The organism is Streptomyces sp. NPDC059092 (assembly GCF_042756365.1).
Lineage (GTDB): Bacteria > Actinomycetota > Actinomycetes > Streptomycetales > Streptomycetaceae > Streptomyces.
On the sequence record NZ_JBHZEJ010000018.1, the window covers coordinates 1 to 114,353 of the forward strand.

The 114,353-nt window shown below is 72.5% G+C and carries 87 protein-coding genes, 8 pseudogenes and 1 riboswitch; of the genes and pseudogenes, 43 read left to right on the forward strand and 52 right to left on the reverse strand.

All coding sequences use genetic code 11. The features are described 5' to 3' along the window. Window positions 1–148: 148 nt before the first annotated feature. Window positions 149–1,195, reverse strand: a complete 1,047-nt coding sequence (locus tag ACFXPL_RS13475) for an ABC transporter substrate-binding protein (protein ID WP_384917350.1) — start codon at window positions 1,193–1,195, stop codon at window positions 149–151. 55 nt (window positions 1,196–1,250) lie between these two features. Between ACFXPL_RS13475 and ACFXPL_RS13480 the strand changes: the two genes are divergently transcribed. The 4 genes from ACFXPL_RS13480 to ACFXPL_RS13495 all read left to right on the forward strand — a co-directional run bounded on the left by ACFXPL_RS13480 (window position 1,251) and on the right by ACFXPL_RS13495 (window position 4,694). Then, window positions 1,251–2,339 (forward strand): FecCD family ABC transporter permease, encoded by a 1,089-nt coding sequence (locus tag ACFXPL_RS13480; RefSeq protein ID WP_384917353.1) that lies wholly within the window; start codon window positions 1,251–1,253, stop codon window positions 2,337–2,339. Then, the gene (locus ACFXPL_RS13485) at window positions 2,336–3,436 is read left to right on the forward strand and encodes a FecCD family ABC transporter permease (protein WP_384917356.1); all 1,101 of its coding nucleotides are present in this window, start codon (window positions 2,336–2,338) and stop codon (window positions 3,434–3,436) included. The genes ACFXPL_RS13480 and ACFXPL_RS13485 overlap by 4 nt, the downstream gene beginning before the upstream one ends. Window positions 3,437–3,530: 94 nt before the next feature. After that, a complete protein-coding gene (locus tag ACFXPL_RS13490; protein WP_384917359.1) occupies window positions 3,531–3,950 on the forward strand; it encodes a DUF6153 family protein in 420 nt (139 codons plus the stop codon). A 57-nt stretch (window positions 3,951–4,007) separates the two neighbouring features. After that, window positions 4,008–4,694 carry a DUF305 domain-containing protein gene (locus ACFXPL_RS13495; protein ID WP_384917362.1) on the forward strand — a complete coding sequence of 229 codons (687 nt, stop codon included), beginning with the start codon at window positions 4,008–4,010 and terminating at the stop codon, window positions 4,692–4,694. On the opposite strand, the gene ACFXPL_RS13500 is transcribed toward ACFXPL_RS13495, so the two are convergent. The 3 genes from ACFXPL_RS13500 to ACFXPL_RS13510 form a co-directional block, all read right to left on the reverse strand. Further along, window positions 4,688–5,317, reverse strand: coding sequence for a hypothetical protein (locus ACFXPL_RS13500; protein WP_384917365.1), 630 nt, complete (start codon window positions 5,315–5,317; stop codon window positions 4,688–4,690). The two genes, ACFXPL_RS13495 and ACFXPL_RS13500, sit on opposite strands and share 7 nt — an antisense overlap. Continuing rightward, window positions 5,314–6,819 carry a sensor histidine kinase gene (locus tag ACFXPL_RS13505; RefSeq protein ID WP_384917368.1) on the reverse strand — a complete coding sequence of 502 codons (1,506 nt, stop codon included), beginning with the start codon at window positions 6,817–6,819 and terminating at the stop codon, window positions 5,314–5,316. Before ACFXPL_RS13505 ends, ACFXPL_RS13500 begins: the two co-directional genes overlap by 4 nt. Window positions 6,820–6,936: 117 nt before the next feature. Then, window positions 6,937–7,620 carry a response regulator gene (locus ACFXPL_RS13510; protein ID WP_384917371.1) on the reverse strand — a complete coding sequence of 228 codons (684 nt, stop codon included), beginning with the start codon at window positions 7,618–7,620 and terminating at the stop codon, window positions 6,937–6,939. A gap of 161 nt (window positions 7,621–7,781) precedes the next feature. On the opposite strand from ACFXPL_RS13510, the gene ACFXPL_RS13515 reads away from it, so the two are divergent. Continuing rightward, window positions 7,782–8,666 (forward strand): DUF3152 domain-containing protein, encoded by an 885-nt coding sequence (locus tag ACFXPL_RS13515; RefSeq protein ID WP_384917374.1) that lies wholly within the window; start codon window positions 7,782–7,784, stop codon window positions 8,664–8,666. On the opposite strand, the gene ACFXPL_RS13520 is transcribed toward ACFXPL_RS13515, so the two are convergent. Then, on the reverse strand, window positions 8,644–9,195 hold the full coding sequence (locus ACFXPL_RS13520) for a GNAT family N-acetyltransferase (RefSeq protein WP_384917377.1): 552 nt from the start codon (window positions 9,193–9,195) through the stop codon (window positions 8,644–8,646). The two genes, ACFXPL_RS13515 and ACFXPL_RS13520, sit on opposite strands and share 23 nt — an antisense overlap. A gap of 328 nt (window positions 9,196–9,523) precedes the next feature. Between ACFXPL_RS13520 and ACFXPL_RS13525 the strand changes: the two genes are divergently transcribed. Further along, complete coding sequence (locus tag ACFXPL_RS13525; RefSeq protein ID WP_384917380.1) at window positions 9,524–10,162, forward strand: N-acetylmuramoyl-L-alanine amidase; 639 nt, start codon at window positions 9,524–9,526, stop codon at window positions 10,160–10,162. Window positions 10,163–10,245: 83 nt separating this feature from the next. Here ACFXPL_RS13525 and ACFXPL_RS13530 read toward each other — a convergent pair whose 3' ends face one another. From ACFXPL_RS13530 to ACFXPL_RS13590, 13 genes are all read right to left on the reverse strand, one after another. Then, the gene (locus ACFXPL_RS13530) at window positions 10,246–12,180 is read right to left on the reverse strand and encodes a DUF2264 domain-containing protein (RefSeq protein WP_384917383.1); all 1,935 of its coding nucleotides are present in this window, start codon (window positions 12,178–12,180) and stop codon (window positions 10,246–10,248) included. Next, window positions 12,177–13,205, reverse strand: coding sequence for a hydroxyacid dehydrogenase (locus ACFXPL_RS13535; RefSeq protein WP_384917386.1), 1,029 nt, complete (start codon window positions 13,203–13,205; stop codon window positions 12,177–12,179). Before ACFXPL_RS13535 ends, ACFXPL_RS13530 begins: the two co-directional genes overlap by 4 nt. A gap of 80 nt (window positions 13,206–13,285) precedes the next feature. After that, on the reverse strand, window positions 13,286–14,185 hold the full coding sequence (locus ACFXPL_RS13540; protein ID WP_384917389.1) for a carbohydrate ABC transporter permease: 900 nt from the start codon (window positions 14,183–14,185) through the stop codon (window positions 13,286–13,288). After that, window positions 14,182–15,204: a carbohydrate ABC transporter permease gene (locus tag ACFXPL_RS13545; RefSeq protein ID WP_384917393.1), complete on the reverse strand. Its 1,023-nt coding sequence runs from the start codon at window positions 15,202–15,204 to the stop codon at window positions 14,182–14,184. Before ACFXPL_RS13545 ends, ACFXPL_RS13540 begins: the two co-directional genes overlap by 4 nt. Window positions 15,205–15,258: 54 nt before the next feature. Next, window positions 15,259–16,605 carry an ABC transporter substrate-binding protein gene (locus ACFXPL_RS13550; protein WP_384917396.1) on the reverse strand — a complete coding sequence of 449 codons (1,347 nt, stop codon included), beginning with the start codon at window positions 16,603–16,605 and terminating at the stop codon, window positions 15,259–15,261. A gap of 93 nt (window positions 16,606–16,698) precedes the next feature. Further along, window positions 16,699–17,940 (reverse strand): substrate-binding domain-containing protein, encoded by a 1,242-nt coding sequence (locus tag ACFXPL_RS13555; protein ID WP_384917399.1) that lies wholly within the window; start codon window positions 17,938–17,940, stop codon window positions 16,699–16,701. Between the two features lie 130 nt (window positions 17,941–18,070). Further along, window positions 18,071–20,077, reverse strand: a complete 2,007-nt coding sequence (locus ACFXPL_RS13560; protein ID WP_384917402.1) for a hydantoinase B/oxoprolinase family protein — start codon at window positions 20,075–20,077, stop codon at window positions 18,071–18,073. 44 nt (window positions 20,078–20,121) lie between these two features. After that, on the reverse strand, window positions 20,122–22,212 hold the full coding sequence (locus tag ACFXPL_RS13565) for a hydantoinase/oxoprolinase family protein (protein WP_384917405.1): 2,091 nt from the start codon (window positions 22,210–22,212) through the stop codon (window positions 20,122–20,124). Window positions 22,213–22,214: 2 nt separating this feature from the next. Beyond that, window positions 22,215–23,180 (reverse strand): ABC transporter permease, encoded by a 966-nt coding sequence (locus tag ACFXPL_RS13570; RefSeq protein WP_384917408.1) that lies wholly within the window; start codon window positions 23,178–23,180, stop codon window positions 22,215–22,217. Next, entirely contained in the window at window positions 23,173–24,051 is an 879-nt protein-coding gene (locus ACFXPL_RS13575) for an ABC transporter permease (protein WP_384917412.1), read from the reverse strand. Before ACFXPL_RS13575 ends, ACFXPL_RS13570 begins: the two co-directional genes overlap by 8 nt. Continuing rightward, window positions 24,048–25,292 (reverse strand): ABC transporter ATP-binding protein, encoded by a 1,245-nt coding sequence (locus tag ACFXPL_RS13580; protein ID WP_384917416.1) that lies wholly within the window; start codon window positions 25,290–25,292, stop codon window positions 24,048–24,050. The genes ACFXPL_RS13575 and ACFXPL_RS13580 overlap by 4 nt, the downstream gene beginning before the upstream one ends. After that, entirely contained in the window at window positions 25,289–26,419 is a 1,131-nt protein-coding gene (locus ACFXPL_RS13585; RefSeq protein WP_384917419.1) for a PotD/PotF family extracellular solute-binding protein, read from the reverse strand. Before ACFXPL_RS13585 ends, ACFXPL_RS13580 begins: the two co-directional genes overlap by 4 nt. 177 nt (window positions 26,420–26,596) lie before the next feature. Further along, window positions 26,597–26,719, reverse strand: a riboswitch (SAM riboswitch). Between the two features lie 95 nt (window positions 26,720–26,814). Beyond that, window positions 26,815–26,943, reverse strand: a complete 129-nt coding sequence (locus ACFXPL_RS13590; RefSeq protein ID WP_384917421.1) for a hypothetical protein — start codon at window positions 26,941–26,943, stop codon at window positions 26,815–26,817. Between ACFXPL_RS13590 and ACFXPL_RS13595 the strand changes: the two genes are divergently transcribed. Further along, on the forward strand, window positions 26,942–29,389 hold the full coding sequence (locus ACFXPL_RS13595; protein ID WP_384917424.1) for a beta-galactosidase: 2,448 nt from the start codon (window positions 26,942–26,944) through the stop codon (window positions 29,387–29,389). The two genes, ACFXPL_RS13590 and ACFXPL_RS13595, sit on opposite strands and share 2 nt — an antisense overlap. Here the strand turns inward: ACFXPL_RS13595 and ACFXPL_RS13600 are convergent. Continuing rightward, the gene (locus tag ACFXPL_RS13600; RefSeq protein WP_384917427.1) at window positions 29,374–30,720 is read right to left on the reverse strand and encodes a jacalin-like lectin; all 1,347 of its coding nucleotides are present in this window, start codon (window positions 30,718–30,720) and stop codon (window positions 29,374–29,376) included. The genes ACFXPL_RS13595 and ACFXPL_RS13600 overlap by 16 nt on opposite strands. Window positions 30,721–31,023: 303 nt before the next feature. Here ACFXPL_RS13600 and ACFXPL_RS13605 point away from each other — a divergent pair, with 303 nt between their 5' ends. Together ACFXPL_RS13605 and ACFXPL_RS13610 are read left to right on the forward strand one after the other, a co-directional pair. Then, window positions 31,024–32,751, forward strand: a complete 1,728-nt coding sequence (locus ACFXPL_RS13605; protein ID WP_384917430.1) for a PHP domain-containing protein — start codon at window positions 31,024–31,026, stop codon at window positions 32,749–32,751. Then, entirely contained in the window at window positions 32,748–33,335 is a 588-nt protein-coding gene (locus ACFXPL_RS13610) for a hypothetical protein (protein WP_384917433.1), read from the forward strand. The genes ACFXPL_RS13605 and ACFXPL_RS13610 overlap by 4 nt, the downstream gene beginning before the upstream one ends. Window positions 33,336–33,583: 248 nt before the next feature. Here ACFXPL_RS13610 and ACFXPL_RS13615 read toward each other — a convergent pair whose 3' ends face one another. Beyond that, complete coding sequence (locus ACFXPL_RS13615; RefSeq protein WP_384917607.1) at window positions 33,584–35,047, reverse strand: nucleobase:cation symporter-2 family protein; 1,464 nt, start codon at window positions 35,045–35,047, stop codon at window positions 33,584–33,586. Between the two features lie 159 nt (window positions 35,048–35,206). Further along, window positions 35,207–36,091: an alpha/beta fold hydrolase gene (locus tag ACFXPL_RS13620; RefSeq protein ID WP_384917436.1), complete on the reverse strand. Its 885-nt coding sequence runs from the start codon at window positions 36,089–36,091 to the stop codon at window positions 35,207–35,209. A 135-nt stretch (window positions 36,092–36,226) separates the two neighbouring features. Between ACFXPL_RS13620 and ACFXPL_RS13625 the strand changes: the two genes are divergently transcribed. Then, complete coding sequence (locus ACFXPL_RS13625) at window positions 36,227–39,625, forward strand: BTAD domain-containing putative transcriptional regulator (RefSeq protein WP_384917439.1); 3,399 nt, start codon at window positions 36,227–36,229, stop codon at window positions 39,623–39,625. A 27-nt stretch (window positions 39,626–39,652) separates the two neighbouring features. Here the strand turns inward: ACFXPL_RS13625 and ACFXPL_RS13630 are convergent, their stop codons facing one another. After that, window positions 39,653–40,834, reverse strand: coding sequence for a PucR family transcriptional regulator (locus ACFXPL_RS13630; protein WP_384917442.1), 1,182 nt, complete (start codon window positions 40,832–40,834; stop codon window positions 39,653–39,655). 190 nt (window positions 40,835–41,024) lie between these two features. On the opposite strand from ACFXPL_RS13630, the gene ACFXPL_RS13635 reads away from it, so the two are divergent. Further along, window positions 41,025–42,851 (forward strand): FAD-binding dehydrogenase, encoded by a 1,827-nt coding sequence (locus ACFXPL_RS13635; protein WP_384917445.1) that lies wholly within the window; start codon window positions 41,025–41,027, stop codon window positions 42,849–42,851. 102 nt (window positions 42,852–42,953) lie between these two features. On the opposite strand, the gene ACFXPL_RS13640 is transcribed toward ACFXPL_RS13635, so the two are convergent. After that, window positions 42,954–43,208, reverse strand: coding sequence for a hypothetical protein (locus tag ACFXPL_RS13640; RefSeq protein ID WP_384917448.1), 255 nt, complete (start codon window positions 43,206–43,208; stop codon window positions 42,954–42,956). A 347-nt stretch (window positions 43,209–43,555) separates the two neighbouring features. Here ACFXPL_RS13640 and ACFXPL_RS13645 point away from each other — a divergent pair, with 347 nt between their 5' ends. The 6 genes from ACFXPL_RS13645 to ACFXPL_RS13670 all read left to right on the forward strand — a co-directional run bounded on the left by ACFXPL_RS13645 (window position 43,556) and on the right by ACFXPL_RS13670 (window position 59,093). Beyond that, on the forward strand, window positions 43,556–54,085 hold the full coding sequence (locus ACFXPL_RS13645) for an amino acid adenylation domain-containing protein (RefSeq protein ID WP_384917452.1): 10,530 nt from the start codon (window positions 43,556–43,558) through the stop codon (window positions 54,083–54,085). Continuing rightward, window positions 54,082–54,288 (forward strand): MbtH family protein, encoded by a 207-nt coding sequence (locus ACFXPL_RS13650; RefSeq protein WP_384917456.1) that lies wholly within the window; start codon window positions 54,082–54,084, stop codon window positions 54,286–54,288. The genes ACFXPL_RS13645 and ACFXPL_RS13650 overlap by 4 nt, the downstream gene beginning before the upstream one ends. Window positions 54,289–54,326: 38 nt before the next feature. Then, on the forward strand, window positions 54,327–55,277 hold the full coding sequence (locus ACFXPL_RS13655; protein ID WP_384917459.1) for an ATP-binding cassette domain-containing protein: 951 nt from the start codon (window positions 54,327–54,329) through the stop codon (window positions 55,275–55,277). Beyond that, complete coding sequence (locus tag ACFXPL_RS13660) at window positions 55,274–56,077, forward strand: ABC transporter permease (protein WP_384917463.1); 804 nt, start codon at window positions 55,274–55,276, stop codon at window positions 56,075–56,077. The genes ACFXPL_RS13655 and ACFXPL_RS13660 overlap by 4 nt, the downstream gene beginning before the upstream one ends. Before the next feature lie 213 nt (window positions 56,078–56,290). Beyond that, complete coding sequence (locus ACFXPL_RS13665) at window positions 56,291–57,610, forward strand: cytochrome P450 (RefSeq protein ID WP_384917466.1); 1,320 nt, start codon at window positions 56,291–56,293, stop codon at window positions 57,608–57,610. A gap of 181 nt (window positions 57,611–57,791) precedes the next feature. Further along, window positions 57,792–59,093 carry a GDSL-type esterase/lipase family protein gene (locus ACFXPL_RS13670; protein WP_384917469.1) on the forward strand — a complete coding sequence of 434 codons (1,302 nt, stop codon included), beginning with the start codon at window positions 57,792–57,794 and terminating at the stop codon, window positions 59,091–59,093. Between the two features lie 81 nt (window positions 59,094–59,174). Here ACFXPL_RS13670 and ACFXPL_RS13675 read toward each other — a convergent pair whose 3' ends face one another. After that, a complete protein-coding gene (locus tag ACFXPL_RS13675; RefSeq protein ID WP_384917471.1) occupies window positions 59,175–59,585 on the reverse strand; it encodes a Fur family transcriptional regulator in 411 nt (136 codons plus the stop codon). Between the two features lie 354 nt (window positions 59,586–59,939). Here ACFXPL_RS13675 and katG point away from each other — a divergent pair, with 354 nt between their 5' ends. Next, window positions 59,940–62,174, forward strand: coding sequence for a catalase/peroxidase HPI (gene katG / locus ACFXPL_RS13680; RefSeq protein ID WP_384917474.1), 2,235 nt, complete (start codon window positions 59,940–59,942; stop codon window positions 62,172–62,174). Window positions 62,175–62,345: 171 nt separating this feature from the next. Here katG and ssuE read toward each other — a convergent pair whose 3' ends face one another. From ssuE to ACFXPL_RS13730, 10 genes are all read right to left on the reverse strand, one after another. Further along, window positions 62,346–62,903 (reverse strand): NADPH-dependent FMN reductase, encoded by a 558-nt coding sequence (gene ssuE, locus ACFXPL_RS13685; protein WP_384917477.1) that lies wholly within the window; start codon window positions 62,901–62,903, stop codon window positions 62,346–62,348. An 81-nt stretch (window positions 62,904–62,984) separates the two neighbouring features. Next, window positions 62,985–63,749 carry an alpha/beta hydrolase gene (locus ACFXPL_RS13690; RefSeq protein ID WP_384917480.1) on the reverse strand — a complete coding sequence of 255 codons (765 nt, stop codon included), beginning with the start codon at window positions 63,747–63,749 and terminating at the stop codon, window positions 62,985–62,987. A gap of 99 nt (window positions 63,750–63,848) precedes the next feature. Continuing rightward, window positions 63,849–65,189 carry an NtaA/DmoA family FMN-dependent monooxygenase gene (locus ACFXPL_RS13695; RefSeq protein WP_384917483.1) on the reverse strand — a complete coding sequence of 447 codons (1,341 nt, stop codon included), beginning with the start codon at window positions 65,187–65,189 and terminating at the stop codon, window positions 63,849–63,851. A 31-nt stretch (window positions 65,190–65,220) separates the two neighbouring features. Next, window positions 65,221–66,081 carry an ABC transporter ATP-binding protein gene (locus ACFXPL_RS13700; RefSeq protein ID WP_384917610.1) on the reverse strand — a complete coding sequence of 287 codons (861 nt, stop codon included), beginning with the start codon at window positions 66,079–66,081 and terminating at the stop codon, window positions 65,221–65,223. Between the two features lie 38 nt (window positions 66,082–66,119). After that, on the reverse strand, window positions 66,120–66,992 hold the full coding sequence (locus tag ACFXPL_RS13705) for an ABC transporter ATP-binding protein (RefSeq protein WP_384917486.1): 873 nt from the start codon (window positions 66,990–66,992) through the stop codon (window positions 66,120–66,122). Beyond that, a complete protein-coding gene (locus ACFXPL_RS13710; RefSeq protein ID WP_384917489.1) occupies window positions 66,989–67,879 on the reverse strand; it encodes an ABC transporter permease in 891 nt (296 codons plus the stop codon). The genes ACFXPL_RS13705 and ACFXPL_RS13710 overlap by 4 nt, the downstream gene beginning before the upstream one ends. Window position 67,880: 1 nt before the next feature. Next, the gene (locus ACFXPL_RS13715; RefSeq protein WP_384917492.1) at window positions 67,881–68,909 is read right to left on the reverse strand and encodes an ABC transporter permease; all 1,029 of its coding nucleotides are present in this window, start codon (window positions 68,907–68,909) and stop codon (window positions 67,881–67,883) included. A gap of 79 nt (window positions 68,910–68,988) precedes the next feature. Next, entirely contained in the window at window positions 68,989–70,560 is a 1,572-nt protein-coding gene (locus tag ACFXPL_RS13720) for an ABC transporter substrate-binding protein (protein ID WP_384917495.1), read from the reverse strand. 468 nt (window positions 70,561–71,028) lie between these two features. Then, complete coding sequence (locus ACFXPL_RS13725; protein WP_384917498.1) at window positions 71,029–71,973, reverse strand: DsbA family protein; 945 nt, start codon at window positions 71,971–71,973, stop codon at window positions 71,029–71,031. Further along, complete coding sequence (locus ACFXPL_RS13730; protein ID WP_384917501.1) at window positions 71,970–72,404, reverse strand: RrF2 family transcriptional regulator; 435 nt, start codon at window positions 72,402–72,404, stop codon at window positions 71,970–71,972. The genes ACFXPL_RS13725 and ACFXPL_RS13730 overlap by 4 nt, the downstream gene beginning before the upstream one ends. A 150-nt stretch (window positions 72,405–72,554) precedes the next feature. On the opposite strand from ACFXPL_RS13730, the gene ACFXPL_RS13735 reads away from it, so the two are divergent. Then, window positions 72,555–73,061: a cupin domain-containing protein gene (locus tag ACFXPL_RS13735; RefSeq protein ID WP_384917504.1), complete on the forward strand. Its 507-nt coding sequence runs from the start codon at window positions 72,555–72,557 to the stop codon at window positions 73,059–73,061. A gap of 40 nt (window positions 73,062–73,101) precedes the next feature. Here the strand turns inward: ACFXPL_RS13735 and ACFXPL_RS13740 are convergent, their stop codons facing one another. Further along, entirely contained in the window at window positions 73,102–73,641 is a 540-nt protein-coding gene (locus tag ACFXPL_RS13740; RefSeq protein ID WP_384917508.1) for a hypothetical protein, read from the reverse strand. Between the two features lie 215 nt (window positions 73,642–73,856). Here ACFXPL_RS13740 and ACFXPL_RS13745 point away from each other — a divergent pair, with 215 nt between their 5' ends. Then, entirely contained in the window at window positions 73,857–75,644 is a 1,788-nt protein-coding gene (locus tag ACFXPL_RS13745; protein WP_384917511.1) for an RICIN domain-containing protein, read from the forward strand. Window positions 75,645–75,767: 123 nt separating this feature from the next. Here the strand turns inward: ACFXPL_RS13745 and ACFXPL_RS13750 are convergent, their stop codons facing one another. The 4 genes from ACFXPL_RS13750 to ACFXPL_RS13765 all read right to left on the reverse strand — a co-directional run bounded on the left by ACFXPL_RS13750 (window position 75,768) and on the right by ACFXPL_RS13765 (window position 81,072). Further along, window positions 75,768–77,588, reverse strand: coding sequence for a glycoside hydrolase family 2 protein (locus ACFXPL_RS13750; RefSeq protein WP_384917514.1), 1,821 nt, complete (start codon window positions 77,586–77,588; stop codon window positions 75,768–75,770). Between the two features lie 234 nt (window positions 77,589–77,822). Continuing rightward, window positions 77,823–78,722 carry a carbohydrate ABC transporter permease gene (locus tag ACFXPL_RS13755; RefSeq protein ID WP_384917517.1) on the reverse strand — a complete coding sequence of 300 codons (900 nt, stop codon included), beginning with the start codon at window positions 78,720–78,722 and terminating at the stop codon, window positions 77,823–77,825. A gap of 2 nt (window positions 78,723–78,724) precedes the next feature. Further along, entirely contained in the window at window positions 78,725–79,675 is a 951-nt protein-coding gene (locus ACFXPL_RS13760; protein ID WP_384917520.1) for a carbohydrate ABC transporter permease, read from the reverse strand. Window positions 79,676–79,698: 23 nt separating this feature from the next. Next, window positions 79,699–81,072, reverse strand: a complete 1,374-nt coding sequence (locus ACFXPL_RS13765; RefSeq protein ID WP_384917522.1) for an extracellular solute-binding protein — start codon at window positions 81,070–81,072, stop codon at window positions 79,699–79,701. Between the two features lie 281 nt (window positions 81,073–81,353). Between ACFXPL_RS13765 and ACFXPL_RS13770 the strand changes: the two genes are divergently transcribed. From ACFXPL_RS13770 to ACFXPL_RS13780, 3 genes are all read left to right on the forward strand, one after another. Then, entirely contained in the window at window positions 81,354–82,406 is a 1,053-nt protein-coding gene (locus ACFXPL_RS13770; RefSeq protein ID WP_384917525.1) for a LacI family DNA-binding transcriptional regulator, read from the forward strand. 206 nt (window positions 82,407–82,612) lie between these two features. Next, window positions 82,613–83,392 (forward strand): SDR family NAD(P)-dependent oxidoreductase, encoded by a 780-nt coding sequence (locus tag ACFXPL_RS13775; protein WP_384917528.1) that lies wholly within the window; start codon window positions 82,613–82,615, stop codon window positions 83,390–83,392. 535 nt (window positions 83,393–83,927) lie between these two features. After that, complete coding sequence (locus tag ACFXPL_RS13780) at window positions 83,928–84,317, forward strand: VOC family protein (RefSeq protein ID WP_384917531.1); 390 nt, start codon at window positions 83,928–83,930, stop codon at window positions 84,315–84,317. 69 nt (window positions 84,318–84,386) lie between these two features. On the opposite strand, the gene ACFXPL_RS13785 is transcribed toward ACFXPL_RS13780, so the two are convergent. Then, the gene (locus ACFXPL_RS13785; protein WP_384917534.1) at window positions 84,387–85,391 is read right to left on the reverse strand and encodes an Lrp/AsnC family transcriptional regulator; all 1,005 of its coding nucleotides are present in this window, start codon (window positions 85,389–85,391) and stop codon (window positions 84,387–84,389) included. Window positions 85,392–85,758: 367 nt separating this feature from the next. Here ACFXPL_RS13785 and ACFXPL_RS13790 point away from each other — a divergent pair. The 5 genes and pseudogenes from ACFXPL_RS13790 to ACFXPL_RS13810 form a co-directional block, all read left to right on the forward strand. Continuing rightward, a pseudogene (locus ACFXPL_RS13790) lies at window positions 85,759–85,980 on the forward strand (MFS transporter); the annotation flags it as partial. A 112-nt stretch (window positions 85,981–86,092) separates the two neighbouring features. Further along, window positions 86,093–87,427, forward strand: coding sequence for an aminomethyl transferase family protein (locus ACFXPL_RS13795; protein ID WP_384917537.1), 1,335 nt, complete (start codon window positions 86,093–86,095; stop codon window positions 87,425–87,427). A 135-nt stretch (window positions 87,428–87,562) separates the two neighbouring features. Beyond that, on the forward strand, window positions 87,563–88,435 hold the full coding sequence (locus ACFXPL_RS13800) for a methylenetetrahydrofolate reductase (protein ID WP_384917540.1): 873 nt from the start codon (window positions 87,563–87,565) through the stop codon (window positions 88,433–88,435). Between the two features lie 119 nt (window positions 88,436–88,554). After that, window positions 88,555–88,794 (forward strand): hypothetical protein, encoded by a 240-nt coding sequence (locus tag ACFXPL_RS13805; protein ID WP_384917543.1) that lies wholly within the window; start codon window positions 88,555–88,557, stop codon window positions 88,792–88,794. Window positions 88,795–88,893: 99 nt separating this feature from the next. Continuing rightward, window positions 88,894–89,451 carry a pyridoxamine 5'-phosphate oxidase family protein gene (locus ACFXPL_RS13810; RefSeq protein ID WP_384917545.1) on the forward strand — a complete coding sequence of 186 codons (558 nt, stop codon included), beginning with the start codon at window positions 88,894–88,896 and terminating at the stop codon, window positions 89,449–89,451. A 363-nt stretch (window positions 89,452–89,814) separates the two neighbouring features. Here the strand turns inward: ACFXPL_RS13810 and ACFXPL_RS13815 are convergent, their stop codons facing one another. The 3 genes and pseudogenes from ACFXPL_RS13815 to ACFXPL_RS13825 form a co-directional block, all read right to left on the reverse strand. After that, window positions 89,815–90,948 carry an epoxide hydrolase family protein gene (locus ACFXPL_RS13815; protein ID WP_384917548.1) on the reverse strand — a complete coding sequence of 378 codons (1,134 nt, stop codon included), beginning with the start codon at window positions 90,946–90,948 and terminating at the stop codon, window positions 89,815–89,817. A 118-nt stretch (window positions 90,949–91,066) separates the two neighbouring features. Beyond that, a complete protein-coding gene (locus ACFXPL_RS13820) occupies window positions 91,067–91,732 on the reverse strand; it encodes a TetR/AcrR family transcriptional regulator (protein ID WP_384917551.1) in 666 nt (221 codons plus the stop codon). Between the two features lie 248 nt (window positions 91,733–91,980). After that, window positions 91,981–92,319: pseudogene (locus ACFXPL_RS13825) on the reverse strand (GvpL/GvpF family gas vesicle protein); the annotation flags it as partial. On the opposite strand from ACFXPL_RS13825, the gene ACFXPL_RS13830 reads away from it, so the two are divergent. The 4 genes and pseudogenes from ACFXPL_RS13830 to ACFXPL_RS13845 all read left to right on the forward strand — a co-directional run. Then, on the forward strand, window positions 92,301–92,480 hold the full coding sequence (locus ACFXPL_RS13830; RefSeq protein ID WP_384917554.1) for a hypothetical protein: 180 nt from the start codon (window positions 92,301–92,303) through the stop codon (window positions 92,478–92,480). The pseudogene ACFXPL_RS13825 and the gene ACFXPL_RS13830 sit on opposite strands and share 19 nt — an antisense overlap. Before the next feature lie 38 nt (window positions 92,481–92,518). Next, window positions 92,519–93,127 (forward strand): HAD family hydrolase, encoded by a 609-nt coding sequence (locus tag ACFXPL_RS13835; RefSeq protein ID WP_384917557.1) that lies wholly within the window; start codon window positions 92,519–92,521, stop codon window positions 93,125–93,127. A 217-nt stretch (window positions 93,128–93,344) separates the two neighbouring features. Next, the gene (locus ACFXPL_RS13840; RefSeq protein ID WP_384917560.1) at window positions 93,345–93,866 is read left to right on the forward strand and encodes a DUF6328 family protein; all 522 of its coding nucleotides are present in this window, start codon (window positions 93,345–93,347) and stop codon (window positions 93,864–93,866) included. An 80-nt stretch (window positions 93,867–93,946) separates the two neighbouring features. After that, window positions 93,947–94,396: pseudogene (locus tag ACFXPL_RS13845) on the forward strand (SDR family oxidoreductase); the annotation flags it as partial. Between the two features lie 174 nt (window positions 94,397–94,570). On the opposite strand, the gene ACFXPL_RS13850 reads toward ACFXPL_RS13845, so the two are convergent. The 5 genes from ACFXPL_RS13850 to ACFXPL_RS13870 are packed head-to-tail and all read right to left on the reverse strand — an operon-like array spanning window position 94,571 to window position 97,515. Then, window positions 94,571–94,870, reverse strand: coding sequence for a hypothetical protein (locus ACFXPL_RS13850; protein ID WP_384917563.1), 300 nt, complete (start codon window positions 94,868–94,870; stop codon window positions 94,571–94,573). Next, a complete protein-coding gene (locus ACFXPL_RS13855) occupies window positions 94,867–95,502 on the reverse strand; it encodes a bifunctional 4-hydroxy-2-oxoglutarate aldolase/2-dehydro-3-deoxy-phosphogluconate aldolase (RefSeq protein WP_384917566.1) in 636 nt (211 codons plus the stop codon). Before ACFXPL_RS13855 ends, ACFXPL_RS13850 begins: the two co-directional genes overlap by 4 nt. Continuing rightward, window positions 95,499–96,242, reverse strand: a complete 744-nt coding sequence (locus ACFXPL_RS13860) for an IclR family transcriptional regulator (RefSeq protein ID WP_384917569.1) — start codon at window positions 96,240–96,242, stop codon at window positions 95,499–95,501. Before ACFXPL_RS13860 ends, ACFXPL_RS13855 begins: the two co-directional genes overlap by 4 nt. Then, on the reverse strand, window positions 96,239–97,195 hold the full coding sequence (locus ACFXPL_RS13865; protein ID WP_384917573.1) for a sugar kinase: 957 nt from the start codon (window positions 97,193–97,195) through the stop codon (window positions 96,239–96,241). The genes ACFXPL_RS13860 and ACFXPL_RS13865 overlap by 4 nt, the downstream gene beginning before the upstream one ends. Continuing rightward, window positions 97,147–97,515, reverse strand: a complete 369-nt coding sequence (locus ACFXPL_RS13870; protein ID WP_384917575.1) for a hypothetical protein — start codon at window positions 97,513–97,515, stop codon at window positions 97,147–97,149. Before ACFXPL_RS13870 ends, ACFXPL_RS13865 begins: the two co-directional genes overlap by 49 nt. Before the next feature lie 156 nt (window positions 97,516–97,671). On the opposite strand from ACFXPL_RS13870, the gene ACFXPL_RS13875 reads away from it, so the two are divergent. The 8 genes and pseudogenes from ACFXPL_RS13875 to ACFXPL_RS13910 form a co-directional block, all read left to right on the forward strand. Further along, window positions 97,672–98,271 (forward strand): SDR family NAD(P)-dependent oxidoreductase, encoded by a 600-nt coding sequence (locus ACFXPL_RS13875; RefSeq protein WP_384917578.1) that lies wholly within the window; start codon window positions 97,672–97,674, stop codon window positions 98,269–98,271. 500 nt (window positions 98,272–98,771) lie between these two features. Then, window positions 98,772–99,440, forward strand: a complete 669-nt coding sequence (locus ACFXPL_RS13880; RefSeq protein ID WP_384917580.1) for an RNA polymerase sigma factor — start codon at window positions 98,772–98,774, stop codon at window positions 99,438–99,440. Then, window positions 99,437–100,528: a CU044_5270 family protein gene (locus tag ACFXPL_RS13885; RefSeq protein ID WP_384917583.1), complete on the forward strand. Its 1,092-nt coding sequence runs from the start codon at window positions 99,437–99,439 to the stop codon at window positions 100,526–100,528. The genes ACFXPL_RS13880 and ACFXPL_RS13885 overlap by 4 nt, the downstream gene beginning before the upstream one ends. Before the next feature lie 487 nt (window positions 100,529–101,015). After that, window positions 101,016–101,393 carry a VOC family protein gene (locus ACFXPL_RS13890; RefSeq protein ID WP_384917586.1) on the forward strand — a complete coding sequence of 126 codons (378 nt, stop codon included), beginning with the start codon at window positions 101,016–101,018 and terminating at the stop codon, window positions 101,391–101,393. Window positions 101,394–101,531: 138 nt separating this feature from the next. After that, a pseudogene (locus tag ACFXPL_RS13895) lies at window positions 101,532–101,783 on the forward strand (sensor histidine kinase); the annotation flags it as partial. Window positions 101,784–102,078: 295 nt separating this feature from the next. Beyond that, a pseudogene (locus ACFXPL_RS13900) lies at window positions 102,079–103,835 on the forward strand (immunity 49 family protein). Window positions 103,836–104,142: 307 nt separating this feature from the next. Continuing rightward, window positions 104,143–105,588, forward strand: coding sequence for a glycoside hydrolase family 76 protein (locus ACFXPL_RS13905; protein ID WP_384917589.1), 1,446 nt, complete (start codon window positions 104,143–104,145; stop codon window positions 105,586–105,588). A 630-nt stretch (window positions 105,589–106,218) separates the two neighbouring features. Further along, window positions 106,219–106,410, forward strand: a pseudogene (locus ACFXPL_RS13910) (DUF6233 domain-containing protein); the annotation flags it as partial. A 178-nt stretch (window positions 106,411–106,588) separates the two neighbouring features. On the opposite strand, the gene ACFXPL_RS13915 reads toward ACFXPL_RS13910, so the two are convergent. Then, window positions 106,589–108,424 (reverse strand): DUF4157 domain-containing protein, encoded by a 1,836-nt coding sequence (locus ACFXPL_RS13915; protein WP_384917592.1) that lies wholly within the window; start codon window positions 108,422–108,424, stop codon window positions 106,589–106,591. Window positions 108,425–109,149: 725 nt separating this feature from the next. Continuing rightward, complete coding sequence (locus tag ACFXPL_RS13920) at window positions 109,150–110,313, reverse strand: histidine kinase (protein WP_384917595.1); 1,164 nt, start codon at window positions 110,311–110,313, stop codon at window positions 109,150–109,152. A gap of 179 nt (window positions 110,314–110,492) precedes the next feature. On the opposite strand from ACFXPL_RS13920, the pseudogene ACFXPL_RS13925 reads away from it, so the two are divergent. After that, a pseudogene (locus tag ACFXPL_RS13925) lies at window positions 110,493–110,993 on the forward strand (hypothetical protein); the annotation flags it as partial. A 378-nt stretch (window positions 110,994–111,371) separates the two neighbouring features. On the opposite strand, the pseudogene ACFXPL_RS13930 reads toward ACFXPL_RS13925, so the two are convergent. Next, a pseudogene (locus tag ACFXPL_RS13930) lies at window positions 111,372–111,491 on the reverse strand (helix-turn-helix transcriptional regulator); the annotation flags it as partial. 53 nt (window positions 111,492–111,544) lie between these two features. Next, a complete protein-coding gene (locus tag ACFXPL_RS13935; protein ID WP_384917599.1) occupies window positions 111,545–111,817 on the reverse strand; it encodes a hypothetical protein in 273 nt (90 codons plus the stop codon). Window positions 111,818–112,634: 817 nt separating this feature from the next. Between ACFXPL_RS13935 and ACFXPL_RS13940 the strand changes: the two genes are divergently transcribed. Next, window positions 112,635–113,441 (forward strand): SDR family oxidoreductase, encoded by an 807-nt coding sequence (locus tag ACFXPL_RS13940; RefSeq protein WP_384917602.1) that lies wholly within the window; start codon window positions 112,635–112,637, stop codon window positions 113,439–113,441. A 36-nt stretch (window positions 113,442–113,477) separates the two neighbouring features. Then, window positions 113,478–114,272, forward strand: coding sequence for a helix-turn-helix transcriptional regulator (locus tag ACFXPL_RS13945; RefSeq protein ID WP_384917605.1), 795 nt, complete (start codon window positions 113,478–113,480; stop codon window positions 114,270–114,272). The last annotated feature ends 81 nt before the right edge of the window (window positions 114,273–114,353 follow it).

The following is a 114,353-nucleotide window of genomic DNA, read 5'->3' on the forward strand; positions in this document are numbered from 1 at the left end:
ACCCACACCCCGCAAACCGCGATGCTAGTCGCTCGCGTGGGCTCTTTTATGTGTAAAACACCCCGGCCGGGTACCGCCGCACCGCCCCGACGGAACCGGGCCCCTTCGTACGGGAATCAGGCCGTACGGGGATCAGGCCGTACCGGGATCAGGTCAGGTGCTTCTTGAGGGCGGTGAGCACGTCACGGGCGGCCGTGGGCCCTGTGTTGAGGTAGAAGACGTCGTCGTCGACCGCGATCGCGGTCTTGCCGGCGACGGCGGAGAGGGTCGGCCACAGCGGCGCCTTGGTCAGCTCGGCGGTCTTCGCCGCGTCGCCCTGGACCCCGTAGAAGATCCAGTCGGCGTCGGCCCGGTCGAGCTGCTCGTTGCTGATGTCCTGGGACGTCTTGTCGAACCGCTGGCTCTCGGGCCGGCCGAGTCCGGCGTCCTCGGCGATGCTTCCGGTGAAGGACGGCACGCCGAAGACCCGCAGACGGTCCCCGTTCAGCCGCAGGAACGAGACGGTCACCGGCTTGTCGAGCGAGGTGCCCAGCGCGGCGGCGTCGGTGTGGAAGCGGTCCAGGTACGTGCGCGCCTGCTCGGTCCTGCCGAGCCCGTCGGCGACGAGCAGGAAGTCCTGCTTCCAGTAGAGCCCGGTGCCCTGGGTGGCGACGGTGGGCGCCACCGCGCTCAGCGCCTTGTAGAGGCTGCCGGCGTTCTTGCCCGCGACGTTCATCAGGATCAGGTCGGGCTTGATGTTCGCGATGGTCTCCAGGTTCGGATCCACGCGCGAACCCACGTCGGCGACCTTCCCCAGCGCGGCCGCGTCCTTGGGGAAGTCGTCCTTCAGGTACTGGGGTACGAGGTCGGCGCCGTCGCCCCGGGTGGAGCCGGCCGGCACCGTGCCGAGTGTGAGCAGCGCGTCGGCCTGGCCGGTGGAGATGGTCACGACCTTCTTCGGCGCGGCCCCGATGGTGGTTTTCCCCTCGAAGTGGCCGACGGTACGGGGGAATTCGCCGTCCGGTTTGCCGCTTCCCATGCCCTTGGGCACGGTGCGGGGAGCGGTGTGGGTGGCGGCGGCCGACGGCTTGGCGGTCGGGCCGCTGTCCGACGCGACGTTCGAGGTCGACGTGGAACAGCCGGTGAGCAGCAGGGCACCCGACAGGGCGACGCCGCTGATCAGACGGGTGAGAGGGAGATCACGGAAGCGGTACACGAGCGCTTAGCTTAGGCTCTCCTAAGTGCGGATGAGTAGGGATGACAGTCATGCGATGGATCACATATCGGGAGGTACGGACCGGACCGGCGCTCCACGGACCGGACCGGCGCCGACCGAACCGGCGCAGGCCGGTGCGGCGCGGGCGAAGGGCGGCAGACGGCTCGCGGCGCTGGTGGTCTGTCTCGGCCTCGTCGTCCTGCTGCTCCTGGTGAGCCTGGGCGTCGGCGCGCGCGGCGTCCCGCTGGACACCGTGTGGCGGGTGCTGCTCCACGACGACGGCAGCCCGGACGCCATCATCGTCCGTCAGTTGCGGCTGCCGCGCACCGCGCTGGCGGTCACCGTGGGCGCGGCGCTGGCACTGGCCGGGGTCGTCATGCAGGCCATCACCCGTAATCCGCTGGCGGAACCGGGCATCGTGGGGGTCAACTCCGGTGCCTCGTTCGCCGTGGTGACGGCCATCGCCGCGTTCCATGTGACCAGCGTGTCCGGGTACATCTGGTTCGCCTTCGCCGGCGCCGTGCTGGCCGCGCTGCTGGTGTACGCCCTCACCTCGGGCGCCACCCGGAGCAACCATCACACCCGGCTCGTGCTGGCGGGGGCCGCGCTGTCGGCGAGCCTGGGGGCCTGTACCGGCATCCTCACCATGTTCGACTCCTCGGCGTTCGACTCGTACCGCTTCTGGGTGGTCGGCTCGCTGGAGAACCGCGGGACGGAGGCGCTGACCGCCGCCGCCCCCTTCGTCCTGGCCGGGACGGTCGTCGCGCTGGTGCTCGGCCCCTCCCTGAACGCCCTGGCGCTCGGGGACGAGGCGGGCGCCGCGCTCGGGCTGCGGGTGCCGTGGGTGCGGGCCGCGGGGTTCGTCTCGATCATGCTGCTGTGCGGCGCCGCGACCGCGGCGGCGGGGCCGATCGGCTTCGTCGGACTGGTCGTCCCGCATGTGCTGCGGCTGCTGCTCGGGCCGGATCTGCGCTGGCTGCTCGCCTTCGCACTGCCGGGCGGTGCGATCCTGCTGCTCGTCAGTGACATCGCGGGGCGGGTGATCGCGCCACCGGGGGAGATCGAGGTGGGTATCGTCACCGCGTTCATCGGCGCTCCGGCGCTGCTGTGGCTGGTCGTACGGCGCCGGGAGGTCGCCGCGTGAACGCCGCGCCCCGGTCCGCCGCCGCGCGGACCGCCGCCCCGCCCCGGCCGTCGGCCCCGACACGGGTGGCGCGGCTGCCCCGGGGGATCACCCTGCGCTACTCGGGGCGTACGGCCGCCGTGCTGGCCGTGCTGCTGGTGTGCTGCGTGGCGGTGTGGGCGCTCACCCTGTTCACCGGTACGTACCGGATCGGCGCCGCGCACGTCGCCGACGTCCTGTTCACCGGGGGCGGCTCCGCCACCGACCGGTTCATCGTGGTCGGCCAGCGGCTGCCGCGGGTCTGCGCGGCGCTGCTCGTCGGGGCGGCGCTCGGGCTGTCGGGGGCGCTCTTCCAGAGCCTGTCGCGCAACCCGCTCGGCAGCCCGGACGTCATCGGGTTCACCACCGGGTCCACCAGCGGCGCCCTCGTCGTCATCCTCGCGGGCGGCGGCTCGGCCGGGGTGGGGATCGGCGCCGGATCGGTGCTCGGCGGGCTGTGCACGGCGGTGGTGGTGTACGCGTTCACCGCGTCGCGCGGGGTCTCCGGCAACCGGCTGGTCCTCGCCGGGATCGCCGTCGGCGCGATGCTCTCCTCGGTCAACGACTTCCTGCTCACGCGCGCCGACCTGGAGTCCGCGGAGAGCGCGAAGGCCTGGACGTTCGGCAGTCTCAACGCCGTCTCGTGGCCGCAGGTGACACCCCTGGCGCTGGCGCTGCCGGTGCTCGCCGTGGTGACCCTGGCGCTGGGCCGGCCGCTGCGGCTCATGGAGATGGGCGACGACACGGCGGGGGCGCTGGGTGTGAACGTGCCGCGGGTACGGGCGCTCTCCCTGCTGATGGGCGTCGCCCTCGCCGGGACGGCCGTCGCCGTGGCGGGCCCGATCGGCTTCCTCGCGCTGGCGGCCCCGCAACTCGCCCGCAGGATCACCCGCTCCCCCGGCCCCCCGATCGGATCGGCCCTGCTGACCGGGGCGTTGATCCTGGCGACCGCCGATCTGCTGGCGCAGCGGGTGCTCTCCCCCTTCCAGATCCCGGTGGGGCTGGTCACCGGGGCCCTCGGCGGGGTCTATCTGCTCTGGCTGCTGGCGCGGGAGAAACGGACCGCCCGGTCGGCCTGACACCGCGTCGGGGCCGACGGGTCCGGTCCCGGCGGCGCGCCGCCGGGTGGACGCCGCCTCGGGGCAGCCGAAGGGCTGTGTCTACGATGGGCCCATGAGACGGCTCCGGCGCGGCGAGCACGGCCCCTTCGGGGGACGCGTCCTGCTGTCGCTGGTGCTGGCGGTGACGGCCGGGCTGCTGGCCATGCACGGCCTCGGACCGGTCCCCGCCCTGGGCGCGCACACCGCGCCGCCGTCCGCATCGGCGTCCGTCTCCGCCTCCACCCACGCCACGGCCGCGGACGCGCCGGTCTGCGCCCCGCCCACCCATGACGGCGGCGGGCACATGGACCACGCGGACACCACCTGCGCCGCGGCCGGTACCAGTACCGGGCCCGCGCTCTGGGCGCCGGCGCTGCCGGGCCCGCCCGCCGGTACGCAGGCCCTTGAGCGCGTCTCGCGCCAGGGCCCGGGGGCGACGCCGGGCGACCGGGCCCCTCCCTCACTGAGCGAACTGCAACTCCTGCGCATATAGGCGTGCCCCGCGTTCGGCATGCCTCTGTCCCTTTTCACGCACAGGAGTTGTTCCAGCATGACCTCGTACCGTATTCCGGCCCGTCGCCGGGCCGCTGCCGCTGCCGCCGTCGTGAGCGCCGTACTGGTGCTCGCGGCCTGCGGCGGGCAGGACGCGTCCACGAAGACGCACTCGGGCCACGGCGCGGACCCGTCCGCCTCGGCGACGGGCTCGGCATCCGCTTCGGCTTCGGCTTCGGCTTCGGCTTCGGCTTCGGCTTCGGCTTCGGCGCACAACGCCGCCGACGTGTCCTTCGCCCAGGGCATGATCCCGCACCACCGGCAGGCGGTGGAGATGGCCGGTCTCGCCGTCGGCCGAGCCTCGTCGGCGGAGGTGAAGACCCTCGCGTCCGAGATCGAGAAGGCCCAGGCCCCGGAGATCAGGACCCTGTCGGGGTGGCTCACGGCCTGGGGCGAGGACGTACCCGCGAAGGACGCCCCGGCGGCGGACGGCGCGGAGCACTCCGGCCACTCCATGGCAGGGATGATGGCCGCCGGCGACATGGCGGAGCTGGAGAAGGCGTCCGGCAAGGCGTTCGACGCCGCATTCCTGAAGATGATGGTGGAGCACCACGAGGGCGCGGTCGAGATGGCCAGGACCGAACGCTCCCAGGGCACCCATCAGGGCGCCAGGAAGATGGCCGACGCCATCGTCACCTCGCAGACCGCCGAGATCACCCGGATGAACACCCTGCTGGGTCAGTAGCCCCCGCTGGTGGCCTCGTCCGCCGCGGGCGGGGCCACCGGCTCCCGGGACTCGCCCTCCCCGGCCCCGGAATCCTGATCCCCGCCGGGCTGGTACCCGTCGGAGGAACTGCCCCCGGCGGGGCAGCGGGCCTCGGCGGCCGTGACCGTACGCCGGCCGTCCCGGTCGACCACCGTGACGGCCGGGGCCTCGGCCTGCGCCTCCAGCGCCCGGGCGGCGGCCACCGTGCAGACGAGCTGGTCCATGGCGAGCGGCGTGAGGGGGCCCAGCCCCGGCAGTTCGACCGAGATCCGGTCACCGTCCACGACGACGCGTGGCCGGGACGGGACCGCCGGCAGCTCGGTGGTCACCCCGCCGCGCGCCTCGGTGGGCCGGGGTCCGCGGAACGCGAGGGCGACGGCCGTGCCGACCTCGATGGAGGTGACGTCGGCGGAGCGCGCCACCGGATGCAGGGCGCCGTCCTTGACGAGGTAGAGCAGGATGACGGGGCGCACGCCGGTGGCCGATTCGCCGGCCTGCACGACGCCGGTGCCCGGGATCCGGCAGCCGGCCGCGAGCAGGAGCGGCGCGGTCAGCGTCAGCAGCAGGGTGGCGGCCGGGCGCCGCCGGGGTGTCGGGGTCATGATCGGCCCTCCGAACGGCGGTCATGGGGTACGGGGATCGGCTCGGCCGGGTCGGCGGGCAGCGGGATCTCGACGGTGAAGGCGGCGCCGCCCGCCGGCCGGTTCGCGGCCCGGATGGTGCCGCCGTGCAACTGGACGTTCTCCGCCGTGATGGCGAGCCCCAGACCGCTGCCCTCGGTGCGCGTCCTGGCGGTGTCCGACTTGTAGAAGCGTTCGAAGACGTGCGGCAGGACGTCGTCGGGGATGCCGGGGCCGCTGTCCGTCACTTCGATGACGGCCCGCCCGGCGGGCACCGCGTACAGCCGCAGCCGTACCGGGCGTTCGCCGTGGCGCAGCGCGTTGGCGACCAGGTTGGCGACGACGACGTCGAGGCGGCGCGCGTCGGCCCGGCCGCGCAGGGCGTCCGGGGGCGGCAGTTCGGTCTCCACGGTCTCCGTCCAGCCGCGGGCGGCGAGCGTACGGCGCAGGGACTCGGCGAGATCGATGTCGTCCCACTGGAGTTCGGCCGCTCCGGCGTCGAAGCGGGAGATCTCCATGAGGTCGTCGACGAGCCGGGCGAGTTTGAGGGTCTCCTGGCTGATGAGGCGTACGGCGGTGGCGGTGTCCGGGTCGAGCCCGGCGGCGTCCTCGTCCAGCACGTCGGTGACGGCCGCCATGGCGGCCAGGGGGGTGCGCAGTTCGTGGGAGACGTCGGAGGCGAAGTGGCGGGCGCGGGCCTCCATCCGGCGCAGTTCCGCGACGGAGTGGTCCAGTGCGCCGGCCGTCTCGTTGAACGTGCGGGAGAGGTCGGCCAGTTCGTCGGAGCCGTGCACCGCGAGCCGGGTGTCGAAGCGGCCCTCGGCCATGGACCGGGCGGCGCGCCGCAGCTCCCGTACGGGGCGCAGTACGCCGCGCGCGGCCAGCAGGGCGAGGAGCACGGCCAGGCCGAGCGCGGGAAGCGTGGCGCGCTGGACGGCGGCGACCAGGGCGTTGACGTACGCCTCCTCTTCGCTCTGCGAGACGATCAGGAAGACGGCGAGGCCGGAGTGGCGGGGCGTCGCGCCCGCGGGGGTGGCGTAGGTGACGGGCAGGCCGACGACGAGGACGGAGGTGTCCTTCGTGGGGACCCGCTGGAAGACCGTGTCGGACCCGGTGAGCGCGGCCCGTCTCAGTTCGGGGGTGAGTTCGGTGAAGGCGTCGTCCGGGGAGGAGGTGACGCGCAGGTCCCGGTAGACGGTCAGGACCCGCCAGCCCTCGGAGCGGCCGGCCTTGGCCACCTCGTCGGTGAACCACTCCAGGTCCGACCGTTCGGCGGGCAGTCCGAGCCCGGGCGCCGAGCCGTTCACCCGCTCGCGGAACTGTTCGAGGACGGTGTCCTGGCTCTGCTGGAGCACACCGGTGCGGGCCTCGCGGAAGGTCAGCGCGCCGCTGGTGAGGGTTCCCGCGACGGCGACGAGGGTGAAGGCGACCACGAGGCGGACGCGCAGTCCGCGGACCCGCGGGATCAGGCGGATCCGGGACATCGAGGGGGGTGTTCCGGGGAGTCTCATCGGGAGGTCTCAGGCATCAGGGGGCAGGGGTCACGTATCAGGTCCAGGGGCTCGGGGCTCGGACGCCCGGGGCCCGGGGCGCTCACGGGGTCAGGGGGTCCGGAAGCGGTAGCCGAAGCCGCGTACGGTCTGGACGTACCGCGGCGCCCCCGAGGGTTCGGCCATCTTGAAGCGCAGACGCTTCACGCAGGCGTCCACGAGTCTGATGTCGCCGTGGTAGCTGTGTTCCCAGACGGCTTCGAGGAGTTGCTGGCGGCTGAAGACCTGTCCCGGCGAGGCCGAGAGGGTGAGCAGCAGCCGCATCTCGGACAGGGCGAGCGGGACGGGTTCGCCGCGGAGGGTGATGTCGAGTCCGGCGCGGTCGATGACCAGGTCGCCGTGGCGTTCGATCCTCGCGTCGGCGTCGGCGGGGGCGCCGAACCTGCGCAGTACGGCCCGGATCCGGGCTTCGAGGACGCGGGCCCGGACGGGTTTGACGACGTAGTCGTCGGCTCCCGCCTCCAGACCGACGATGACGTCCACGTCGTCGCCACGGGCGGTGGCCATGATGATGGGCACCTGGCTGTCGGTCCTGATCCTGCGGCAGACGTCGAGGCCGCTCATCCCCGGCAGCATCAGGTCGAGGACGACGACGTCGGGACGGAACCGCCGGAGCTGTTCGAGCCCGAGTTCCCCGGTAGCGGCGGCCTCCACGTCGTGGCTCTGGCGGCGCAGGGCGAGTTGTACGCCCTCGCGTACGGCGGGGTCGTCTTCGATGAGCAGGACACGTGGCATGCCGACAGTATCCGTACGCCCGGGTGGCGTACCCGCCGCGCGGGGGCCGGTGGGGGCAACTGTTACGTGACGATCATACGAATCCCCTCACACCTGGACGTTATAGGTTCGTTATCTCCTGGTCCAGGTTTGAACACACCGCCCACACAGCCTCTTCCCCCATGACCCATCGCACCTCCCCCGCCCGGCCGCACGGCAGGCGTCGCCGTTCGAAGGGATCCGCCCACGCCAGGCCCGCCCGCAAGGCACCGCTGGCCGTCGGGATCGCCGCGCTGGCCGCACTGACGGCCGTCGGTCTCGTCGTGACGGAATTCGGCAACGGAAGCGAGTCCACGGCGAGCACGCGGCAGACCGCTTCCCCGCGAACGGACACGGCCACGGCCGGCTCACCATCCTCGTCCGGCACACCAAGCTCGTCCGTAACACCGTCCGCGTCTCCCGCCGCCGAGAAGAAGCCGGAAGGCGGCCCAGGCACCGGAATCCCGAAGTCCGGTCCCGGCACGTTCAGCACGGCGGGCGCGGGCAGCGGTCCGTTCGGCAACGGGCGGATCGTGACGTACTCCGTCTCCGTCGAGGACGGGCTCAAGGAGTCCGCCGAGGCCGTCGCCTCGGAGGTGGACAAGGTCCTGGCGGACCCGCGCGGCTGGACGGCCGACGGCGCGACCGGCTTCCGGCGGGTCGCGGACGACGCCGCCGACTTCGTCGTCCAGCTCGCGACGCCGGACACCGTCGACCGGATCTGCGGCGAGTACAACCTGGACACCGGCGGCGAGGTCAACTGCAATGTGGGCCGGCACGTGATGGTGAACCTCAAGCGCTGGCGGCTGGCCACCCCGGCCTACGCCCAGGACGTGCCGTCCTACCGCGCGCTGATCATCAACCACGAGGTCGGCCACTACCTCGGGCACAACCACGAGACCTGCCCCGGCGCCGGAAAGCCCGCTCCCGCGATGATGCAGCAGATCAAGGGGTTGCGGGGGTGCGTCATCAACGCCTGGCCCTACGCGACGGACGGGACACGGATCACCGGCCCTCCCGTGGCCTGACCTCCTCGCCCTCCCCCTCATCCTCATCCTCGTCCCCGTCGCGGCCGATCGGAAGCACCATCTCGGGGCGGTCCCACGGCACGGCGGGCGGGCGCGCGGCCACGGTGCCCGTCCGCACGGCGCCCACACCGCGGTAGAAGCCCTCGGCCGGCGGGTGCGCGACCACCCGTACGGTGTCGAGCCCCGCCTCCCGCGCCCGGTCGGTGAGATGCCCGACGAGGCGGCGCCCGATGCCCAGCCCCTGGACGTCGTCCGCGACGAACATCAGGTCCAGCTCGGGCGGGTCGAGGACGAGCGCGTAGAAGCCGAGCACCCGGCCGTCGCCGCCGGTGGCCACGTACACCTCGTGGGTCTCGATGTAGTCCTCGCCCACCCGGTATCCGGCGACCATCGAGGCGTAGGGGTCGCGGTAGGCGTGGGAGCCGCGGACCAGCTTGGTGAGCCGCCTGGCGTCCCCGGCGGTCGCCCGTCTGATCGCCACGGCCGCGCCGCGGGCCCCGCCTCCCGGCCGCGTAATCCTCGATCCCATACGGAGAGTATTACGCATCGCGGGCCCCCGGGCACACGTCGCACCACGATACGAACACCGGGACGCCCGGCCCCTCGTACGGGCCATCGTGGGGCGCGGGCCGTGTGGCGTTCGCGGGTGGTGGGCAGGGTCCCGACAGGGTGGGGGCGGGCCGGTCCGCCGGACCGCGCCCGGGGACGCGCGGCCCTTGCCAGAGGTCCGGACCGACCGGTGTTCCCTTTCTTTGCCATCGGAATATTGGCATGCACCTGTTGGACAGTCAGCATGGAGGGAAATCCCGCTACGCGCGTCAATTCCCCCCACGGCAAACGGATTTCGGGAGGCTCCCATGGAAGCCCACGGCTCTGCCCCGTCCCGCCGCTCACTGCTCAGGTCCGGTGCGTACCTGGGCGCCGCCGCCCTCGGACTCACCGCCGCGAGCGCCGCGCACGCTTCGGCGGCCGGCGCGGCCGAAGCGGCCGGTCCGGCGGGCCGCCTCGGCGCTGTCGCCTATCCGCCGACCCACTGGATCCCGGCCAGCACCTCCAACTACACCGTCGCCTCACGCCCGACGCAGTACTCCGTCGACTTCGTCGTCATCCATGTGACGCAGGAGACCTTCCCGGACGCGAGGGACATCTTCCAGAACCCGGCCAAGAAGGTGTCGGCGCACTACATGGTGGCCTCGGCCGACGGGTACATCGGGCAGTTCGTACGGGAGAAGGACGTCGCCTGGCACGCCGGCAACTGGGACTACAACACCCGCAGCATCGGTATCGAGCACGAGGGGTGGGTCGACCAGCCGGCCTATTTCACCGACGCGCTGTACGCCTCGTCCGCGGCTCTCACCGCCGCCGTCTGCGACCGGTACGCCATCCCCAGGACGCGTGCGCACATCATCGCGCACAGCGAGGTACCGGGGGCCACCCACACGGACCCCGGGAAGTACTGGGACTGGGCCCGCTACATCGATCTCGTCAACGCCTGACTCCCCCGTCCCGCCCGGCCGTTGACGCGGCGCGGGCGGGACGGGGCGGGGCGGGGCGGAGCCGTGGGAGAGGGCGGGTCCGCTCAGCCGTGTTCGACCGTCAGCGGGCCGAAGGCGATCCGGGTCCGCGATCCGTCGTCGCTCCACCGGACCTCGACCGTCCCCCCGTCCACGGTCACCTCGCTCACCGCGTCGGCCGGCGGGGCCGCGCCGGGCTCGGCCGTGAGCGTGGCGAGGGCGGCGAAGAGTGCCGTGCCCTCGGCCGGCGCCGTCAGTTCGGGCACCACCGCCCAGCGGGTGAACGCCGTTCCCTGCGGGGCCCGTCGCCCGCCGGGGGCGGCCTCCCAGCCGTACAGCCCGTGCAGGTCGGACCGTATCTCCTCGTCGGGGCCGGTCGCCCAGCCCGTCTGCCGGACCAGCGCGCCCGGCGGGGCGCCCACCACGCGGTGCACCCGCAGCTCGTACCGTCCCCGGGCCACCGTGACGCTCTCCACCCGCAGCCCCGGCACCATGGGAGCGCCCGAGGTGAAGACCGGGCGGTGCCAGGAGGCGGCCCAGCCCCAGCCGGCACCGCCGCCGGCGCCCAGCGGGTGGATCCGGCGACGGCCGCTGACCCGGCCCGCGACCTCCAGCGCCACATGGTTGTCCGCGACGTTGGCCGCGGCGGTGGGGCCGGTCCTGGTCGAGTAGGCGTGCCGGCTGTAGTGCGGATCGTCCGCGACACCCGCCTCTCCCTCGTGCGGGCGGAGATGGTCGCTGCCGTGGTTGTGCAGCCGTACGATCCCGTCCGCGCGGGTCGACTGGACCAGCAGGCCCGGTACGGCGAGGGCCAGCACCCGGTCGGGGCCCTCGCTCGGCGCGGGCTCCTCCGGCGCCGTCCACAGCGGATGGTCCTCGGGGGCGAGGAGCGCGACGAACGCCTTGGACGCCCAGTACGGCGAGGCGGGGCCCGAGTAGTGCTGGAGCGTCGCGTCGTGCGGGCCGTGCCAGCCGAGGCTCAGCAGCCCGTCGTCGCCGGTCGCGCCCCGGTCCAGGAAGTACCGCAGCGCGCCGCTCACCAGCCGTCGCGACGTCCCGGGCGCGAGCGGGGTGTGCCCGGTGACGGCGCCGAGGCCGACCGCGGCACCCGCCGCGAACCGGTAGGAGAGCGAGCGTCCGAAGTGCATCGGCGCGCCGTCCCCGCCGAAGAGCAGGGAGAAGCCGTCGAGGTGTGTGCGCAGCCGGGCGCCGTGGTGCGCCAACTGCTCGGTGTCGCCCGCGAGATGGGCGTCGAGCATGGGGTAGAGGTGCAGGGCCCAGCCGTTGTACTGGTCGAAGGCGCGGCTGTCGCCGTCGGCGTACCAGCCCTCGCCCTGGTACCAGCCCTCCAGCAGGGTGAGCGCCCGCTCCCTGGCGCGCGCCGTCTCGGCGTCGCCCCGGCCGACGGACTCCAGGAACCCGGCCACCGAGTACGGGAAGAGATACCAGTTGTTGGGCGCCGGGGTGTGGCGCAGGGAGCCGCGCAGCCACTCCTCGGCCCGGTCCTGGACGCCGGGGTCCAGCCGGTCCCAGAGCCAGGGCGCGGTCAGCCGCAGCCCGAGGGCGACCGACGCGGACTCGACCATGGGCTGGCCCTGCACATTATGATCGAGGATCAGCGGCCAGGACTCGGTGTCGTCCCGTCCGGGGGTCCGGGTCCCCGCCGCGAGCCCGTCGGCGTACCGGTCGAGCCAGCCGTGCGGGTCCTTGCCGCCCGCGCCCGCGACCCGGAAGGCGGCGGCCAGGAACGTACGCGCGTAGCCTTCGAGGCCGTCGGAGCGCACCCCGGAGCCCGAGGGCCGTCCCGGCAGGTCGAGCAGGGCGCTGCCGGGGGTGGCCCAGCGCCAGGCGGCGCGGAGCAGTCCGTCGGCGGTGGCCTCCCAGTGGGCCCGGGTGTAGCCGGTGTGCGGACTGAGCGCCCGGTCGTCGGGCGGAAGCGGGAACGCGGGCCCGCCGGGGGCCTGGTTTCCGGGGGCGGGTGTGCCGTGGGATGGGGTCATGCGAGGAATGCCAGCCTTTCGCGTCGTACGGGGTGGTCGAAGCCGTCGCCCGCCGCCCAGCGGGTGACCTCCCGGACCGCCAGATCGGCGAGCCGGCGCAGTTCGTTGCCCTGCGAGCCCGCGAGATGCGGGGTGATGAGCGCGTTCTCGCAGGTCCACAGGGGATGTTCGGGCGGCAGGACCTCGGGGTCCGTGACGTCGAGGACGGCCCGGAGACGACCGGCGCGCAGGACGTCGGTGAGGGCGTCCTGGTCGACGACGGCGCCGCGCGAGGTGTTGATGAGCACGCTGTCGGGGCGCATGGAGGTGAGGAGTGCGCGGCTGACGAGGCCGTGGGTGGCGGGCAGCAGCGGGGTGTGGACGCTGACCACGTCGCCGCGTGCGAAGAGTTCGCCGAGCCCGACGGGGTGCGCGCCGAGCGCGGTCGCCTCCACGTCGGAGACGTACGGGTCGTGCAGCAGGATCCGCAGATCGTACGGGCGGAGCAGTTCGATCACCCGCCGGCCGATGAGCGAGGCGGAGAGGATGCCCACGGTGCGGCCGTAGTTGCCGGTGCCGGCGGAGGTCCGCAGCCAGTCACCGCGTTCGTGGGTGGCGCGCAGGGCGCGGGCGCGTTCCAGGACCCGCTTGCCGGAGAGCAGGATCATCGCGAGGGTGTACTCCGCGACGGGCAGGGCGTTGGCGGCGGCGGCCGAGGAGACCTCGATGCCGCGTTCCCAGCAGGCCTCGGTGACATGGCCGCGGATCGTGCCGGCGGTGTGGACGACGGCGCGCAGCCGGGGCGCCGCCGCGAGGGCCGCCGCGTCCAGCGGCGGGCAGCCCCAGCCGGTGACGAGGAGTTCCACGTCCGCGAGCGTGGCGCGGGCCCGCCCGGTGGTGAGGTCGTCGAGGACGGGCGGCGGCGTCAGGTCGCACACCGCGCCGAGGGCGGCCAGGATCTCCGGGTCGAGGACGGCCGCCGCGGCCTGCGGTGACATGGCGAGCGCGGCGCGCGGACGAGGGCGTGCGGTCGGGGTGGGGGGCATCTCTCTCCTGGTACGAGGGGGCTCCTGGCACGGGTGGTGCGGGACGGCGGTCCCGCCCTACGGGTGTTCCCCGGACGCGGCTACTTGACGGACCCCGCGGTGAGGCCGGACTTCCAGAAACGCTGGAGCAGGGCGAAGGCGAGGATCAGCGGCAGGACCGCGAGCAGCGAGCCCATGATCACCACGGGGTAGTACTCCGGGGAGACGCTGGCGGAACTGTTCCAGGTGAAGAGGCCGAGACTCACCGGATACAGGTTCTGGTCCGAGAGCATCACCATGGGGAGGAAGAAGTTGTTCCAGATGGCGGTGAGCTGGAAGAGGAAGACGGTGACAAGCCCGGGGCCGAGCATCCGCAGGGCGACCCGTACGTAGGTGGTGAGTTCGCCGGCGCCGTCGACGCGCGCCGCTTCGAGCACTTCGTTCGGTACGTACCCCTGGCTGAAGATCCGGCCGAGGTAGACACCGAAGGGGTTGAAGAGCACGGGTATGAAGACGGCCCAGAAGGTGTTCACCAGGCCGGCGCCCGAGGCCATCAGGTAGAGCGGCAGCGCGAGGACGGTCTGCGGGACCATCACGGCGGCGAGGACGAGTCCGAACAGCTTCTCCTTGTGGGGGAAGCGGTACTTGTCGAAGGCGTAGCCGCAGGCGATGGAGATCAGGGAGCCGAGGGCGGCGCCGACGACCGCGTACAGCAGGCTGTTGCCGTACCAGCGCGCGTACAGCCCGCCGTCCATGGCGAACAGGTCCTTCAGGTTCTGCACGAAGGAGAAGTCACCGAGGGAGAGCAGGTCGCTGCTGAACAGCGCGTCGCGGTTCTTGCCCGAGGCGAGCACCAGCCAGAGCACCGGCAGCAGGGTGTAGAGCACGGAGACGCCGACGACGAGGTTGACGACGCCGCGGCCGAGGAGGCGGGGGCGCGGTGGGCCGCCGCGGGTGACGACTGGCAGGGGGGTGCGCGGGGCGGTGGTCGTCGTGCTCATCGGGTGGCCTCCTCCGGGGCGTTGGCCCGGTTGGTCCAGCGGGTGACGCCGTAGGAGAGGGCGACGGTGAAGACGAGCAGGACGACGGAGGCGGCCGCGGCCAGGCTGTAGTTGTTGCGGACGAACGCCGCGTCGTAGATGTACATGCTGGGCGAGAAACGCGAATTGATCATCGGGGTGGACTCACTGAGCAGCATCGGCTCGGTGAAGAGCTGGAGGGCGAAGATGAGGGTGAACATCGCCACCATCACGATCGAGGAGCGCACCAGCGGCGTCTTGACCTGGAGGGCGGTACGGACCGGTCCCGCGCCGTCGACCACCGCCGCCTCGACGACCTCGCGCGGTACGGCCTGGAGCGCGGCGTAGAAGACGACCATGTTGTAGCCGAGGTTGCTCCAGAGCGCGATGTTCACGATGGACGGCAGCACGGTGTTGACGCCGAGGAAGTCGATGGTGATGTCGGCCTTGCCGAGGAGGTCGATGATCGGGCTGATGCCGGGGGTGTAGAGGTAGAGCCAGATGAGGGCGGCGATGATGCCGGGCACGGCGTGCGGCAGGAAGAGTCCGAGCTGGGCCCAGGAGCGCAGCCGTACCACCCCGGAGTCGAGCAGCAGTGCCAGCGCGAGGGCGGCGATCACCATCAGCGGGATGTAGATCACGCAGTACAGGACGACGGTGCCGAGGCCGCCGAGGAAGGTGGGGTCGGTCAGGACGGCGGTGTAGCCGCGCAGTCCGACGAAGACGGTACGTTCCGGGCCGAAGCCGAGGCCCGGCTGGTCGGCGCTGAAGAAGCTCAGCCATACGGCGGTCCCTACGGGGATCAGGAAGACCGTCACGAGGAGGGCGAAGAAAGGGGTCATCAGGACACCGCACGCGCCGAGTTCGCGGCGCCGGGCGGACTTCCGGCCGCCGCGGGCGGCGGTCGCGGGGGCGCCGTTCGCGGACCGTGGTGTGCCGGGCGCCGGTGGCGCGGGGGTGGCGAGGGGGCTGGGCGCGGGGTTGGTCAGGGGGTTGGTCATGGGATGTCACCTGCCTCTCTGGTGCGGGGACGGGCGGGGTGGGGCGGCCTTCGCTCAGGTGCCGTTCTCGGTGGTGGCGAGACCGAGGGCCCTGAGGTCCGGCATGGTGCCCCGCTGTGCCTCGCGCACCGACCCGATGAGCGAGCCCTTGCCGCCGCTCGCCCGGGCGAACCCGTCCTGCATGACGCGCCCGGTGGCGCTGGACCGGGGGCCCCAGATCCAGCCGGGGCGGATCGTGTGGGCCTGCTGCTCGAAGAGGGTGTAGATGTCCTGGCCGCCGTAGTACGCGCGGTCGAACGCCGCACGGCCGACGGCGACCAGGCCGGGCACGGCCGGGTACTGGCTGCTGGTGCCGCTGGAGAGCCGGGCGCGGAGCGCGTCGGGGTGGGAGATCTGCCACTCGATGAACTCCATGGCGGCCTCCGGGTGGCGGCTGTCCTTGGTGACCGCGAAGGTGGAGCCGCCGTGGGTGCCGACGGCGGGCCGGTCCGGGTCCCACTGCGGGAGCGGGGCGATCGCCCACAGGCCCTTCTGGCCGGGGCGCGCCTTCATCTGCGCGCCGGCGTCCCAGGCCCCGGTGAGCCGGGTGAGGACGAGGCCGTTGCCGATCTGGGCGTCGCTCTGTCTGCTGTTGACGCCGTTGGTGAAGACGAGGTCGTCGTCGATCAGCCGCTGCCAGTACGCGGCGACCCGGCGGGTCGGCGCGTCGGCGAGCGAGACGTTCCAGGCGCCTTTCGCGGTGTCGAACCACTGGGCGCCGGCCTGCCAGGAGTACGCGGCGAACTGGGTGAAGCCGTCCGTGGGGAAGAGCACGAGGCGGCGCTCCCCGGCCGTGCGGCGCACGGTCCTCGCGACGGACTCGAACTCCTGCCAGGTGCGGGGGACATCGAGTCCGTACTTCTCGAAGAGGTCGACGCGGTAGTGCATCACCATCGGCTCGATGTCGAGCGGCAGGCTGAAGATCCGCTTCTCGAAGGTGGTCAGACCCAGCGCCTGCGGCAGCAGCTTCGCCCGCAGTCCGTCGCCGACCAGGCCGGTGATGTCCCGGGCGACGCCGTCGATGGCGAAGCCGGGGACCTGGGGGTATTCGAGTGTGGCGACGTCCGGGGCGTTGCCCGCGCGGGCGGCGTTGCTGAGTTTCGCGTAACCGCCGGAGTCTCCGGACGGGATCTGCTGGAAGTCGACCTGGATGGTGTCATGGGTTTTGTTGAAGGCGTCCACGACCTCCTGGCTGCCGCGCAGCGCGGACCAGAAGGTGAGGTGCGTGGCTTTTCCGCTGGTGGTGCTCGTGCTGCCCGATCGGGTGTCCGAGCCGCCCCCGGTGCAGGCGCCCAGGGCACCTGTCAGGGGCAGCGCGGCGATCGTGGCCAGCACGGATCGACGGCTCTGTCGACCAGGCATGGGGGCCTCCCGCGGCTCCGGTTCGAGACACGGGGAATCCTGATCGGCTGATCACAATTGGTCAAGAGATCGCTCAGAAGAAAGTTGAAACGGTCAAACGTTCATTTCTGGACGGGAACCGGCGCAGGGGCCGGTACCTCCGGCGCCGCCGGCCAGTGCCTCCGCCGGGCCGCGGGCCGGTGCCTCCGCCGACGCCCTGGCCGGCGCGTGGGCCAGGCGCTGGGTCGAACCACGTACCTTCAACTCCGGCAGCAGCTCGATCCTGCGTACGGGGCCGGCCGCGCCCTCCGGCCGGGACAGCCGGTGCACGAGCAGTTCGGCCGCCGCCCGGCCGACCTCGGCCTTCGGCGGGGCCACCGCGGTCAGCGGGGTGGAGCCCAGCGCGGCGAGCACATCGTCGTACGCGACGACGGAGCAGTCCTGCGGCACCCGTACACCCTGCTCCGTGAGGTTCTGGACCAGCATCAGCGCGTCCACGTCGCCGTGCAGCAGCGCCGCGGTGGCGCCGTGCTCGCGCAGCAGCGCCGCGAGGTCCAGCGGGGCGCGGTCGCGCGCGGCCGCCTCTTCGGAACGGGGGCCCGGCACCGCGCCGGGCGAGGAGAGCGCCACCGACCAGTCCGCCACCTCCGGCCGGGCGGCGGCTATCTCGGTGAACGCCGCGCGGATACTGCGCGCGGTGGGGCTGTCGTCGCGTGCGGCCAGCACGATACGGCGGTGGCCGAGGCCGACGAGATGGTCGACGGCCAGGTGCACGCCGTACCAGTGGTCGGAACAGACCACGTCCAGGGCGTGCAGCGCGCTGCCGGGGCGGGGCCGCCGCTCCATCAGGACGGTCGGCACGCCCACCTCGGCGAGCCAGCCGTGGTCCGCCTCCTCGGCCGCCGCGCTGCGCCACCTCGGGGCGATCAGCAGCCCCCGCGCCCCGTCCGCCAGCGCCCGTTCCACCAGCGGCCGTTCGGCGCCGGGGGCCTGCGGGGCGACGTGCAGGGCGACCCGGAACCCGGCCTCCTCCAGCACCGGCCTGGCACCGTACGCCGCCTCGTACAGGTACGAGTGTCGCTCCGGCACCACCAGGGCGACCGCGCCGCCCTCGGCGGGCTGCCCGGCCCGGCGCGCCGCCGGGGCGTTCTCCGCCGCCGGGGGGGCGGGCCGTACCGCGCGCGCCACGCCGTGGGCGCGCCGCAGCCTGCCCGCCCGGGTCAGCTCCTCGACGTCCCGCCGCACCGTGACCACCGAGACCTCCAGCTCGGTGGCGAGCACGCTGACCCTCACCGCGCCGCGCGACTCCACCGCCGCGAGGATCCGTTGCCGCCTGAGTTCGACCGGCTCCCGCATGTCCGTCTGCCCCCTCGCCGTACCGCCACCGCTCGCCGTACCCCGCGCTTGTTCGTTTGACTGCTTCGGGTGAGCGCTTGGGGCCGCAGCATAGCGACAGTCGTCCGCCGGCGCGGACCCGCGGGACGGATCAGCTCCTGCCGTCCTCCTCCAGCGCGGCGGTGTGGCGCCGTAGTACGGCACGGGCCTCGGCCAGTTCCCCGGCGGAGGCGGCGGAGACGGGGAAGCCGTCGGGGAGCACGGCGAGCACGGCCGTGTGGACGGCGGCCCGGCGGGCGTAGCGGCGTGACGGCGGGAGGCGGAAGAGCGCCGCGACCAGGCGGTCGGCCGCCTCGGTGTCGTGGACCGCGTCCCAGGCGGCTCGCTCGGGCCCGGCCCCGACGGGCGGGGACGGCGGGGTGCGGCGCAGTTCGGCGGTGGCGGCCTCGTCGAGTACGGGCCGGCCGTCGGAGCCGACGGTGACGGCGACTCCGTACGAGGCCGCCGCGACCCGCTCGGTGACCAGTCCGCGCCGGAGGTCGGCGAGCACCGCCCGTGGATCGCGGGTCCAGGGGTCTCCGTAACCACCCGCTCCCGAGGTGCGCAGGGTGACGGTGTCGCCGCGGCGCAGCGCGACCATGTCGATCTTGGTGTACCGGCGTTCGCCGGGCAGGCCCTCGTTGATGACCAGTTCGGCGGGGGCGCCGGGACCGCCGCCCGCGGTGCCCCAGGGGCGGAAGCGCATGCGTTCCAGACCACGGGCGAGCAGCCTGCTGTCGTCGCCGAGGACGCGGAAGACGAGTTCGAGGCCGCAGCCGCCGCGCCAGCGTCCTGGGCCACCGGAGTCGGGGCGCAGGGCGTAGCGGACGATCTGCGCGCCGATCTCGGTCTCGACGGTCTCCACGGGGTTGTTGGCGAGGTTGGAGATGCCGCTGTCGCGGCCGTCGACGCCGTCCGCGCCGTCGCGGGCGCCGGTTCCGCCGACCATGGGTTCGAGGACCTGGACGTTCTGGCCGCCGCCGGGCGCGCTCTCGGCGACGACGACGGGCACGACGAGACCGCTGCTCGCGGCGGGCATCACCTCGGGCGCGGCGAGGCCGAGCGCCCCGCCGAGCGCGTCGTTGACGCGGGAGGCGGTGGCGTGCCGGATGCCGACGGCGGCGGGCGGCCGGGCGTTGACGACGGAGCCCTCGGGGGCGGTGACGGTGACCGGCCTGATCAGCCCGCCGTTGAGCGGGATACCCGGGTCGAGCGTGCAGATCAGGGCGAGGACACGGGTGGTGATCCAGGCGTGGGCGCGGCCGTGGCTGGCGATGTTGAACGCGGCGTCGACCTGGGGATCGGTGCCGGTGAAGTCGAGGTGCAGGGCTCCCCGGTCGAGCGTGGCGGTCACCGAGATCCGTACGGGCACCGGGGAGACGGCGTCGTCGTCGAGGTAGTCGGTGAACCGGTAGGTGCCGTCCCGCAGGGTGGCGAGCGCGGCGGTGGCCTTCTCGGCGGTGTGCTCGACGAGGTCGGTGTGGGCGGCGGTGACATCGGCGGCGCCGTGCTGAGCGACGACCCGCGCCAGTCGCTCCCGGCCGGTGCGCAGGGCGGCGAGCATGGCGCGCAGGTCGCCGTCGTTGGCCTCGGGGGTACGGCTGTTGGCCTGGAGGAGGGCGGCGATGTCGCGGCTGGGCTCGCCGGCCCGCAGGAGCTTGACCGGCGGTATGCGCAGGCCCTCCTGGTAGATCTCGTGGTTGGTGGGGGCCAGGCTGCTGGGGACCCGTCCGCCGATGTCGGAGCAGTGGATGAACGCCCACCCGTAGCCGATGATCCCGCCGTCGTGGAAGTACGGCTCGATGAGCTGGATGTCGGTGAGATGCGTGGCCAGACCGCCCGAGGTGTACGGGTCGTTGGTGACGATGACGTCACCGGGCTCCAGCGGTCCCACGTGGTCGACGGCCGTACGGACGTCGAGTCCGACGAAGCCGGAGACGCCGATGCCGCGCGGGTAGGCGGTGAAGGCGCCGTCGGGTCCGGCGAGCGCGCAGCAGAAGTCGGCGGTCTCCTTGACGTACAGCGAGCGGCTGGTGCGCTGGAGGGTGAGGCACATCTCCTCGGTGAGGGCGCCGAGCTTGTTGCCGATGATCTCCAGGGTGACCGGGTCGAGCTTCATGGTCGGGGTGCGTCCTTGCCTTGCCGTGGCGTGCTGTGCGGTGGTCACGAGTGCCGGAGCCGGAGGTTGCCCAGCGGGTCGACGGTGGCCGACCAGGCGGGTGGTACGAGCACGGTGGTGTCGTCCTGCTCGATCACGGCCGGTCCCGCGAGGGTGTGCCCGGTGCGCAGCGCGTCGCGCCGGTGGACGTCCGCGGTGACGCGCTCTCCGGCGAGCAGGACGGTGCGCCGGCCGACGGGCGCGGGCGGTGGGTCCCCGGCGGCGGCCTCGGCGGGGGTGGTGGCGAGGTCGGGGCCGGCGGCGCTGATGGCGAGCCGGGCGGTGCCGAGCCGGACGGCGGCGGTGGCGTCGCGGAAGCCGTAGAGCCGTTCGTGTTCCTGGTGGAACGCCTCGGTGAGGGTGGCCAGGGTCGGTTCGCCGGGCAGCTCCACCCGCAGTTCGTACGCCTGCCCGGTGTAGCTCATGTCGGCGGCCAGGGTGAGGGCGGGCGGCGCGGTTTCCGGGCCCTGTTCGGCGAGCCAGGTACGGGCGCGTTCCGCCAGCCCGGCGAGGATGTCGCGGAGCGTGGCGACGGTGGTGTCGTCGAGGTCGCGGCGCAGGCTGCGGGCGAAGTCGCGGCGCAGGTCGGCGCCGACCGCGCCGAGCGCGCAGAAGGTGGCGGCGGCGGGCGGGACGACGATCTCGCGGATGCCGACCTCCTCGGCGAGCACGGCCGCGTGGGTGGGGCCCGCGCCGCCGAACGGGACGAGGGTGAACTCGGCGGGGTCGAGGCCGCGTCCGGCGAGGGTCTTCTGGAGTTCGACGGCCATGCCCGCGGTGGCGACGCGCAGCGCGCCGTCGGCCGCCCGGTCCGCCGCCGCGCCGGGGTCGGCGGTGGCGAATCCGAGTTCGTCGCCGACCAGGCCGAGGGCGCGGGCGGCGGCGGGCGCGTCGAGGGTCATCCGGCCGCCGAGGAAGGTCGCGGGGTCGATGACGCCGGTGTGCAGGTAGCAGTCGGTGACGGTGGGGCGGGTGCCGCCGCGGCCGTAGGCGACGGGCCCGGGGTCGGCCCCGGCGCTCGACGGGCCGACCTTGAGGGCTCCGTACGTGTCGGCCCGTACGACCGAGCCGCCGCCCGCGCCGATGGCGTTGACCGCGACGACGGGCAGGATCAGCGGGAGTCCGCCGATGGTGGTGTGGGTGGCGAACTCCGGTTCGCCGTCCACGGCGACGGCGATGTCGCTGCTGGTGCCGCCCATGTCGAAGGTGACGAGCCGGCTGATCCCGGCGGCGCGGCCGAGCCGGGTCGCGGCGGTGACACCGGCGGCCGGTCCCGACAGGACGGTCTCGATGGGGCGTTCGGCGGCGGAACGCAGGCTGAGCGAACCGCCGTTGGAGGCGGCGATGTAGACGGGGGCGGTGACACCGAGGCCGTCGAGGAGCGCTTCGAGCCGGTCGAAGTAGCGGCGCATCAGCGGCTGGATGTACACGTTGAGGCAGGTGACGAGGGCGCGTTCGAACTCGCGGACCTCGGGCCAGATCGCGGCCGACGAGGTGAGCGGCAGTTCGGGGACGAGCGCGGCGAGCCGCCGGGTGACCTCCGCCTCGAAGGCGGGGTCGGTGTGGCCGTGCAGTACGAGTACGGCGACGGCCTCCGCGTCCGTGGCACGCAGTTCCTCGGCGACCCGGGCCAGTTCACGGTCGTCCGGGGTGCGTACGGGGCGGCCGTCCGGGCCGAGCCGGGCGGGGATCTCGACGATCCGGTCCCGGGGGACGAGGGGTTCCTCCTTGGCGGCGTGCAGGTCGAAGGAGGACGGCATCCGGCTGCGGCCGATCTCCAGGATGTCGCGGTAGCCCTCGGTGACGACCAGGGCGATCCGGGCGCCGCGGCGCTGGATGATCGCGTTCAGCCCGATGGTGGTGCCGTGGGTGATGGCGGCGAGATCGGTGGGGCGCAGGCCGGCCCGGTCGAGGACGGCGGCGAGCCCGTCGGCGACGGCGCGCGCTGGATCGCCGGGGGTGCTGGGTTCCTTGTGGTGGAGGGGAGCGCTCCGGTCGCCGGGCACGGCGAGGACGAAGTCGGTGAACGTGCCGCCCACATCGATCCCGACGCGGGCGCGCGGGCGCGGGGCTGCGGCGGTGGGGTCAGCGGGCACGGTCAGAGCACCTCCGAGAAGTTGGTGAACCGGTCGACGGCCACCAGGACGAGCACGCTGACGAGCATCAGGAGCGTGGAGACGGCGGCCACCGACGGGTCGAGCTGGAACTGGACGGCCGAGAAGATACGGACCGGCACGGTGGTGGTGTTGGAGCCGGAGACGAGCGCGGAGACCGCGACCTCGCCGAGCGAGGTGACGGCGGCGAAGACCGCTCCGGCGAGGATGCCGGGGCGCAGCAGCGGCAGGGTGACGGTGAGGAAGGTACGGGCCCGTCCGGCGCCGAGCGTGGCCGCCGCGCGTTCCAGGGTCGGGTCGAGCGCCTGGGCGCTGACCATCACCGTACGGATGACGAAGGGCAGGGCGACCAGGGAGTGCGCCAGCCAGAGCCCGGGGAGGGTGTTGACCAGTCCGAGGCCCTGGAAGTAGTAGAGCAGGCCGAGGCCGATGATGATCTCGGGGACCATCAGCGGGGCGAGGGCGAGCCCGGAGAGCAGGCCGCGGCCGGGGAAGTCGCCGCGGACCAGGCCGTACGCGGCGAGCGTGCCGATCGTCACGGTGGTGAGGACGACGAGCAGCACCAGGACCCCGCTGAGCCGGAAGGAGACCAGCCAGTCCGGGGAGGACAGGACCTCGGAGTACCAGCGCAGGGAGAGTCCGCTGGGCGGGAAGCTCAGGGAGCTGGTGGAGTTGAGGGAGGCGAGCGCCAGGACGGCGAGCGGTGCCAGCAGGAAGAGGAAGACGGCGACGGCGGGCAGCGCGGCGGCGGTCCGCCCGGCGCGGCGCAGCAGGGCGGAGCCCCGGCCGGCGCCGTTCCGCGACGGTGGGCCGGCCTTCGCGGACGGTCCGGCTTTCGCGGGCGCGCCGGTCTTCGTGAGCGTGCCGGTGTCCGCGGACCGGTCGGCGGTGGCGGACCGGTCGGCGGTGGCGGGGTGGTCGGGCGTACGGTCGACGGCCGGGTCAGCCATGGAGTCTCCGTTCCCAGAAGCGGAATCCGGTGCCGAGGGCGGAGACGCCCACCAGGGTCAGCAGGAGCAGCGTGAGACTGAGCGCCGCCGCCACCGGGTAGTCGAAGACGCTGGTGATCTGGCTGTAGACGCGCAGCCCGGCGAGCGGCTGGTTGGCGCCGCCGACCAGCAGCGGGGTGATGTAGATGCCCATGGCCAGCGGGAAGACGACGGTGGCACCCACCGCGATGCCGGGCAGGCTGAGCGGCAGCGTGACCTTCCAGAAGGTGCGCACGGGCCCGGCGCCCAGGCTCCGCGAGGCGCGGGCCAGGTTGTCGTCGATGCCGCCCAGCGCCGTCGTCAGCGGCAGGATCGCGAACGGCAGCAGGACATGGGTGACCGAGACGATGACCACGAGGTAGCTGGTCAGCAGGGTCGCGGGCTGGTCCAGGATGCCGAGGCCGACGAGGATCCGGTTCACCGCGCCGTTGGCGGAGAAGAGCACGACCCAGCCGTAGCTGCGGACGACCACGCTGGTGAGCAGCGGGGAGACGACCGCGACGAACAGCAGGGTGCGCACCACTCCCTTGCGGGCGCGGGCGAGCGCGTACGCGGCGGGGAAGCCGAGCAGCACGCACAGGACGGTGACCAGCAGCGAGGTGAGCAGGCTCTGCCACAGGGACTCGGAGAAGAACGCCTCGGTGAAGACCCTGCGGTACTGCGTGAGCGAGAAGCCGTCGAGCGGATAGCCGTTGGCGTCCGAGGGGTGGAAGCTGAGCGCGAGGACCCGTACGAGCGGGATCACGAACAGGGCCAGCAGGAAGACCACGACCGGCGTGACGGGCAGCAGCCCGCGCAGCCGGCGCGGCGCGCGGGCGGCGGGCGCGCTCATCCGGGCGTCGCCTCCTTCGGGGTGGCGTCCCCGCCGGCCGGGGTGGCGTCCCCGGTGGCGGTGGCCGCGTCCCCGGCGCCCGGGGTGACGTCCCCGGCGCCCGCCTCGGCCGCTCCCCCGGCCCCGCCGGCCTGTCCGGGCCCGAGGACGATGACGTCGGCGGCGGCCCAGCCGAAGGTGACGCGCGCGCCGACGGCCGGGGGTTCCTCGGCCGTCCTGGCGTTGACCGCGACGCCCTCGGCGACGACGATCTGTGCCTGCCACGCCTCACCGGTGAACGCCCGGTAGCCGACGATCCCCGAGCCGCGCCCGGCCTTGACCGGAGCACCGGATCCGTCGGCGCCGGCGGCCTCGGCCGCGCGGACCGTGACGCGTTCCGGCCGTACGGCGAGGGTGACCGTCTCCCCGTCGGGCAGCGTGGCCAGGCCGGAGTCCAGCCGTGCCCCGCCCAGGTGGAGCGTCCCGTCGGAGGCGCCGGTGCCCTCCAGGATGTTGGCCGCGCCGATGAACTCGGCGACGAAGCGGGTCGCGGGCGTCCGGTACACCTCGGTGGGCGTGCCGAGCTGTTCGACCCGGCCGCCGTTCATCACGGCGATCCGGTCCGAGAGCGACATCGCCTCTTCCTGGTCGTGCGTGACGAAGACCATGGTGATGCCGAGACGCTGCTGGAGCTCCCGCAGCTCCACCCGCATCTCGCGGCGCAGCTTGGCGTCGAGGTTGGACAGCGGCTCGTCGAGCAGCAGCACCGCGGGCCGGGTGGCCAGCGCGCGGGCCACGGCGACCCGCTGCTGCTGGCCGCCCGAGAGCTGCTTCGGCCGGCGGTCCGCGTAGGCCTCCAGGCCGACGAGGCGCAGCGCCTCGGCGACGCGTTCGTCCCGCTCGGCGCGCTCGGTGCGGCGCACCTTGAGTCCGTACGCGACATTGCCGGCGACGGTCATGTGCGGGAAGAGCGCGTAGTTCTGGAAGACCAGCCCGAGCCCCCGGCGGTGCGTGGGGACGTCGGTGAGGTCCGTGCCGTCCAGGGTGATCCGGCCCGCGGTGGGGCGGACGAATCCGGCCAGGCTGTTGAGGAGGGTCGTCTTGCCGCAGCCGCTGGGGCCGAGGACGGACAGGAACTCGCCGCGCCGGATGGAGAGCCGGTCGACGTCGAGGATGCGCTGCCCCTCGTACCCGGCGGCCAGGCCCTCGATGTCGATGTGCGCGGCGGTCCCGCCGCCCTCGTCGTTCCGCTGCCCGGTCACTTGAAGATCTGATTCCACCGCTGCTGCCATTCGTTCAGCTTGGGGGTCGCCGTCTTGTAGTCGACCCAGGTGAAGGTCTTGTAGACGTCCTCGCCGTACTTGACCTTCGCCTTGAAGCCGGGGCTGTAGTCGATGGTGTCGTTGCCCGCGCCGTAGAAGGTGCCCTCGGCGAAGGGCTTCTGGTGCTGGGCGGCGCTGAGGTAGTCCAGGAACTTGTACGCGGCCTCGGTGTGGGCGCTGCCCTTGGGTACGTAGTACGAGGTCAGCGCGCCGACGGCGCCGGAGGTGGGGTAGCTGAAGCCGATCGGCTGCCCCTCCTGGGCCATGGCGAAGGCGCGGCCGTCCCAGAAGGGCACGATCCAGGCGTCGCCGTTCTGGAGGACGGTGGAGACGCTGCCCGCGTCCGCCGGGTACGCCGAGACGCAGCCCTTGAGCGCGGCGAGCTTGTCGAACGCCTTGTCGACGTCGGCGGGGTCGGAGAGCTTGCCGCCGTCCTGGGAGACCAGTGCGGAGAAGAACTCCAGGCCCGCGTTGTAGGTGAGCGGGGGCAGCGCGACATGGCCGCAGTACTTCTTGTCGAAGATGTCGGTCCAGTCGCGGGGCGCCTGCTTGATCTTGTCGGTGCGGTACAGCAGCCCGTTGGAGCCGGTGGTCAGCGGTACGCCGTAGGAGGAGCCCTCGACCGTGGACTGCCGGGTGAGTACCGGGTCGAGCTGCTTCCAGTTCTTCAGGTCGCCGGTCTTGAGCGGCTGGAGGAGACCGCCGCCGACGGCCTGGTGCAGGGAGCCGGGGGTGAGGGCGACGACGTCGAACGGCGCGTCCTTGCCGCCCGCGGCGCGCAGCTTGGTGAGCCAGGCGGAGTCGGCGCCGTAGACGAGGTTCACCTTGATGCCGGTGTCCTTCTCGAACGGTGCGACGAAGGACTTCTTGAAGAGCTCACCCCAGGGGCCGGCGAACGCGGTGACGGTGATCTGCTCCCCCTTGGAGCCCGCCCCTCCGCCGCCGGCACCGCCGGATCCGCCGCCGGTGTCGACACCGCACCCGGCGACGGCGGCGAGGACGGTGGCCGCCGAGGCGAGGGCCAGCAGGGGGCGTCGCCCGCGTGGGCGTGGCAGGGCAGCTCTCATGAGGGGAGGACTCCTCGGTGCGGGGTGACGGCGTACGGCGCGCCGGCCCATGGGTGATGGTTCGCCGGCCGCTCGTCGAGCGGGGGCCGCTGGGCGGGGCACCGTGACGACGTGCCCTGAGGCATCACGTCCACTGTCATCTCGTGCTCCCGTCACAGGTACTGGACCTGGGTGACAGGTCCGCGCTTGCTCCCGGCACATCGGTGTGCCCGTGGAGCCGTGTCATCACCCGGGGCACCCCACCGCAGAAAGGAGGGTTGCCGCCCAGCAAGCCGGGGCTTGTCGCTGGGACTCGTGACATCGAGAAACGTAACACCCCGTGGCAGCGATCTGAAGACGAGGTGGATCACATGAACATCACACCTGGATCACAGGACAGGTGGACCGGGAAAGACCTATACCGGCCAGAAGTGCCGCTCGCCCGGTCCCGCACCGGCCCGGGAGCACTCCTTGACACGGTCCGGGGCCGTGTCGACCATGAAGCGGTCTTCCCAGCCGTCGCCGAAGCGGGAGCCGTCCGTCATGTTGTCGCTGCACGCCCGTGACCTGCACACTTCCCCGCCCGGACCGTCGGGGCACCTGTCGATGGGCAGCCGCGACGGTGTCCGTGTCCCCCTGACCCCGGACAGCCGCAGGATCCTGCGGGGCGGGATCCCCTGGCTTCCCGTGATGGCGGAATTCCACTTCAGCCGTTACCCGGCCGCCGAGTGGCGCGAGGAGCTGCTGAAGATCCGGGCCGGCGGGGTCGACACCGTGGCCACGTACCTCTTCTGGAACCAGCACGAGGAGAGCCGCGGGACCTTCCGTTTCGACGGCGGTCTCGATCTGCGCCGCTTCGTCCTGCTCTGCGGCGGGCTCGGCCTGTCCGTCGCCGTACGCGTCGGCCCCTGGTCGCACGGCGAGTGCCGGGGCGGCGGCTTCCCGGACTGGCTCGACGGCTCCGGCTGCGTCCCGCGCACGGACGATCCGGCCTATCTGTCGCTCGTGGAGCGGTACTTCGCCCGGATCGGCCGGGAGCTGCGCGGCCTCTCGTACGACGAGGGCGGCCCCGTCGTCGCCGTACAGATCGAGAACGAGCTGTACGACGCGCCCGCGCACCTCGCGACGCTGCGCCGCCTCGCGGAGGCCGCGGGCATCGCCGCCCCCTTGTGGACCGCCACGGGGTGGGACGCCGCCGACCTTCCGCGCGATCTCCTGCTGCCGGTGTACGGCGGCTACCCGGAGGCGTTCTGGGCGGAGGCGCACGACGGGTGGGCGCGGGAGATGCGCCGGCACTACTTCTTCACCCCGGTCAGGGACGATCCCACCATCGGCGCCGATCTTCGCTCCGCGACGCGGGCGAGCCACGGGGTGCCGGACGACCGGCGCTACCCGTACCTCACCTGTGAACTCGGCTCCGGAATGGCCGTCGCGTACCACCGGCGGCCCCTGGTGCGGACCGCGGACATCTCCGCGCTGGCGCTGGCCAAGCTCGGCAGCGGCTCGGTCTGGCAGGGGTACTACCTGTACCACGGCTGCTCGCAGCGGCTGGATCTCGACCTGCCCAACCAGGAGTCCCACGCCACCGGTTACCTCAACGACCTGCCCTCGGTCAGCTACGACTTCCAGGCGCCGCTGGGCGAGTTCGGGCAGGTGCGCCCCTCGTACCACGCGCTGCGCGCGCAGCATCTGCTGATCCAGGACTCCGGGGCGCGGCTCGCGGACATGCCGCTGCGGCTGCCCGACGCGCCGCCGGACGGCCTCGACGACCGGTCGACGCTGCGCTGGGCGGTGCGCTCCAGCAGTGGTGAGGGGTTCCTCTTCGTCAACAACCACCAGCCCCACGAGCCGCTCCCCGATCACCGCGGGGTCCGCTTCCGCGTCGAACTCGACGGCGGTACGCGGCAGGTGCCGGCCACGCCGGTGACCGTGCCGAGCGGCGCGCACTTCGTCTGGGCCCTCGGGTACGAGGCGGGGCCCGGCGTACGGCTCGACTGGGTGAGCGCCCAACCGCTGACCCGGCTGGTCGTCGACGGGGTGCCGACCGCGGTGTTCGCCGCCACGGCGGGAATCGCCGCGCAGCTCTCCCTGCCGCCGGGGTCCGTGGTGTCGGGTCCGGCCGCGGTCGCCGCGCACGACGGCCGGACGGTGGTGGAGATACCCGCGCCGGGGACGGACGCGGTGGTGACGGTCGCCGGGTCCGAGGGTCCGGTCCGGCTGCTCTTCCTCACCGAGGAGCAGGGGCGCCGGCTCCAGCGGGTGCGGATCTGGGGCGCGGAGCGGCTGGTGCTCTGCGCGGACGCCGTCCTGGCCGACGGCGGCGAACTGCGCGTCCCCACCGAGGCGGAGACGGTCTCCCTCTCCCTGGCGCCCGCGCCCGCCGCCGGCCTCCACGCGGCGGGAGACCGTGCGGGCGCCTCCGGTACGACTGGGCTCTCCGGGCCCCGGGCCGACGGCGTCTTCACCACCTGGACGGCGTCGGTGGCGGCCGGGGCGGGGGCCGGAACGGCCGGCGTCGAGCGCGTACGCGCCGAGGCCGTGGCGCCGCCCGCCCGCGACGGCGGCCCGCACCACCGCGCCTCGGCGCCGGTGGACGCCGACTACGCGGAGGCGGCGGTCCACCGGATCGCCGTCCCCCGCGCGGTGTTCGACGAGGGCGGAGAGGTGCTGCTGCGGCTCACGTACACCGGCGACGTGGCCCGCGCCTACATCGGCGGCCGGCTCGTCGCCGACCACTTCTGGTACGGCCCGGCGTGGGACATCGGTCTGCGCCGTCATGCCGAGGCGGCCGTCGAGCACGGTGTCGAGATCCGGGTGCTGCCCCTGGGGCGCGCGGACGGGGTGTACGTCGACGCGTCGGTACGGGACGGCCTGGCGGCGGCCAGGACCCGGGCGTCGGTGGACTCCGCGTCGTTCGTCCCGGTCCGCCGGGTCCGGCTGCGTACGGCGGAGGACCAGGCCGCCCCGAACCCCGGCTACTTGGGCGCGTAGACGACGCCGAGCTTGTCGATCCCGTCCCCGGAGCGGCCGGTGAAGCCGACGATCCGCCACCCCGCCGGCGCCGTGCGGGTCACCGTGTCGGCGGTGGCGGTACCGGCGGCGAGGGTGCGGCCCTGGTCCGTGGTGAACGCGGCGGAGAAGATCCGCGTACGGCCGTCCTTCTGGCCCTGGGTCAGCTTGACCGAGGTGAGGTGTTCGCCCGCGGCCAGGGTGAGGGAGGACGCGGTGCCGCCCGTGCCGCCGTGGCTCAGCACCGTACCGCCGTCGAGGGTGAGGGCGAGGGCGTCGAGCCGGGCTCCGCCGCGCAGGGTGAGCGTCCGGGGCGCGGGGGTGGCCGGAAGGGCGGGGGCGTCGTTGAACGCGGTGCCGTGCGGGCCGCCGAAGAAGTCGGAGGCGCGGCGGTTCGCGGGCTGCGACCAGGCGAGGTCGACGGCGTGCGGGTAGTGGTCGGAGAGGTGCTTGCCCGCGCCGTCGAGGAACCCGCGCCACTCGTTGGTGTAGGTGGTGGCGTCGAGGCCGGCCAGCGGGCCGCCGCGGTAGAGGACCTTGTCGACGACCTCGCAGGTGTTCGTGGGCGCGGCGGTGTCGCAGACCAGCGCATCACTGCCGGGGGCCGGGGCGGAGCCGCCGCGTACCAGCTTCACCCAGGCGTCGGTGAGGCCGTTCTCCGAGACGAGGGTGCGGATGTTGTCGCCGGTGCGGGTGTAACGGGTGTTGGTGTCACCCATGACGACGACGGCGTTGCCCGCGCTGTACGTCCGGATGAAGGACGAGAGCTGGACGATGTTGGCGCGCCGGGCGGCCAGCGCGGCGTCCGTGGTGTCGGCGTTGGTGTGGACGTTGTACAGGTCGACGAACACGCCCTCGGCGAGCCGGACCCGGGCGAGCGAGAAGCCCTTGGGGGTGAGGCAGTCGGTGCCGGTGCAGTCGTTCCAGCGGACGCGCTCGAAGTCCTCGAAGGGGTGGTCGGAGAGGGTGTTGAGGCCGTCGCCGAAGGCGGCGCCGCCGCTGGTGGCGGTGCGGTACGGGTGCGTGTCGTGGGCGTACAGCGAGGCGTGGTAGTTGAAGTCCTCCTGGACGTTGACGACGGCGTACGGGCCGAGGCGCTGCCCGATGAGCGGGGTGTTGGTCTCGGGGTCGCCCTGACCGAGTCCGAGCGGAAGTCCGGCGATGTTGTACGTGAGGACCTTGAGCGTGCCGGAGCCGGCCGCCGGGGCGGCCGGGGCCGCGACGGCCGGAGTGGCCGGGGTGACGGCGAGGCCGGTGAACGCCAGCGCGCCGGCGGCGAGGACGCCGATCAGTCTCCGTAGAGGGGTTCGCATGTGGGGCCTTTCCTGGGGGGTGAGAAAGGTGCGGGGGTGGGTGCGGAGTGCCGGGGGTTCGAGGGTGCGAGGTGTCGAAGGCGCTCGGTGGCAAAGGTGCGGGAACGGTACTGCGGAGGGTCATCATGTACGGTCAAGTCGCCTGACGCACAAGGGCAGTTGCCGATCCGGGTCTCCGGAGCGGCGGGGCGCGTCATCCTGCCGTGCGGCAGCCGCCCACTGATCACCCGTGGATCGCCCACTGTTCATGTTTCACCCGGAACCTCTCTGTCACAACGGCAACAACCGGACACAGGAGTCTCCATGGGACACGGGCACCACCACCCTCACTCGCACGCGCACTCCCACGCGCACGACACGAACACGTCGTTGCCGCCCGCGCTCGACACCTCGGTGCCCGACGACGCCCTCACCCCCGACCAGCTCTCCCGCCGCTCGATGCTCCGCAGGACGGGGCTGCTGGGCGCCGGGCTCGCGGCGGCCGGTGTGGCGGGCGGCGTGGCGGGCGGCTCCCCCGCGTACGCCACCGGCGGCCAGGGCGGATCGAGTGCCCCCCGTACGGCGCGCAGAGGCGGCTTCCTGTGGCTGGCCGGTGACCACCACATCCACACGCAGTACAGCAGCGACGGCAAGTACCGGGTCGTCGACCAGGTGCGGCAGGGCGCCAGGAACGGCCTGGACTGGATGGTCATCACCGACCACGGCTCGGAGACGCACGCCAAGATCGGTGTGGAGAAGGTCAACCCGGACATCAGGGAGGCCCGTGCCGCGTACGACGACACGCTGGTCTTCCAGGGTCTGGAGTGGAACATCCCGGCCGCCGAGCACGGCACGGTCTTCGTCCACCCGGGCCGCGACGAGGTCGCGGTCCTCAAGGAGTTCGAGACCTCCTTCGACGGCTCGGTGCGCGGCGCCGGCGACTCCACACCGGCCAACGAGGCGCTGGCCATCGCCGGTCTCTCGTTCCTCTCCGATCAGGTGAAGCGCCGCAAGGTGCAGGACGCCCTGATGCTCGCCAACCACCCGTCGCGCAAGGGCATCGACTCGCCGCACGAGATCCGCGCCTGGCGCGACGCGACGCCCCGGGACCGCCAGATCGCCGTCGGGTTCGAGGGCGCGCCGGGCCACCAGGCCGCGGGGATCGCGGCGCCGACCGGTATGGGCCGCGCGCGGGGGCTGTACGACGGCAGTCCGGGCGCGGGCTCCTTCGCCGGCTACCCGCTGGAGAGCTACCGCACCTGGGGCGGGTTCGACTGGATGACCGCCACGGTGGGCGGTCTGTGGGACAGCCTGCTCGCCGAGGGCAGGCCGTGGTGGATCACCGCCAACTCCGACTCGCACAACGTGTACGCGGACACGGCGAAGCGCGGCGGCCCCGACTCCGACTTCACGGCCAACGGCAAGCACACCGACCCGGTCTACCGGGGCGGGCTCGACCTGACCGAGGGCGACTTCTGGCCGGGCCAGTACAGCCGTACGCACGTGGGCTCCGACGGCTTCTCGTACGCGGCGGTCATGGACGGCATCCGCGCCGGGCGCGTCTGGGTCGACCACGGCGGACTGATCAGCGGGCTCGACGCCCGGGTCGCGGGCGGCGGGCGCTGGGCCACGTTGGGCGGCGCCCTGCACGTACGGCGCGGTACGCAGGTGACGCTGACGGTCGACATCGCGCTCGCGGGCGGCGCGAACTGGGCGCAGTTCGTGCCGAAGCTGGCCCGGGTGGACGTGATCCAGGGCGATGTGACGGGCGAGGTCAAGGACAAGGACACGTTCACCGCGCCGACCGCCAAGGTCGTCTCGTCGTACGACGTCGACAAGTCGACGGGTACGGTCCGGGTCAGCTACTCGCTGGGCCGGGTGGACCGGCCGCTCTACGTCCGGCTGCGCGGTACGGACGGCAACCGTTCCGCCGTCGGCGCGCGGGGTGCCGCCGTCGACCCGGCGGGGCCCGCGCTCGATGTGGTCGGTGACGCCGACCCGTGGCGCGACCTCTGGTTCTACTCGAACCCGATCTGGGTGCTGCCCGCATGACAGCGGCGACGGTGATCGGTGTCGACGCGGCCACGGCCGGTCTGAGCGACGCCGATCACCTGGCCCGGGCGCTCGCCGGTGAACTGGCCCTGCCGGACGCCGCGTCGGTCGGTACGCACGTGGTGCGCGCCGGGCGGCCGCGTCTGGCGCTCTCGCTCTCCCTGCCGGACGCGGCCACGGCCGCCGAGGTGTGGCGGGCGCTGACCGGCCGCGCGGAGCCGGGACCGGTCGGGCTCGCTTTCGGCGAGCGGCGCCACGGCCCGGCCGAGCTGTCCGAGGGGGCGGCGCACGCGGTGGCCGAGCGGACGGAGCGCGGCGCGGGCCGGGCGGTGCTCTTCCCCGGAGCTGACGCGCTCACCGGGACGGTGGGCGTGGGCGAACTGCTCGCGGCGTCCGCCGTGGACGAGGTGGCGCTGCTCGGTACGGCCGGGCCGGTGGACGGTGCGCGCCGGATCATGACACGGGACCACCTCAGGCCCGAGTGGCGGGAGGGGCGGCTGGTGCTGACGGTGATGGAGGCGGCGGGCGGGGTCCTGGTGCCCTTCGAGGTACCGGACCCGACCCCCTGCTGCGCCGACCACTGAGCGACGCCCGGCAGTCCGGCGGGCGGGCGCGGGGAGCTCTCTCCCCGCGCCCGAGGGGGCTCTCCCGCGCCCGTCCCAGTCCGTCCGGTACAGGCCGGTGAGCGGTTCGATCGCGGCCCGTGTGGCGGGGTGCGGCGCGTCCCGCCACCGGGCGAGGCGTACGGCGACGGGTTCGGCGTCGTGGACCGGGCGGTAGACGACGCCGGGGCACGGGTACTGCTCCCCCGGCCGCGCCGGCGCCCGTACCGTCAGGGGGACGTCCGCCGGTCCGAGTGGCGGCGGGCGGCGCCTCGGAGGCTCCCGGGCGCGGTGCCGGCGGCTTCGGGTGGCGTCCGCGCGCCCGCCCCCTCCCGGTCCACTCCGGAGGCCCGGTCAGCCCCGTCGGGCCCGTTGGCCCCGGTGTCCTCTCCCTCGGGTACGGGCCCGGTCCCGTCCGGGGTGCCCTTGGTGCCGGTGTGGTGGAAGAGCAGGTTGAGGAGGAACGCCGTGAGCGTGGCGCTGGTGATGGCGCTGCCGGCGATGATCTGGAACCAGTTCGGGAAGGCGTGGTAGATCGTCGGGGCCGCGACCGGGAGCATGCCGACGCCGATGGACACGGCCACGATCAGCAGGTTGTCCGTACCGTCGAACGAGACCTTCCGCAGGGTGTTGATGCCCACGGCCGTGACGGTGGCGAACATGACCAGCCCCGCCGCGCCGACCACCGGGCCCGGCAGGGAGGCGACGACCTCGCCGAGCTTGGGGACGAGGCCCAGCAGGATCAGGAGGGCTCCGGCGACGGCGGCGACGTAACGGCTGCGGACCCTGGTCATGCCGACCAGCCCCACGTTCTGCGCGAAGACGGTGTCCAGGAAGCCGTTCATGACCCCGCCGAGCACACCGGACACGCCGTCGGCGGCCAGTCCCCTGGCCAGGTCGCGGGAGGTGAGCGGGCGGCCCGTCATCCCACCGACGGCGAGCATGTCGGCGGTCGACTCGGTGAACGTCACCAGCATCACCACGCACATCGAGATGACGGCCGCGACCGGGAACTCCGGGGCGCCGAAGTGGAAGGGCGCGGCCACCCCGAACCAGTCGGCGTCCCCGACGGTGGAGAAGTCGGTCAGGCCCATGAGTACCGCGACGGCCGTGCCGCCGACCAGGCCGAGCAGCACGCCCAACTGGGCGAGGAAGCCCCGGCCGAAGCGGCCGACCAGCACGATGAACAGGACGATCCCGCCCGCCAGCGCGAGATGGCCCGGCGCGGCGTAGTCCGGGGCCGCCGGGTCCTGGCCCGCTATCAGGCCGGCGGCGACACCGATCAGCGAGAGCCCTATGACGGTGATGACGGAGCCGCTGACCAGGGGCGGGAAGAACCGTACGGCGCGGGCGAAGGGCACGGCGACCAGCAGGCCGAAGACCCCCGCGGCGATCATCGACCCGTACACGGCCCGCATGCCGTACTCGCCCGCGATCAGGATCATCGGGGTGACGGCGGTGAACGTGGCGCCCGCGACGACCGGCAGGCGTACGCCGAGGATCCGGCCGACGCCGAGCGCCTGGAGCAGCGTGATCACTCCGGCCACCAGCAGATCGGCGTTGATCAGCAGCCCGATGGTGGACGTGTCGAGCTTCGCCGCCGCGCCGAAGACCAGCGGCACGGTCACGCAGCCCGTGTACATGACCAGCACGTGCTGGAGCCCGAGCAGCCCGAGGCGGCCGGGCGGCGGCATCCGGTCGACGGGATGCGGGGACGGAACGGTTCCCTGGGACACGGGTGCCTCCGGCGGTGAGAGGGGGCGGACGGGGAGCGAATCAACTTTCTGTTGAATTCGTTTCCCGCGCATTGCCCCCTCCCTACGGCGCTGTTGCGCGCGTCCGCTCCCCGGCGGCTACCTGGCCAGGAGGGCGCGCAGCGCCTTGACGACCTCGGCCGGGGCCTCCTCGGCCATGAAGTGGCCCAGGGAGACGGAGGAGTGGTCCAGGTCGGGGGCCCACGCCTCCCAGAGCGCGGCGGCGTCGAAGCCGAGGGCCGAGCCCCAGTCCTGCTGGAGGACGGTCACCGGCATACGCAGCCGGTTCCCGGCCTCGCGGTCGGCCAGGTCGTGCGCGACGTCGACGGCGGCCGAGGCCCGGTAGTCGGCGACGATGGAGACGACGGCCTCGCGGGACGCCTTCAGATAGGCGGCGCGAACGGGGGCGGGGATCGCCTCCGGGTCCCGGGCCCAGATGTCCAGGAAGTGGCCGAAGAAGGCGTCCGGGGCGGCGCCGATCAACTCTTCGGGCAGGCCGGGGGGCTGGGCCATCAGATAGAGGTGGAAGCCGACGGCGGCTGAGGTGCCGTGCAGGACGTCCCACATGTCCAGCGTCGGCAGGACGTCCAGCGAGGCGAGGTGGGTGACCGCCTCGGGGTGGTCGAGACCGGCCCGTACGGCGACCAGGGCGCCCCGGTCGTGGCCGGCCAGGGCGAAGCGCTCGTGGCCGAGCGCACGGGCGAGGGCGACGATGTCGGCGGCCATCGTGCGCTTGGAGTAGGTCTGCCCGTCGGTGTCGGCGGGCTTGTCGCTGTCGCCGTAGCCCCGCAGGTCGGGGCAGATGACGGTGTGATCGGCGGCCAGGTCGGCGGCGACGTGCCGCCACATGAGATGGGTCTGGGGGAAGCCGTGCAGCAGTACGACGGGGCTTCCTGAGCCGCCCACGGCGACGTTGAGCCGGACGCCCTCGGCGACGGTGACGCGCCGCTCGTCGAATCCGCTGATCCTGGGCCTGGGTTCCATGGTGCGAGTCCTTCGTACGGGGTGGATGTGTACGGGTCCTGCTGTGCTCCGGGAACAGCCTGCGGGGCGGCGATCAGCAACCGGTCAGCAACAGCTGACCAGGGCTTACCGGCGGTGGCCCGCTACATTGGCGGGATGACCAGCGAGGCGGCCGGACCGGAGGTGACCTTCGGTGTGCTGGGCCCGCTGGAGGCGTCGGACCGGCGCGGGCCGCTCGCCCTTAAGGGGCCGAGGCACCGGGCGGTGCTGGCCCGGCTGCTGATCGCGCGGGGCCGGGTCGTCCCCGTGGCCCGGCTGGCCGAAGACCTGTGGGAACGGCCCCCGGACGGCGCGGCCGGGGCGATCCAGACGTTCGTCTCCGCGCTGCGCCGCGCCCTGGAGCCCGACCGGCCGCCCCGCGCCCCCGCACGGCTGCTGGTGACGGTCTCCCCCGGCTACGCGTTGCGCGCGGCTCCGGACGCGGTGGACGCCTGGCGGTTCGAGGCGGCGACGGGCGCGGCCGGTCCGCTGCTGGCGGCGGGGCGGGCCGGGGAGGCGCTGACCCGTCTGGACCGGGCGCTGGCGCTCTGGCACGGTCCCGCGTACGCGCAGTTCACGGACGAGGGATGGGCGCACGGGGAGATCACCCGCCTGGACGGGCTGCGGCTGCTGGCCGTGGAGCGGCGCGCTCAGGCGCTGCTGGAGCTGGGGCGGGCCGCGGAGGCGGTACCGGATCTGGCGGCCCACGCCGGGGCCCATCCGCTGCGCGAGGACGCCTGGCGGCTGTGGGCGCTGGCGCTGTACCGGTCGGGCCGGCAGGGCGACGCCCTCGCCGTGCTGCGCCGGGCCGGGCGGACGGTGGCCGGAGAGCTGGGCGTGGACCCCGGCCCCGGGCTGCGCGAGCTGGAGGCCGGCATCCTCGCCCAGGACCCCCGTCTCCTGGGGCCTCCCGTCAAACCCCTGGCGCCCGGCGGGCCCGAGGCGGCAGAGGGCGCCCCGCGTGGAGGGAGAGCGCGGGCCGCGGCGGCGCCGTACGGGCGGCCGTTCGTGGGGCGCGCCGGGGAGCTGGCCCTGCTGGAGGGGGCCGCCGCCATGGCCGTACGGCGCGGCGAGCTCGCCCTGGCGCTGGTCTCCGGCGATCCGGGCGCGGGGAAGACCGCGCTCGCCGAGGCGCTGACCGACGCGCTGAGGGCGCGGGGGTGGACCGCCGCGTGGGGCCGCTGCCCGGAACACGACGGGGCGCCGGGCGGCTGGCCGTGGACGCAGATCGTGACGGCCCTGGCCGCCTCGGGAGCCGGGCCCCCGCCGGACGCCGCCACGCGGGACGTCGCCGACGCCTCCGCACAGGACGTCGCCGGTCCGCGGAGCGCGCCGCCCGCGGACCGGGCCGCCGCCCGCTTCCGCGCGCACCGGGCGGCCGTCTCGTACCTGGGCACGGTGGCGGACCGCGGTCCCGTACTGCTGGTCCTCGACGATCTGCACCGGGCGGGTGAGGAGACCCTGGATCTGCTGTCCGCCCTGGTCACGGAGTCCGTCGCGGGCCCTGTCCTGCTCGTCGGCACCTACCGGGCCACGGAGATCTCCCCCGGCCTGACCGACGCGCTCGCCGGGTTCGCCCGTACGGAACCCGTCCGCGTGTACGTGGGCGGGCTGCCCGAGGCGGCCACGGACGCCCTCGTCCGTACCCTCGTCCGGCGGGACCTGGACGCGCCGACCGCGCGGGGCATCCACCGGCGCAGCGGCGGCAACCCCTTCTTCGTCCGGGAACTGGCGCGGCTGGTCGACGCCGAGGGGAGCGCGGCGCTGGACGCCGTCCCCGCCGGGGTGCGGGACGTCATCCGCCACCGGCTGGCGCGGCTGCCGGGGCCGGCGCGGACGGTGCTGCGGCAGGCGGCGGTGGCCGGCCGGGACGTCGGCGTGGAGGTGCTGCTCACCCTGGGGACGGACGAGGACGTGGTGCTCGACGCGCTGGAGTCCGCGCTGGCCGCGGGCTTCCTCACCGAACAGGGGCCGGGGCGGCTGCGGTTCGCCCACGCGCTGGTGCGCGACACGCTGTACGACGACGTCTCCGGGCCGCGCAGGGCGCGTTGGCACGCGGCGGTCGCCGAGGCGGTCGAGCGCCTGCACCCCGATGACGTCGCCTCCCTCGCCCATCACTTCGGCCACGCCGGGAGCCGGGCCACGGCGGACAAGGCAGCCCGCTACGCGCGGGCGGCTGCCGTGCGGGCCGAGCGGGCGTTCGCCCCGCACGAGGCGCTGCGGCTGTGGCGGCAGGCCGTCGCCGCCCATGACCGGGGCGCCGGGGACGACGTACGCGGCCGTCTGGAGGCGGTCATGGGGATGGTGCGCGCGCTGGCCGTGACCGGGGACCTGGAGGCCGCGCGGGCGCACCGGGCGGAGGCGGTCGCCACGGCCGGGGCGCTGGGTGATCCGGTGCTCACCGCCGAGGTGGTCGGCGCCTTCGACGTGCCCGCGATCTGGACCCGCAACGACGACGCGGAGTTGTCGGGGCGGATCGCCGCGACGATCGAGCGCACCCTGGCCGCGCTGCCCGGGGACCGGACGGCGCGGCGCGTGCGGCTGTTGGGCACGCTCGCCCAGGAGCTGCGGGGTACGCCCGCCGACCGGGGGCCCGGGGCGGCGCGGGAGGCGGAGGCCCTCGCGCGCCGGCTGGGCGACCCGGCGCTGCTCGGCCTCGCCCTCAACGGGCGCTTCCTGCACGCCTTCCAGCGGGCGGGTCTGGCGCCCGAGCGCGCCGGTATCGGCACGGAACTCGTCGAACTGGCCGTCCGGCACCGGCTGGTGACCTTCGAGGTGCTGGGCCGTCTGATCCTCGTCCAGGCCCGCTCCGCGCTCGCCGACCTCGCCGGGGCCGACGGGCACGCGGACGCCGTCGACCGGCTCGCGGAGCGGTACGGCATCCCTCTCGTGGGCGTGTTCACCCGGTGGTACGCCGCTCTGCGGCCGGCCGTCGCGGGGCGGCGGGAGGAGGCGGAGGCCGCGTACCGCGCGGGCGGCCGGGCGCTGGCCGGCAGCGGTATGCCGGGCATGGCGGAGGGCCTGCTCCCGCTCGCGCTGCTGTGTCTGCGCCTCCAGGCGGACGAGCCGGCGCGGGTGGACGAGGACGCGCGGTGGGGCCCGTACACGCCCTGGGTGCGTCCGCTGGCCCTGCTCGCCGCGGGACGCCGCGGCGCGGCCGGGACCGCGGTGCGCGCCGTCCCCGAGTCACCCGCCGATCTGCTCCTCGAAGCCCGGCTGTGTCTGCTCGCCCGGGCCGCCGTCGGGGTCGGGGACCGGCCGGTGATGTGGCGTACGTACGACCGGCTGCTGCCCGCCGAGGGCGAGTTGGCGGGTGCGGGGAGCGGGCTGCTCTGTCTCGGCCCGGTGGCGCGGCACCTCGGTGACCTCGCTCTCGCGTGCGGGGAGCGCGAGCGGGCGGCGGACCACTACCGGCGGGCGCTGGCGGTCGCGCGGAAGGCCGGGGCGCCGCACTGGGCCGGGGCCGCCCAAGAGGCGCTGGACTCTCTCGGCCGGCTTTCCCACGGGCGTACGTGAGCCCTGCGGAACGGGCGCGGGTGAGCCCTACAGGGCGTCCGGGCGCGGGTCCAGCCAGGTGGTCAGCGCCCACCACCAGTGCAGGGTGGCCAACGGGCCGGGCGGGCCGTCGTGACGGGGTCCGGTCAGCGGCTCCCCCGTGATCTGCTGGAGCCTGCCGAGCCGGTAGCGGACGGTGTTGGGGTGGGTGAACAGGGTCGCGGCCGTCTGGTCGAGCCGCCGCCCGTGGTCGAGGAACGTCAGTGCCGTGAGGGCGAGTTGGCGGTGGAAGTCGTCCGAGGGGTCGAGGGATCCCAGCAGCCCGCGGGTCAGGTACGCGCCGAGGAGCGGCTGGTCCAACAGGGCGATCTCGGCGGCGAAGTCGGTGAGTCCGTACACGCCGCGCCACCCGCGCCGGCCGCCGATCTCCAGGGCGCGGGCACAGAGCCGGTGCACCGGGCGCAGGGCGTCCAGGGGGACGGCCGGCGAGACCACGACGAGGGCGCCCGCCGGGATCTCCTCGGCGCGCGGTGGCCGGGGGCAGAGCCCCACCAGGCGCCCGTCGACCAGCGCGAAGTCGCCGCACGGGGAGGCGGACCGGGAGCCGGTCCGTGGGGCGAGCAGCCGGGTGCGCGCGGGGCCCGTGGCCTCGGCGACGAGGCAGTGGCGCGCGCGGTCCGGCCGGATGCCGGCCCGCGCCAGTTCCTCGGCGGACGGCGGCGGACCGCCCCCGAGCAGTTGTCTCAGCAGTCGCGCCCGGACCCCGCCCGGCGTGTGCGGTACGCGCTGTTCGGCGGTGCGGTAACCGTGGACCACATGGCGCTCGACGGCGTCGCCGTACTCCTTGAGCAGCAGGACCGCCGAGAGCAGCAGGCCGTCGGGGACCCCGGCGGCCCTGCTGCGGTCGACGGCGATCTCCACCGCGCGGGTGAGGGCTGCCTGCACGCCGCGCAGGACGGCGGTCACCGGCACGCTCTGGCCCGCCCGGTCGGCGCCGAGCAGCAGGGCGGCGGCGAAGCTCTGCTCCTCGACCCGGTCGAGGGTGGCGAACCACTGGCCGGCGGCGGTGACCAGGGCGGACACATGCCGGCGGTTCTCCGCCTCGGCGAGCTCGGCCACTTCGGGCGAACGGGTACGTGCCGCGTGGACGAGTTCGCCGCACACGGCCGGGTCGACGGCCATGGCCCGCAGGATCTCGGTGACCGGCTCGCGCTGGTGGGTGACCGTCATGAGCCTCGCCCTTCTCCGTCGGAGCTGTGTCGAGGAGCACTGTCGCCGGGCCACAACGACGGGGCGGACGCGTTGGCACCCGGCTACTACCGCACTTCTGTGGCGACCTGATTATCTGTGGGCTACCGCACGGTAACAGCAGGGTCATCGTGGCAACACCTCCCCCGCGTCCCCTTTCGGAAGGCCCCCCATGGAGAAGCCGGAGAAGTCGGAGAGCACGGAGAATCCGGAGAGGCCCGCGGACCCGGCCGCGTTCAGCCGCCGTCGCGCGCTGACGGTGGCGGGCGGGGTGATCGCCGGCGCGGCGGCCTTCTCCGGGACCCTGCCGGCCTTCGCGTCCTCGGCCGCGTCCTCGGACGCGGACGCGATCGTCGTCGGCGGCGGTCTGGCGGGGCTGGTCGCGACGGCGGAACTGGCCGCGGCCGGGCGGAAGGTGCTCCTCCTCGACCAGGAACCCGAGTCCAATCTGGGCGGGCAGGCGTTCTGGTCGTTCGGCGGCCTCTTCTTCGTGGACTCCGACGAGCAGCGGCTCATGGGGGTCAAGGACTCCCATGAACTGGCCTGGCAGGACTGGCTGGGCACGGCCGGCTTCGACCGGGGGGTGACCGATCCGCGCGGCCAGGATCACTGGGCGCGCCAGTGGGCCGAGGCGTACGTGGACTTCGCCGGCGGGGAGAAGCGGTCCTGGCTGTACGGGCTGGGCGTGCGCTGGTTCCCCATCGTCGGCTGGGCCGAGCGCGGCGGCGGTCTGGCGGACGGGCACGGCAATTCGGTGCCCCGTTTCCATGTCACCTGGGGGACGGGACCGGCGGTGGTCGAGCCGTTCGAGAAGAAGGTGCGGGCCGCGGTCGCCTCCGGCCTGGTGACGTTCAAGTTCCGGCACCGGGTCGACGAGCTGGTGCGGACCGGCGGCGCCGTCACCGGTGTACGCGGAGCGGTCCTGGAGCCCAGCTCGGCCGCCCGCGGCAAGGCCACCTCCCGGACCGTCGTCGGTGACTTCGAGCTCCGCGCCCCGGTGGTGATCGTCACCTCCGGCGGGATCGGCGCCAACCACGATCTCGTACGGCAGAACTGGCCCGCCCGCCTCGGCACCCCGCCCAAGAACATGATCACCGGTGTGCCCGCCTATGTGGACGGCCGGATGCTCGCCATCACCGAGAAGGCCGGCGGACGGATCGTCAACCCCGACCGGATGTGGCACTACACCGAGGGCCTGCGGAACTACGACCCGATCTGGCCGGACCACGGCATCCGTATCCTGCCGGGCCCCTCGTCGCTGTGGTTCGACGCGACCGGCAAACGCTTCTCGGCCCCGGACTTCCCCGGGTACGACACCCTGAACACCCTGAGGTCGATCACCGCGAGCGGCCACGACCACTCCTGGTTCGTGACGACGCAGAAGATCCTGGCGAAGGAGTTCGCCCTGTCGGGCTCGGAGCAGAACCCGGACCTGACGAACAAGGACATACTGAAGCTCCTCTCGCGCATCTGGCAGAGCCCCGAGCCGATCGAGAAGTTCAAGAAGAACGGGGTCGACTTCGTCGTCGCCACGACCCTGCCCGAACTGGTCGCCGGTATGAACCGGCTGACCGGGACCAGCCTCATCGACCTGGCCGACCTGAAGAGCCAGATCGACGCCCGGGACCGCGAGATCGAGAACCCGTACACCAAGGACGCCCAGGTGATGGGGATCCGCAACGCCCTCGCCTACCCCGGGGACACCCTCAGCCGTACCGCCTCCGCGCACCGGATCACGGACGCGAGCGCGGGCCCGCTGATCGCCGTGCGGCTCAACATCCTCACCCGCAAGACCCTCGGGGGGCTCCAGACCGACCTCTCGGGCCGGGTGCTGAACGCGTCCGGCACTCCGGTCCCCGGTCTGTACGCGGCCGGCGAGGTGTCCGGGTTCGGCGGGGGCGGGGTGCACGGATACCGGTCCCTGGAGGGCACGTTCCTCGGCGGCTGCCTGTTCTCCGGCCGTCAGGCGGGCCGCGCCGCGGCGGCGGCCACCGCGTAGCCCGCGCGCCCCGCCGCCCATCCGCCCCGTTCCGCGGACCTCCACGAGGCCCGCGGAACGGGGCGGCCGTTCGTGGAACCCACGCCGCGGGGACGCGCCGTTTCAGGGGCGCACGGTGCAGAGGGCCAGCAGGCAGACATTGGCGCCCTGGGTATTGCTCGGTCCGGTCGACCCGCCCGTTCCGGCGGCGCCGACGGTGCAGCGGGACAGCAGACAGAAATTGGCCCCCTGAACGCCACGGTAGGCGTTCGACAAGGGGGTGGTCGCCGCGGCCTGTTTCCGTTCGGGCGCGGGAACGGGAGCCGCCGCGGCGACGCCCGCCGATATCAGCAGAATCGCTCCCGCGGTCGCGGTCACGATTCCCCGGCGCAGGATCGAATGGGGAGTACGCAAAGGTTCTCCAAGTGTCGTACGGAACAGCCTTCTCAGCCTGACGTTCGTTGCCGGTGAGGGATCGGATCGGCTCACCGGGAAGATGTGACCCAGCTCTCCTCGCGAGATTCGCGAACGCCTGAGCAGCCGTCATGTGGGGTGGATCACAGCGGCAATCCGTCGCCGCCGTGTCTCCGAACACATTCCCGTCAGCATCTTTCGGGCGGCGACGGCGGATTTCGAGGAGGACATCGGTCGGGGCCCGGCGAACAGCCGTCCGTGCGCTCTTCCGTGCGCTTCTCGACGCCAGGAACCTGTAGAGGTAAGAATCCGTGACCGACGCGATGTACGACGGCACTGTGCCGAAGGTCCTTCCCCTGACCGCCGCTCAAAGGGGATTGTGGTTCGCGCAGAAGCTCGATCCGGAAAACCCTTCGTACAACGTCGCCGAATTCGCCGATGTCACCGGCCCCATGGACCCGGCACGTCTGGGGGCGGCCGTCCGCCAGGTGGTCGCGGAGACGGACGCGCTGCGGCTGACCTTCGGGGAGCGTGACGGCGTTCCCTTCCAGACGGTCCACCCGTCGGGCGGCGTCGATGTCGCGCTGGCCGACCTGTCCGCGGCGGAGGACCCGTACGGTGAGGCGCTGCGCCGGATGCGGGCGGACCTGGCGGCGCCGGCCGACCTCGCCCGGGGGCCCCTGGTCCGGATGGCCCTCTACCGGCTGGGCGAACGGCGCCACCTCTTCCACCAGCAGGTGCACCATCTCGCCCTGGACGGTTACGGCGCGGCCCTCGCGCTGGCCCGTATCGCCGAGGTCTACACCCGCCCTGCCGCCGCTCAGGTGCCGCCCGCCGGAACACCGGGCGCCGGACTCCACGCGGTCGTCGAGGAGGACCGCGCCTACCACGGCTCGGAGGCGTACACGGCCGACCGCGCCTTCTGGGCGGAGTACCTGGACGGGGCGCCGGCACCGACCGGGATCGCCGAGGTGTCCGCTCCGCCCGGCCACGGATTCCATTCCGTGGCACGGGAGTCCGGTGCGGCCGGGGCGGACCGGCTGCGCGCCGCGGCCCGGCGGGCCGGGGTGGCCTGGCCGACGTTCTTCATGGCGGCCACCGGGGTCTATCTGCACCGCCGCCACGGAGTCGGCGAGGTCGTCCTCGGGCTTCCCGTGACCGGACGCCGGACGCCGGTGGCGCGTGCCACGCCGAGCATGCTCTCCAACGTGCTCCCGCTGCGGCTGGAGATATCCGCGTCGGACCGGGTGGCGGAGGTCGCCAAGCGGGCCTCGGCGCAGGCGCGGCGGATTCTCGGGCATCAGCGCTTCCCCGCCGAGAGCCTGCGCGCCGAACGCGGTCTGACGGGGCGGAACGAGCCTCTGACGGGGCCTTCGGTCAATGTGCTGGCCTTCGACGACACTCTGCGGTTCGGCCCGTCCACCGCGATCCTGCGCAATCTCTCGATCGGCCCCGTGGCGGACCTGACCGTCGCGGTCCACGCGTCGTACGCGGACGGCGGGCTCGGGATCGATCTGCTGGCCAACCCCCTGCTCTGCTCCCGCGCGGAACTCGCCGGGCACCATGAGCGCTTCGGCCGGCTGATCGAGGCGTTCGCCGACGACCCGGACCGTCAGATCGGCTCGCTGCGGATCGTGGGCGACGACGAGCAGCGCCGGGTCATCGGCCTCGGCGCCGGACGGAGCGCGCGTCCCGGGGCGACGGAGCCGGCGAAGACGCTGCCCGAGCAACTCGCCGACCAGGCGCGCCGTACCCCCGACGCGACAGCGGTGGTGCACGGGGAGACCCGGCTGACGTTCGGCGGACTCGCGGAGCGGGTCGACGCCCTCGCCGCCGTGCTGTCCGCGCGGGGCGCCCGGCCCGGGACCTGCGTGGCGGTCGGGCTCGCCCGCTCCACCGACCTGGTGGCGGCGATGCTCGCGGTGATGCGGACCGGGGCGGCCTATCTGCCGCTCGACCCCGCGTACCCCGCCGACCGGCTCGCGTACATGATCGAGGACGCGGGTCCGGCCGTACTGGTGGCGGCGGCCGAGGGCGTGGCCCGGCTGGACCCCGCAGGTGTGCTCCCCCTGGTGGACCCGGCCCTCGTGGACGCGGCGGCGGTGGACCGGGCCGACGGTGGGCGGGAGCCGGTCCGTCCCGGCGCGCACGACGCCGCGTACATCATCTACACCTCCGGGTCGACGGGCCGCCCCAAGGGGGTCGTCGTGGAGCACCGCTCCCTGAGCAATCTGCTCGACCACCACCGCCGGGACTCCCACGCGCTCGCCGAACGGGCGCTGGGGCGCCGGCTGCGGGTCGCCCTGACCGCCGCGACCTCGTTCGACGCGTCCTGGGACCCGGTGCTGTGGATGGTCGCCGGGCACGAACTGCACCTCGTCGACGACGACACCCGCAGGAACCCCGAGGCGCTGGTGGAGTTCCTGGCCACGTACCGCATCGACGCCGTCGAGACCACCCCCAGCCATCTCCGGCAGATGGTCGCCGCCGGTCTCCTCACGGCGGGCGGCCACCGGCCGCGGGTCATCGCGCTCGGCGGTGAGGCCGTCGACGACTCGCTGTGGAACGAACTCGCCGTCCACCCCGATCTGCTGGTGTTCAACTTCTACGGCCCGACGGAGACCACCGTCAACGCGGTCACCAGCCGGGTCACCGGTGGCAGGCCGGTCATCGGGCGCCCCGTCACCGGGGCCCAGGCCTATGTGCTGGACCCTTCTCTCCACCCCCTGCCGCAGGGCGCGACGGGTGAGCTGTACCTCGCCGGCGAGGGCGTCGCACGCGGCTACGCGGGCCGTACGGGGCTGACGGCGGAACGGTTCCTCCCCGACCCGTTCGGCCCGCCCGGCGGCCGGATGTACCGCACCGGGGATCTGGCGCGCTGGGGCGCGGACGGGTCGCTGGAGTACCTGGGCCGCAGCGACCGGCAGATCAAGCTCCGCGGCCACCGGGTGGAGACCGGTGAGATCGAGACGGTTCTGCGGGGGCTGCCCGGGATCGCCGGGGCGGCGGTCGTGCTGACGGCTCCCGAGGACGGTGTGGAGCGGCTCGCCGCGTACTGGGTGGCGGACCCCGGCCTCCCCGAGCCGGACCCGGCGGCGGTGCGGGACGCGCTGGCCGAGGCGCTCCCCGAGCACATGGTGCCCACCGCCTACGCCGCGGTGGAGCGGCTGCCGCTCACCCCCAACGGCAAGCTGGACACCGGCCGGCTGCCGACGGCCCGTCCGGTCACGGCGTCCGGCGGCGCGCCGCGCACCCCGGACGAGGCGCTGATGTGCGAGGTCTTCGCGGACTGCCTGGGGCTGCCCAAGGTCGGCCGGGACGACAACTTCTTCCTGCTGGGCGGCCATTCGCTGCTCGCGACCCGGCTGGTGAGCCGGATCCGCGGGCGCTTCCGCGCGGAGATCCCGATCCGGTCGCTGTTCGAGTCGCCGACCCCGGCCGCCCTGGCCGCGCTCCTGGACACCGCGGCACCGGCCCGGCCGTTGCTGACGGCGGTCGTGCCGCGTCCGGGCCGGCTGCCGCTCTCCTCCGGCCAGCAGGGGCTGTGGCTGCTGGAGAAGATGGGCGGGGCGGGCACCGCCTACCACCTGCCGGTCGCGCTGCGGCTGAGCGGACCGCTGGACCGCTCGGCGCTCTCCGACGCCCTGGCGGACCTGGTCGGGCGTCACGAGAGCCTGCGGACGGTCTTCGCCGAGGACGCGGACGGCCCGTACCAGCGCGTCCTGCCGGCGGAGTCGGCACGGCCGACGCTCTCCGTGACCGAGGTGGCCGAGGGGACGGCCCGGCCGGACACCTCCCCGTTCGACCTGGAGCACGGCCTGCCGCTGCGGGCGGAGCTGTTCGCGTACGGCGCCGAGGACCATCTGCTCGTGCTGACGCTGCACCACATCGCCGCCGACGGCTGGTCCATGGCGCCGCTGACGCGTGACCTCTCCGACGCCTACACCGCGCGCGGGAGCGGCACGGCGCCCGCCTGGGAGCCGCTGCCCGTCCAGTACGCCGACTACGCGCTGTGGCAGCGCGAGCTGCTGGGCGACCCCCGCGACGAGCGCAGCCTCGCCCGGCGGCGGCTCTCCCACTGGTCCCGTGTGCTCGACGCGCCGGCCCACGAGGTGACCTTCCCCGCCGACCGGCCGCGCCCGGTCCGGCCCTCGGGTGCGGGAGCCGTCGTACCGGTACGGATCGGTGCGGCGGCCCATCGCGCCCTCGCGGAGCTGGCGGGAGCCACCGGGGCGAGCGCCTTCATCGTGCTGCACGCGGCGCTCGCCGCCCTCATGACCCGGCTCGGCGCCGGGGAGGACATCGCGATCGGCACCCCCGTCGCGGGCCGTACCGACGAGAGCGTCGGCGACCTGGTCGGGTTCTTCGTCAACACGCTCGTGCTGCGCGCGGACACCTCGGGCGACCCCGCGTTCCGGGAGCTGGTGCACCGGGTACGGGACGCCGACCTGACCGCGTACGGCCATCAGGAACTGCCCTTCGAGCGGATCGTGGAGGAGCTGGCCCCCGCCCGCACCCTGTCGCGCCATCCGCTGTTCCAGGTGATGCTCAGCCTCAACAACACCCCGCCGCCGCGCGCCGCGCTGCCCGGCCTGACCGTGCGCCACGACCCGTCGGTCGGGCGGGGCGGCGCCAAGTTCGACCTGACCTGGGACCTGCTGGAACATCACGACGTGGCGGGCGCGCCGGCCGGGATCACCGGCGAACTGGAGTACAGCGAGGACCTGTTCGACCGCGGGACGGCCGAACGGTTCGCCGAGCACTTCGTCCGGCTGCTGACCGCCGCGCTGACCACGCCCGACCTGCCGTACCCGGATCTCGACTTCCTGACGGCCGAACAGCGCAGGGCCGCGCTGGACGAACTGCCGCGCGCCATCCCCCGTCCACGGGGACAGATGGAGCCCGGCCACCCCGGGCTCGACGTGCCGCACTGGACGGTGCTGGACGTGCTGGCCACCCGCGTGATCGTCACTCCTGGCCGCACCGCGGTCGTCGCCGCCGACGGCCGGCTCACCTTCGGTGAACTCCATGAGCGCGCGGAGCGGTTGGCGCGGGTCCTGCACGCGTCAGGCGTCCGGCACGGCGACCGGGTGGCCGTCGCGCTCCCCCGGACCTCGCTGCACGTCGTGGCGCTGCTGGGGGTGGCGCGGGCCGGCGCCGTCCACGTACCGCTCGATCCCTCCCATCCGCGGGCCCGCAACGAACTGATCCTGGAGACCGCGTCGCCCCGGCTCGTGCTCACGACGGCAGAGGTGGCCGACGCGCTGCCGCCCGTACGTGACCTGCTGCCGCTGGACGATCCGGACCTCCGGCCGCGGACCCGCGTGGAGTCGTCCGGTGGGGAGTGGACGGATGGGGAGTCGCCCGGCGGGGAGTCGCCCGGTGGGGAGTTGCCCGGTGGGGAGTTGCCCGGTGGGGATCAGTTCCTCGGGGAGCTGCCCGCGCCGCCGGTCGCCCAGGACGCGGCCTACGTCCTCTACACCTCGGGCTCCACGGGCCGCCCCAAGGGGGTGGTCGTCGAACACCGCGCGCTGGCCAACCTCCTCGCGAGCCATCAGGAGAGGCTGATGGCACCGGCGGAGCGCGCCAACAACGGTCTTCCCCTGCGGGTCGCGCTGACCGCCGCCATGACGTTCGACGCGTCCTGGGACCCGCTGCTGTGGATGATCGCCGGGCACGAACTGCATCTGGTGGACGACACCGTACGGCGCGACCCGGAGGCGCTCACCGCCTTCCTGCACGACAGCGGGATCGATGTCGTCGAGACCACCCCGTCCTTCCTGGAACAGCTCAGGAGCTGCGGGCTGTTCGCGGCGGGCCGGCCCCGGCCCCGGGTCCTCGCGCTCGGCGGGGAGGCCGTCAACGAGTCGCTGTGGAACGAGCTGGCCGCCCTGGACGACGTCGCCGTGTGGAATCTCTACGGGCCCACCGAGGCCACCGTCGACAGCGTGATGGGCCGGATCACCCCCGGCAGCCGGCCGCACCTGGGCCACCCGGTGGCGCACACCCGGGCGCGGGTCCTCGACGCACGGCTGCGCCCGGTGGCGCCCGGGGTGACCGGCGAGCTGTACCTCTGCGGGGCCGGTCTCGCGCGGGGGTACGAGAACCGCTCCGCCACCACCGCCGAGCGTTTCCTCCCCGACCCCTACGGCCCGCCGGGCACCCGGATGTACCGCACCGGTGACCTGGTGCGGCGCGGGGAGGGCCGGCTGGAGTACGCGGGGCGCGCAGACGGCCAGATCAAGGTGCGGGGCTTCCGCGTCGAGACCGGCGAGGTGGAGGCCGCGCTGACCGGTCACCCCGGGGTGGCGCAGGCGGCCGTCACCGTACGGCCGGACACCGAGGGCGGGGGCCGGCTCGCCGCCTGGGTCGTGCCCTGCGACGGTCAGCGGGCGTCCGCCCGTGAACTGCGGGCCTTCACTGCGGACCGGCTGCCCGCCTACATGGTGCCCTCCGTCGTGGTGCGGGTCGACGCGCTCCCCCTGACCGCGCACGGCAAGGTGGACTTCGGCGCCCTCCCCGTGACCCCGGAGAGCGACGAACACGGCGGGGCCGAGGGGGCCGACGCCGATCCGCCCCGTTCGGCGCGCGAGGAGATCCTGTGCGCGCTGTTCGCCCAGAGCCTGGGGGTCGCGCAGGTCTCCCGCGACGGTGACTTCTTCGAACTCGGCGGGCACTCCCTGCTCGCCACCCGCCTGGTCGGCCGTGTCCGGGCCGCCTTCGGCGTCGAACTGCCGGTCCGCTCACTCTTCGAGTCGACGACGCCCGCCGCCCTCGCGGAGCGCCTGGACGAGGCGGGCGCCGCGCGCCCCGCCCTGCGGCGCGCCACCCGGCCCGCCCGTCCACCGCTCTCCCCCGCCCAGCGGCGGCTGTGGTTCCTGCACCGGATGGACCCGGACGACGGCGCCTACCACCTTCCGATCGCGGTACGGCTGACGGGACATCTGGACCGGCACGCGCTGCACTGCGCGCTGGGCGATGTGGTGGCCCGCCACGAAAGCCTGCGCACGGTCGTGCAGGAGCACGGCGGGGAGCCCTTCCAGGCCGTGCTGGACCCGGGCGACGCCCGCCCCGGACTGCCGGTGACAGCCGTCGAGGAGTCCGCTCTGGACGGTGTGCTGCGCGACCACGCGACGCGCCCCTTCGACCTGTCGCGCCACATCCCCCTGCGCGCCGAGCTGTTCCGACAGGCCGGGGACCGCCACGTACTCCTGCTGACGGTGCATCACATCGCCGCCGACGGATGGTCGATGGGACCGCTGGCCGAGGACCTCGCCGGAGCCTACGCCGCCCGCACGGCGGGCCGCGCCCCGAACTGGGCTCCCCTGCCGGTGAGTTACGTCGACTACACCCTGTGGCAGCGGACCCTGCTCGGCGGCCCGGCGGACCCGGGCTCCCTCCTGTCCCGTCAACTCGCCCACTGGGTGGGCAGGATGGCGGGGGCTCCCGAGGAGACCCCGCTGCCCACCGACCGTCCGCGACCCGCCGTTCCCACCGGCGACGGCGGTACGGTCCCGCTCCGGCTGCCGTCCGCGACCTCGGCCGCCGTCGCCGAACTGGCCTCGTCCTGCGCCTCCAGCACCTTCATGGTGCTGCACACCGCGCTGGCGGTGCTGCTGCGGCGGCTGGGCGCGGGCGACGACCTCACCATCGGGACGCCCGTCGCGGGCCGGACGGACGAGGCGCTGGACGGGCTGGTCGGCTTCTTCGTCAACACGCTCCCCCTGCGGGTGGACACCTCCGGTGATCCGACCTTCAGGGAGCTGCTGGCCCGGGTGCGGGAGACGGACCTGGCGGCCTACGCCCACCAGGAACTCCCCTTCGAGCGGCTGGTGGAGGAGGTGCGGCCGGCCCGCTCCCTCGCCCGCCACCCCCTGTTCCAGGTGATGCTGACCCTGAACAACACCCGGCCGCCCCGGCTGGACCTGCCCGGACTCCACGCCGAACTCGGCGGTGTGGAGACCGGGGGCGCCAAGTTCGACCTCTCGTTCGGCTTCACCGAGCGGCCCGGCGCCGAGGGCGGGCCCGCGGCCCTCGACGGCACCCTGGAGTTCAGCCGGGACCTCTTCGACCCGGCGACGGCCCACCGGATCGGCCGGTGGTTCGCCCGGGTGGTGGAGCGCGCGGTCGCCGACCCGGACGCGCCGCTCTCCGGCCTCGGCCCGCTGGACCCGGCCGAGGAGGCGCGGCTGCTGGAGCTCGGCGACGGCGGCCGGGTCCCCGGCGATCCGGGCACCGTCCTGGACCGCTTCGCGCTCACCGTGGCCGGGGCCCGCAGCGGGGACATCGCGGTCACCGCGCCCGACGGGCGGCTCTCGTTCGCCGCGCTCGACACGCGCTCCGACCGGATCGCCGCCCTGCTGCGCGCCTCGGGTGTACGGCGCGGGGACCCGGTGACGGTCCTGCTGCCACGCTCGACCAACTCGATCGCGACGCTGCTCGGCGTGCTCAAGGCCGGTGCCGTGTACGCGCCGGTCGACACCTCGCTTCCCGAGGGACGGATCGAGGCCGTGCTGGCGGATGCCCGCCCCCGGCTGACCGTCACCGCGCGGACGGCCGAGGACCGGATCCCCGCCGCCGCTCCCCGGCTGGTGCTGGACGGCGACGCGGCGGCACACGCGCTGGAGGCCCCGGCCGCCCCCCGCGGCTTCGCGCCGCCGGGCTCCGGGGACGCCGCGTACCTCCTGCACACCTCCGGCTCGACCGGCCGGCCCAAGGGCGTCCTGGTCGGCCACGGCTCCCTGGCCCGGCTGCTGGAGCACCACCGGCGGCAGGTCTTCGCCCCCGCCGTGCGCGCCACGGGCCAGGGCCGGCTCGCGGTGGCGCTGACCGCCGCGCTCTCCTTCGACGCGTCGTGGGACCCGGTGCTGTGGATGCTCGACGGGCACCATCTCCACCTCGTGGACGATCTCACCCGACGCGACTCCGAAGGGCTCGTGGCGCGCGTACGCGACCGGCGCCTCGACGTCCTGGAGACCACCCCGGCCCATGCACGGCAGCTGCTGGACGCCGGCCTCCTGGACCGGGCGGCGCCGCACCGGCCCGCCGTGCTGATCCTGGGCGGCGAGGCCGTGCCCGCCGGGCTGTGGAGCGAGCTGCGCGCCGTCCCCGACGTGCGCTGCTGGAACTTCTACGGTCCCACGGAGGCCACCGTCGACGCCCTGGAGGCCCCGCTCGACTCGGCCGACCGCCCGGTGCTCGGCGCCCCGGTGGCGGGCACCCGCGCCCATGTGCTGGACGCGGCGCTGCGCCCGGCCCCGCCCGGGGTTACCGGGGATCTCCACCTCGCCGGTGACAGCCTCGCCCTCGGCTACCACGGCAGGCCCGGGGAGACCGCCCGCGTGTTCCTGCCCGACCCGTACGGCCCGCCGGGAAGCCGGATGTACCGCACCGGCGACCGGGCGCGCCGCACCGCCGACGGGGCCCTCGAATTCGCCGGGCGCTCCGACGGCCAGCTCAAGATCCGGGGCTTCCGTGTCGAGCCCGACGAGATCGTGGCGGTCCTCGAAGAGCACCCCGCCGTCGGCCGGGCCGCCGTGATCGCCCACGAGGGCGAGGACGGCACGCGGCTGGCCGCCTACCTCGTGCCCGCCTCCGGGGGCGGCGCGGCCTTCGACGCGGCCGGGTTCGACGCCGTACGCGACCACGCGGCGCGCTTTCTGCCCGCCTACATGGTGCCCTCCGGCTGGCAGGGCCTGGACCGGATTCCGCTCACCCCCCACGGCAAGGCCGACCGCCGGGCGCTGCCCGCCCCCGCGGCGCCGGAGCGCGGCGGGGACGGCGGGCGTGCCCCGCGCGGACCGCGTGAGGACGTCCTGTGCACGCTGTTCGCGGAAGTCCTCGGCGTCGAGCGGGTGATGATCGACGACGACTTCTTCGCCCTCGGCGGCCACTCGCTGCTCGCGACCCGGCTCATCGGCCGGGTGCGTACCGCGCTCGGCGTGGACGTCTCCATCCGTACGCTCTTCGAGGCGCCGACCGTCGCCGCGCTCGCGGACCGGCTGCTCGACGCGGCGGACGACGACCCGCTGGCGACGCTGCTGCCGCTGCGCACGTCCGGCGGGCGTCCCCCGCTGTTCTGCGTCCATCCGGCGGGCGGGCTCGCCTGGTCGTACGGCGGACTGCTGCCGCATCTCGACAGCGACCAGCCGGTGTACGGGCTCCAGACCCCGAACCTGGACGGCGCGGCGCCCTTCCCGGGCTCCATCGAGGCCATGGCTGCCGTGTATGTGGCCGAGGTGCGCGCGGTCCAGCCGCAGGGCCCGTACCACCTGTTCGGCTGGTCCTTCGGGGGCAACGTCGTGCAGGAGATGGCCGTCCAGCTCCAGGAGGCCGGTGAGCGGGTCGATCTGCTCACCATCGCCGACGCGTTCCCGCTGGCCCCGCTGGACGACCTGGACAGCGCCGGCCGGGACACGGTCTTCCGCGCGCTGCTGGCCAATCTGGGGGTGGACGGGGACGCCCTGGCGGGCGCGGACGCCGTCGACGCGGCCTCCGTACGGGACGAGTTCCGCCGTACGGGCAGCCCCCTGGGGTCGCTCGAACCGGCCACGATCGACGCGATGGTCGACAACTTCGCCGGCCAGGCGCGGCTGATGCGGGCGTACACCCCGCGGACCTTCCACGGCCCGGTCCTCTTCTTCACCGCCACCGAGGGGCGCCCCGCCGACACCTTCGGGACCGGTCTGTGGGCGCCGTACATCAGCGGACACATCGAGAACCACGACGTGGCGTGCGCGCACGCCCAGATGATGCAGCCGGCCGCTCGCGAGCGGATCGGCACCACCGTGGCAGGCGCCCTGCGCGCCGCCCACCGCACCGCACGAGGAGAACTCTCATGACGAACCCCTTCGACGACCCCAGGACCCAGCACCGGGTGGTCGTCAACCACGAGGACCAGCACGCCCTGTGGCCCTCCTTCGCCGAGGTCCCCGCCGGGTGGGAGCCGGTCTTCGGCCCCGCCGGCCACGGCGCCTGCCTGGAGTACGTGGAGCGCAACTGGACGGATCTGACGCCCAGAAGCGCCCGGATCGCCGTGGTCTGAAGGGCCCGCACGCCCGATCCTCCGAACGAGAGGCAACGATGACGGCTCAACACCCCCTGGCGATACGCGCCGAGGGGCTCACCAAGAGGTTCGGTGACAAACAGGCCCTGGCGGGCGTGGACCTCGAAGCGCCGCCCGGCACCGTGCTGGGCGTGCTCGGACCCAACGGAGCCGGGAAGACCACCACCGTCCGGGTGCTGTCCACCCTGCTGCGGCCGGACTCCGGGCGGGCCTGGGTGGCCGGGCGCGACGTGCTGGGCGACCCGGAGGGCGTACGGGCGTGTCTCGGCCTCTCCGGCCAGTACGCGGCGGTGGACGAGAAGCTCACCGGCCGCGAGAACCTGTATCTCGTCGGCCGGCTGTACGGGATGGGGCGCCGTGAGGCGCGGCGCAGGGCCGCCGAACTGCTCGCCCGGTTCCGGCTCGAAGAGGCCGCCGACCGCGCGAGCGGCACGTTCTCCGGGGGGATGCGCCGCCGGCTGGACCTGGCGGGCGCGCTGGTGGCCCGCCCCGCCGTCGTCGTCCTGGACGAGCCCACCACGGGGCTCGACCCGCGCGGCAGGAACGACACCTGGGCGTCCATCAGGGAGCTGGTGGCGGCGGGAACGACGGTCCTGCTCACCACCCAGTACCTGGAGGAGGCCGACCAACTGGCCGACTCCATCGTGGTGATCGACAGCGGCCGGGTCATCGCCCGGGGTTCCGCAGCCGAGTTGAAGGCGCGCGTCGGAGGCGAACGGCTGGCGCTCACGGTCGCCGAACCGCCGGCCCGCGCGGGGGCGTACGCCGTGCTGGACTCGCTCGGCGCCCACACCCCGGACCTCGACCGGCACACCGGACGGTTCACGGTCGCCACGGACCACGGAGCGGAGACGCTGGAGTACGCGCTGGGCTGCCTGCGGCGCGCGGGGATCGCGGTCCAGGACGTGGAACTGGCGGCGCCGACCCTCGACGACGCCTTCCTGGCGCTCACCGGGGAGGAGCGGTGAGGGCGCCCGTGCGGCGGGTGGCGCGGGACGCCACGATCATCGCGTGGCGCAATCTGCTCAATCTGCGCCGTACGCCGGGCTCGGTGATCGCGGCGCTCGTCCAGCCGGTGATGTTCGTCCTGCTGCTGGCGTACGTGTTCGGCGGCAGCCTGGGCGGAGCCGACTACCGTACGTTCCTGATGGGCGGCATCTTCGCCCAGGCCGTCACGTTCAACGCGGCGTTCACCGCGCTCGGTCTCGCGCATGACATGGACAAGGGGATCGTCGACCGGTTCCGTTCCCTGCCCATGCCGAGGATGGCCGTCATCCTGGGCCGTACCCTCTCCGACCTGATCATGAGCGCGGTCACCCTCGCCGTGACCTCCCTGTGCGGGCTGCTGGTGGGCTGGCGCGTCACCACCTCACCCGGCGAGGCGCTGCTCGCGTATCTGCTGATCCTCTTCTTCGCCTTCGCGATGTCGTGGGTCGGCGCCACCATCGGGCTGATGGCGCGGAGCGTGGAGGTGGCCCAGAGCGCCGGGCTCATCTGGCTGTTCCCCGTCACCTTCGTCTCCTCGGCCTTCGTCTCGACCGCCGCGATGCCCGGTCCGCTGCGGACGGTCGCGGAGTGGAACCCGGTCTCGGCCACGGCCACCGCGGTCCGCGGGCTCTTCGGCAACCCGCCGCCCGGGGGCCTCACGCCGGGCGACGCGTGGCCCGTCGCGCACGCGCTGCCGTACGCCGTGTGCTGCGCGGCGGCGATCACGGCGGCGTTCATGGTGCTGGCCCTGCGGAGGTTCCGGCACGTCACGACGGGCTGACCGCCGGTCCCCGCGAGCCGTTCACCGCCGGTCCCCGGGAGCCGTTCGCCGCTCGGCGGGGTCGGGGACCCTTTATAGTGCCCGGAACACACGGGGGGCCACGATGACCGTGCGAATCAGCGTCGACGGGCTTCCCGCCCCTTGAACCCCGCTGGTCGGACCGGCTGGTGGCGTACCGCCCCGGACGTACCCGACCTCGGAGAAACGACAGCGATGACACCGGCCGAACCCACCGCCCGGACCACCGGGGCGAGCGCCCCACCGCCCGGGTGCCCCGCCCACCGGGGGGACGGGGACCGCGCGGATTCCGCCGTGCCGCTGAGCGGCCCCCGCTTCCAGGTCGAACCCAACGTGCTCTACCGGGAGATGCGGCGGGAACACGGCTCCGTGGCCCCGGTACTCCTCGAAGGCGGCATACCCGCGTGGCTGGTCCTCGGCTACCGCGAACTGCACCAGGTCACCGGCGACCCGGTGCTCTTCAGCCGCGACTCCGCGGTGTGGAGCCAGTGGGACCTCGTCCCCGAGGACTGGCCGCTGGCGCCGCTGATCGGCCGGGCGCAGCCGTCCATCCTCTACACGACCGGTGAGCGCCACCGCGAACGGGCCACGATGGTGAGCGACGCGCTGGAGGCGGTCGACCCGTTCATGCTCCGGCACTTCGCCGAGCAGCTCGCCGACGAGCTGATCGACGGCTTCTGCACCGAGGGCGGTACGGACATCATCGCCCGGTACGCGAGGCCGTTCCCGGTCCGGGTCCTCGCCAGGATCTACGGTTTCCCGGACGACCAGGGGCCCGGTCTGGCCGCCGCCGCGATCGATCTGGCCGACGGTGGCGAGCTGGCCCAGGCGGCGCAGCGGTACCTCTTCGAGGCGACCACCTCGCTCCTCGACGGGAAGAGGGACGGCGCGGGCCCCGCGGACGTCGCCTCCCGGCTGCTGCGGAACACCGCCGGCTTCACCGAGGAGGAGGTCCTGCACGACCTGATCGTGCTGGTCCTCGCGGGCCATACGCTGACCGCCGACTGGATCGGCAACTCGCTGCGGCTGATGCTCACCGACGACCGGTTCGCCGCGTCCCTCTCCGGCGGCCGGCACAGCGTCGCCGAGGCCATGAACGAGGTCCTCTGGGAGGACACCCCCGCGCAGAACGCCGTGGGCCGCTGGGCCACCCGCGACACCACCCTCGGCGACCGTCCCGTCAAGGCGGGCGACATGCTGCTCCTCGGGATCGCCGCCGCCAACAACGATCCGCAGGTCCGTACCCACGGCTCGGCGCTGACCGGCGGCAACAACGCCTACTTCTCGTTCGGGCACGGTGAGTACCGCTGTCCGTTCCCCGCGCAGGAGATCGCCGAGGTCATCGCCCGTACGGCCATCGAGGTGCTGCTCGACCGGCTCCCCGACATCGACCTCGCCGTCCCCGCCGACTCGCTGACGCGGCGGCCCTCCCCGTGGGCGCGCGGTCTGACGGCCCTCCCGGTGAGTTTCACCCCCGCCCACACCGTGCGCCCCGGGGACGGCCGGGGGTTCTGAGGGGCGGGGCCGTCCGGCCCGGGCCGCGGCGGATCGTGTCACCACGCTGGTGCGGCGGGGCGTCTTCGGGGACGATCAGGTGGTTTGACCCCAGTCGCCTCGTCAGTCCCGCGCCACCCTCGGTACCCCGACGTCACGCATCGCGGCAGACCTGGCCGCAGACCGGGAAGGAATCGCGCCGATGTCCAGACCGCGTACCAGCGGAGTGAGACGCGCCGTCGTCTCGACGGCCCTCGTCCTCGCCATGGCCGGCTTCACGCCCTCCGCGTCCTCTTCCACATCCGCTTCCGCGCCCGGCGCCCCGCCGGCCGGACGCTCCTGGTTCACCTCCTGGGCCCAGTCCCAACAGGCCCTCGCTCCGAGGACCTTGACCAACCAGTCCGTACGGATGATCACCCATCTCAGTCAGGGTGGCGACGCACTGCGCATCCGGGTCCAGAACACCTTCGGCACGGCGCCGCTGACGGTCGACGGCGTCACCGTGGGGCGCGGCGGGGAGGGGGCGGCGATCGTCGGCGCCGCCGTACCGGTCACCTTCACGGGCCGGCGGGCCGTCACGATCCCGCCGGGAGGTGAGGTGTGGAGCGACAGTGCCCGGCTGCTGACGCGCCCTCAGCAGGACGTGGCGGTCTCCCTGTTCGTCCCGGGACCGGTCACCCCCGGTCAGCACGGAACGGGGCTGCGCGACAACTACCTAACGCCGGTGAACTCCGGCGACCATACGGACGACCGCTCCGGTGCCCCCTACACGGAGAAGGTGACCTCGACTCTCCTGGTCAGCGCCGTCGATGTCCGCAACCCCGCCCTCAAGGGGACGGTCGTGCCCTTCGGCAGCTCCGTCGTGGACGGCGTGGGCAGCACCAACTGCGGCCCTGGCTGCACGGAGACCGGGACGAACCAGCGGTGGACGGACGTGCTGGCGCGGCGTATCACCGAGGAGCTGCCCCCGGACCGGCAACTGGCGGTCGCCAACGCGGGGATCAGCGGAACGACGAGTTCCGACGCCTGCCCCCGCACTCCCGGCGAACTCGCCGGCCTGGACGGGCCGGCCAGGCTGGACCGCGATGTGCTCGCGCTGCACGGGGTCACGGGCGTCATCTACTACTACGGGACGAACGACCTGGCCAACGGCTGCACGGCGGACTCGATCCTCGCGAGCTACGACACGGTGTTCCAGCGGCTGCGCCAGGCCGGGATCAAGGTGTACGTCACCCCGATCACCCCGCGCGCCTCGTACACCGACCAGCACAATCTCGACCGGTACACCGTCAATACCGTCGTCAAGAAGGGGAACGACTGCTCAGGCGCGTGTGACGGCGTGATCGACTTCGACCAGGTGCTGAAGGACCCGCTCCAGCCCAACCGCGTGCGCCTCGACTACGACACCGGCGACGGCGTCCACGCGAACATCGCCGGGCAGCGGGCGATCGCCGACTACGTACCCCTGCCGCTGCTCACCGGCCGCTCCGGCGCTCACCGCTGAGACCATGAGGCGACGGGCGCCCGGGGCTCGCCGGGCGCCCGGCGTTCCCGGCCGGCCCCGTGCGGCCAGGAACCCGGGAACCTACGAGCACGCCGGGCACACGCCGCGGTAGGTGACCTCGACCTCGGACACCGTGAAGCCGAACCGCTCCCCCGCGGGAAGGTCCGCCAGCGGATTGCCGGTCGGGTGGACATCGCGGATGGTGCCGCAGGCGGAGCACACCAGGTGCTGGTGCGGCCGGTGCGCGTTGGGGTCGTAACGCTTGGCGCGGCCGTCCGTGGAGACCTCCAGGACCTCGCCGAGGGAGACCATCTCCCCGAGGGTGTTGTACACGGTCGCCCGGGAGATCTCGGGCAGCCGCCGGGCCGCGCGGGCGTGCACCTCGTCGGCCGTGAGGTGTACGTGGTCGCCGTCGAGGACCTCCGCGACGACACGTCGCTGGGAGGTCATCCGCCAGCCACGCCCTCGCAGTCGCTCCAGCAGGTCACTCATATCGGTTCACCTATTCAGGTTTGGTGGGATACCCGAAGTTTACCGGTGGGCGCCCGGGGCCAGATCCGGAGTGGGGTTTGATGTGCTTCTTGACTAAGACTCTGTCCATTGTAGGATCGGTTCCGACGATAGCCAAGGGGCAGGAAGACTCCCGTACGGCAGGAGACAGCGACGTGACGGGACCACCGCCGAGACACCGGGCGGTGCCGGTACGCGGATGACGGCCGCTCGCGGCGCACCCCCGCGGACCCTCCGGGCGACCACCACTTCGACGTCGAGGCGATCACCTCCCCCGGCCATTCCACCAGCCACCGTTCCTGAGCACCACGATCCACCCGGTCCGGAAGGATTCCCATGTCTGAGAACCATGATGAAATCGTCGTAGACGCGAAGAAGGAGAGCGGAGGCGGAGGTGGCTGCCCGGTCGTGCACGGGCGGGCCCCGCACCCGACTCAGGGCGGCGGAAACCGCCAGTGGTGGCCGGAGCGGCTCAACCTGAAGATCCTCGCCAAGAACCCCGCCGTGGCCAACCCGCTCGGCGAGGAGTTCGACTACGCCGAGGCGTTCAAAACCCTCGACCTCCCGGCCGTGAAGCGGGACGTCGCGGACGTCATGACGGACTCGCAGGACTGGTGGCCGGCCGACTTCGGTCACTACGGCCCGTTCATGGTCCGTATGGCGTGGCACAGCGCGGGCACGTACCGGATCAGCGACGGCCGCGGCGGCGCCGGGGCCGGGCAGCAGCGCTTCGCCCCCCTCAACAGCTGGCCGGACAACGGAAACCTCGACAAGGCCCGCCGCCTGCTGTGGCCGGTCAAGAAGAAGTACGGCCAGGCGCTCTCGTGGGCCGACCTCATGATCCTCGCCGGCAATGTCGCCCTGGAGACGATGGGCTTCAAGACCTTCGGCTTCGCCGGCGGTCGCGCGGACGTGTGGGAGCCCGACGAGGACGTCTACTGGGGTCCCGAGACCACCTGGCTCGACGACGAGCGCTACACCGGCGACCGTGACCTGGAGAGCCCGCTCGGCGCGGTCCAGATGGGCCTCATCTACGTCAACCCGGAGGGCCCGAACGGCAACCCGGACCCGGTCGCCGCGGCCCGCGACATCCGTGAGACGTTCCGCCGGATGGCGATGAACGACGAGGAGACGGTCGCCCTGATCGCGGGCGGTCACACCTTCGGCAAGACCCATGGCGCGGGCCCGGCCGACCATGTCGGCGCCAACCCCGAGGCCGCCTCGATCGAGGACCAGGGCCTCGGCTGGAAGAACTCCTTCGGCACCGGCAAGGGTGGCGACGCGATCACCAGCGGCCTTGAGGGCATCTGGACGGACACCCCGGTGACCTGGGACAACAGTTTCTTCGAGATCCTGTTCGGATACGAGTGGGAGCTGTTCCAGAGCCCCGCGGGCGCGAACCAGTGGCGGCCGAAGGACGGCACCGGCGCGGGCACCGTCCCCGACGCCCACGACGCGTCGAAGACCCACGCCCCGACGATGCTCACGACGGACCTCTCGCTCCGGTTCGACCCGGCCTACGAGGAGATCTCGCGACGCTTCCACCAGGACCCCGAGGCGTTCGCGGACGCCTTCGCCCGCGCGTGGTTCAAGCTGACCCACCGCGACATGGGCCCGGCCGTGCGCTACCTCGGCCCGGAGGTCCCGGCCGAGGAGCTGCCCTGGCAGGACCCGCTCCCCGCGGTGACGCACGAGCTGGTCGACGCCGGTGACATCGCCGGCCTCAAGAGCGAGATCCTCGGCTCCGGTCTGTCGGTCTCCCAGCTCGTCTCCACCTCGTGGGCGGCGGCCTCCTCCTTCCGCGGCAGTGACAAGCGCGGCGGTGCCAACGGTGCGCGGATCCGCCTGGAGCCGCAGAGCGGGTGGGAGGCCAACGACCCCGACCGGCTCGCGACGGTGCTGAGCACGCTGGAGGGGATCCAGCAGACCTTCAACGCCGCCCAGGCCGGCGGCAAGCAGGTCTCGCTGGCCGACCTGATCGTGCTCGCCGGTGGTGCGGCCGTCGAGAAGGCCGCCAAGGACGCCGGTTTCGACGTCGAGGTGCCCTTCGCGCCGGGCCGTGCGGACGCGTCGCAGGAGCAGACCGACGTGGAGTCGTTCGCCGCGCTCGAACCGGCCGCCGACGGGTTCCGCAACTACCTCGGCAAGGGCAACCGGCTGCCGGCCGAGTACCTGCTGCTGGACCGGGCGAACCTGCTCAACCTGAGCGCTCCCGAGATGACGGTCCTCGTCGGTGGCCTCCGCGTCCTCGGCGCGAACCACCAGCAGTCGTCGCTCGGCGTCCTCACCGCCACCCCCGGGGCGCTGACCAACGACTTCTTCGCCAACCTGCTCGACCTGGGCACGGAGTGGACGGCGACGTCCGCGGACGCGAACACGTTCGAGGGCCGCGACGCCACGGGCGAGGTCAAGTGGACCGGCAGCCGCGCCGACCTGGTCTTCGGCTCGAACTCCGAGCTGCGGGCGCTCGCCGAGGTCTACGCGAGCGATGACGCGAAGGAGAAGTTCGTGAAGGACTTCGTCGCCGCGTGGAACAAGGTCATGAACCTCGACCGGTTCGACCTCGTCTGATGGTGACGTCCGGTCCGGCACCGTCCGGTCCCGACGTACGATCCTGACATCTGACATCTGACATCTGGCATCTGGCATCTGGCATCTGACGCCGACGTCCGACCCCGACGTCCGGGCCGGCCTCCTGAGGCCGGCCCGGACGTTCGTCGTTCCGGTCCTGCGCGCCCCCGCTCAGCCGGCGGCGGCCAGCACCGTCCGACGGCCGCCCAGCGCGGCGGAGAACTGGTCCGTCACCTGTGCCAGGGCCTCGGCGGAGCCCGGCGCGACCGTCAGCTTCCCGTCGTCGCCGACGGTGATGTCCTTGTCGAGGGTGAACCAGCCCGGGACGATGTGCGAGGCGCCCATGGAACTGAGCACCGGGCGCAGCGCGTAGTCGATGGCGAGGACGTGGGCCGTGCTGCCGCCGGTGGCCAGCGGCAGTACCGTCTTGCCGGCCAGGGCGTACTGCGGAAGCAGGTCCAGCAGGGACTTCAGCAGCCCGGAGTAGGCGGCCTTGTAGACGGGCGTGCCGATCACCACACCGTCCACCCGCTCGAACAGGGCCGTGGCCTCCACGACGGCGGGGTGCCGGAAGTCGGCGCCGAGCAGCGCCTCGGCGGGCAGGCTCCGGACTTCCAGCGAGGTCACGTCGTGGCCCTGGTGCCGGAGCCGGTCGTCCAGGTGGCACAGGAGGCGTGCGGTGCGGGAGGTGGCGGAGGGGCTTCCGGAGACGGACAGGATGACAGCCATGGGAGGGACCTTCCCGGTTCGGGGTTCAGAAGGGGCGGGCGGGCCGGGGCAGTCGGCCCGGGCGCCCGTCGTACGGCGTGGTCACCACGCGCTCGACCGCACCGTGATCAACGGCACCAGGTCGTCGCGCAGCGTCTCCAGGAAGGTGACGGTCTCCGCCGCCACCGAACGGTGCTGCAGGTCGTTCAGGACGTCGTGGTGGGCGCCGCGGACCACCGAGAGCCGGGCGCGGGGCAGGGACGTGGCCGCGCGGGCGAGCGCGTCACGGTCCGCGAGCGGATCGGCGTCGCCGACGAGGATCAGCACCGGCACGGCGATGTCGCTCTCGTAGGCCGCCGTGAGCAGTGCGTCGGGCACCGCGTCGCCGAGCGAGCCGCGCCGCGTCCCGGGGTCGTCGGTGAGCGCGGCCCGATGGGCGGGGCAGGAGGTGCGTACGTCGAGTTCCTGGTCCCAGACGCCGACTCCGGTGGCCCCCCGGCCCGGAAGCCCCGCGAGCACCACGGCGTCCGGCCGCCCGGCGGCCGGGGCCTCCTCCCGGCCGAGGAGCGCGGCGGCGACGGCGCCGGTGTCCGCCCCCACCAGCACGACCGGACGGATGACACCGTCCTGCGCCGCGGTGCCCTCGACTGCCTCGGCGAGGCGGGCGCCGAAGCGGGTCAGTGAGCCGGTCGGGTCGTCGGTGTCGAGGTCCGGGGCGTCGACGACGCGCACGCGGTACGCGTCGGCGGCGAGCCGCCTGCCGAACCGGGTGTAGGCCGCCCGGGTCTCTCCCCGGCCGGGGACCACGATGACCGTGCCGCGAATGCGCAGGCCGTCAGGACCGTGGTGGTCGGTGTACTCGGTCAACTCATGCTCCTGCTGGTTCGGTTCGGGGTCGCCGGCGGCGTCGGACGGGGACGCGGGCTTCCGGTCCTGGGTGGATGGTGTCCGCTCATGGCCGGCGCCTCAGTCGGTCACGAGCCGGCGCTCGGGGGTGTGGCGGTTGGCGGGGACCGGCAGGCCGAGGTTGCCGCGCAGGGTGTCGGCCTCGTACTCGGTACGGAACAACCCGCGCTCGCGCAGGATCGGTACGACGCCGTCGACGAAGAGGTTCAGGTCGTCGTCGGTACGGAAGGCCAGGTTGATGCCGTCGAAGGTGCCCGCGCCGAACCACTCCTCGATCCGGTCGGCCACCGTCTCCGGCGCCCCGACGAAAGGCGAGCGGCGGAACTCCCCCAGCGAATCGGCGACTTGACGGAGCGTCAGTTCGCTGGCCGCCGCCCGCTCGATGATCTTGGCGGCACCCGTCCTTCCCCCGTTCTCCGCGAGGTGGGCGACGTCGGGAAACGGCGCGTCCAGGTCGTGCCGGCTGAAGTCGTACGCGCCGAACGAGCGGCCGAGGAGCGCGAGGTTGCGGTCGAAGTCGTTGTCCTCCTCGAAGATCTCGCGCTCGCGGCGGAGCGCGGCCTCGTCGGTCGCGGCGACGACCGGGCCGCCGTGGAGGAAGATCTTGATGTGCTCGGGGTCGCGTCCGTACGCGGCGGTGCGCTTCTTGATGTCGGCGTAGTACTCCTGCGCCTGCCGCAGTGGGCCGCCCGGCGCGTAGATGCCCTCGGCGACCCGCGCGGCGAGATCGCGGCCCTCCTCGGAGACCCCGGCCTGGAAGATGACCGGCTGGCCCTGCGGCGAACGCGACAGGTTGAGCGGTCCCGCGACCGTGAAGTGCTCGCCGGCGTGGTCGAGCGCGTGCAGCTTGGCCGGGTCGAGGAAGAGGTCGCGCGCCACGTCGGCGGGGAAGGCGTCGTCCTCGTACGAGTCCCACAGGCCGCGGGCCACCTGGACGAACTCCAGGGCGCGGCCGTACCGGGTGGCGTAGTCCAGGTGTTCGTCGAGTCCGTAGTTCCTGGACGTGCCGGTGTCGAAGCTGGTCACCACGTTCCAGCCGGCCCGGCCGCCGCTGATGTGGTCGAGCGAGGCGAAGCGGCGGGCGAGGTTGAACGGTGAGTTGTACGTCGAACTCGCGGTGCCGACCAGGCCGATGTGCCGGGTGTGGGTGGCGACCGCGGACAGCAGGGTGAGCGGCTCCAGCCGGTTGAGGTAGTGCGCCGGGTAGGTGGCGTTGATGAACTGGCTGTCGACGACGAACAGGGCGTCGAAGAGCGCGTGTTCGGCCGCCTGGGCCTGCCGGATGTAGTAGTTGATGTCGATGCTGGCGTTCTTCGCGACGCGCGGGTCCTTCCAGAGCCCGTGCTGGCCGGGGCCGCCGACGCCGTACGGGTGCAACGCGAGGTGGATCCTGCGGGACATGGGGGTTCCTCTCTGTGGTGCGCCGGTCCGCTCAGGCACCGAGCCGCGCGCGCAGGGCCTCGCGCTCGGTCCGGTCGACGGGGTTCGTGCGCAGGGTGGGGGCGGAGCTGACGAGCAGGCGGGTGTAGGCGTGGCGCGGGTGGTTGATGACGTCACGGACGGGGCCGGTCTCGACGAGCTCGCCCCGGTAGAGCACGGCGATGCGGTCGGCGGTCCCCGCGACGGAGCCGAGGTCGTGGGAGATGAGGACGAGGGCCACCCCGGCGGTCCTGAGTTCCTTGAGGATCTCCAGGATCTGGACGCGGTTGGCGGAGTCGAGGGCGCTGACCGGCTCGTCGAGAATGACCAGCCGGGGCTCGGTGACCAGCGCGCGGGCCACGGCGACCCGCTGCCGCTGTCCCCCGGAGAGTTCTCCGGGGAGCCGGCCGAGCAGTTCCTCGGCGAGGCGGACCCGCCCGAGGAACACGCGGGCCCGCTCGGCCGCCTCCTTGCGCGGGACGCCCTGGACGAGCAGCGGTTCGATCAGGGATTCCTCGATGGTGAGATCCGGGTCGAGGCTGCGCAGCGGGTCCTGGAAGACGTACTGGATCACGCCGCGCCGGCGCAGGCGGCGCCACTGGCGGCCGCCGTACGTCCGTACGTCCTCACCGTCGACGACGACCGACCCGGCCGAGGCGCGCACCAGACCGAGGACGGCGCGGGCGAGCGTGGACTTGCCCGAACCCGTCTCGCCGATGACGCCGAGGGTCTCGCCGGGTGCGACGCTCAGCGAGACGCCGCGCAGGGCGTGGTGGCGCCCGCGGCCCCGGCCGTAGTGCACATCGAGGCCGGTGACGTCCAGGACGGCGTCCGGTACCGCGTCGGGGGTCTCCACGCGGCCGGCCGCTGCCATCGCGCGGCCGCCCGCTGTCTCCGCGGTGAACTCGACGGTCACGGCGTCTCCTTGGGGGTGAGGAACTTCTCCAGGCCGTACTGGTCGTGCTCGGCGATGAGCAGCCGGGTGTACGCGTGGCGCGGGTCGTACAGCACCGACCGCGTCGGGCCTTGCTCCACCACGGCGCCCTCCCGCATCACGAGCACCTCGTCGCACACCTGGGCGACGACGGCCAGGTCGTGGGAGACGACCACGAGGGCCAGGCCGGTCCGCTCGCGCAGTTCGGCGAGGAGGTCGAGGATCTCGGCCTGGACGGTCACGTCGAGCGCCGTCGTGGCCTCGTCGGCGATGAGGACCCGCGGTTCGGCGGCGATGGCCGCCGCGATCAGGACGCGCTGGAGCATGCCCCCGGAGAGCTCGTAGGTGTACTGGCCGTAGACCAGCTCCGGGTCCCTGAGCCGTACGGCCCGCAGCAGTTCGACGGCGCGGCGCCGTGCCTCGCGCCGCTTCAGCCCCTTCTTGACCCGGACGACCTCGGCGATCTGGGCGCCCACGCGGATCGCCGGGTTGAGGTACGACGCCGGGTCCTGGAAGACCGCGCTGATCGTGGCGCCGCGCAGGGCCGTCCACCGGCGGGGCGTCAGGGTCGCGATGTCGGTGCCGGCGATCTCGACGGAGCCGCCGGTGATCTCGAAGTGCGGGGGAAGGATGCCGAGCGCCGCACGGCAGGTGAGGGTTTTGCCGCTGCCGGACTCGCCGACGATGCCGACGGCCTTGCCGGGGGTGAGGTCGAAGCTCACCCCGTGGACGATGTCCCGGTCGGCGACCAGGTCGCTGATCCGTACGTCGCGGACCGCGAGCACCGGTGGAGCCGTCGGGTGCGTGGCCCGCGTCCGTTCGGGCGCGGTGTTCTGGGACAGGGTCGTCATCGGGCACCTCCGGCGGAGACGGAACGGGCGTTGTCGCGGCGCCCGGCACGGGCCTTGCGGTGGTTGACCAGCGCCCGGCCCGCCTCACCTGAGACATCGCGGATCGCGTCGGCGAGGAGGTTGCAGGCCCAGACGGTGACCATGATCAGCAGTGCGGGCGCCAGCGGTGCCCACGGCTGGTGGCTGAGATAGCCCAGGTCCGAGGCGAGCAGACCGCCCCAGGTGGGCGCGGGCGGCTGGACGCCGATGCCGAGGAAGGTCAGGCTCGACACGATGACGAAGCCGACGCCGATGGTCTGGGCGAGCGCGACCGCGAGCGGCGGGAGCACCTTGCCCCAGACGTGCCGGCGCACCACCCAGCCGATCGAGGCGCCGGAGATGAGCGCGGCCTCCACGTACGGGGAGCGCGCGACGGCCAGCGTGGCGGCGCGGGCGACCCGGTAGAAGAGCGGCGAGACCAACGCGCCCGTGACGAGCATGGCCTGGGTGATGCCGTTGCCGAGCAGTGCGATCACCGCGACGGCGAACAGCAGGAACGGCAGGGCGACCAGTGTGTCGGCCAGGCGGAGGGTGAGCCACTCGAAGCCCCGGCCCAGGTGGACGGAGAGGATGCCGGGCACCGCGCCGACGGCCAGCGCCGTCAGCGCGACTTCGAGCGAGCCGAGCACACTGACGCGCGACCCGTCGAGCAGGCGGCTGAACACATCACGGCCGAGGTGGTCCGTACCCAGCCAGTTGGTGCCCGAGGCGTCCCCGAGCGTGTGCTCGCTGGTGGCCAGCGGATCATGCGGAGCGAGCCACGGGCCGAGGACCGCCAGGAGCGCGACGAGGACGAGGAGGGAGACGGCGATCCTGCCGGACGTCAGGGCGAAGACGCGTCGCACCATGTCACACCCCCCGCTGGGCGGCCGGAGTCACGCGGGCCAGCACCAGGTTGACGATCAGGTTGAAGGTGACGACCAGGACGATCGACACCACGAGGACGCCCTGCACCGCGGGCACGTCCCCGGCCTGGGCGGAGTCGTTGGCGAACCGGCCGAAGCCCTGCAGGCCGAAGATCCACTCCGTGACGACGGAGGCGCCCACCAGCGACGGGAACTTGAGGCCGAGCGTGGCGAGCGCCGGCCCGAGGCCGTTGCGCAGGACATGTCCGAAGAAGATCCGCCGCGGCCCGAGTCCCCGTACCACCGCACCTGTCACGTAGTTCTCGCCGTACGCCGCGATGAGGCTGGTACGGAGCTGGCGGGCGACGTCGGCGATGACGTCGAAGCTCAGCGCGAGCGCGGGGAGTGTGATGTGCGCGAGCCACGGGCCGATCCCCTGCTCGGCGGGGACGTAACCGGCCGAGGGGAACAGGCCGAGTCCGACCGCGAAGACCGTGACCAGCACGATCCCGACGACGAAGGCCGGCATCACCGAGATCACGGTGACGAACCCCGTGATCGCGCGGTCGAGGGGCGTGGTGCGCCGGACCGCGGCCACCGTGCCGAGGACGAAGCCGGCCAGCACCCCGATGATCAGGGCGAGGACGGCGACCGAGAGGCTCACCCCCAGGCCGAGGCCGATGAGCGTGGAGATGTCGGCCCCGTTGACCCAGCTGACGCCGAGCTGTCCGTGCAGGACATCGGTGAACCAGTGCCAGTACTGGGTCAGGAAGGGCTTGTCGAGACCCCACTGGGCCTCGATCCGCCCGATCGCCTCGGGGGTCGCCTGCTCGCCGAGCTGGATCCGCGCCGGGCTGAGCCCGCTCAGCGACCGGAGCGCGAACGTCACGAAGGTCGCGACCAGGAACACCGGTACGAAGATCGCGACCGACCGGGCGAGGACGCCCAGGACCCGGCCCGGCGCGTGCCGCGCCCTGGTCGCGGCGACCCCGCGGCGGCGTGCTGGGGTGACCGCGGGTGCGGTGGTCGTCATGGGGCTGCCTCCTCTCTGGAGTGGATGGATGCTCCGGCTCCGGCTCCGGAGTGGACGGATGCTCCGGAGCAGGTGGATGTCAGTTCCCGGACAGGGTCACGCCGGTCCAGTCGATGTGGGCCGGGTTCTTCGGCAGGCCGGAGACCGATGTGCTCTTGGCGAAGAGGTTCGGCGAGGAGTACGTGAACACCAGCGCCTTGCTCCCGAGGCCCGCCCGGGTCGCCGCCCGCAGGACCTCCGGGTAGTCCGGCGCGTCCAGCGGGGTCCGGCGGACCTTCGCGACGGCCGCCTCGAAGCCGTCCGGCTCGTACGGGGTGCTGAGGTTGAGCGGGCCGTTGGGACCGAAGTGCGCGGTCAGGGTCTGTACGGCGGAGTCACGGCCCGTGGTCGAGTACAGGGAGAAGGTCAGGTCCTTGGCGAAGAACGGGGTGGCCCAGTTCTTGTCGACCTTGATCGTGACCTTGATGCCGACCGCGGCCAACTGTGACTGGACGATCTCCGCCTGGGGATCCTCCGCCGGGATGACCAGGTCGAGCTTGATGTCGCCGGCCCGGTGCCCCGCTTCGGCGAGGAGCTCCTTCGACTTCGCCGGGTCGTACGGGTAGGAGTCGGCGGCCTCCGGGTCGTAGGCCACGTACCCCTTCGGGAACGGCTGGTCGGTCGTCTCCCCGTGCCCGAAGGTCAGTTTGTCGACGAACTCCTGGCGGTTGATCGCGTGCCGGACGGCGTCGACGACCCTGCCGTCCTTGAACGGTGCCTTGTTGACGTTGAGGCTGATGTTCGAGGCGTTGAAGCCGGGCTGGACGAAGACGTCGAGCCCGGCCTTCTTCGCGGCGTCCGCCTGGCTCGGTTCGATGTCCGCGAAGTTGTAGACGCCGGTCTGCAGCCCGGAGACGACCGTCGACGCGTCCGGGGCCGAGATCAGCTCGACGTTGTCGATGTGGATGTTCTTCGCGTCCCAGTAGTCCGGATTCTTCTTCAGGACGGCCTTGGTGCCCGGTATCAGCTGCTGGACGATGAACGGGCCGGCGCCGACGGGGTTCTGGTCCAGCTTCTCCGGGGCCGCGGCCGCCTTGGGGCTGGAGATCTGGAGCACGCGCTCACCGAGCAACTGCGGGATCTGGTAGTCGACCTGGGTGAGGTGGAGAACCGCGTCCAGTCCGTCGGCGTCCACCGACTTGATCGAGGTCAGGTCGCCGAAGAGCGCGGAGTTCTTCTGCTTCTGCGCCCGCTCGATCGCGGTCTTGACGGCGGTGGCGTCGACCGGCTCCCCGTCGCTGAACTTCAGGCCGGGGCGCAGGTGGAAGGTGATCCGGTCGCCCTCGGCGTTGTACTCCCAGCTCCTGGCGAGGTCGGGAACCGCCTTTCCCTGCTCATCGGTACGGGTCAACGAGGAGTAGACCAGGGCGAGTTGACGGAACTGCGCACCGCTGCCCGAGACCACCGGGTCCCAGTGGGCCGGGAAGTACGAGGAAGCCCACTTCAGTGTCGCGGCGCCGGTCGCGGAGGAGGCGTCGCCGCCGCAGCCGCTCAGGGCGGGGGCCAGGAGGGCGACGAGGGCGGTTCCGAGGGCTCCGGCCCGCAGGCCGCCGGCTTTCCGGGCGGGCCGGACCCGGCCGTCGGAGCGGCGGATCGTGGTTCGTGTGGGCATCTCATTCTTTCTGTGGCGGGTCCCGGCCCGAAGCAGGCACGCGGGATCGGGGGACGGGGACAGATCTGGACGAATCCACGCGAACCATCGGCGCAGGGCCGCACGGACGGGCCACCGGAGGTGGTGGAGCGCCGACGGCACCGCTCCGGGCGACGAGGAACGGTGGTCCCGCGAGGCGGACCGGGCGGTACGGGGACGGCGCGCGGCGGAACCCGGAGGGGGAGGCGGAGACGTGGAGGGGGAGGTGGAGGCGCGGGTGCGGGCGAGGGCCCGGCGGAACGCCGGTGCCGCGGGCGGAGGTCAGGCGGCGCCTGAGGGCCGGGGGCGGCGGGCGGTGGTCAGCGACAGAGTGCGCTGGAGGTGCGCCGCAGGTCCACGTAGCGGCACACCACACCGGGGTGCGTCGTGAGCATGCTCCACATCCTGGGGCCGACCGTCAGAGACTGTCAATGGACACCAATTGGTGTCTCATTCGGTGGAACGGGCCGCGGCCTCGGGGCCCGAACCCCGCGAGGGGCCGCGGCGGGTGGCCGGATGCGCCGCGGCTTCCCGGGGATGCAGCCACAGCGGGCCGTTCCCGGTGTCCACCCGGACGGCGCGCGGCGGCGGCCAGGCCCCCCGCGCCAGCCAACGCCGTTCGGGTTCGGTCAGACTCCGGTAACGCTCCAGCGCCTGGGCCGGGGAGAGCGGTTCGGCGGCCCTCACCAGCCCCGGGCACACGGCGTCGACGGCCGTCGCGTACTCCTCGAAGGAGCGCAGACCGGGTACGGCGCGGTACCCCGGGGGAGACCGGACCAGCAGTGTGGGCAGCGCGTAGCGGTACCCGCCGTCGGCGGTCTCCTTGGCCGCGCCGGGATGCGGCGATCCGCCGCGCACGGACCGTACTTCGGGGACCGGACGGCGCGCCTCCGCACGGTCGGCTCGTACCCCTTCCAGCACGTCGGCACCGGCGGCGTCGGCCGCCAGCCGCGCCGGGTCGAGGTCCGGCACCCCGCGCGCCGCGGACAGCGCCAGCGCGGTGGTGTCCGCCGGTTCGCCGCGTACGAAGACGGTCTCCCGCAGTCGCCGCAGCACCCGCTCGGCCACGTCGGGGCCTTGGCGCTCGGCGGCCTTCGCGACGAGCGAGGAGGGCCAGGAGCTGGCCGCCACGCGGCTCAGCCGGACCGCGCGCGGGGCCAGGGTGTGCGTGGTGACCTCCTCCACGTACCGCGCGTACCAGGCCGTCTCGGCCACCGGGTCGGGCGCCGGGTCGTCGTCGTGGTCGAAGAGGACGGCGTACGCCCGTCGCCAGCGGACCCGGCCGGCCAGCGCCTCCCGCAGTTGGCGGAGGACCGGCTCCGACCCCCAGGACCAGGGGCACAGGGGGTCGGTGTACTCCACCACCTCCACCGCAGGCTCCGGGGCGCGGGTCACGCGGCGCCGATCCTGGGGCGCTGCCCGGCCTCACCGGCGGGCAGCAGCGAGGCGAGGGCCAGCCCGCCCAGAACGGCCGCCGCATCCGCCTCGACCTGCCGCCACACGCGGGGCAGGGCCGCCGCGGGACCCGGGTAGTCCAGCCCGGCCAGCGACTCACCGCGCAGGGTGATCACTTCGCCGTCGACGGCGCGCACGACGTCCAGAAGGGTGATCTCCTCGGCGGGCCTGCCGAGCCAGTACCCGCCCTCGCAGCCGCGCTGGCTGCGCACCAGACCGGCCTTGCGCAACTCGCCCACCACGGACTTCAGGAACCGGAACGGAATCTCCTGCGAGGAGGCGATGGCCTCGCAGGTGAGCGGACGGCCGGCTTCACGGGCGAGCTCCAGGAGAGCCCGCGTGGCGTAGTCCGCCTTCGCGGAGATATGCATGCGCCCATCATGCCCGGACAGCCGGTCGGGGGCGAGGAGTTCCGGCGGGCCGCCGACACCTCCCCCGGTTCGTTGCGGGAACATTGCCGCAGGTGAAGCCTAAAAGACACCTCTTGACATCCTTTTTGCCACCGCTCTAGCGTCCGTGCCATGAGCGAGCCGTTGACGACGACCCCGGGTGAAGGTTTCCACCCGCATCTCCCCGACGCCCCGGGCCACGCGGCATCGTTGCGTACCCGTCTGCACCACATCCGCGCGGACTCCCTGGACGGCGACACGGCACAGACCGGCGGCATGCGCCGGTTCGCCGCCATCAGCGGCAGGACCGTCGGCTCCGAGAAGCTGTGGATGGGCCAGACCCTGGTGGCCCCCGCGACCTCCTCCTCCGACCACCATCACGGCGCGTCCGAGACCGCCATCTACGTGGTCGGCGGCCACCCCGAGTTCGTGTTCCTGGACGACTCGGGTGACGAGCCCCAGGAGGTACGTCTGCGCACCTCACCCGGTGACTACGTCTTCGTCCCGCCGTTCGTGCCGCACCGCGAGGAGAACCCCGACCCCACCGAGGAGGCCGTGGTGGTCATCGCGCGCAGCACCCAGGAGGCGGTGGTGGTCAACCTGCCCCGGCTGTACGCGCTTCCGGCCGAGGAAGCCTGACGGTCCGAGCCCGCCGGCGGCGCGTCGCGCGGGCACGGGGTCACCCCGGAGCGTCCGACAACTCCTCGTACAGCCCTCGCAGGGCCACGTGATCGTCGTCGGTACCGGTGTGCGGGGCGGCGAACCAGCCCGCGTACTCGACGATCCCGGAGAGCCGCCGGTCGAGCGCGAACAGCTCGGCCATCGCCGGGTCGGGGCGCAAGCGGTCGCCCGCGCCGGCGGCGAGCAGTTCCGCGTCGGCCGTGCGAGCCCGTAGCTCATCGGCGAACCCCGGGCCGACCCGCGGAGCCCAGTGCCGCAGGCCCTCCGGTGGTGCGGCGCCGTGCGGCGCGGCCGGCACGGCGTCCACCTCGCGCACGTGCCCGGGTCGGGCCGCCTCCGCCTCCGTCGGGGACCGCCCCTCCCACCACGGGGTCACGCCGGGCACACCGGCCCCGGTGTCTACGGTGAACCGCCCGGACGGTGCGGGCAGTGGCGCGCACACCACGCCAAGACCGGCGAGCGACAGTGCGGAGGCTCCGGCGTAGGCGGCCTCCAGCGACGCCGCGGTGTGCCGGGGCGCCAAATGGTCCGGCGTCACGAACAGACGGGCCCCTTCACGGGGATTTCGCCGCGAAGCAGCACCAAGGCGCCGGTATCGCACGGGCGTTCCGAGGTCCGGGTTCCCGGCGCGCCGAGGGCGTCACGGCCATTTGTACATCGATGTAAGAAGGTTGGCGCACGTCTGTGTACATCGATGTACACGCGGCTCTAATCTGACGCTCGCAACCAGTGCACCCCCCAGGAAGGAGCTCCGTGTTCCGTCTCCGCCATCCCCGCCCCCAGAGGCCCGGCGACCCCCTCTCGCTCGGCCTGTCCCCCACCTCCGCTCCCCCGGCGCACCCCCGTACCGAGGGCCGGCTCCCCCTGCGAAGAGCCCGGGCCGTACTGCTGGGGCTCGCCGGGGCCCTGAGCCTCGCCCTGCTCGTACCCGTCTCCCCCGCCCTCGCCGCGGGTACCGCGGGTCCGGGTACGGGTGCGGCGGCCACCGCGGCGCCGGACGCCGTCCCCGCCGCCACGGGTTCGACGCTGCGCAACGGAACCGGGCTGTACCCCCGGGCCATCCGGCTGGCGCACAACGGCGCCGCGAACGGACGCGTCCTCGCGAGTGTCACCACCTTCGACGGCAACAACGGCATCGGCGCCATCCACGAGAGCACCGACAACGGCTCGGTCTTCCGTGAGGTGGGCAGGATCGCCGATCCTGAATCGTCCGCGGGCCAGGGCCAGTGCTGCGGCACCCTGTTCGAACTCCCACGGCAGGTCGGCGCGTTGCCCGCCGGCACCCTCCTGTGGTCGGCGTCCGCCGGGCAGGACGAGTCCAACCGCCGCATGTCCCTGCGCGTCTGGCGCAGCAACGACGTGGGCCGCACCTGGTCCTACCTGTCGTCCTGCGCCACCGCGAGCGGGACGGGCGGGCTGTGGGAGCCGGAGTTCTCCGTGGCGGCCGACGGAGCGCTCGTCTGCCACTACGCCGACGAGACCGACGCCGGACACAGCCAGAAGCTGACCGCCTCCCGCAGCTACGACGGGGTCAACTGGCAGGACCGCCGCGACACGGTGGCGAGCACCTGGCAGCCCGACCGTCCCGGGATGCCGATGGTGCGCAGGCTGCCGAACGGCACGTACTTCATGAGTTACGAGATCTGCAACCCCGGCGGCCAGTACCAGTGCGTGGTGCACTACCGGACCTCGGCGGACGGCTGGAACTGGGGGGATCCGGCCTCGCTCGGGTTCCGCCCCGAGACGGTCGACGGCAAGTACTTCCGGGCCGCGCCGACCGTCGCCTGGGCGCCCGCGCCGGACGGCGGACCGAACGGGCGGCTGCTGCTGATCGGGCAGCAACTGCTCAACCGCGACGGCACCCCTGCGGCGGACAGCGGACGCACGATCCTCGCCAACACGGAGAACGGCACCGGTCCCTGGTACGAGATCGAGGCACCGGTGCGGGTGGCGAACCCGACCGCGAACTACTGCCAGAACTACAGCTCGCCGCTGCTCCCCTCGGCCGACGGGCGGCAGGTCCTTGAGATCGCCACCGACTGGGACGGCACCGTCTGCAAGCCCTACTACGCCACCGGCGGGATCACCGGCAGCGGTGACGCGGCCGGCGTGGCGGACGGCGCCCTGTACCGGCTCGTGAACGCCAACAGCGGGCACTGCCTGGACGTGGCCGGGGACTCCCGGCTGCCGGGCGGCAACGTACAGCAGTGGACGTGCAACGGCCTCGGCCCGCAGCAGTGGACCCTGCGTGCCCGTGGCGGCGACCAGTTCACCCTCACCGGCCGCAACAGCGGGTACTGCCTGGACGTGAAGGACGGCTCGCAGACACCGGGCGCCGATGTGCGTCAGTGGTACTGCAACGGCGCGGCGGCGCAGGACTGGCGGCTGGAGAACGCCGGCCGCGGCTCCTACCGGCTCGTCGCCCGGTCCAGCGGGCAGTGTCTGGACGTGGCCGAGGGCTCGCGCGCCCCGGGCGCCGATGTGCGGCAGTGGACGTGCAACGGCCTCCAGCCCCAGCTCTGGCACCTCCAGCGGGTCTGACGGACCCGCGCCCGAGCGCGCGGTGACAACGGCACAACGCCTCCCCGGCATCGGCCGGGGAGGCGTTGGTGTGCGGGGAGGCTCCGGTGCGCGGCGGGGCGTCGGTGTGCCGCGAGGTGCCCCCTACGCGGGGTCCTGCTCCTCGATGGCCGCCGGACGGATCTGCGCGGCGCGGATCCGCTCGATGTCCAGCTTGGTGCCGCGGTCGAAACGGTAGACGCCGTTGCGTTCCTGGAACACGTCGGTCAGTTGGGTGTAGCAGTAGCCGAACATGGCGGGGTCGTCCAGCAGGACGCCCGTGAGCCCCTCGAACCGCGCGTGGAACTCCTCCTCGTCGCGCACCCGTTCACCGTAGCCCCAGGACTCCGTCCGGTTCTCGCCGGAGTACGCGGCGGCAGCGGCGGGGTCCCACCAGATGCCGCCGAACTCGCTGACGAAGTAGGGCTGGCCCGCGTACGGCACGGACCACGTGGCGCCCTTCTCGTGGGTGTTGACGTACGGCTCGTCCTTGGCCAGGCCGGACATCTGGCGCTGGAAGGCGGCCGGGTCCTGCTCGTAGCTGTGCGAGTCGTAGATGTCGGTCTCGATGACCCGGTGCGCGTATCCGGACGTGTCGAGGACCGGCCTGGTCGTGTCCATGGCCTTGGTGGCCAGGAACATCGCCCGGGTCACGGCGTCGAGTTGGGTGATGCGGTCGTGCAGCTTCTGGTACGTCTCGTTGAGCGGGCACCACCCGATGATCGAGGGGTGCGAGTAGTCGCGTTCCAGCGCCTCCAGCCACTGGGCGGTGTAGGAGGCGTCCGGCTGCTGGTTGTCGCCCGACGAACCGCCGGTCTCGCAGCCCCAGTCGCCGAACTCCCCCCAGACCAGGTAGCCGAGGCGGTCCGCGTGGTAGAGGAAGCGCTCCTCGAACACCTTCTGGTGCAGCCGTGCCCCGTTGAAGCCGGCCTCCATCGCGATCTCGATGTCCTGGACCAGCGCCGCGTCGGTCGGTGCGGTCATCAGGCCGTCCGGGTACCAGCCCTGGTCGAGCACGAGCCGCTGGAAGACGGGCCGCCCGTTGAGCGTGACGGCCTTGCCCCGGATCCCCACCGCCCGCAGGCCCGCGTAGCTCTCCGCGCTGTCGATCACCTCGTCCGCCGGGTCGAGGAGTTCGATCCGCAGGTCGTACAGGTGCGGATCCTCCGGGCCCCACACGCGGAGCCGCTCCTCGGGTACCGGGAGGTACAGGCGCGGTGCCAGGTCGAGGTCGGCGCGCGCCTCCGCGCGGCAGACCTCGCCGTCGGAGTCGGTGAGGACGGCGCGCACCCGGTGGCCGGGACGGTTGCCGGAGAGCGGCAGTTCCAGGTGGAACGCCGATCCCGCCAGATCGGGCGTGATGCGCGGACGCCTCAGGTGGACGTCGGGTACGGGCTCCAGCCACACGGTCTGCCAGATGCCGGTGACCCGGGTGTAGTTGCAGTCGTGGTTGGCGTACTGCACGGCCTGCTTGCCCCGGGCCTGCGGGCCGGACCGCGCGTCGCGGGCGCGGACGGTGAGAGTGACCTCGCCGGAGCCCGCGAGGTCACCGAGGTCGGCGGTGAACGGGGTGAACCCGCCCCGGTGGCGGGCCACTTCGGTGCCGTTGGCCCACACGGTGGTGTCGTGGTCGACGGCGCCGAAGTGCAGCAGCACCCGGCGTCCGGCCCATGCGGACGGCAGGGTGAGCACCCGCCGGTACCACACGGCCTCCAGGAAATCGGTGTCGCCGATGCCGGACAGCTCCGACTCGGGCGGGAAGGGGACAAGGATCTCGCCGGTCAGGGCGCGGTCCAGCAGGCCTCGCTCCAGGCCGCTGTCCCCTCGGTCGGTCTCGAACTGCCAGGTGCCGTTGAGGTTGAGCCAGTCGTCGCGGACGAACTGCGGCCGCGGGTACTCCGGGCGCGGTACGGAGGGAGTGGGCACACATGCTCCAGTCGGTGTGTGGGCGGGCGCGGTGCGGTCACCGAACCCACAATGTACATCGATGTAAATACGTCGCGGACCCATCTGCGGACCCATCTGCGGACGGATCGGCGGACGGATCGGCGGACGGATCGGCGGACTGACCCGCGGGCCGATCGTGGGACGAGGAACGCGAGGGCGGCGAAAGGCCCGCGGTCCCGGCCCGGAGGCCGGGAGCACGGGTGAGCGGCCGGGTCAGGTGCCGCCGAGACCCGTGGTGGCCACCGACTTGATGATGCGGCGCTGGAAGAGCAGGAACATGACGATCAGCGGCAGCGAGGCGAGCAGCGCGGACGCCATGGACTGCGCGTACAGGATACCGAAGGAGTCCTTGACGGTGGCCAGGCCCACCGGAAGGGTCATGAGGCCGGGGTCGTTGGTGACGATGAACGGCCACATGAAGTTGTTCCAGGCACCGATGAACACGAAGATCGAGACGGCGGCCACGATGGGCCGGGACAGCGGCAGGACGATCGACAGGAAGACCCTGCCTTCGGACGCGCCGTCGATCCGGGCCGCGTCCTCCAGGTCCCGGGGCAGGCCCTCGAAGAACCGCTTGAGGATGAACACCATCATCGGAGCGACCACTTGGGGCAGGATGACCGCCGCGTACGTGTCCACCAGGTTGAACAGGAGCATCTGCTCGAAGAGCGGGACGACGAGCAACTGCGGCGGCACCATGATCGCGGCGACGGTGACGGCCAGGAGGACCCGGCGGCCCCGGAACGTACCGCGTGCGAAGCCGTAGGCGGCGAGCGTGGAGACCACCACGGTGATCAGCGTGACCAGGCCGGCCACCAGAAAACTGTTGAAGGCCCAGGTCAGTACGTTCCCGCGGTCCAGGATCTGCTGGTACGACTCCAGCGTGAAGGCGCCCTTGAGCGGGGACAGGCCCGGCTTCGACACGTCCTGCTCGCTCTGGAGCGAGGTGGCGACCGCCCAGACCAGCGGCAGCAGCCAGACGGTCGCCAGGACGGCCAGCGCGGTTCCGGCCAGTACGCGCGGCAGCCGCCCCGGGCCGAGGAGCATCGGCGAGCCGCCGGCCTCGCGGGGGGTGCGGCGCCGCGGGCGCACAGGAGTTGCGGTAGCGGACACGGTCAGTCCTCCTGGCGGAAGAAGCGGAGCTGCGCGACGGAGATGACGATCACCAGCGCGAAGAAGATGTAGGAGATGGCCGAGGCGTAGCCCAGCCGGTAGCCGGTGAACCCGACGTCGTAGACGTACTCCAGGATGGGACGGGTGGTGCCGTTCGGGCCGCCCTTGGTGAGGATGTAGATCTGGTCGAAGACCTTGAGCGAGGCCAGGACCTGGAGCATGGCCACCAGCGCCGTGGTCCTGCGCAGTTGCGGCAGGGTGACGGACCACAGCCGCCGCCAGGCGCCCGCGCCGTCGAGCGCGGCGGCCTCGTCGAGGGTCTCCGGCAGGGCCTGGAGCGCTGCCAGGTAGAGCAGGAAGTTGAAGCCGACCGTCCACCAGACGGTGAGGGCGGCGATGGACCACATGGCGACCGACTCGTCGGAGAGCCAGCCGACGGGCTCCATGCCGAGCGTGCCGAGCAGTTGGTTCCCGAAGCCGATGTCCGGCTGGTACAGCCACGCCCAGATGAGGGTCACCACGGTGACGGGCAGCAGGTAGGGCGCGAAGAACGCCAGGCGCCACGCCCACTGGCCGGCCAGGCCGCTGTGTACCAGCAGCGCCATCGCGAGTGCGACGAGCACCAGGGGAACGCACGAGATGAGGGTGAAGACGAGCGTGTTGCCCAGGCTGCTCCAGACGTCCGGGTCGCCGAACGCCTCGGCGTAGTTGGCGAACCCGACGAAGGCGGTGTCACGCAGCGCGAGCGAGCTGTCGGTGAAGCTCATCCAGACGCCGTGGCCGACGGGCCAGACCAGGAAGACCGCGAAGAGCACCAGGAAGGGCAGGACGAAGAGCAGGCCGTCGCTCCGGCCGGCGGTGTTCTTGCTCCGGAAGGGGAGCCGGCGGCCGGGGGTGGTGGGCGGTGGCGTGCCGGTGGGCACGTCGGTACCGGTGGGTACGGTGGTTGTCACGTCAGTAGCTCCTTGTGCTCCGGTCAGGCCACCGGGTTGGGCTGCTGAAGCAGCGCGTCCGCCTCGCGGACCATCTGCCGCACCGCCTTCTCGGCCGAGGTGTTACCGAGCAGCGCCGCCTGGAGCGGCTGGCACATGCGGTTCTGGAAGTTCGAGGCCGCCCCCGCGAACCAGTTCGGCGGGTCGAGCACCGCCACCTTGCCCGCCTCCGCGTAGGACGACTGGGGGCGCAGCTTCGCGTACTCGGGACGGGCCAGTACGGGCTGGTACGCGGGGATGTGCCCGGCGCTCGCCCAGGTGAGGCTCTGCTTGAGCATCTGCGCGACGTACCGGTGTGCCTCGCGCCGCCGCGCGGGGTCGGGGTCGGCCTGATGCGGCAGGACGAAGCTGTGGGAGTCGGTGTAGACCGCGGGGTGTTCGAAGACCTGCGGGAAGGGTGCGGCCCCCAGGCGGATGTCCGACTTGCGCAGGGCCGGCAGCTCCCACTCGCCGAGCATGACCATACCGCCGCGGCCGTCCAGGAACGCGGCCATCGCACCGTAGTAGTCGAGGTTGTTGGGATTGGTCCTGCCGTCGAAGAGCCGCTGCATGAACGTCACGACCCGGACGGCGGCGTCCACGTCGATCTCGGCCGGGCCGCCCTCGGGCAGGTTGAACTCCGCGCCCGTCTGGGCGTAGAAGGCGGCGAACTGCCGCCAGCACTGCGCGGTGTCGGTGACATGGCCGAAGAGGATGCCCGAGCCGCCGGTGGCCTTCGCGAGGGCCTTCCCCGCGTCCAGCAGGGCCTCGGGGGAGCCCATCGGGGCGAGTTCGCCCGAGGGGTCGAGGAGGCCCGCCTTGTCCGCGGCGTCCCGGTCGTAGAAGACGATGAAGGGGTGGACGTCCAGCGGGATCGCGTACACCGTCCCCTCGTACTGCGTCCGCTTCCAGACGGCCGGGGTGAAGTCGGCCTCGCCGCAGCCGAATTCGGCGAGCAGATCGAGGTCGAAGGCGTCCAGCAGGCCACCGGGGGCGTATCCGGCCAGCCGGGAGAGGTGGAGGACGGCCACGTCGGACGCCCGGCCTCCGGCGGCCGACATGGCGAGCTTGGTGTAGTAGGACGGGCCCCAGTCCAGGATGGTGCGGTCGACGGCGAAGCCGTCGCGTGCGGTGGAGACGGCCTTGATCATGTCGTTCATCAGGATGCCGTCACCGCCCTGGAAGAGGTCCCAGACCTTGAGGGCCGAGGCATCGGAGGACGCGGCCGGCGCGGCACAGCCGGCCAGCGTGCCGGAGGCGAGCAGCGCGGCGCCGGCCCCGGCCATGCCGTAGCGCAGCACCCCGCGGCGGCTCACGCCCGCCGTCGGCGGAGGCGTGAACGCGGGCCGCGGCCCGGGGGCAGGTGGAGAAGAACTCATCACGGACCTTTCGACGGCCGGTCGACCATGCCGGTTGACGGCGGCCACCGGCAAGGGCAACCGGTGGCGGCCCACCGCTGCAACGGGTGGGCACCGCTCCGGCGACCGGCGCGATGCCATGTTTTTACATCGATGTACAACGACTGTAAAGAGGTGCGACACTGCTTGCTGTACGGGCTTGCGCACGACAGGAAGGCCAGGCAGCAGCGGATGCCGCCGGGACGATCACGTCCCGCCACGGCATAGACTCGGCCGTGCGCGAGCGGCAGGGGGAGATGGCGGTGGCACGACCCAGGATCAAGGACGTCGCACGACACGCGGGCGTGTCGGAGAAGACCGTCTCGAACGTGATCAACGACTACGTCCACGTGTCCGACCGGACCCGGCGCGTGGTCCGTGAGGCCATCGACCACCTCGGCTACCGGGTGAACCTGGCGGGCCGCCATCTGCGCACCGGGCGCAGCGGTGTCATCGCCCTGGTCGTACCGGAACTGGACGTCCCGTACTTCGCCGAACTCGCCCGGCACGTCATCCGCGCGGCCGAGGAGTGCTCGCTGACCGTGCTGGTCCACCAGTCCGGCGGGGACCGCCGGCACGAACTGGCGGCGCTGTCGGGGTTCGGCTCCGACTTCGTCGACGGCATCATCCTCAGTCCGCTCGCCCTCACCTCGGACGACCTGCGCGACAACGCCGGGGCGCCGCCGACGGTCCTGCTGGGCGAGCTGCTGGAGGAGGGGGCGGACCATGTGGCGATCGACAACGAACAGGCCGCGCGCGAAGCCACCGAGCACCTGATCGCCCGCGGGCACCGCGCCATCCTGGTCATCGGCGGCCGGGACGAGCCTGGACTGGGAACCGCCGAGGCGCGCACCCGGGGCTACCGGGCGGCCCTGTCGGCCGCGGGCATCGCCTACGACGCGGCGGCGCTGCTGCCCGTGGAGGCGTTCCGGATGCCCGACGGGGCCGCCGCGGTGACCCGGGCCCTCGGCGGCGGCACCCGCCCCGACGCGCTGCTGTGCCTCAACGACCAGCTCGCCCTGGGGGCGTTGCGCGCACTGCACGAACACGGCGTACGGGTACCCGAGGACATCGCCGTGATGGGCTTCGACGACGTGGAGGGCGGGCGGTACAGCGTACCGACGCTGAGCACCGTGGCCCCCGACAAGGGAGCGGTGGCGAAGGCCGCCGTACAACTGCTGCGCCACCGCATCGCCGAGGCGAACCTGCCGCAGGACCGGGCGGACGCGTCGGCGCCCGCCCCGCTGTCCCCCCAGGACCGTGTCGTGGCGCACCGTCTCGTCCTGCGGGAGAGCACCGAGGGCGCCGCGCCCTGATCCGGCCTCCGGCCGTGCCCCGGTACCGGTCCGGGGGCCGGATCTTCCGGCTCGCGACGTATCCGGGCACCCCGCCGACCGTTCGTAAATCACTCGCTTGACTTAGATCCGGAGGCCGGGATTCACTGTGCCGACGTCGAGGTGGTGGCCTCTCCATCACGGGTCACGGCCGATCGGCCGTGAGGCGAGGAAACGGAGTACGCGGCATGGGTGATTTCGCGGAGCGGTACGGGCCGGTGGCGGTCGTCACCGGGGCGTCCTCGGGGATAGGCCGTTCGTTCGCCACTCAACTGGCCGGCCGCGGACTCGACGTCGTGCTCGTCGCCCGCCGCCACGACCGGCTGCGCGTGCTCGCCGAGGAACTGCGGGACACCCATGGCGTCTCGGCCTCGGTGCTGCCGGCCGATCTGGCGGACCCCTCCGCGACGGGGGAGATCCTGGACGCGGTGGCGTCCCTGGATGTCGGCCTGCTGGTGAGCAACGCCGGCTTCGGAGTGAAGGGGACGTTCGGGGAGGGCGACGCCGAAGCCCTCTCCTCGATGCTCATGGTCAACTGCCAGGCGCCGACCCAGCTCGCGCACGGCCTCGCTCCTCGGCTGAGGCGACGCGGTCGCGGTGGCATCCTCTTCACCAGCTCGGTCGAAGGACTGATGGGGTGCCCGTACTCGGCCGGCTACTCAGCCACCAAGGCCTACGTGAACGCCCTCGGTGAGGCGCTGTGGGCCGAACTCGCCCCGGCTGGTGTGGACGTGCTGACCCTCTGCCCCGGCGCGACCGACACCGAGGCACCGCGCCTCCAGGGCATCGATCCCACCACCCTTCAGGACCTGATGTCACCGTACGATGTCGCCCACGCGGCGCTGGAGCACCTGCGCGACGGCCCCACGTACATCCCCAGCGCGCATTACCGCGACCTCTTCGGCACATTGCTCGCCATGCCGCGCGGCGATGCCCTGACCGCGATGGCCCGCTCGATGGGGAGATGAGCGGACGCGGGCTCCGCGACGTGGCGGACGGTTCGCCGGCTCCGCGGGGGACGGGGTCCACGTTCCAGGGCGGCGTGCCGATGCCCAGCAGCGCGAGGAAGGCGGAGGCCGCGGGGGACGGGGTGAACCGGCTCCGGACAAGGCGCTCCACCCGTACCGGCCGTTGGAGACCGGCACGCTCCGCAGGCCGGGCAGTCCGGCGGAGCACGTCGCGGGCAGCAGGGCGACGCCCAGTCGTGGCGGACCATCCGGGCCACGAGTTCGACGCGGGACACCTCGAAGGCGACCTCGCGGCGCAGACCGGCCGCCGCGAACGCCTCGTCCGACTGTGCGCGGGCGGCGCTGCCGTTGGACCGATGGACGCGCCTTCGACGATGCTGAAGCCGACGGCGGACCACGGCGGCCGGCGACGGACCACGGCAGTGAGCGGCGGTCGGCGACGGCCTGCCACCGCCCCGGACGGGCAGGGCCCGGGGCCGCCGTCCCCGTCGTACCACCACCGGCGCCCCGGCGCCCCGACTCCTCGGAGACCCCCGTGCGCGTGATCGCCTTCGACCACCTCGTCCTGAACGTCGCCGACATCGAGCGCTCGCTCGCCTTCTACACCGGCCCGCTGGGGCTGGAACCGGTGCGGGTGGAGCGGTGGCGGGCCGGCCAGGCCCCCTTCCCGTCCGTACGGGTGAGCCCCACCACCGTCATCGACCTCGTCGAGGCGCCCGGCGGGCGGTCGGAGAGCGCCAACGTCGACCACATCTGCCTGGTGGTGGAGCCGCTCGACTGGCAGCAGGTCATCGACTCCGGCGTCTTCACGGTGCTGGACGGACCCGGTGAGCGCTTCGGCGCCCGGGGCACCGCGGTCTCCGTCTACGTGCGGGACCCGGACGGCAACACCGTGGAACTGCGCTGGTACCCGCGGGACGCCTGAGGATCCGCACGGCGAGGACGGAGCCACGCCGTCGCCTCCGCGACACCGGGGCGGTGGAGCGAGTCGCGGCTACGCGGGCCCGTTCCCGGAAGGGACGAGACGGCCGTGGGAGATGAGGGAGGCGGCCTGCTTGAGGCGGTGGGTGCGGATGCTGACCCCGTAGGCGTCCACGCCGGGAGTGGCGGCGAGGCGGGTGGTCAAGTAGCGGTAGAGGTCCTCGGCGTCGCGGCAGACGACGATGGCCATCACGTTGTGGTCGCCGCTGATGGCTCCGGTGAACGCGACCTCGTCGTGCCGGGCGATCTCGTCCCCCGCACGCTCCAGGTGGGCGGGGGCGACGCGCAGCCACAGGGTGGCGGTGAGGTGATGACCGAGGCGTTCGGGCAGCAGGTCGATGTCGTACGAGAGGGCCCCGGACGCCTCCAGGGACTCCAGCCGACGGGCGATGCGGCCCGTGGACCAGCCGGTGAGTTCGGCGAGCCGCGTGTGCGTGGTGCGGCCGTCCTCGGCGAGGGCGTCGAGGAGCGGCGCGTCCTCGGCGGTGGGGGTCAGGAGAGGGCCGGCCGGGGCGGGCGACGGACCGCCGCCGGTCAGCAGGTGTCTCTGTGCGGTGGTGAGGTGTCCGCCGTAGCCGGTCCAGCCCGCTGTGTCCGCGCTGCCGAAGGGGTGGATGAGCAGATCGATGCTCACGTCGAGTACGGAGGCGGACTTGGGCAGTTGTCGCAGCAGCATGTCCTCGCGCCGGGTGTCGAGCGGTGCCCGGACGATGCAGATGATCTCCGAGCCGCCGGAGGCGATGCTGGCGTAGGTGATGTCGGGGCGCCGGGCGAGGGTGTCGGCGAGCGGGCCGACCCGGTCGGGACGGCAGCGGATACGGGCGACCCACTGCGCCGCTCCGCGCACGGCGGGATCGACCAGGCCCACCACACGCATCACACCGCTGCGGCGCAGGGCGTGATAGCGGCGGGCCGCGGTCTGTTCCGACACGCCGCTCACATCGCCGATGAGCCGGAACGGGGCGCGGGGCGCGCACTGCAGGGCGCGGAGGATATGCGTGTCCACACTGTCGATCACGGGTGAAGTCTGCCATGTGGCGGCACCGCGGTAGGGGTTTCTCCTCAATGTGAGCCGTCGATGTGTTGATCCTGCGCGGGATCACCGATGCTGGACCGCGGGTTCGTCCGGGGAGACGTCCGAAGGGGCGTCCCGCCATACGCGTCCGAAGGGGCGTACGGCGGACAGGGCGGGACGTACCGCCGGCCTTCAGCGGCGGGACGGTGCCGTCCACGGCCGCCGCGGCCCGTGGGCGGGTCGTACCGGACCCCGATCGAGAACCCGACCGAACATCAATCGCGGCGCCGTCGCGCCGCAAGGGAGTACTCGCGTGAACGTCACACCGTCGGCGAGCGGGCCGAACGACCGGCGGGCGGCCACGCTCGTCATGGCCTGCCTGGGCGTATTCGTCGCCTACTTGCCGGTGACCACCGTCGCCGTGAGCCTGCCGGCCATCCAGGCGGCACTGGGCGCTTCGACATCCGAACTGGCCTGGGTGCAGAGCGCGTTCGTCCTTCCCATGGCCGCGTTCATCCTGACCGCCGGAGTGTTCGGTGAGGTCCACGGGCGCAAAAGGGTGTTCCAGGCGGGCCTGTTGCTCTCCGCCGCATGACGACGTCGAAGGGCCCGCGCCGGCCGCCGTATCGGCGGGCAGGCGGGCCGACCGGAAAACACACCTGTGCCGCGCCGCGCGGGCAGGCGAAACCGAAAGGGACTCACCCGTGACAGCACCCAGTCTCCAGGACGGCATCGACCGGGCGGGCTCGCCCGTGAAGCTGCTGTGGAAGCGCGACCCCGCTCCCTGGGTTCCCGAGGTCATCGAGCCCGAGTACGCGGGCTGGCGGCAGGAACAGGCCGCGTGGCACACCGGTGTGGCGCTCTCGGACCTGTCCCACCACATGTCCGACACGCGCGTCGAGGGGCCCGACGCCACCCGTCTGCTGGCGGCGGTGAGCGCGAACGACTACGAGAGGTTCGCGGTCGGCCAGGCCAAGCAGTTCGTGCCCGTGGCGCCGGACGGCAACATCGTCACGGACGGCATCCTGATGCGCGACGCGGAGCACACGTACACGCTCAGCGGCGTCCCCGCCGCGCAGAACTGGGTCACTTACCACGCCCGGCAGGGCGGGTACGACGTCACGTTCGTCACCGACCCCTCCTCGGCGTTCCGGGGCGGGAGGGACCCGATGCTCTTCCGCTACCAGGTGCAGGGGCCGTTGGCGGGTGCCTTCACGGAGGAGGTCTTCGGCGGTCCGGTGCCGCCGACGAAGTTCTTCCACTCCTCCCCCGTGTCACTGGGCTCGACGCGCTTCCGCGCGCTGCGTCACGGCATGGCGGGCCGGCCCGGCTTCGAGTTCGTCGGCCCGTGGCGGCACGCGAAGGCGGTGAAGGACACGCTGATGACCGTCGGCGCCCGGTTCGGCCTCGTCCACGTCGGCGCGCTCGCCTACCCCACCGCCAGTGTGGAGAGCGGCTGGATCGCGACACCGACCCCGGCCGTCTACGCGGCCCCGGACCTGGCCGACTACCGCGATTCCCTGCCCCTGTACGGGGTCGAGGGGCAGAAGCCGCTGCACGGAAGCTTCTTCTCCGAGAACATCGAGGACTTCTACTGCTCGCCCTACGAACTGGGCTACGCCAAGGCGATCTCCTTCGACCACGACTTCATCGGCCGGGACGCCCTCCGCGCGGCCAGGGACAGCGTCCGGCGTACGAAGGTCACCCTCGTCCTGGACGCCGGGGATCTCCGTCAAACCCTCGGTCAGGAGCCGGGGTTCGTGCACACCTACGCCCGCAACCGGGTGGAGGCCGGTACCGCACTGGCGGGCGTGACCTTCCAGTCGGACTCCCTCGACCGGGCCGGTACGGTCCTCTCCCTGGCCCTGGTCGACCACGCGTACGCCGCGCCGGGGACCGAGGTGTCGGTGGTGTGGGGCGACCATCCGGGGCCGGGCACCGACCCGGACGCCCACCTCGGCTTCCCCCGTATCCGCGCCACCGTCCACCCCGCGCCCTACGACGACCACGCACGGACGCGGTACCGGCGCGACGCCTGAGCGCCCCGTGCCGGCATCCCGCCCGACAGCGGTTCCCGCGGCGCCGGCCCGACGGCCGCGCGCGGGGACGGCGCGCCCATGCCTCGTCCCCGGCGGCGCTCCGTGCCCAGGGGGACCGCGCGAACAAGGAGCACCATGGATTCCCCCTCCGCGTCCTCTGCCTCGGCCGTCGTCCGGCTTCTGGAGGACTTCTCCCTGGAGATGACGGGCAAGGACGTCCCCCAGCTCGAAGAGGCCCGCGACCTCATTCCGGCCGGCACCCGGATCAACGTCACCTTCCTCGGCAACGAGGCGCCCGGCACACGGCCGGCCGCGGCCCGCGCCGTCCGGCGGCACGGATACACCCCCGTCCCGCACCTGTCGGCGCGCCGCCTGCGTTCCCGCTCCGAACTGGAGGAACTCCTCACCGCGCTCCGCTCCGCCGGCGCCGCCGACCACGTCTTCGTCGTCGGCGGCGACCCCACCACACCGCACGGCCCCTACGACGACTCCCTCGCGCTCATCCGGTCCGGGCTCCTCCAGGAGTACGGCGTGCGGCACGTCGGCATCAGCGGCTACCCCGAAGGGCACCCCGCCATCGCGGGCCCGCTGCTCTGGTCGGCGATCGAGGACAAGACGGCGGCCCTGGCGCGACACGGGCTGTCCGGCGACATCATCACCCAGTTCGGCTTCGACGTCGCGCCGGTCCTGACCTGGGTCGAAGCCGTACGCGCCCGGGGCATCGCCGTACCGATACGCGTCGGGGTCCCCGGCCCGGCCGGAATCAAACGGCTGATGACGTACGCCACGCGTTTCGGCGTCGGCACGAGCGCGTCCATCGCGAAGAAATACGGATTCTCGATCACCAACCTGATGGGCACCGCGGGCCCGGACCGCTTCGTCCGCGCCCTGGCCGACAGCTACGACCCGTACCGCCACGGTGTGCTCAAGCTGCACTTCTACACTTTCGGCGGGATCAGGGCCACGTCCCGGTGGGTCACCGATTTCCGTACCCAGGAAGGAAACTGACGTGACGTCCTGGCGACCGATCCGGGCGACGCGCCCTCGTCGGCAGCAATGGCCCGTGCCGGCGGGCCGGTCCAGTTGACTTCTGGTCTGTCCGTCCACACCCCACCAGGAGTCCGACTGTGAAAACCTTCGCCCGCGCCCTGACCGTGGCCGCTCTCGCCGCGGCAGGCTCCATCTCCCTGACCGGCCCGGTACAGGCATCCGCACCATCGCAGGCAGCGGCCCCCGCCCGGCAGCCCGTCGCACTTCAGGACGACGGTGGCCATGCGGCGGCCAACACGTCGATGAACTTCGAGGAGTTCGGCAAGAAGGGTGCCTACGACCACGCCAGGGAATGGAACGACGACGCCGGTCAGTGACCGCGCCGTTGTCCCGTGTGCAAAAACACGGACGGGCCTGTGCGATGACTTCCGCGCGGGCGGCCGGTCGTCATGGGGGAAGAGGGAAGGAGATCCGCCATGCCGACAGACGGCCCCGTACAACAACCCACGACCGACCTCGACGCCCGCTACAGCTCCGCGCTCAATCCCCGCCCGGGTGCCGCGGATGTCACCGCCGTCGAATGGGCCGAGGCCCAGCGGCAGATGGAAGCCGCCGAGATCTTCTGGGTGTCCACGGTGCGGCCCGACGGCCGGCCGCACGTCACCCCCGTGATCGCCGCCTGGCACAACGGGGTGCTGTACTTCTCCACCGGCCCGGGAGAACAGAAGGCGCGCAACCTCGCCCATGACGGACACTGCGCGTTGACCACCGGGAGGAACGCGCTCACCGAAGGACTCGACATCGTGGTCGAGGGCACGGCGGAGCGGGTTGCCGCGCCGGCCGTGCTGGACGAGGTGATCGCGGCGTACGAGGCGAAGTACGGGCCGCACATCACCTCGCCCGAGGGCACCTTCCACGGGATCGGGGACGCCTTCCGGCGAGGGGACGCGGTGGTGTTCGCGGTGGCCCCGGTCACGGCGTACGGCTTCGGCCGGGACGACGGGGTCTACACCCATACGCGGTGGGCGTTCTGAGCGAGCGTGCTCGGGGGCCGCGGCTCCGCCGGTGCGAACGGATCCGCGGCCGTGCCGAACGCCAGGGGTGAGGGTGCGACCGGACAGCGCCCTCACCCCGTACGTACGTTTCCTGGATGCCGGCCCTACTTCCGCGACGGACAAGGGCGTTCAGCGTGCACATGGACACGCGCGCCCTGCCTGCCCAACAGGACGAGAAGTTCTGCCGCCGCACCGTCGTCCTCGTCCGCCGGTCTGCGCCTCACGGGGTGCGCTTGGACGCCGAGTCGCGCGCAGCGCCCCGGCCGGTACGCCGTGGAGGCGCCCGCCGAAGTTCAGGACGGGTTGGCACCGAGGCTCAAGAACCCTCCCCCGTCCGGGTGTTCACCGGTGCGCGCGGAAGAACGCGGTGAGGTCGTGTGCGAGGAGCCCGGGTTCCTCGTGGGCGGCGAAGTGTCCGCCACGGGGCATGCGGGTGTACCTGGTGATGCGGTACGTGCGCTCGGCCCAACTCCGGGGCGGCTGCGCGAGGTCGGCCGGGAACAGGGCGACGGCGGTGGGGACGTCCACGCGCTCGACCCTTCTCGTCAGCCCCTGGGCGTATTCGTAGTAAGGCCGGAAGGAGGTCGAGAGGGAGTGGGTGAACCAGTAGAGCGACGCCTGCGTGAGGAGGAAGTCGTCGCTGAACCGGGACGACAGGTCGCCCCCGCAGTCGCTCCACGCCCGGTACTTCTCGACGATCCAGGCGAGCAGCCCGGCCGGTGAGTCGGCCAGCCCGTAGCTCAGTGTGAGAGGGCGGGTGCTCTGCTGGTGCAGGTAACCGCCCTCTTGCGCGGACCATCCCGCGACGGAATCGAGGTACTCCTGCTCCTCGGGGGTGACACCGGCCGCGTCGTGGGCGGCCGGGCCGGCGATCGCCATCAGGTGGATGCCCACCACTGCCTCGGGGTGGGCTTCGCCGAGCCGGGAGGTGATGCCGGCCCCCAGGTCGCTCCCGTGCGCCGCGTACCGCTCGAAGCCGAGTTCGTCGTGCATGAGGCGGTGCCAGATCTCATGGGTCTGCGGTGGGTCCGCGAGCGAGGGCCGCTGAGGTGAGAAGGCGAATCCGGGCAGCGAGGGGACGATGACGGTGAACGCGTCGGCGGCGTCGCCCCCGTACCGCGACGGCGTGGCCAGCCGGCGGGCCAGGGTGGTCAGTTCGAGGAAGGAGCTGGGCCACCCGTTGGTCAGGACGATCGGCAGGGCGCCAGGGTGTTCACCGTCGAAGCGGAGGTAGTGGACGAGGGTTCCGTCGATGTCCGCGAGGTGGGACGGCAGGGCGTTGATGGCGGCTTCGTGGGCACGCCAGTCGTAGTCGGAGGCCCAGTGGGTGACGAGGCGTCGCAGTTCGCCGGGGTCGGTGCCGGCGTCCCATCCGCCGACGGGCCACGGGGCCGGCCAGCGCGTGCGCAGCAGCCGTGAGCGCAGCTCGTCCAGTTCGGCCTGGGCGACCTCGATCATGGGCGGGTGGTGGGTCATGGGGGTCTCCAGGGTTTCCGTTCTCACAGGGCAGCGGTGCGACGGCGGGTATCGTCCTGGAGATCATCGCTGCGGCCCCGGATCCGAGCGCGCGATGACGCCGGGCCCGCGCCGGCGATCAGGGCCACGGCGGGTCGTCGGCAGAGCCGAGCGTCCGGGCGATCGCGTCCCGCGTCCTCCCGCGCGATTCAGCCGCGGTCGCGAGCAGCGCATGCATGATCATTCCTTCCAGCAGGGCGTCCAGACGGGCGGCGTCGGCCGGGCCGGTGAAGCGGGCCAGAACGGTGCGGCTGTCCTCCGTCCACGCCTGCGTCAGGGCCCGCAGCCCGGGGTCACGGAGCGCCGCCAGGTGCAGCTCGAAGCCGAGGACGGCGCTGCGGTGCCGGGCAGGGCCTCCGTGGACGAGATCGACCAGGATCTCGACGAAACGCTCGTGCGTCCCGACACCCGCGAACAGGTCCTCGAACGCCGCTGACCGCAGCGCGACGTGCCGGGCGAACGCCTGCGCCTGCAGGTCGGCCAAGCTGGTGAAGTGGTACGTGATCGACCCGAGCGGGACGCCGGCCCGGGTGGCGATGTGCCGATGCGTCGTCCCGGCCACTCCGTGCTCCACGATGACGTCGAGGGTGGCATCCAGGATGCGCGTCCTGCGGTCGGGGTCGTGACGACGGGTCCGCCGCCGCCCGCCACCCGGCCCGACTGAGGCCCGGCGCTCACCGCCGGGCGCCTTCCTGGCCGTTTCACCCTCGGGAGGATCCGCCGACGGCGGTTCGATATGCGGCATGCGTACCAACGTACAAGCCTTAAGAACAGATGTACAAATCCAGGAATGCTCCTGGTGCGGCGCATCGCCGCGGTGAGGCGGCGCGAGCCCGGTGAGGCGGCGACCTCGACGCAGGCGACGTGGCCGACCAGCGCTCCGCGCAACGCGGGGTTCAGTCGCATCCGTCGCGGGGCAGGAGCGTTCCCATTCTGAAGGCCTCGCTTACGGTCCAGATACGCGCGGCCGTCACTCGGGGACGGACGGTCACGGCCTTCTCCGGTCACCGGTGCTGTGGGCGCCGCGGGTGTGGTGGCCGGCGCGGGTGTGGTGGCCGGCGCGGGTGTGGTGGGCGGCGCGGGTGTGGTGGGCGCGTACACCTTCACCGCCCACTCGACGCGTCCGTCGATACGGCGCAGGACGTTGTGGAAGCGTTCGGCGTCCTGCCGAAGGGCCTGCCGGGCTCGCTCGTCACTCCGGTAGAGCGTGGCCAGCGGAAGGAGGACCGTGGCGCCACGCATGGCGGCTGCGGACACCACGTCGTGGTGGGCACGGGCACAACGCTCACCTGTGGTGTATCGAGAATCAGGACGTGACCGGGATGGATACACCAGGCGGCGGAGCCGGGCCCGCGGCCGTGCTGTTCGACGTGGACGGCACCGTGATGGACACCGTGCACCTCCACACCGTCGCCTGGCGGGAGGCGCTGCGGCAGCACGGGCACCAGGTCGTGATGGGCCCGGATCCACCGGTCCATCGGCATGGGCGGTGACCACCTGCTCGACGCGCTGCTGGGCGAGTGGCGGGACCATGGGGGCGACGAGGCGATCCGCTCGGCGCACGCCACGCTGTACGCGCGGTACTGGTCGCGGCTGCCACCGCTGCCCGGCGCCGCCGACCTGCTCCCGCGCCTGTGCCGAGCGCGGTTGGCGTGTGGTGCCGGCGTCGTCGGCCTCGGGTCAGGAGGTCGAGGTGATGATCCGCGCGCTCGACGCCGACGAGGCCGTCCACGCCCTGACCACGGCCGACGACGTGTCGTCCAGCAAACCCGCCCCGGATCTCGTCGGGCGGGCACTCGCCCGGGCCGGGGCCTCCGCCCGGCGGGCGGTGTTCGTCGGGGACGCGGTGTGGGACGCGCAGGCGGCGGTGAAGGCGGGCGTCCGCTGCCTCGCCGTGCTCTCCGGCGGTTTCTCGCCGCAGGAACTCCGTGAAGCGGGCGCCGAAGCCGTCTCCGCGTCCCCGGCCGACCTGCTGGCCCGGCTCGACGACAGCGCCCTCGCCACGCCGGCCGCCGTCGGTACGCCCGGCCGTCGACCACCCCAGGCCCCAGGCCCGGCCGCTGTCCGGACCACAGGAAGGTCCTCGATGACGGGGCCCGGATACTTCTCCATCCCGGACGGGAGCACGGGCCGGCCATGAGAAGGGGCGGGGGCGTCACCGTGCAGGAGGCAGGAGGGACCGAAGCCGTATACACCCATGTCGAGGACGCGCTCGCGGGCCTGGACACGGTACCGTTCGGCGCCCGGTGCGGGGCCGCGGCTCGCACCGGGCACACGGCGCTACGGGCGCTGTGGGCGAGGACGGCCGCCGGGCGCGGCGGGGCGCACCGCTTTCGTTGACGGGCAGGTGGTTCGGAATGACACGTGGGACCGGCGGCGGCTCCTCAGGCGGCAGTGCGGCGCCGGGCCGGGACGAGACCCCGGAGCAGCGCGCCGACCGGCGGTGGGGCGAGCTCCTTCAGGAACTGCGGGTTGTTCAGACGGGTGTGCAGATCCTCTTCGGATTCCTGCTGACGGTCGCGTTCCAGCAGCGTTTCGGACAACTGAGCGACAGCAACCGTACGTTGTACATCGTGACCGTGACGCTCGGTGCGGCCACGACGGGCGCGCTGGTGAGTCCCGTCTCCCTGCACCGGATGCTGACGGGCCGCCGTCTGAAGCCGGAGACGGTCGTGTGGGCGTCCCGTTTCATGGTGGCGGGCCTCATCCTGCTCGTCTGCACCATGGCCGCGGCTCTTCTCCTCGTCCTTCGGGTGGCCGGTGGCGACACGGTCGCGATCCCGATCGTGGCGGGAATGGTCGTGTGGTTCGGCGTGGCCTGGTTCGTTCTCCCTGCTGTGGCGCGACGCCGCGCCATGGCCCCGGAAGTCTCCGAGTGAGCGGCCGGTACCGGGCGGCGAGGCTGGTGGAACGGCCCTGGCAACGTGGTGGGCGCAGCCGCCTCGAACCTCTTCCCGCGTCGGCCGATGTGCGGACGCGGGCTGGAGCGGAGGCGCTCGCCGCGACCGCGCACGAGGTGCTCGGCGGGGTGAACGTCCTGGTCCACAACGCGAGTGGGGCTGCGACCGTGCCAAGGCGCCTCCGCCATCCCCGACGAGGAGTGGCAGGACGCGCCGGGCCTGAACTTCCTGGCGTCGGTGCGGCTGGACTCGCTGCTGACACCGGGGATGCGGGAACGGCGTTCGGGGGCGATCGTGCACGTCTCCTCGGCCGCGGTCCCCACCTCGGTGGGAGCAGTGGGCGTGACCGGACCCGGCGCGGGGCCGGAACAACACCCCCGTGCCGCTGGGGCGCGACGGTCAGCCCGACGAACATCGCTCAGGCGGTGCTGTTCCTCGTGTCCGGCCGGGCGGGCCGGCCGACCGGGAGTGCTCTTGTCGTGGACGGCGGCGAATTCCCCAGAGGCTGACGGCGGAGGAATTCCGCAATGTCTCCTGTCCCTCGACGACGCCGCGCGTGCGGGTCGTCGGTCTGACGGTGCCGGAACCGGGACGTCCGGTCGTGCGGTTGCAATCCTTCGCCGAGGAACCTGTCACCTGCCGACCCACTCCGGCCTCCCCACCACCGGAGCCATGTCCGTCGGCTACCTCGGCGCCGTGGGCGCCACACTGCGCGCCGGGGCGGACGGCTCCCTGCCGGCACCGGTGCCCCGGCTCGGGACCACGGCGGTGTCGCTGACGACGGGAGACGTACAGGATCTGGATAGCGGCCGGAGCCGTCGGCGCCCCGGCAGCTGCCTCGCGCGGTCGCCGTGCACGCCGATGCGGGCTGCGGCGGCGTCGAGATCCGCGATGTCGTCGGCGGAGAGGCCCTCGTCGGTACGTACGGCCAAGAACTCCCACCGGGGCGCTACGGAGAAGGTCTCCAGCGCCACGACCTTCATTGATCCGCCTTCTTTCCTGTGATCGACTCGATGAGTTCGGACAGTTGTGCGAACTGGTCGGGGTCGGCCAGTGCCGATCCGAGTGACACCGCCGCGGCCCCGGCGGCGAGGAATTCCCTGGTGTTGGTGAGGTTCATGCCGCCGGTCGCGACGAAGCGCGCCTGGGGAAACGGGCCGTGCATCGAGGCGATCCAACCGGGGCCGAGGCCGGCCGCGGGGAACGCCTTGAGCCAGGTGAGCCCGAGAGCCTCGGCCTGCTGGATCTCCGACGCGGTCGCGACGCCCGGCAGATGTGGCAGGCCCGCCGCGAGTGACGCCTCGGCGACCTCGTGGGAGAAGCCGGGAGCCACGGTGAAGCCCGCACCCGCTTTCACCGCTCGCTCGACCCGCTCGACGGTGGTCACCGTGCCGGCGCCCACCACGGCTCCGCGCTCCGTGCCGGCTACGACCGCGGCGTGCAGCGCGGCCTCGGCGGTCTCGTTCTGTATGGGCACTTCGACGAGTCGGATACCGACGTCCCAGGCCCGTCGGCTCACCTCGACCGTGCGTGCGGCGTCGAAGCCGCGCAGGATGGCCATGAGCGGCAGTGTGTCGAATGCGTCCTGGAACAGCTGTCCGGATGCGGTGTTCATTGAGTCCACCCGAGTGTGCGAGAGATGGCCTGTGCGGTGTGCCTGACGGCCGGGAGATGCGTGTGCAGGACGGTGAGGTCGGTCTGTGCCTTCAGCGCCGTCACCGAGATGGCCGTGCGTACCGTTCCGGTGCCGTCCCGGACCGGGACTGCCACACAGTTGACGAACGACTCGTACTCCCCGTCGTCCTCGGCCCAGCCACGCGCCCTGGCCTCGCGCAGCCGGGCGGCGAACGCGTCGGCCGTGGTCAGCGTGGTGTCGGTGAACCGCTCGTAGACGTAACCGTCCAGCAGCGAAACGCGTTCGTGTTCGGGCATGAACGCCAGGATCGCCTTGCCGACACCGGAGCTGTGCAGCACGACCGGCTTTCCGATCTGCGAGTACAGCCGTACGGTGCCCTGCGGTTCGACCTTGTCGACATAGATCACACGCCCGTTCTCGACGGTGGCGATGTGCACCGTGAGCCGGAGCTTGCGGCCCAACTCGATGAGGAACGGGTGCGCGCTCGCACGCAGATCGAACTGTTCGAGGGCGGCTGCCGCCAGTCCGGCGAGGCGGTAGCCGACGGCGAAGGTGCCGTCCTCCCGTTTACGGGCGAGACCGCCCTGGCAGAGGTCCTGGAGCAGGCGCAGTGCGGTGGTCCGGTGCACGCCGAACCGTTCCGCGATCGCGGCTGGGTGCTGCGGGCCTTGGCTGAGCATCTCCAGGATTCGGATGGCTCGCTCGACTGCCTGGCTCATCGGGCCGTTCCGTCCAGGCCGAGTGCCGGGCGGCGCAGCGACGTGGCGTCGGCGTGGTCCTCGACCGAACCGAGCGCGAAGGCGGCGACACGGTGCCCCAGACGCAGCCTCTCGGCCGGGGGTTCGTCGCGCAGCCAGGCCGACAGGTAGCCCGCCGCGAACGCGTCGCCCGCTCCGACCGGCTCGACCACGTCGACCGGCTCCGCGGGGACGAATGTGCCCGGTCGCGTACCCGGGCTCGTGCCGGGTTCGAACAGTACGGCGCCGACGTCCGCGTTCTTCACCACCACGCTCACGCAAGGGCCGATCAGGTCACGCACGTCCTCGGCGGTTGTGGTGCCCCAGACCCGCGCCGCCTCGTCGAGCCCGACGAACACGGCATCGGCCTGCCGGGCCAGGGTGAGCAGCGGCGCGGAGGCGTCCGAGGTACTCCAGAGCGCCGGACGGTAGTTGACGTCGAACGAGCGGAGGACCCCGGCCTCGCGTGCACGGTCGAACAGGGCCGTAGCGGTGCGGGCGCAGCCGGCCGACAGCGCGGCGGTGACTCCCGACAGGTGCACCAGACGCGCCCGGGCGATCGGGAGCGTGTCCAGGTACGCGGGGGTGAGTCGGGACGCCGCGGACCCTGTCCGGTAGTAGTGCACCTGGGTGCCGTCCGCGCAGGAGGGGTCCTTGAAGTAGACAGCCGTCGGCGCAGCCGGATCCCGCTCGACGTAGCGCACGTCCACCCCTGGCCGGGCGACCGCCGTGAGCACCCTGTCGCCGAGCGGGTCGCGGCCCACCCGGCTCGCCCATGCCACCCGGTGGCCCAGATCGGCGAGGTACTGCGCGACGTTCGACTCGGCGCCCGCCACCGAGACGGTCGCGTCGCGGGCGGTGGCGAGCGGCTCGCCCTGTCTGGGTGTCACCAGGACCATGGCCTCCCCGAGGCAGAGGACTTCGTGATCTGACACTTCTTCTCCACCTCTGCGTATTCGACGTCGATCGGAGTGCTGTCGTCACTGGCACCGGACCTGATCGCCTTGCGGCGCAGCGCGCGGGGCGCGGTCTCCGGCAGCGGCAGCACCGAAATGGCGGTGATGGCTCCCGAGGGTGCCATGTAACCGGCGAGCAGCCGTGAGTTGCCCCCTCCGGCATGACCCAAAAGGGTGGCGATGAACGGCGCGGTGCCGGAGAACAGCACGGCCGTGCTCTCGCGGGCGAGCGCCAGGCCACTGAATCGCACCTCGGTCGGCAGCAGTTCGGAGTGGAAGGAGCCCGCGGGACCGCCCAAGGTGTTTCGGCTACGTTAACCTCACCCAAAGCGCCTCGCACACACCCTGTGCACATATTGCACAGTCCCGCGCCGACCACCCGGCCCACTCCGCCCACCTGAAGGGAACCCCCGCGCCTGCGGAGAACCCGTTCTCCCCGCACGGCCGGCACGGACGTGGTCGTCCTGGCCCGCAGGCCGCTCGACAACGACCTGACGACGTACGCACAAGGCCTCGGCCGCCCGGTTTCCCTGGTGGAGCTCGACCTCGCGGATCCGGCGGCGATCGCCACGCGGGCAACGGAGTTGCTCGCAACCACCGACGTGGACACCCTGGTCAGCAACGCGGGCCCGCAGGTCCGGCACCCCGCGGCCGAATTCCCGCTCAACGAATCCGACGCGGTGCTGAACGGGAACCTGCGAGCCGTGTTCGACCTGTGCCAGCGATTCGGCGCGCCCCTGCTGGAGCGGGGCCACGGCACGGTCATGAGCATCGCGTCCCTCACCGCTTGCCAGGGCGGACTCTACGTACCGCCCACACAGCGGCGAAGGGAGCGGTCGGCCAGCTCACCAAGGGGTGCGACGAGTGGTCGGCGCGAGGCCTCAATGTCCACGCGATCGCCGGGCTACATGGACACCGACCTCAACGAATCCCTTCTCGCCGGCACCGTCCGCAGCGAACAGATCTCCGTACGCATCCCGGCGGGCCGCAGGGGCACATCGGCGGCGCCGCGGTGTTCCTGGCCTCGCCGGCCGCCGACTACATCCACGGCGTGACACTGCCCGCCGACGGGGGCAGGCTCGGCCGCTGATCGTTGATCCGGACAGGGGCGAACAGGACACCCGCGTATGACAGTTGAGGCCGAACGGAACAGCCAGGGCCCTCCATGCGTGATACCGCTTCGCATGAAGACCTCGCGCAGAAGCCGGGCCGGACGGCGAGGCGGGGTGGCCGGTGGCGGGACCACCGTGGGGTGATCGACGGGATCGCCGGGAAGTTCCGGACCGGTGCGCGGTGGGTGCGGATGCCGGGCTTCCTGCCCCAAGGCTGGTCCGGGCCCGGCGAAACGGGTGCCGCGCCGCCGGAAGTCCCTGCTCCCGGTCCCCGGCCGGCCTCAGCAGTGGGGCAGCGGTGGGAAGGCTGTGTCTCACCGCTGGTCCGTGGACCCGCGTCCGGTATCAGCGGCCCCGTGGTGTGGCGCGGGTCACCGGAACTCCCCGGCCCGGCCGGAGAGGTAGGTGGTGTGAGATGTGATGAACAGGAAGATCGGGAGCGCATGCGCGCACGAATCAGGGCGGGCGACCGCGAGGCGTTCGCCGCGCTCTACGAGGAGTACGCGCGGGCCGTCTACAACCACGCCTACCGGCTGACGGGCGATTGGTCGACGGCCGAGGAGGTTCTGTCCGAAACCTTCCTGGCCGCCTGGCGCACCCGCCGCGCCGTCGAGCCGGAGGGCGACTCGCTGCGGCCGTGGCTGCTCGGGATCGCCACGAACAAGGCACGCAACGCAAACCGAGGTACAGGGCGGCGCCTGGCCTTCCTGGCTCGCCGCCCCGCCCCGGAACCGGTGGCGGACATCGCGGATGCCACGGCCGGACGCGTCGACGACACACGGCGGCTCGCCGCGGTCCGGCAGGCACTGGGCGGGCTCCGCCGCCAGGAACGCGAGGTGCTGGCCCTCTGCGTCTGGGCCGGGCTGGACTATGCCGAGGCCGCCGAGGCCCTGGGCATCCCGGTGGGCACCGTACGGTCGCGGCTGTCCCGCGCCCGTGACCGGCTGCGACGGCTCACCGACGAGCAGCTCCGCCGGGCACCGGCCCGGTCCGCGCGGGAAGCACGTCCCGGAGAAGCGGTCCGATCCGGAAGGGAACCCCGCCCCCGCCGCGGAGAGGTAGAGAGCAGGGCCGCGTTCGTGGCCCTGCCCGTCCAGGAGGAAGCCCGATGAACGACCGCACCTCCGGCCCCGAGCGGGCCGAACACGAGGAACTGGCCCGGCTGTTGCCGGCCCCGGCCGAACGGGACCTGCCCCCGGGCCGTCATCTCCACCACAAGGACACCCTGATGCATCTGATCGACCAGGACGGCGACCGCGCCACCGCACGCCCCCGACCCCGCCTCCTGCGCCCCGCCGTTCTGCTGCCCGCCGCCGGACTGGCCCTGGGCGGGGTGCTGCTGACCACGCTCGCCGTGACCGGCCAGGACCGCGCTCCGGCACCGTCCGCCACGGGAACGGGTACCCAGGCCACGGCCCCGCGTGGCGCGGCCGTGCTGCTCGACCGGGTCGCCTCGGTTGCCGCGAAGAAGGACGAACAGAAGGTCACCGACGACCAGTTCGTGTACGTCAAGACCCTGCAGACCGGGCACGAGGGGGAATTCGGCGGCCCGGTGAAACTGACCGAGCCCCGCGGGCGTGAGGTCTGGATGTCACAGAAGGCGGGGCCGGTGATCGATGTCGGCCTGATCCACGAGGACGGCTCGTACTTCCCGATCACCGTCGGGGTCCCGGACGGCGAGCCCGCCGTCGGCTACCCGGCGGGCCTCAACCGGCCGACGTACACGTGGCTGGCCTCGCTGCCCACCGACCCCGACGTCCTGCTCCGGCGGCTCACCACCGAGATCACCCGGGACCAGGACTCGCGCGACACCCCGGCCAAGGAGCGGGACCAGGCCCAGGACACCTTCGACACCATCGGTGAGCTGCTGCGGGAGACGCTGATGCCGCCGAGGACCGCGGCTGCCCTCTACAAGGCCGCGGCGAAGATCCCCGGCGTGACCGTGGACTCCGACGCGGTGGACGCGGCCGGTCGGCCCGGGATCGGCGTGGCCCGCGACAACACCAGGACCGGTGAGCGCACCGCCTGGATCTTCGACTCGACCACCCTGGAGTACCTGGGCGAACGGAGCTACCTCATCAGGGACACCTCCATGGGCAAGAAGGGCACCCTGATCAACAAGTCGGCGGTCCTGGAGCGCGCGGTCGTCAACGCCCTCCGCGACAAGCCGTCGACCGACGATCCGTCGACGACGACCTGATCCCGGCAGGGAGCTGCCGGGGCGTGGCTACGCGCCCCGGCACCGGGCCCTCTCAGCCCCGCCGGGCACGCCGGGCACCAGGATCCGTGCGCGGGCGAGCCTCGACTGACGCCCCGTACATTCCTATTCGTCCCTGACGAGGGGCGCGGCGGCGGAAGTGCGCAGACCAGGAACCCCGGGCCGCCGCCACGTCCCAGGGGCTTGTCCGGCCGATCTCGGGTACCGAGGGTTGGGGCCCGCTGATGGCCGCCTAGGCTCTGTCTGACAAATCCCGTCTGGCGCGCGGCGTCTGGCACGCACGCTCGCCGCGTGGTCGGAGTCGTCCACGTACGTCCGTGCCATCGAGGGTACCGATCCTCCGCCTTGCGATCGCGCTCGGCATCCGAAGGGCAATTCAGTGCGCCGAGACGGAGCGAGCGCAGTGCACCGGACGCCCCGCACTACGGGCGGACGGCGCTATTCGTCAGACAGAGCCTAGGATCCGTTCATGATCGCTGATGTTCAATGTGTGGTGCTGGACTGCTCGGATCCGGTGGGACTCGCCGAGTTCTACCGGGCGGTGATCGGTGGGACCGTCAATCAGCAGGATCGGCGGTGGGCGCTCGGCGACGGCTGGGCGACGTTGCACACGCCCTCCGCTCTCGTTCTCGCCTTCCAGCGGTCATCGGACTATCGGCCGCCCCTGTGGCCGGACCCCGCCCGCCCCCAGCAGTTCCATATGGACTTCGGCGTCGCGGACCTGGACCGGGCCCACGAACAGGCGCTGGCTATGGGGGCGATGGTATTGGACGGCGGTTCCGACGGGCGGAGCCGGCGTATCTACGCGGACCCTGCAGGGCATCCGTTCTGCCTGGTCCGTCACTGAGGGCAGGCAACGGATCCAGTCGGGCCAGTGAGCGATCACGTGCGGAGCCAGATGACGAGGGCCGCCGCTGTCGCGGTGCCGAGGAAGACATCGTCGCGCTCGTCGTACCGAGTTGCGACGGCACGGTGCTGTTTACTCGCGCTGACCGAACCGCGGCGCGTCGTACGCGGCATCCACCCGCCGGTCCTCACCGACCGCGGCCTCGCCGGAGCCGTACCGGCACTCGCGGCCGGCAGGGGACTCGACGTCCCCGTACGGGTGGAGGGTCTGGAGGACGCGGCACAGAGCGATGCCCGCGCCCCGGCGGCGATCGAGTCGGCCGCGTACTTCGTCGTGGCCGCGGCACTGACGAACGCGGCCAAGCACAGCGGATCGGACCGGGCTGACGTATGAGCTTGTTCCGCTGTGACGGACACCATTGGTGTGGTGGTCAGGGGGACCAGCGGCGTGGCCGGCGAAGGCGGGTGCGTGCCGGGCATGCCGGGCCTCCCCCAGCGGCACGCCCAGCGCGGCATGACCGTCCGGACATCATCCGTCGCATCGTCGGGGTGGTCGAACCGCCGCCGCCGACGCCCCGGTCACGGGGCCTGCCCCGTGGCCCGGCCACGACCGAGGGCCCGGCAGCCGCCGGACTGTCAGACCCTGGGCCTAGGCTGTCGTGGAGATTCGATCAAGGAGTTCGGCAGTGCGGATAGAGCGTCACCAGGTCGGCGGGGCCCTCGTGTCAGCGGCATGTGAGGACTTCACCAACCGCATCGGGGGCCAGGTGCGGTCCATGTCGAAGGCAGGGCGTATCGCCACCTACGAGTGGCAGTCCATCGCCGAGGAGTTCCTCGACTATCTGGGGGCGCTCTCCGTCGAGACACCCGACCTCGCGACGGCGGAGGCCCGGGCCGCGCTGAAGGACGCCTCGGAGGCCGCGGCCGGCGCCGTCGCCTACGCGGCGTACCACCCGCACTGCAGCTTCCAGGTCTTCCTGAACTACGTGAATTTCGGCATGAGCTACGACCCGGGTGAGGACGCCCCCGAGGAGAGCGTCACGCCCGGGGAGTGGATCGACGCGCTCTGCCTGACGGTCCTCAGGGACAAGGCCACGTTTCACGGCGAGGCCTTCCACTTCGCCCGAGAGAAGTTCGCCGCACGCGCACTGGGCACGCCCGCCGGGGAACTCGCCACCGGACTGATGGCCGTGGCCCTGGACGACACCGGCGACGACGAGGAGTACCCGCCGAGCGCGCGGGCCAAGCTCACCGCCGTCGACGCGGCCCTGGACCGCGTCCGTACCCGCGCCCAGGAGAGCGGCGAGCCCCTCCTGGACCGCCCGGACAGCGCCGCGCTGCGTACGTTGCGCGCCCTGGCCGCCGAGGACCGGGCGGCCTTCGACGCCGCGCTGGCCGACCTCCTGGCCGGGTACGCCGCCGCGCACGGCCCGGCGGGCTCCCCCAAGACCCTTCTGCCGCTCGTCCCCATCGCCCTTTCCGCGTTCGCCTACCGGACTCTGGGCTGGCGCCCGCCGTCCACACCGAGTACCTGCCGCACGCGCTGGTCACCGGCTTCGCGACGCGGGGCCCCCGTGTCGCGGCGTTCGGCCGGAACCGGCGGCCTGACGCGGTCGCCGCGCTCGCCGCGGGCCCGCTGGTGGTGGAACGGCCGGCCTGCGAGCGGATCGTGGACGCGCGGGTCAGGGCCATGTACGAGGAATCCCTCCAGGAGGCGTTCACCCCGGTCGGCGGAGAGCCTCTCGCCGTCTGGCGGCTCGGCAGCGTCATGGGTGCCCAGGAGCGCCTCTTCAAGTGGCGCGCGGGGGATCCCGGCGGTGTCACCGACACACAGCGCGCGACCCTCAGGCTGACCTCCCAGATGGGGGCGGCGCTGTTCCGCATCGGCCTCGCGGAGCCGGGCACCCTGGCCGAGGTGAGCGTCGACGGACGCACGCTCCGCTACCCGGCCGACCGGGGCGAGAAGATCGGCGCGGGCAACTGGCAGCGGGCCGTCGCCTTCGCCCTGATCACCGGCGCACGTGAGGACCTCGCCCCCCTCGTCCTCACCGGCCCAGCCTTCGCCCGCCCGGACGCCTCCGCCTTCAGCAAGTACCGCGAAGCCCTCCACGCCTATCTGAAGGGCACCGATCCCGAAGCGGCCGCGCAGCGGGCGTTGGAGCAGGCGGAGACGGCCGAGGACTGGGGCTTCGCCATGCCGCCGGCCGTGCTGCTGTCGCAACTGGTGGAGGGCGACGAGGAAAGCTTCAACCTGGCCCTGGCCGACGCGCTCGAAGCGCACCGCGACTACTACCGGGTCGCCGACCGCGCCGACGATCCGGACGCCTCCGTCAACCTCGACATCCTCGCCCTGGCCTGCCACGCCCGTCGCCGCGGCTGGGCGGTCCGCGTCGAATCCCCCTACCTTCCGCAGGACCTCCTGCGGGCCGCCGAACCCTTCTGACCAGCACCGAGTTCCGGCGAGGCCCAACCGGCCGATCGCCGGATCCGCGTGGAACGTCACCCCTCCTTCCGCCCCACCCGCCTGCGGCTCACGTCGGCGGCTGGGGCACCGGCCACGAGAAGCCCCACGCGCACCGATCAGCCCCTGCCCCCTTCAACGGGAGGGCACACACATCACCGGGACACGGAGGGCGAGGGAGCCGCGGCACGCATTGACGTGGGCACGCCATTGCCATACGTTCCGGGAGCGCTCTCAGCCACCCCCGTCGATCCTGGAGCCGCCCATGTGGACAACGTTGTCAGTCCGGATGCGTCATCTGGTGGCGCCACTCGCCGTGGCACTCCTCGCTGCCCTGAACCCACAAGCCGTGGCCCCGGCGATGGCCGCCGCCCCGACCGCGGCCATCTGCAACACGTACTGCGACGCCCGCGACCCCGCGCTCTCGCCGCAGGACCGTACCCCCGTCTCCACCACGCTCTTCTCCCGCTCGATCGTCCTCCACTTCGACGACCAGGACGCGATGGGCTGGGCCTCGACGGACAACGGCAGCCCCGGAGACGAAATCTGGCTCGACCGGTCCTTCGACGGCGGGCGCACCTGGAGCTCCGGAAGCCGCCTCGGCGCCACCGTCGTGCCCGCCGGACAGCGCGGCCGGCGCACTCTCATGTACAACGTGGACGACTGGAACACCAACGGGGTCGGCGCCCTGCGCGCCTGCGGCAAGGCCGGCGACCGTACGGACATCGCCTGCACACCCTGGGCGCGTACGACCTGGAACGCGTGGGACCGCAGGACGGCCGCGGCCACGGCACAGATGCAGTTCTACAACAACGGCACAGAGCTCTTCGACACCACCGGCTGGTGGAACTCGGCCAACGCGCTCACCGCGGTCATCGACAACATCCGCGTCTCGGGAATGCCCAGCTACCGCTACGCCATCGCCAACACCTACAACCGCCAACTGAGCGCGCAAGGAGGTCAGTTCCGCAACGACTACATCGACGACACCGGGTGGTGGGGGCTGGCCTGGATCGCCGCCTACGACGCGACCGGTGACAGCCGCTATCTGAACACCGCACGCGCGGACGCCGATCACATGGCCTCCTACTGGGACGGTGTCTGCGGCGGCGGTGTGTGGTGGAGCACCGCGAAGACCTACAAGAACGCCATCGCCAACTCCCTCTACATCCAGCTCAACGCGGCACTGCACAACCGCGTCCCCGGCGACACCGTCCATCTGGGCCGGGCCCGCGCCGGCTGGTCGTGGTTCCAGGGGACCGGGATGGTCAACAGTTCGCGCCTGGTGAACGACGGCATCGATCTGTCCACCTGCCGCAACAACGGCGCCGCCGTCTGGTCGTACAACCAGGGTGTGTTGCTCGGCGCGCTCACGGAGCTGAACCGGGCCACCCAGGACGCCGCACTCCTCACCACGGCGCGGCAGATCGCCGACGCGGCCACCACCTCCTCGTCCCTGAACACCGACGGTGTCCTGCGCGACCCGTGCGAGGGCGGTGACTGCGGGGCCGACGGCCCGTCCTTCAAGGGCGCGCACGTACGCGGGCTCGGCAAGCTCAACGCGGTGCTCGCCGACCACCCCTACACGGCCTACCTGTCCAGGCAGGCAGACGCCGCGTACGCCCGTGACCGCAATCCGCTCGGCCAGTACGGGCTGCGCTGGAACGGCCCGCTCGACACGACGGACGCGGCACGCCAGCACAGCGCGCTCGACCTGCTGAACGCGGCGCCCTGACCGCCCTGTCCTGGACGCCGGTTCAGGAAGGCGCCCGTACCGAGGGGAAGAGCTGGTGAGACGCCTCTTCGAGCGCCTGACAGATGAGGGATGTCATCGCGGTGGTTCCTCCTGGCACGCCACTGGGGGCGCGTCGGCGTACGTTGCGAGAGACGGGAGGCACGGCGGACACAACGACATGACCCCGCGTCGGCGCCCTCGGCGATGCGGAGTGGGAGCGATACGTCTGTGCGCCGCAGGTCAGCTCAGCGGCGGAACACCTGAAGTACGTCGGGAGAGCGAGCGGTTGAGGGTCCGCTGCCCGGCGGGCGTGGCCGTGCGCGGGGAGTACCGCTGGCGGGTACTTTCCGGCGCGGTCGCCTGCCGGCGGGGAACCTGAGAGCGGCCCCCGTACTCACCGCGACGCACGGTGTACCCGGCGTGTACCGGGCGCGCCACGCCGGACGAATGTCCCGCGGCGGGGAAACGTGGGCCGGTTCGGTGGCCTGTGGAGGTCGCGCTTCCCGGCAGGCGGGTGATCGAGGGGGAGCTCCAGGGCCGTCGGTGGGGTGAAGAGGGCCGCTGGTGGTACCGGGCCGCACTTGATGTCCCTGCCGGTGCCGTCCGGTGGCCGGCCAGGACTACTCCGAGGTGCCCACGGAGACGGTCGGTACGGGCGCCGCCCGGTGGGTCCTCCGGGCTCTGCGGCACGACGGCCCCGACCGACGGGCCCCGGTGCTCCACGAGAGCGGGTGCTGGGCAGCGGAGGGGTGGCTGCCCCCGGCCGATGACCAGCAGGCGCGGACCTTCCTGCCGGCGAGCTGGGCCGCGCCGTGCGGGACGTGCTGTCCGGCACCCCGAGAAACGCTGAGCGGCGTTCCCAGCCCTGCGGACCGCGACCGTGGTGAACGCGTTGTTCAGGAGGCGGCCACCGTGGTCCCAGCACCAGGCCCGCCGGGCCGGGCGAGGTTGGTGCCCGCGGGTCCGCCGGTGACCCGCCGGGCACCAACCGTCGCGTTGGTCAGTCCACCTCCTCGGAGGACTGGGAGTCGCTGCTCTGGGAGAGCCCCACGCGGGCCATCCGGTCGGCCATCTCGTCCGCGTCGCCGGCACCGGGAGCGACACCGCGCATGGGGCCTTGCATGTTGGTGCGGATGCGCTCACGCCTGCGATCCAGCCGCGGCGCCTGAAGACTGTCGAGGCCGGCGCCTGCGGCGGCGGGGTTCGGAGCGACCATGCTGATCAAACCCGCCGTGGTGAGCAGGTTTCGGGGGATGCTTTCGCCGGTCATGGCCGTCCACACCTGGCCCGCGAAGCTCGTGCAGTTGTACTGGGTGAGGTTGTAGGCTTCGTTGGCCTTTTGGTAGGCAATCTGGTAACCGTCGAGGATACGCCGCAGGCTGGCCTTCTTCGACTCCCGTTGGGTGACGCCCCTATGCGGGTCGGGGCACATGACTCCGCCCGGCACGTTGTTGAGCAACGGGAGGTCCTCTCCCTCCGGATAGAAGCCGAAGGAGACCTTCTTCCCGTCCGATCCGGTGATCTCGATCCAGGCGTGACCGACGTCGCCCTGAAGGAGGTTACCTGCGTCCACCTTGAGCGTGACCTTCAGTTTGCTGGTGTTGTCGAGTCGTTCTTGCAGGAGCAGGGCGCGCAGCGGCCTCAGGGCAGGGTGCTCCGGCAGATTGACCCCTCGCCGGTCCGCCTTCCGGTTCTGGCGCTGTTCCCGCTGGAGCCGGTTCATGACCATCCCCGCGAGGCGATCCGCCTGCTGCCCGAACAGGATGTCGCTGTGTTCGCTGAAGGCCTCCCGGAACACCTCCGGATAGCGGTACATGAAGTCCGCGTGTTCATCGCCGCCCTCGGCGAGGTCGGCGGCCTCGGTTCTGTCCACAGCGGCGGCGGCGGCCGCGGCCGCGTAAGCCGCCCACCCTTCGACCATTGCCGGGGTGTCGGCGGTGACTTCCCCCTCTTCCTCGGCGCCCTCCATGAGGATTTGCGTGATGTGCCCGTGCACGAAGCCGTACACCGTGTCCGCCATGGGCGAACTCTGCACAGCAACGGGGGCAGGGGCGGGAGAGGCGGGGCGCCCGGGCTGGTCGCGCTCCTCGCCGCTGGACGAGGACGATTCGAGCTCGAAGCGCCCGTAGCCCTGTAGCCGGTACGGATTCGACGGGCCGGCCATGAAGGACTGTGCGGCGCTGCTGGCACCTCCCTGCGACGCCGAGCCCCCCCGCTCCGGGGAACTGTCGGCCTGCCGGTCGTAGTCCGATCCGGAGGAGGAGGCGTCGGCCTCGTAGTTGTCCCGGTGGCCCCGCGACGGGCGCTCCATGCGCTGCACGGTCGGCGCCTGAGCCGCGCGCTGCACGGATCCGCCCGCCATCGACGCGTCCTCGTTGACGGCCGCGGAGCCGGCGTCCCGCGTGGCCGCCCGCTGGACGCCGACGGACGGAGCGGTCGCCGCACCGGCGTTGAAGAAGACCCCGTCCTTGTCCGCCTTCTGTTCGGAGGGCTGCTTGGGGTCGGTGACCGTGACCCCGGCGCCGTTGTCGTTGCCGGTCTCGCGGGTGCCGTTGAGGTTCTCGTTGGCATGGCTCAGCTCGTGACCCATGATCTTCATGTTCCCGACGATTGCCGGAGGAGCGAAGATGTGGTGGCCGACCGTCATGGCCTGGGCTCCCAGCGCCTCGGTGGCCCGCTGGGCCACCGGGTTGTCGTGGAGTTCGACGGCGGAGAGGTTCGGATTCTGGAAATACGGCACCGCCGCCGCGAGCAGCGGTGCGGGAAGCGAGCGGCTCCGTGACGCCATGGCGTCGCCGAGCAGGGCCGCCTGATCGGCCGGGCTGTGGTCCGCCACGGGGTCGCTCCCCCGGGCGTGCTCCTCGCCCTGAGGGGCCCGCTCAACGGTCTTGCCCTGTGCGGAACGCTGGACCCGGGATCCCTCCCCTTGATGCCCACACCCGGAACCGTGCTGATGCCCGCCTTGGGCCCATGGATGCCCGGCCTGGCGGAGCATCTGAACGACCGCGGCGTTACCGGCGTCGGCCGTGAGAACGAGAATTCCTTGGGGGGCGGTCCTGGCCGAAGACCCTCTGGCCGCATGGGGCACGCGACCGCGCTCAGCCTCCTCGTTCCCCAGAGGTCTGGTGACCATATCCGCTCCCGTACACGTCGAAGTGGGATCTTGTAAAAGTCGAAGCATAGTCCGTCAATCAACAACAGACGCTACAACCACGGACGTTGAGCCACCGACGGCAGGTCGTGCGTTGTGCTGGGACATCCTGACCGACCGGGCCCGGTATCCGAAGGATGGTGTGCGTCCGGACAAGACGGCTGGGATGGCGTACCACCGGGTTCGTCAAGCGGGACTTTCGCGGGGCCTGTGGGGCCTGTATGAGACGGATTACGTCGTGTTCGCCAGGGCGGTGTGGGCGCTGCGCCGTGTGTTCGGTGAGGGCGCCGGAGCAGAGCATCGTCCTCTCTCCGCGCCAGGAAGCACGGCTGAGAACGATGCCCCCGGTGACGGCCACGGCCGCACTCCGGGGATCCCGCGCCGCTGTGCCTGTTCCGGTCCGGCTCCGGTCACCACGCGCAGGGCAGTTCCACGTCGATCACGGTCGGGCCTCCCGAGGGGCTGGTCACGTCGACGGTTCCGTCGAGGGCGGCGACCCGACGGCGTATGCCCACCAGTCCGGAGCCGCTCTTCTCGTCGGCGCCACCCCGACCCTCGTCGCGGACCATGGCCACCAGCCCGGTGAGGGTGCCGGCGAGCCATACGTCGGCCCGGTCGGTCCCGCTGTGCTTGGCCGCGTTCGTCAGGGCTTCGGCCACGACGAAGTACGCGGCCGCCTCGATCGCCGCCGGGGCTCGGACGCCGCTCCGGGCTCCGTCCTCCAGACCCTCCACTCGTACGGTGACGTCGAGGCCGCTGCTGGCGGCGAGGGCCCGTACGGCTCCGGCGAGCCCTCGGTCGGTGAGGATCGGCGGGTGGATGCCGCGTACGACGTGACGCAGTTCCGTCAGTGCCTCCTCGGCCTGGTCCTGCGCGTCGTCCAGGAGCTTGCGGGCGGCCAACGGGTCGCCCTCGTAGGCGCGTTTCGCCAGGCCGATCCGCATGGACAGGGACACCAGCCGGGCCTGGGTGCCGTCGTGCAGGTCCCGTTCGATACGGCGCAGTTCGGCGCCGTGCGCGGCGATCGCGCCCGATCGGGTCTCGGTCAGTTCCTCGACACGCTCGGCAAGGCGGGCCTTCGGAGACGGTTTGAGCAGCGCTGTCGACCAACCGGCATCGAGGCCCGCGACACGGCTGATCAGTGGCAGGATGACGGCCTCTCGGCGCAGCAGCACGCACCGCACACCGTCTACGGGCAGTCCCACCAGCCACAGCGGCACAGCCAGCACGACCAGCAGGCCGTACGCGTAGTAGGCGGCCATCCACCGCAGATCGGTGTGCGTACCAGGATCGCCGACCGCCGTGCGCAGCCGCGTCCGGAGCGGGCCGGTCAGTGGCAGATACGCCTCGGGGATCTCCCGCCCGGTCCAGCGCTCCACCTGGCGTCGTTTGGCCCCCGCCAGCCGGCGCAGCAGCAGGACCGCCTCCGGCAGCAGCCCGGCACCGACCAGCATCATCGTGCCGGCGGCCACGGCCAGGAGCACCGTGACGAACAAGTACGAGAAGAAGCCAAGGGCTGCTGCTCCCGCCAACCGCGCCGTGGCTCGCGCCGCCTGCCTCACTGTTCTTCGCATGCTGACCAAGCTAATTCCCGGTCCGCCCAGGCGCGGGAGAGCGGGCACCCCGCTCATGGTGTAGCCCGCTACACCATGAGTTCGGGAGTGCGCCTCCTCGTTCCGGCGAGCGGGCGGCGGCACCGTTGAACCCGGTTGATCCCAGAGGTTCACAGCTCTCCGTCCGGAAGGAAACCCCCATGAAGCCGCTCCTCTCGCCGTATCCGGAGACGGACCGTGAGGAGCGACCTGGGGCACGGACGGAGACCGAACGGGACGACACACGCCAGAGCCCGGCCCCTCCCGGAGCACTCGCTTCCTTCGCCCGATTCGTACTGCTCGGTGGCGGCGTCGGGGTCGCCGCCGGCGCCGTCGTCGCGCTGCTCGCCCAGCTGATGCCCTGGGCGGTGGCGAACGCGCTGATCACTGTTGCTTCCACCGTGCTGTGCACGGAGCTTCACGCACGTTTCACCTTCGGGGCCGGGCGGCGTGCGGGATGGCGTCAGCACTGGCAGTCAGCGGGGTCGGCAGCGGCGGCCTACACGGTGACCACCGTCGCGATGCTCATCCTGCAGGTGGTGCGGCCGTCGGCTGGGATGCTGAGCGAGCAGGCCGTCTACCTCAGCGCTTCCGGGCTCGCCGGCATAGGACGTTTCCTGGTGCTGCGCTTGTACGTCTTCGCCGTCCGCCGGAACCCGGCAGCGGGGCGGGCCAAGGACTCGGCGCCGCTTCGGACGGCGAGCGTGGCGGTGTTCCCGTCCATCCTGGTTCCGGCGTTGCAGAGGGACCTGCCTTTGCCGAGGGTATTGGGGGCAGCACAGGAAGCTTTCGGTGCCGGACCGTCGGGCGTCCTGCGGCAACAGGCCAACGGTGCGCCCACCGATGGGCTGGGGGCGGAATTGGGAGCCCAGTCCCTCCAGCGGAAGATCGCCGTGACGGCTTGTTGAGCCGGAGGGTAGCGATCTCGCGCCATGGCCACATGTGCACGAGCGTGAGTTGCAGGGGCACAGCGAACCAACATGTTGCTTCACGTGCTGAGGCTCGATGAAGTGTGTACGTGCCTCCGAAGTCATGATGCGGTTGACATGCGTCTTGGCGGTGCAGGGCGACACATGGAGCGGCTTCGCGATGTCATCGTTGGACAGGCCGACGGCAACGAGGCCGAGCACCTCGCGTTCACGCTCGGTGAGGCGGTCCATTCCGGGTGGTGCCGGTCGCAGCACGGGCTCGGGTCTGGCGAACGTGGTGAGGATCAGTACGCGAGTTCCCCGGCTCGGAGATCGCGCTGGGCATTCAGCTCAAGCACGTCGCCACCCGGGCCTTGGCCAACCGCTCCACCCGCGGCTGTGCCGCCTCCGATACGGCCTGGGCCGAGCACCTCCAGTCCGCGGTCGATGCTGCTAAGTTCCGCCATATCAAGGACCTCTACGGCGAGCACTCCAGCGGCCAGACCATCGGCTTCGGACCCGGAGCCGAACGGATCATGGAGACCTTCGACCAGATCAAGAAGACGGTCGCGGCTCACGGTGGAGACGCCCGCGTCGAGGACAGTCTCCTGCGCAAGGCCCGCGTCACGATCCGTTTCGGGACGCTGAACCAGTGCCTGTTCGACGCCCCGCAGGCCGAATGCCAGGACGAACTCCCCGAAGACCAGCGCGGACTGGCCCGCTCATCGGCGCCTGTCAGCCGGCCCGTTGCCGCAACTCGACCGTCACCCGAGCCCACGCCCCGTACTGGATCCCGGAAGAGGAAGGCCCCGCCTGGTGCCGGTGTCGGAAGCGTCCGCCGAGAAACCGAAAGCGGCCGTAGTCAGCGGCCTGTCTTGTGCAGGGCAGCGCGACGCCGACCGGACTGCGTCGTGCCCGCACGACGGCGCGCCCATGTGGGTCGCGCCGCGCTGCCTGATGGGACCTGTGAGGGCCTGATCCTGGTGACGCAAACCAGAACGCCACCGGGATCCACCTTCATCAGCTCAGGTGACGAGCCAGCAGCCGCGGCGGCAGGTGAAACTCCACGCTGGGCCACCGGGAGCTGCCGTATGGCGCCAGGTTGCGGGCCGCCCATCCCTCTGCTGCCCGTACTACCGCGGTGGGGGCGCCAGCCTCGACCCGCAGTCGGCTCCGATCACTGAGGTGAGTCAGCGCACCAGGCAAGGGGGCTCTCACAGTACCTGTATCACCAGGGTCTCCCCGACGTTCCAAACGCCTGTCAACCTGGCGTGAGTCGAAAGCGCCGACAGCACTCCATGGAAACGCATCGCAGCTTTACCATCATCATTCAATTCAGCCCCGAATACGCGACCGTGTCGGCGCATTCTTTTACGAGAGAAGGGACGGAGACCAATGGCGGAGAACCAGTTCACCACTCACGCAGAACTTTTCGATCTGAGGGGGAAGTACGCCCTTGTCACTGGCGGCACCAGGGGCATTGGGATGATGATAGCGCGTGGCCTTCTCCAGGCGGGCGCCCGCGTCGTCATCAGCTCACGCAATGCGGACACGTGCGCGGAGGCACAGCGTCTACTGTCCGAATTCGGCGACGTGCGAGCAATCCCCGCCGACCTGTCCAGGCACGACGAGTGTCAGCGCCTCGCTGATCTTGTCCAGGCCGACTCGGAACGCCTGGACATCCTTGTCAACAACGCGGGAGCGATGCGGCGCGAGCCTCTGGCGACGTTCCCGGACGAGGCATGGGATGCAGTGCTCGACCTCAACCTCAAGTCGCCGTTCTGGCTGGTGCAGGCGCTGCTCCCGGCACTTCGTAAGGCGGGCACCGCCGATGATCCCGCACGGATCATCAACATCGGCAGCATCGCCGCCATCCACGTCGCCCCGTCGCCCAACTACTCGTACGCCAGCAGCAAAGCGGCACTCCATCAACTCACCAGAGTGCTTGCCAGGGAGCTGGGCCCACAGCACGTCACGGTGAACGCGGTAGCACCGGGAGTGTTCCCGTCGCAGATGATGGCGTCCACGCTCGATGCCATCGGCGACACGGTCGCGGCGGCGGCCCCTCTGCGCCGGCTCGGCCGTGACGACGACATGGCGGGTGCCGCCGTGTTTCTCGCCAGCCGGGCCGGGTCCTACCTCACGGGCGCCATCATCCCGGTGGACGGCGGTACCGCAACGACCGCATCGGGTATCCATTAAACTGCGGGACGGGCTTACGGTGAGGAGATAACCGCGATGGATCTACGCACCGAGATCCGGGAGTTTCTCAGCTCACGTCGCGCCCGCATCACACCCGAGCGGGCGGGCCTGCCCGCTTACGGCGGCAACCGCCGGGTCAAAGGTCTGCGCCGCGAGGAGGTCGCGCTACTGGCGGGGGTATCGGTCGACTACTACGTGCGCATGGAGCGCGGCAGCCTCGCCGGTGCCTCCGACGGCGTGCTCGACGCGTTGGCCTCTGCCTTGCAACTCGACGAAGCCGAGCGCGACCACCTGTTCCACCTCGCGCGCCAATCCAGGGCGCCCAGCGGCCCACGCCGGCGCAGGCTTGCCGTGACGGTGCGCTCGACGCTGCAGCAGGTGCTCGACGCGATCTCCGATGCGCCGGCCTGGATCGGTAACGGCCGTTATGACGTGCTCGCCATGAATCAACTCGCTCGCGCGCTGTATTCACCGGTCCTGGCCGACCCGCGACGGCCCGCGAACACAGCGCGGTTCGTCTATCTAAACCCCGAGGCGGCCAGAGATTTCTTTGTCGACTACGACCAAATTGCCGGTGCCGTGGCCGCGAAGCTACGCATGGAAGCCGGCCGCAATCCGCACGACGAGGAACTGATCGCCCTGGTCGGCGAACTGTCGACGTGCAGTGAGCTGTTTCGGCAGCGGTGGGCATCTCAGGACGTGCGGCTGCACCGGTCCGGCCGCAAGCGTATGCACCATCCGGTCGTGGGCCGGCTCGACTTGGACGTCGAGTCCCTGGAACTGCCCGCCGAACCCGGCCTGCACCTCAACGTCTACACTGAGCTGTACTGAGTTTCGTAGAGTCCGGTGATCTTGGCTCAGGCGGACTGCGGGACTTGTTCCAGGCTCTGCCAGAAGTCCCGTTCGTACTCG

Excerpts from the sequence above, each read along its gene's own strand:
- ACFXPL_RS13480 (WP_384917353.1), top strand. The coding sequence starts at position 1,251 with ATGGATCACATATCGGGAGGTACGGACCGGACCGGCGCTCCACGGACC.
- ACFXPL_RS13490 (WP_384917359.1), top strand. The coding sequence starts at position 3,531 with ATGAGACGGCTCCGGCGCGGCGAGCACGGCCCCTTCGGGGGACGCGTC.
- ACFXPL_RS13495 (WP_384917362.1), top strand. The coding sequence starts at position 4,008 with ATGACCTCGTACCGTATTCCGGCCCGTCGCCGGGCCGCTGCCGCTGCC.
- ACFXPL_RS13500 (WP_384917365.1), bottom strand. The coding sequence starts at position 5,317 with ATGACCCCGACACCCCGGCGGCGCCCGGCCGCCACCCTGCTGCTGACG.
- ACFXPL_RS13505 (WP_384917368.1), bottom strand. The coding sequence starts at position 6,819 with ATGTCCCGGATCCGCCTGATCCCGCGGGTCCGCGGACTGCGCGTCCGC.
- ACFXPL_RS13510 (WP_384917371.1), bottom strand. The coding sequence starts at position 7,620 with ATGCCACGTGTCCTGCTCATCGAAGACGACCCCGCCGTACGCGAGGGC.
- ACFXPL_RS13515 (WP_384917374.1), top strand. The coding sequence starts at position 7,782 with ATGACCCATCGCACCTCCCCCGCCCGGCCGCACGGCAGGCGTCGCCGT.
- ACFXPL_RS13520 (WP_384917377.1), bottom strand. The coding sequence starts at position 9,195 with ATGGGATCGAGGATTACGCGGCCGGGAGGCGGGGCCCGCGGCGCGGCC.
- ACFXPL_RS13525 (WP_384917380.1), top strand. The coding sequence starts at position 9,524 with ATGGAAGCCCACGGCTCTGCCCCGTCCCGCCGCTCACTGCTCAGGTCC.
- ACFXPL_RS13530 (WP_384917383.1), bottom strand. The coding sequence starts at position 12,180 with ATGACCCCATCCCACGGCACACCCGCCCCCGGAAACCAGGCCCCCGGC.
- ACFXPL_RS13535 (WP_384917386.1), bottom strand. The coding sequence starts at position 13,205 with ATGCCCCCCACCCCGACCGCACGCCCTCGTCCGCGCGCCGCGCTCGCC.
- ACFXPL_RS13540 (WP_384917389.1), bottom strand. The coding sequence starts at position 14,185 with ATGAGCACGACGACCACCGCCCCGCGCACCCCCCTGCCAGTCGTCACC.
- ACFXPL_RS13545 (WP_384917393.1), bottom strand. The coding sequence starts at position 15,204 with ATGACCAACCCCCTGACCAACCCCGCGCCCAGCCCCCTCGCCACCCCC.
- ACFXPL_RS13550 (WP_384917396.1), bottom strand. The coding sequence starts at position 16,605 with ATGCCTGGTCGACAGAGCCGTCGATCCGTGCTGGCCACGATCGCCGCG.
- ACFXPL_RS13555 (WP_384917399.1), bottom strand. The coding sequence starts at position 17,940 with ATGCGGGAGCCGGTCGAACTCAGGCGGCAACGGATCCTCGCGGCGGTG.
- ACFXPL_RS13560 (WP_384917402.1), bottom strand. The coding sequence starts at position 20,077 with ATGAAGCTCGACCCGGTCACCCTGGAGATCATCGGCAACAAGCTCGGC.
- ACFXPL_RS13570 (WP_384917408.1), bottom strand. The coding sequence starts at position 23,180 with ATGGCTGACCCGGCCGTCGACCGTACGCCCGACCACCCCGCCACCGCC.
- ACFXPL_RS13575 (WP_384917412.1), bottom strand. The coding sequence starts at position 24,051 with ATGAGCGCGCCCGCCGCCCGCGCGCCGCGCCGGCTGCGCGGGCTGCTG.
- ACFXPL_RS13585 (WP_384917419.1), bottom strand. The coding sequence starts at position 26,419 with ATGAGAGCTGCCCTGCCACGCCCACGCGGGCGACGCCCCCTGCTGGCC.
- ACFXPL_RS13595 (WP_384917424.1), top strand. The coding sequence starts at position 26,942 with ATGTTGTCGCTGCACGCCCGTGACCTGCACACTTCCCCGCCCGGACCG.
- ACFXPL_RS13590 (WP_384917421.1), bottom strand. The coding sequence starts at position 26,943 with ATGACGGACGGCTCCCGCTTCGGCGACGGCTGGGAAGACCGCTTCATG.
- ACFXPL_RS13600 (WP_384917427.1), bottom strand. The coding sequence starts at position 30,720 with ATGCGAACCCCTCTACGGAGACTGATCGGCGTCCTCGCCGCCGGCGCG.
- ACFXPL_RS13605 (WP_384917430.1), top strand. The coding sequence starts at position 31,024 with ATGGGACACGGGCACCACCACCCTCACTCGCACGCGCACTCCCACGCG.
- ACFXPL_RS13610 (WP_384917433.1), top strand. The coding sequence starts at position 32,748 with ATGACAGCGGCGACGGTGATCGGTGTCGACGCGGCCACGGCCGGTCTG.
- ACFXPL_RS13615 (WP_384917607.1), bottom strand. The coding sequence starts at position 35,047 with ATGCCGCCGCCCGGCCGCCTCGGGCTGCTCGGGCTCCAGCACGTGCTG.
- ACFXPL_RS13620 (WP_384917436.1), bottom strand. The coding sequence starts at position 36,091 with ATGGAACCCAGGCCCAGGATCAGCGGATTCGACGAGCGGCGCGTCACC.
- ACFXPL_RS13625 (WP_384917439.1), top strand. The coding sequence starts at position 36,227 with ATGACCAGCGAGGCGGCCGGACCGGAGGTGACCTTCGGTGTGCTGGGC.
- ACFXPL_RS13630 (WP_384917442.1), bottom strand. The coding sequence starts at position 40,834 with ATGACGGTCACCCACCAGCGCGAGCCGGTCACCGAGATCCTGCGGGCC.
- ACFXPL_RS13635 (WP_384917445.1), top strand. The coding sequence starts at position 41,025 with ATGGAGAAGCCGGAGAAGTCGGAGAGCACGGAGAATCCGGAGAGGCCC.
- ACFXPL_RS13650 (WP_384917456.1), top strand. The coding sequence starts at position 54,082 with ATGACGAACCCCTTCGACGACCCCAGGACCCAGCACCGGGTGGTCGTC.
- ACFXPL_RS13655 (WP_384917459.1), top strand. The coding sequence starts at position 54,327 with ATGACGGCTCAACACCCCCTGGCGATACGCGCCGAGGGGCTCACCAAG.
- ACFXPL_RS13665 (WP_384917466.1), top strand. The coding sequence starts at position 56,291 with ATGACACCGGCCGAACCCACCGCCCGGACCACCGGGGCGAGCGCCCCA.
- ACFXPL_RS13670 (WP_384917469.1), top strand. The coding sequence starts at position 57,792 with ATGTCCAGACCGCGTACCAGCGGAGTGAGACGCGCCGTCGTCTCGACG.
- ACFXPL_RS13675 (WP_384917471.1), bottom strand. The coding sequence starts at position 59,585 with ATGAGTGACCTGCTGGAGCGACTGCGAGGGCGTGGCTGGCGGATGACC.
- katG (WP_384917474.1), top strand. The coding sequence starts at position 59,940 with ATGTCTGAGAACCATGATGAAATCGTCGTAGACGCGAAGAAGGAGAGC.
- ssuE (WP_384917477.1), bottom strand. The coding sequence starts at position 62,903 with ATGGCTGTCATCCTGTCCGTCTCCGGAAGCCCCTCCGCCACCTCCCGC.
- ACFXPL_RS13695 (WP_384917483.1), bottom strand. The coding sequence starts at position 65,189 with ATGTCCCGCAGGATCCACCTCGCGTTGCACCCGTACGGCGTCGGCGGC.
- ACFXPL_RS13700 (WP_384917610.1), bottom strand. The coding sequence starts at position 66,081 with ATGGCAGCGGCCGGCCGCGTGGAGACCCCCGACGCGGTACCGGACGCC.
- ACFXPL_RS13705 (WP_384917486.1), bottom strand. The coding sequence starts at position 66,992 with ATGACGACCCTGTCCCAGAACACCGCGCCCGAACGGACGCGGGCCACG.
- ACFXPL_RS13710 (WP_384917489.1), bottom strand. The coding sequence starts at position 67,879 with ATGGTGCGACGCGTCTTCGCCCTGACGTCCGGCAGGATCGCCGTCTCC.
- ACFXPL_RS13715 (WP_384917492.1), bottom strand. The coding sequence starts at position 68,909 with ATGACGACCACCGCACCCGCGGTCACCCCAGCACGCCGCCGCGGGGTC.
- ACFXPL_RS13720 (WP_384917495.1), bottom strand. The coding sequence starts at position 70,560 with ATGCCCACACGAACCACGATCCGCCGCTCCGACGGCCGGGTCCGGCCC.
- ACFXPL_RS13730 (WP_384917501.1), bottom strand. The coding sequence starts at position 72,404 with ATGCATATCTCCGCGAAGGCGGACTACGCCACGCGGGCTCTCCTGGAG.
- ACFXPL_RS13735 (WP_384917504.1), top strand. The coding sequence starts at position 72,555 with ATGAGCGAGCCGTTGACGACGACCCCGGGTGAAGGTTTCCACCCGCAT.
- ACFXPL_RS13765 (WP_384917522.1), bottom strand. The coding sequence starts at position 81,072 with ATGAGTTCTTCTCCACCTGCCCCCGGGCCGCGGCCCGCGTTCACGCCT.
- ACFXPL_RS13775 (WP_384917528.1), top strand. The coding sequence starts at position 82,613 with ATGGGTGATTTCGCGGAGCGGTACGGGCCGGTGGCGGTCGTCACCGGG.
- ACFXPL_RS13800 (WP_384917540.1), top strand. The coding sequence starts at position 87,563 with ATGGATTCCCCCTCCGCGTCCTCTGCCTCGGCCGTCGTCCGGCTTCTG.
- ACFXPL_RS13810 (WP_384917545.1), top strand. The coding sequence starts at position 88,894 with ATGCCGACAGACGGCCCCGTACAACAACCCACGACCGACCTCGACGCC.
- ACFXPL_RS13815 (WP_384917548.1), bottom strand. The coding sequence starts at position 90,948 with ATGACCCACCACCCGCCCATGATCGAGGTCGCCCAGGCCGAACTGGAC.
- ACFXPL_RS13820 (WP_384917551.1), bottom strand. The coding sequence starts at position 91,732 with ATGCCGCATATCGAACCGCCGTCGGCGGATCCTCCCGAGGGTGAAACG.
- ACFXPL_RS13835 (WP_384917557.1), top strand. The coding sequence starts at position 92,519 with ATGGGGGCGACGAGGCGATCCGCTCGGCGCACGCCACGCTGTACGCGC.
- ACFXPL_RS13840 (WP_384917560.1), top strand. The coding sequence starts at position 93,345 with ATGACACGTGGGACCGGCGGCGGCTCCTCAGGCGGCAGTGCGGCGCCG.
- ACFXPL_RS13850 (WP_384917563.1), bottom strand. The coding sequence starts at position 94,870 with ATGAAGGTCGTGGCGCTGGAGACCTTCTCCGTAGCGCCCCGGTGGGAG.
- ACFXPL_RS13855 (WP_384917566.1), bottom strand. The coding sequence starts at position 95,502 with ATGAACACCGCATCCGGACAGCTGTTCCAGGACGCATTCGACACACTG.
- ACFXPL_RS13860 (WP_384917569.1), bottom strand. The coding sequence starts at position 96,242 with ATGAGCCAGGCAGTCGAGCGAGCCATCCGAATCCTGGAGATGCTCAGC.
- ACFXPL_RS13880 (WP_384917580.1), top strand. The coding sequence starts at position 98,772 with ATGCGCGCACGAATCAGGGCGGGCGACCGCGAGGCGTTCGCCGCGCTC.
- ACFXPL_RS13885 (WP_384917583.1), top strand. The coding sequence starts at position 99,437 with ATGAACGACCGCACCTCCGGCCCCGAGCGGGCCGAACACGAGGAACTG.
- ACFXPL_RS13890 (WP_384917586.1), top strand. The coding sequence starts at position 101,016 with ATGATCGCTGATGTTCAATGTGTGGTGCTGGACTGCTCGGATCCGGTG.
- ACFXPL_RS13905 (WP_384917589.1), top strand. The coding sequence starts at position 104,143 with ATGCGTCATCTGGTGGCGCCACTCGCCGTGGCACTCCTCGCTGCCCTG.
- ACFXPL_RS13920 (WP_384917595.1), bottom strand. The coding sequence starts at position 110,313 with ATGCGAAGAACAGTGAGGCAGGCGGCGCGAGCCACGGCGCGGTTGGCG.
- ACFXPL_RS13940 (WP_384917602.1), top strand. The coding sequence starts at position 112,635 with ATGGCGGAGAACCAGTTCACCACTCACGCAGAACTTTTCGATCTGAGG.
- ACFXPL_RS13945 (WP_384917605.1), top strand. The coding sequence starts at position 113,478 with ATGGATCTACGCACCGAGATCCGGGAGTTTCTCAGCTCACGTCGCGCC.